The organism is Sporolactobacillus sp. KGMB 08714 (genome assembly GCF_036598985.1).
Lineage (GTDB): Bacteria > Bacillota > Bacilli > Bacillales > Sporolactobacillaceae > Sporolactobacillus.
This window is the reverse complement of sequence record NZ_JAUUBW010000003.1, coordinates 1-115,343: the sequence shown is the minus strand read 5'-3', so window position 1 is coordinate 115,343 and position 115,343 is coordinate 1. Positions and strand designations below refer to the sequence as shown.

Here is a 115,343-nt window from a genome sequence, read left to right as displayed (position 1 = left end):
ACTTCATCGGTCGAAATCTGCAGATACTTATTTACGTTTCTGTTTCTAGCGACGTCAAGCAAAGTCTGCGTCCCGAGAACATTGGTTTTAACGAATACATCCGGCTCGGTGATGCTGCGGTCGACATGCGACTCCGCCGCAAAATTCACGATCGTGTCACTATCAAAATGATCGATAACATATTCAAGAAGTTCGCGATTGCGAATATCGCCGCGAACAAAGTGATAATTCGGAGCGTTTTCCACATCTTTCAGATTTTCCAGATTGCCCGCATAGGTGAGCAGATCATAATTGACAATCGTGTCGTCCGGGTGAAACCGGAGCATATGATGCACGAAGTTGCTGCCGATAAAACCGGCGCCTCCGGTCACGAGCAGTCTCATCAGTCTTCAGCTCCCAATTCAAAATTGATCTCCGCATCTTTCAGGAACGGATGATGCTTGTCCTTCTCCGACAGGATCGGATCGCTTACCGGCCAGTCAATGCCGATCTCCGGATCATTCCAGAGGATCCCGCGGTCCTGTTCCGGTGCGTAGAACTCATCCACTTTATAAAAAACATTCACATTAGGCGTCAGCGTACAAAAACCATGAGCGAAGCCCTTCGGAATCAGCAGCTGGCGTCGGTTGTATTCACTGAGAATAAAACTGCCCCATTTGCCGAATGTCGGAGAGCCCTTTCTGATATCGACGACGACATCCAGAATCGCCCCGGTCAGCGCCCGCAGCAGTTTCGTCTGCGACTTCGGATTCAGCTGATAGTGCAGGCCGCGGACAATCCCCGCTTCACTCGACAGCGACTGATTGTCCTGCACAAAATCGATATGTATGCCCGCTTCGGCCAGTTCCGCCTGATTATAACTTTCCATAAAAAAGCCGCGGTTATCCCCGAAGGCTTTCGGTTCAATCACCTTGACGCCTTTTAAAAATGTGTCCGTTACTTTAATCTTTGACATCGTACAACACCGCCATTATAAGATAATGAAGCTCCGAACGGTATCCGGTCCGGCGCTTTACTTCACCTTTGTTTTCAGTAAATCCAGCAGATACTTGCCATAGCCGTTCTTCTTCAGCGGCTGGGCCAGTTCATACAGCTTCTCTTCATCAATATAACCCATCCGGTAGGCGATTTCTTCAATGCACGCCACTTTCAGACTCTGCCGCTTCTCGACAGTCTGAATGAACAGCGAAGCGTCGAGCAGCGACTCATGGGTTCCCGTGTCTAGCCAGGCAAAGCCGCGGCCAAGCAGTTCCACATTTAATGTTCCCTGTTTCAGATAGGCCTCGTTCACCGACGTGATCTCCAGCTCGCCGCGCGCCGACGGCCGGATATTTTTAGCGATGTCGACCACCTGGGAATCATAGAAATAGAGGCCGGTCACTGCATATGTGGATTTCGGAACTTTAGGCTTTTCCTCAATGGAAATGACCCTGCCCTGTTCATCAAATTCCACCACCCCGAACCGCTCCGGATCTTTGACGTTATAGCCGAACACCGTGGCGCCGGACTTTCGCGATGCGGCTTTCTGCAGAATATCGGTAAAACCGTGTCCATAGAAAATGTTGTCGCCCAGAATAAGCGAAACCGGCTCACGGCCTATAAAGTCTTCCCCCAGAATAAACGCCTGCGCCAGGCCGTCGGGACTCGGCTGCACTTTATACTGAAGACTGAGCCCCCAGTCCGAACCGTCGCCCAGCAACTCTTTAAACCGCGGCGTATCTTTCGGCGTTGAGATAATCAGAATGTCCCGAATCCCCGCCAGCATGAGAACAGACAGAGGGTAATAAATCATCGGTTTATCATAAACCGGAAGCAGCTGCTTCGAAATTGAACGAGTGATCGGATAGAGCCGCGTTCCGCTGCCGCCGGCCAGTATTATGCCCTTCAAAAAACCACGCTCCCCTTTATATTAGAAAAGATGCAGTGTATAGAAGTGATGATCCTTCATTTTAACGGGAAAACATAAACGCTTCCTATAGTATACATTTTTTAAGATATAAAATTAAGGGCCAGTATCATATATTTAAAAATTATCACGACACCTGGCGACGCCGTTTCAGAAAGACAGACTCTTTTTGCCAATCGTCCGGGTGATCCTTTTTCCGGCGTCATCGGCACATCTCCAGGTTTTCAATAAAAAATAGGATGATCCTTTCTTACTCACCCAAGCCGGCAAAAACGGTGATCCGAGGTTTTAACGCTTCGGCCGTTATGATGAATGCCTCGTTGCCGACGAAGGGGAACGATTCAGGTTTTCTGAAAGCCCTCTTGTCATTCCGATTATTCGCACTTATTGGTTCCTTGGCTGTTATATTCTGCGTCTTAGTGATATTCTGTATCGATATTTTGTACTTTACTGGTGATAAGCAGCGATTTACTGTTGATATCTAAGGTTTGCTGATACTTCTAATCACAGTTTTATATAAATTCGCAGAAAAGCCAACGAAAAATATCAGACGTTTTCCTTGACCGCGCACGATATCGCCTCTCAAAAGGAGTATATTGCCGCTCGCCTCATCTTTCAAAGGAGGGGATGATGCATTCACGCTACGACCGGACAGTCTGCAGCATGCCGGAGGATACTCTTTTAAAAATCTCAGAATTTATCCGCCGTTTTCCGTGTCCCCCTTCTACATACAATATAGAAGGGCCGTTAAATTTCCTGTCTCATCGTTTCATCCCCGACACGGCCTTGATCCTTCGTTTCACTTCTTCCGTTTTCAATCCACTTCATTTCCGAGAGGAGACCTTCCTATGTCCTTCACCGATTTTTTCGCAGACCCCGGCGAACCGTCCGAACGCGCATTTGAAAGACTGCTGAAGAAATACGAGCCGATGATTATCAGCACAGTACGGCGCTATGCCGCCGGCTACGCCCGCCATATTCAGGGTGCGGCGGACCGGGAAGATCTGATGCAGATCGCACGGATCGCTTTCTGGGAAGCCAATTGTTTATTTGATCCGGCCAAGGTAGGCCGCGATAAGACTCCCGAACATGTTTTCATTGCCTTTGCTGCAGCAACAATGTGCGGAAGACTGTCGGACAGGCTCAGAAAAGTAAGCAAACTGACAAGCCGCGAAACGCCCATTATAAATGAAGAAACTGTTGATTACCCTGACTCTGACTCCTCTTCACGATCAACTGAAAAACAGCTGCACGATCTCGTCGACGGTTTTCTCTCTTTGCTCAGCCCCCGTGAACGTCAGTACCTGCATCTCTCCCTTTTCAAAGACTGGGATACAAGACAGATTGCCGAAGCAGCCCGGGTTTCAGAACACACCGTCCGTTCCTGGAAAAAAACATTGCGAAAAAAACTGGAACCTTTGAGAACCTCGCTGCTGCAAAGAAACTAGTAGAATGCTTCAAAAATAATGTTTGCACGGAGATAATTCAGGTATATTCTGAATCATTGCCGCTATAGAGCTAAATTGAGGTTGAGTTGAAGATTTTTTAATGTAATATACGAAGTCATGCTCCTTCTTTCTCTTCCACCCGGCCACAACTTCCGTTCCCTCTTGAACAGAAAACGGTTCACTGAGCCTCTCAATAAAGATTTTCGGCAATCGGAATTTCTCATGGAAACAGTCCTGATTACAGCTTTATGGTTGTTTCCCTTCTGCCCCACAAAATGCAAACAGCTCTTTACTAATTAAACAACGGAAAATGTGTCGGTGAATCGCGGATTCTGAAAAATGACAGCAGGGTTCTTGAAGATTTCAATAGGGAGGCTGACTGGATGGCCTATTTCATCATGACGTATGCTGCTATTTACTCGAAAATACCTTAACATTGGGATTTTTCAGAACTTCGATATAAAGGCACGGGAATGCAGGTCTTCTGCCGTTTAAAAAAGGAAATTTTTTTACGATCTCTTTCCTTTCTCGTTTCAAGATATGGCCCGATTCCTATCATTTAAAAAGAGGCATGAATCCTGTCATGTACAGGACACATGCCTCTTAGCTTTATTCAATCTTACCTTTATCACTCATACATCTTGTCTCATTCGTCCGGATGGCGTTATGCATCAAGCAGAATACGGACGATCACATGAATGGACAGGCAGGAACGGACTTCATCATCCGGAAAAATAAGAGATTTCAGATTTATAGCCGACAAAGTTAATCTCTGACAAACGGAACAGCAGGCTCTCCCGATTTGTTGTCAGTGTGATATTACTGACTTCATTGACTATACAATTTTCAGCCGCTTCAAATCAGCTCTCCGTTTTCCCGTCTAACGAGATTAATCAAACTCTTAATACTGATTGCTGATGGTGCGAATAATGTTCGGATAATCAAGCAACTCACTGTACTTGCCCAGAATCTGAAACTTGATCGTTATTATCCTCGATGGTTCCGCTATCCAGCATTTGTATGGTCTGGGTCACCCCCCTTTCATTCTTGAAAATAGCCTCTTTTATTTTATAATCCGCTATTTCCACATCGGAAAATTTGAGCTTTTCCACTTTATATAGGCTATGAACAAAGAAGCCAAGGGGGCGACATCTCGAATCCGATCTATAAAGCCTTACGATAATTGTACCGTGATCTGAAAATTTTTTCGTACAGAATATGAATTAGAACAAGACAGCGCGTCAATTACCTTAATGCCCGCACCGTTCAATGGACAAGCTGTCCATAATCAATTCGTTTTCTATTGCTGACTATCCACTGTGAGTAGGGAAAAAAAGATCATTTTTCCGAAAGATATGCCAATTAAAATAAGCTACCTCGCTGCTTGCTCATGACGAAAGGAAGGAAAAAAATGGAGAGGAATTGATTTCTCTCCAAATAACAATGTCAAGCCTATGTTAAAGTTCTACGATGATTCGATATTTATTGGGATCAATCGCTGTTTTTATCCCATGCTCAATATCATCCAGTTTTACTGTTCCGGCGATAAACGGTTCAGGTTTGATGATGCCGTCATTTAGTAATGTCAATGCTGTTTCAAAATCCCGCGTATTTGAATTGGCACTGCCCATCAGCTTGGTCATTCTTCTGTGCAAAGTATTCGGACTAATCGTGATGGGTTCATCGGGATGATAGGAACTGTATAAAATCACTCTTCCATAAAGTGCAGCCATAGCTATAGATTCTTCCGCAAGTGATGAAATACCAACAGTGTTCAGGACCACATCAGCACCCCTGCCGTCCGTTAATTCTTTGACGACATCCACACTATTCACTGATTTTGGATCGATAACTTCTTCAAAACCAAGTTCATGTAATTTTGTTATTCTGTTCTCGTTTGGTTCAATGACGATGACCCTCGCTCCCTGCTGTCTGGCCAACACTGCATGAAACATGCCCATAATTCCTGCGCCGACAACAACCACATTTTCTCCGAGTCGGATTTGTGCTCTCTCGATGCTATGGACAACACATGATAGAGGCTCTGTCAGGCAAGCAATCTCATATGGCAAATTTCCTTTTATTTTAAACAATTTGCTTATAGGAACTGAAAGATATTCACTAAAACCGCCCATACCAGAGATATTTAAGCCGCCTACAAAATTTTCATAGCTAAAGTTTTCACAGCTTCCTTCTTCACCTATTCGGCAATTCGTACATTCTCCGCAGGAGGTGAGCAGACCAACGACTACTCGATCGCCAACACTCCAAAGTTTTCTGTCAATGTCATTGCCGATCTCAACAATGACTCCGGCTTCTTCATGTCCTCCTATAAATGGAAATGCAACTTTGTTTATGCCCTGATAGACTCTTTGTTCCCATGTACAGATCGCACATGTTTTTAGCCGAACCAGAACTTCATCGGACTTCACAACGGGTTTAGGTATTTCTTTAACAGTTATTTTTCCAACGTCTTCAAAAATAGCAGCCTTCATTAATTCAGCCAATGTAAACGCTTCCTTTAATGATTTTTTTAAAATATCCAAAATCCGGCTCCGATACCTGCAATTAATACGATTATTAATAAAACGTAAGTCGATTTAAGTTTTTTATTCAGTAAAAAGAGAACTAAGAGTGTCATTGCAAACGGGAGCATTCCTTTAAATAGGACATCCAATACCCCCTGCTGAACGGAAATAGTCGCTGTACCGGCATGGATTTTCAAAGGTGTACTTAATTTAACAAATGTCGCCGTTAACCCGCCAATAACAATCCCGCCGAGAATTTGGGACAACGTCAGTACTCTTTTCAGCATGTTCCCAGCCAGTATCTTCATGATCCCTTCCTTACCTAAATAGTAACCTCGCATCCATAATTGATAGGCGATCGTCCACATGATACAAAACATGGCAACAATATATAAACCCGGGCCTAGTAAATTACCCTTGGAACCAATACTGATTGCAAATGATAGTAAGATCGGAACAATAGTTCCTTGCCATAAAGTATCTCCGACACCTGCAAGAGGTCCCATTAAACCCGTCTTAACAGAACTGATCATTTGTCCGGAAATTGGTGCTCCGTTTGCTTTCTGTTCTTCCATCGCAATGCTGATTCCGCCAATTACACCGCCAAAATGAGGTTCCGTATTGAAAAATTCCAGATGTCTCTGCAAAGACTTCGACAATTTTTCCTTATCATTGCCATATAATTTAGTCAGCACCGGAATCATTGCATGTGTAAAACCCGTTGATTGCATGCGTTCGTAATTATAATTGGAATGAGAGAAAAAGGTCCAACGCCAAAATGATTTTGCAACGTCTTTTTTTGTAAGCTTGATTTGCTGTCCTTGTCCATCCATTATTTATGCCTCCCCTTTATTCGCGTTCTTGAAGGAAAGTTCAGTATAGATATAGGCAATAATAACGCCTATCACGGAGATGATAATGATTGGAAGATTGAAATATACTGCCAAAATAAATCCAATCAAGAAAAATAAGATTATTCCCTTCCGGTTTATAGCTTTAAGAATCATCGCAATTCCTAGAGCAGGAAGAACCCCGCCTATAACTTGAAGAATATGCAATGGTGTTCCTTTTATAGAATTCAACATTTCTGATACAATCCCCGATCCAAAATATACCGCAATAAAAACTGGTATCACGCTAATAATGAATAAAAAGATTTGTGGTGGAAACATTTGAATAAGGTTTAATTTTCGAATGTTGTCCTTTTCTGCAGCTTGATCAGCCATGTGTAAAAAACTGATATCCACTGTCATATGAACGATCCAAATGATTGTTCCCAATAAACCGATCGGAACGGCTAAAGAAACAGCTACCTGAGGAGTCGCCCCGGCAATAATCGCCAAAGCTGTGCCAAGAGTCCCTGCCAGTCCCGGATCCATGGGCACGGTTCCTCCGGCTGATATATATGCCAGATAAGGCAAATTGATTGCCGCTCCGATAATACATCCTTCTATTGGGTGCCCTAGAATAATGCCGACAAGAGTGCCGCAAATCAAAGGACGGTTCATTATTGTACTTCCCAAAAGACTTAACCATGGCGTCCCGTTAATTCCCAGATAGTAGACCACTCCAATCAAAAAAGCCTGAAGCAAATTAACGCTCATTGTTCTTCCCTCCCAGTTATTTATAAATATTTATTAATATCAACTGATTTATCATCAGGAATGACCTGAATTTCAACATTCACACCTTCTTTAATTATTTCTCTAAATAATTCTCTCTCTTCATCAGTGGCAGCGATGTTCCGGAACAGTTTTTTTCTTTCCTTTGTTGCCCCCATGCCGCCCACATTTAAATGAGTTAGTTTGACGCCTTTTTGAATTAATCTATAAATTGTTTTGGGATTCTTCACAAGAACAATAATGCGATTATTTATATTTGGATCATCTTTTTCTAAATACGAAGCCGCAGTATCACAGGATAAAATTTTAAGCATTATATTTTCAGGAATAACAGACTTCATAATCATGATTAAAAAATCGTCATTTGCTACCTCATCGTCAATAACCACAATTTCATTTGCGTTTTTGTTATGCACCCATGCTGTCATAACCTGCCCATGAATCAGCCGATCATCAATTCTGACAAATACAATATTCTTCATTTTAATTCACTCTTTTCCTTCAATGACAACTCATCAAATAATTCTTTGATTCCCACTTTTCCAACTTTGAGCAAGTGTCCTGCCAGATCTGATAATTTCATATCTTTTCTGGCGATAATACTCTCCAACAAAATAGGCAAATTAAGTCCACTTATACAACGAAACTTTTCCGGAGATAGGTCTTTACTGTTCATCGCTGATGCATTAAAAGGACTGGCGCCGTATAAATCTGTAAGAACAAGAACACCGTCCCCTGTATCCATTTCCTCAATTGCCTTTTTGACATTCAACTTTAGTTGAACAAAACTATCTTCATGGTAAAGACCGATGATCTTGAGGTTCGGAATTTTTCCAACAATTAATTCGGCTGATTCCTTAAATCCTTTTGCCAGCGATCCGTGTGTAACGATAAGTATACCGATCAATTTTTCACTCCTCCTTTCGTACTCCACATCTCTACATTTTTTATTTAAGCAATTTCAATGCCAGATATGAATTTATGTGTGCACATTTCCATAAAACGCATAATTTTACGATTCTAATAAGAAAAAAGGACCGGAAATAATTGAACTTATTTCGCGGTCCTTTGTTTTTGATTATTCTGTGCCGATATTAATAAAGTGTGTCAAGCACAGTTAATTGATCTGTGCTGATTCTATTCAGGCTCTTTGTTCATTTTCAAGATAGGGCTGTAACATATCCACAAGATAAGCAATTTCAGTATCTGCAATCTCAAAACCAAAAGTATCTTCTGCAAGCTGTAATCCGTCTTCTACAATCTTAAACAATAATGCATTTTCTTTTTTAATGGTTTCTATTCGTTTATAAATCAGAGGCTCTTTTCTCAGAGCTCTTTCCAGCATGCTCATGCAGTGAAACTGGAATTTATAAATCAGATCTTCATGCAGTTGAATACCTAATTGATCGACAATATAGCATAAAACCTCGTTCAGAACATCATAGGCTTTATGAGCATCTAAAAAAACAAGCGTTGATCCCAGCGTTCTAATTAATTTTTCCTTAGCGATTGATAGGGTTTCATCATTTTCTCTATTTAAGTCCCTAGCGTTATAAACTTTTTTTATATCGTATGAATTGCCAATATACTCACTTGCTCTTTCTACTTCATTAACCAACTGACTTAAGGTCATGGCAGGAAATAGTGATTTTCGAGTCGCTTCTATAACAATAGGTGTGCTGACCATTTTTATCATTTTCGTTGGTATCTGTGTCATCTTAAATATAGCATCTGCAAAGTTTGTCAATGAACCCATATCTACAAGAAGCAGAACACCCTTTCCGCAATTGATTTCTCTAACAAGTCCCGCTGCCTGCCTTAATACCCTATCTACATTATCATTTAAGGCCATATCAAGTGCTCGGGCATGATTGACATGCAATATCTCATTTGCAACTTGAGCCATACTGCTTGCCGTACTATCGCCATGGGCAAGGACCAGAATACCAATATTTTGATGTTGTTGTTTAGCTTCCTTAATTGATGTAATGAACATAGCAAGGAATACTGCCTCTTGAAAAGGCAATTTAAACCCTAAATTTTTATCAATGCATTGTTTAATAATGGCAGCAACTTTATGTTCCTGCTCATTATCGATTTTAATGTTACTTCTGCCGTGATAAGACCCTGATTGTATTCTGTTAATCACGGACTCTATGTGCATAGCGACATTGTAGACAACAGTTTTATTATATCCAGGAAAAAAATCTTGCAATGAATTAAAAACTTTCTCGACAGTATGCAAAACTTTTGGAGAAATAATTTTTGTCAGGGCCTGCTTGTCCATCTCTTTTTTCCCTAATAATTGAACATTAAAAAAATGTTCCAATTCCCCTTTCATCCGTTCCTTAATCACATCGACAGATACACCTTGTGAAAAAAAGGATTCGTATTTCTTTAATAGATTTTTATAAAAATGCTGTTCCATAAAAAGATGTGGTTGCTCAAGCGGTGTTTTTGAATATAATTCGTTCTGATTTATTTTTTCGCCATTCTTATAAATTAACTCATTTATGATTAAATCCTCTTTTATATTATTTAATATTTTTTTATTTTTTGATTTTATTTCGTCAACTAAATGATCATAGTGATTCGGCAGACAATTTAATCCAATATTAACTTTTTTCAGATTGTTTATAACATAATCTGCAAATGCATTGGCACAGATCATTTGAATATCACTTTTTAATTGACCAATATTGCCTGAGCAATCATAAGTCAATAAGAATTGGATCACATCAGATGAAACATGAATAAAAGCGTTAATTTTTTGTGATTCTTTCGCGAAAAAAGTATCAATCAGAACATAGCGCTCATAAATTGTTCTTTTTGACAGTCCTGGAATAGAGATCACATTTGGAATCCGTCTAATAAATGTTTTTAAAATGGTTTCGGATAAATTCTCTGTCGTCGCACCAATAATCATAATTTTCGATTCGTGGCTGATTGATGTTTCTCCTAAGCGTCTAAATATACCGCGATCAATTAAAGAAAACAGCATCTCCTGACCTTCAGGAGGTAATCGATGTATTTCATCCAGAAACAACACCCCTCCATTCGCCTGATCAACTAATCCTTTTTTTTCCTCAGTTGCACCTGTAAATGCTCCCTTGGTATAACCGAATAAAAGCGATATTAATAACTGTGAATTTCCAGCGTAATCTGCACAATTAAAAACAACATAAGGGGCGTGTTTTGAAAATCTTTCCATTTCCACCCCATAATCAAACATGAGTCTTGCAAAAGTGGTTTTTCCTACTCCCGTCGGTCCGCAGATTAATGTGTGCAATCCGTTCGGCGGATAAAGGATAGCGGCTTTCGCTTGATTAACCTGATATTTTAAACTTTCCTTACTGCCGATATAACTTTCAAAAACAGATGAGTGTATTTCTCTTGATTTATTTTCTAATCCGTTATCTTTCCCATTACCAAAAAAATCTGAAAACAGTTCTTCTTTTGAAGGGTATACATGTCTTCCCTTAATGTTTAATTTAGAATCAGCAAAATATAAAACAGGCTTACTTTTTACCTTTATAATGGCTTCCTCATTAATTAAGGCGTTTAGAACTCTGCTTGCCCCTGTCCGATCAATAGAGAGCATTTTAGATACGTCATCTGTCGTCACTCCCTCAATGATTATCTTATCAAGGTTAATTTTTGTGTGCTCCTTAACAAATTCTAATACCCTCTCTTTGCGCGTTTTCATTTTTTATACCTCACACATTTTATAGTCTCAAATCTTCTCACAGCCTTAACTTCAGATGCAATCAACCAAATTCATCATTGATCATTTGGTTATCTCAACTAAATTTTCCTTATCTATGTATTTAGCCAATGCATCCAGTATAGCTTTAGTTATATAATCGGAAGGTGTGAGTATACCATCTGGAAAAATAATATTTGAGACTTAATACCAACCATTGATATCTCCAATAGATTGCAAAGCAGACTTTTCAAGTTCGTGATAAGTGTGATCGTCTTCGCACCTTTTCCTTAATTTCTCTCTATTTCACAATAAGGCTCATGAACTTGCAAATATTATCGATACCACAAAAACCGTCCCTTCGAGAAATGTAAAGCCTTACATTAATTATATCATGATCGGAAAATCCTTACATATTGATGATGAGATACTAAAAACAAAGGAAGGTGGAGAAAATAAATGATAGTCACATGTACAATGAACCCGGCTATAGATTTATTTTGCGAGTTTAAAAACTTTGATCCTTTTGTCGTCAATCGTAGTTATTATGAGGAATATCAAGCTAACGGAAAGGCAATTAACATTTCATTGATGTTGAAAAAGATGGGCATCGATAGTATAGCTACAGGTTTTCTGGGTGGTTTCTCAGGAGAGTATATCGAAACGACACTAAAAGAAAAAGGAATTGAAATTGCATTTATTCATAACAAAGGAATTACAAGAATTAATACGTTTATTCATGCGGATAAATTAGAATATAAGGCTGTTAACCGCGGGCCCAAGATTAGTCCGGAAGCTCAACAAGAACTCTTAAAATTTATCGGCAAATTGGATGTAAAGGACAGCCTTTTTGTCTCAGGTTCACTGCCGCGAAATGTTGATGAAAGCATGCTCATCAAGATCGCACAGTTGTCGCAAAAGAAGGGATTTTCATTAATACTCGACATTAGTTCTAAAACATTGCTGGCCTGCCTGCCTTATGCACCTGAATTAATTAAACCCAGCGATGAAGAACTCGCAGAGTTTTTGGGTGTCAATTCTGATTATCTTTCAAATGAAAATAACGTGTTTGAGGGTGCTCAAAAGTTACTTAACATGGGAGCCCAACATGTTATCATTTCACGCGGCTCTAAGGGAGCGGTTTATCTGGACAATAAACATACGATAATTTCCAGTGCACCAAAAGGAGAGGTTATTAATACGGCATGTGCTGGAGACACCATGTTGGCTACTTTTGTCGGTTCAAGAATAAAAGGAAAGGGAGTCTCCCAGTCTTTAGCATTTGCAATTGCTGCAGCTTCATCAACAGCCTTTACGTCAGGCCTGAGTAATCTGGATGATGTACCTGAATTAATGAAACAAATTCATTTAAAAAGTATAAAATGAGTATTCTATCAGCTCAGAGGATGTTTCAACAGTATTCTATAATTTAACCGTCAAATTAACCATCAAAAAAAGACATCTCCCGTATTTTGATTCTTTGGTCAGGGATGTCTTTTTTATATTGCTCTTATCCGTTAGAGAGTTTTGTTATTATGGATACAATCGATATTCGATCTTTGAAAAAATTACAGTCCAGCTTTGTCAATCTCCTGGGTACTTCTAAATCCAATCCTGATGAATAATCCTTTCAACTTTTGTATCCATGTGCTTAATTTACTTTCTAAAAAATTCAAGATTCTCGATGATAATGGAATCGTTTATTATAATCCGGTTGATAACAAAATTGTCAAAAGCTCTCAATCTTATCGCTGCATCCTAATTATCTGAATATGGATTTCTCCTATACGTATTTGCGACGGTTGTCTCTTTGGCTTTCATGACAACTTTTTTCTCCCGCACCTTTATCACGGCACTTCAATTCGCCAGATCATGTGAATAGCTGTCTGTTTCCGCATCGAAGCGCAATTCCGGAGGCTCTTTTTTAAACATCTTTGTCAGGACCAGCAAATAGACAAAGCCGACAGCCAGCCAGGAAAGGCCAAGCGTTAATGCGGCGCGGTCAAGGTGAATTAACAATAGTAAGGTACAGCAGGCTCCCGCTAAGGGACAGACCAGGAATTTCCAAAAAGCTTTTGCGCCTCTTTCCCTTTTTTTAACAAAGTAGTGGGAAAATACAGATATATTAACAAAAGTAAAAGCTGAAAAGGCACCGAAGTTAATGAACGATGTAGACGTTGCCACTGTCATGGTCAAGGCCAGCAATGACAGGATACCGATTAAGATGATGTTAAACATCGGCGTGCCGAATTTTCTGCTCAGGGTGCCGAACACTTTTTTAGGGAAAACTCCATCGCGTCCCATGGCGTACATCAGCCTCGAAGCACTGGCCTGGGCGGATAAGCCCGAAGCAAATTGCGCAATAATCAGTCCGGCCAGGAACAGCGCGCTGAATAGATTTCCGCCGATTTCTTTTGCAATGTCCAGGCCTGCGGAAGAAACATCGCTGAAATGAAGATAATCCGGATGTACTAATTGTGAAAAATAAGAAGCGGCAATAAAGATTATTCCCCCTATCAGAGTTGTCAGAAGAATAGCGCGCGGCATTGTCTTTTCGGGACGGATGGTTTCCTCAGTCAGCGTCGTGATCGCATCGAATCCCAGATAAGAGTAGCAGGCAATCGATGCACCGGCCAGCACTGCGGACAGAGAGCCATTCCCGTCCCCGGCAAACAATTTTACCGACCAGAGCGCACCTGCTCCGGTCCCTCCGAGAAGGCTGCGAATGCTCAAAATAACAAAGAGGGCAATAACAAGAAACTGGAAAGCCATCATCAGGAAATTTATGTTGGTGGCGACCTGAATGCCAATGATGTTTATAATAGAAGTGATGCCAATGAAAATGAGAATCCAGACCCATGTCGGCACGGCAGGGAACATGGCCGTTAAATAGGAAGCTCCGATCAGCCAGATAGCCATCGGTATGAAAATATAATCCAGCAGAATCGCCCATCCCACTAAAAAGCCCAGATGGGAACTGATCGATTTTCTGACATACGTATAAGCGGATCCGGCAGTCGGAAAGGCTTTAACCATTTGTCCATAACTGAAAGCAGTGAAAAGCATGGCGACAAGAGAAACCAAATAGGCGGGTACGACAAGTCCTTGTGCTGTCTGTGCAATCACGCCGAAAATGCCGAAGACAATCATCGGCGCCATATAGGCCAGTCCAAATAAAACAACCTGATACAACTTCAGCGTCGGTTTAAAGGATAAATGTTCCGAATCCATTTTTTTCACCTCAAATTATCAAGTTAAGCTTTAGCACACCCATCAGCTTGTCCTTTGAGGCTAGTTATTTACCCTTGTTTGCGTCATCCGTACTGAGCCGGATCCTCACAGTTTTCTTTATGGAATTACTGCACGGATTCCATGCCTTTCTCTATAATATCAAGGCCCTCGTACAGCTCATTTTCAGGAATTGTCAGCGGCGACAGGAAGCGGATACAGTTTCCTCTCAGCCCGGCATTCAGCAGAAGCAATCCGTGTTCATTGGCAAACTGTACAATTTTGTCCGTTCGCTCTTTGTCGGGAGTTTTGGATGCCCGGTCTTTCACAAATTCGACAGCCGCCATCGCGCCCAAACGTCTGACATCGCCGACAAATGAAAAATGCTCCTTCCATTGAAGTGCCCTTCGCTCAATGGCCGCGCCGATCTTTTCCGCCCGATCCGCAAGCCGCTCTTCCTCAATAATTTCGAGCACAGCCAGCGCAGCGGCGCAGGCAACGGGACTGCCGCAATAGGTGCCGCCGAGCGATCCTTTAATATCGCACGCATCAATGATTTCTGCCTTGCCGACGACACCGCTGAGCGGAAATCCGGCAGCGATCGATTTAGACACCGTCATTAAGTCCGGAATGCAATCAAAATTTTCGATCGCGAACATTTTCCCCGTCCGGGCAAAACCGGCCTGAATTTCATCCGCGATAAAAACGATACCGTGCTTTGTGCAGAATTCTCTCACGTACGTGACAAATCGCTTGGAAGGAATGATAAATCCGCCTTCGCCCTGCACCGGTTCCATGACGATGCAGGCTACGGATTCAGGAGCCACCGTACTCAGGAAAAAGTATTCAAACGCATCAATGATTTGCTGATCGTATGACTCGTCGCTCAGTCCTTCCGGCTTCCGATAATAATAAGGATAAGGCGCCTGGTACGTTTCCGATGAAAACGGGCCGAAACCGAATTTATAAGGAACGACCTTGCTGGTCATACTCATTGTCAGATTGGTCCGTCCGTGAAAGGCGCGGTCGAACGTAACAACTGCCTGACGGCCCGTGTAGCGGCGGGCAATTTTAACCGCGTTCTCTACTGCTTCGGCACCGGAATTCAATAACAGGGCTTTTTTGGCAAACGAACCCGGAGCAAGATGGCATAACTTTTCACATAATTCAATATAGGACGGATACATGATAACGTTGAATCCCGGATGAATATAATCATCCACTTGTTTTTTGACGGCTTTCACAACCTTGGGATGACAGTGCCCGACATTTTGAACACCGATGGCTCCGGCAAAATCGATAAAGCGGTTGCCGTCAATATCTGTAATAATCGCCCCGTCTGCTTTAGCGGCAATATGACGATTTCCGTTGCCGATTGCCGCAGCGACGTAGCGATCGCGCTTATCCTGCCATTCTTTTGTCGATATCTTCTCCAGGTTGTTGATACTCATGATTTAAATCCCCCCTACCTTTTTATAGATATTTTTATAAATTATTGGTATTATGTAAAGTATCAATTTTCAATTTTCTTTGGTGTCAGGAGTTGATTCTATGTTAACTTTAAACATGCGATCAGCCGACCGGAAAAGTGATTATATTTATCGACAGATTTACAGGCAGTTGAAAAAGGAAATTCTGCTGCATCATTTTTTGCCTCATGAGAAGTTGCCTTCAAAGCGCGACCTTGCGAAGGGATTAAAAGTCAGCGTCAACTCGGTGAACAGTGCTTATCAGCAGCTTCTTGCCGAGGGCTATATTTATGCAAAAGAGCGGAGCGGCTTTTATGTAGAAAAGCTTGATACGCTTCCGGTCCCGTTCGGCTCTTCAAGAGCTTTGAATCCTGAACTTGCCGAATCGCCTGATTCAAGAAAAGACTGGCTGTCATTCTCCCATATGTCCGCCGACCGATCCTGCTTCCCTTTTGACAGCTGGCTGAATTGCGAACATAAGGCGCTCAGATCAAGACGAACGGAACTAAGCGACGACCCGTCCCGTTTTCCTCAAGGTATCTATTCAGTCCGCCGCACCATTAGCCGACTTTTATCGGTCACCCGGGGCGTGAAGTGCTTTCCTGAACAGATTGTCCTGGGCGGAGGAACTCAGGTGCTTGTTCAGCTGCTCCGCCAATCTTTTTTTCAAAATGCAACCTTCGCGATGGAGGAGCCGGGCTATAAAAGAATCTACCGATTATTAACGATGCAGCATGCCGATGTACGGACAATTGAACTGGATGACCGCGGCATTAAAATGAATGAAATCAACCGGATCAATCCCGATGTGCTCTATATTACGCCTTCGCACCAGTTTCCGACAGGCATCGTCATGCCGATATCCCGGCGCATTCAACTATTAAATTGGGCGTCACGTTCAGAAAACCGTTTTATCATTGAAGATGATTACGACAGCGAATTCAAATACGAGTGCGACACGATTCCATCGCTGCAAGGATTAGACGCTTTCGACAAAGTGATCTACATCGGCACTTTTTCCAAATCACTGCTTCCCGGTCTGCGAATCAGTTATATGGTGCTGCCCCAGCGCTTACTGAAAGCGTTCAGGGAAAAATCCCGTTTTATTATGCAGACGTGCAGTGCACTCATACAATTGACCCTGCAGGAATTCATTGATTCAGGAGAATATCGGAAGCATATCAAACGGATGAAACAGATCTATTCGGAACGGCGAATGCGATTGATTGAGGAACTGGGAAAAAAATTCGGCGATGATGTCACGATTTATGGAGCAAATGCAGGGCTTCATTTTATGTCTGCCTTTAAGAGCGGAGAAACTGTCGACGCCATACTCAGACGGGCAGATGAGGAAAAGCTTGAACTATACAGTTTAAGACGATGTTTCCTGAGAAGCTGCATCAACGACCGGGAACCGAGATTTATTCTCGGCTTCGCTAATTTGTCCAAAGAGAACATTGAGGAAGGCGTAAACAGACTTTATCGCGCCGTTTACGGATAATCACAAACGAAATCTGTTTCCGGACTTCCCAGCATTTGAAAATGAAACATCAGAGACGCAGGTATTGACTATCCAGAGGTGAAATCATTGTCAGATCAAGGAAAATTTAAACGGCAACTCACGTTGTCCGACCTTACTTTTATTGGATTCGGTTCTATGTTCGGTTCAGGATGGCTGTTCGCTTCCAGCCATGTCGCCTCAATTGCGGGTCCGGCCGGTATCCTGTCATGGGTTATCGGCGGCTTTGCCATTCTTCTGTTAGGTTTGGTTTTCTCCGAACTCGGTGCATCTCTGCCGCGGGCCGGCGCCGTTGTCCGTTTTCCGGTATATTCTCACGGACCGATAATGGGCTATCTTATCGGATTTATCACGCTGATCGCCAATTCAAGCCTGGTTGCAATTGAAGTCGAGGCAGCCCGCCAGTATACTGCTTCCTGGATCCCCTTTCTGACTCAGAAAGGATCCACTCTTCCGACCGTTGCCGGATGGCTGTTTCAATTTATACTGCTCGTTTTATTTTTTGTTTTAAATTACTGGAGTGTTAAAATCTTCGCCAGATCCAATACCATTATTACACTCTTCAAATTTGTGGTTCCGTTACTGACGATTGTCGTTTTATTGTCGCAGATAAAGCTTCATAATTTTACGGTCGAAGGCTTTGCGCCTTTCGGATTATCCGGAATCCAGTCGGCCATCTCCGTGGGCGGGATCATCTTTGCCTATCTGGGCCTGACGCCGATTGTTTCCGTGGCAAGCGAGGCCAGAAATCCCCAGAAAACCATTCCCATTGCCCTGATCCTGTCCGCCGTTCTGGCGACGATCGTCTATCTGTTTCTTCAGATTGCTTTTATCGGAGGCATCCCGACGAACATACTTTCATCCGGATGGACCGACATTTCAAACAAATTCAGTCTTCCGTTCCGCGATATCGCCATCAGTCTCGGCTTCGCCTGGCTGACCTTTTTTATCATCACGGATGCCATTATTTCTCCGACCGGTACAGGGAATATCTTCATGTCGGCATCATCCCGCGTCGTATACGGATGGGCAAAAAGCGGGACCCTGTTCAAGATATTCACGAAGATAGATAAAAAATCCGGCGTTCCCCGTCCGGCTCTCTGGCTTTCTTTTATCCTCTCCATCTTCTGGACATTGCCCTTTCCTTCCTGGGAGGCATTAGTCGGGGTCGTTTCCGCCGCATTGATTCTCAGCTATGCGATCGCTCCGGTCTCCGCCGCCTCCTTCAGGAGAAATGCACCCGATCTGCCGCGTCCGTTCTTTTTAAAAGGGATGTCGGTCATCGGGCCGCTCTCATTCATCATCGCTTCACTGATTGTCTATTGGTCCGGCTGGAGTAACCTTTCCTGGCTGCTCGGTTCGCAAATAGCGATGTTCGTCATCTATCTGTTATTTAGAAAAGCAGTCCCGACGGATAAAGTAACGATTCAGCAGCAAGTCAAATCTTCCCTCTGGCTGATCTTTTACTATGCCGCGATCATGGCCGCCTCCTACTTCGGCATTTTCGGCGGGATCGGGATACTGCAGCAGCCGTGGGACTTTCTGACCGTCGCACTTATTTCACTCGTAGCCTATTACTGGGGCACCCATACCTGCCTGCCGAAAGCGATTTTTGACGATGCGGCAGACGAAACGGACGACGCAGCAGCGGGAGATAAGGACATGAAATTAGGTTAAAATCATCGTTGATCGGACAGGCCTGCCATCGGTCCGCGGATAATCCTATCGAAAATATTTTTTTATGTAGAAAAGGACAAAGTCAACCTGTTTATACTGGAAAATTGTATGCCAGGATTATGAGACCGTTAGAAACGATTTATCGGTCGTCACAGCGATTTTTTCGGTCATTACGCGCGGTTTTTCGGTCGCCAAGTGCAGTTTTTCGGTTGTTACATGCGGTTTTTCGGTCATTACGCGCAGTTTTTCGGTCGTCCTCTATTCGGAGCTATCAAATCATTATGGAAATTTATTGATTGCGGAATGATTTTCCGGCTTTCGAACGATGAACGGTCTCAGGAAAAGTCGGACACCATTTGACGGCACAGCAGAAAAATGAGCTAAAAGGATATTCGTATAATCCAATATTTACTCAATCATCGGCCCATAATAAGAAGGCAATTTCTTTGCTTGCCAATAAAATCAGACTGGGGATGAAAAAATGATCACCACTGTCACCTTGAATCCCGCACTCGATCAACTGCTTGCAACCGACGAACTGGCCGTTGGCGACACAAATCGTACCCGGCTTTTATCCGAATCGGCAGCCGGCAAGGGCATCGATGTCGCAAAGGTCCTTCGTGATCTGGACCGCCGGGTTAATGCCACGGGTTTTCTGGGAGGCGATGTGGCCGGTATTTTTGTCCGCTGCTTTAAAGATGAGAAAATCGACAATTATTTTATTAGAATCAAGGAATCGACACGGACGAACATCCAGCTGTTTGAAAAAAGCGGCAGAAGGACCGAGCTGCTTGAAGCGGGTCCATCGGTCAGCCATGAAGAGTGTGCATCCCTGATGGAACAGTTTAAAAAACTCGCCTCGGCAAGTGATGCTGTAACGATCTGCGGCAGCGTCCCCGCCGGCGTCGACAAAGATTATTTTCTCAATCTGGTCCGCACGGCCAGACATTCATGCCGCTGCGTGATTGTCGATACATCCGGAGAATGGCTGAAGTTGGCAGTTGATCAAAAGCCTGACCTGATCAAACCGAATCGTAAAGAAATAACTGAATTAATGGGCAGGGAAAAGGCCGATGACGCGGAAATAATCGCTTTCGGTCAGCAGCTTGTCAGACAAGGAGTTCCTTATATCCTCGTTTCTCTGGGCGGAGACGGTGCCATGCTGATCTGCGACAGCGGCGTCTGGCGCGGACAGGCTCCGGATATTGAAGTAAAAAGTACGCTCGGATGCGGCGATTCTATGGTTGCATCGCTGAGCGTCTCGCTGTCCGAACAGCTTCCGCCTGAAGAGATGCTGAAAAAATCGATCGCCCTGTCCGCCGCCAATGCCATGACCTTTGAAACGGCGCACGTCATTCTGGACGATTATAAAAAACTGCTTCATGAAGTGCATATAGAAAAGATCGAGAGATAATACGATCCGGAAGGCAGTTGTCTATTCAGGACTTGCTGAACCAACACCCCTTTTGCCGGAAATCCAAACAAGTCCGAATAAGATCAAAGGGAATTTCTGGAAATGTACACACTGCTCAAGAAAAGTGCTTTTATCATTCAGCGACAAATGTCCGGAGAAGTTCGAGATGCGGACATTTCTCCTTTCCTATCATAATTATCTTCGGATTGTGGCCTGCAAAAAGAACCGAAAGGCAGCATCTCCCTTTCGGCTAAAAAGATCATTATAATGTCCTGCATTTTCAACTGCAGCTGAAGCGCTCCCATAGATTATCTGCTCATAAACTAAATAGCTTACGAATGTCTTCCTTTGAATGAGCGTTTTTCAACTGTTTAATAAAATGGTCATGTGCCAGCAGTTTAGATACATTGGCCAAATATTTAAGATGATCGGCACTATTTTCCGGAATAAGGAATGAAATCACCGTGTCAATTTTCCCTCCATCCAGCGTCTGCCATTCAATCGGTGTTTTTAATTTCAATATCATCATACTGGATCTTTTTATTGCGGCATCCTGAGCATGCGGGATAGCAATGCCCTTTTCCATCCCTGTAGATCCTTGCTGTTCCCTTGCCAGATATTTTTGGTATACAGGCTCTGAATCCACAGCATCCTGATTCCTGACAGCTAAATCGGCCAGATATTTTAGAACATCTTCCCGGGTTTTAGCCTCAACGTCAAATTCGATATTCTGCTTTTTGAGAATGCTTCCCGGATCGGGCCCGGTCACTGGAGTGGCCAAATTCAGGGAATTTCTGACTGATTGGGTACTATTTTTAAAATCGGCAGTATGAGCGGGCTGATTAAGCACAGCATTTTTTCTTGCCTGTTTCCCTGCAGACAAAGCCAGAAGGATTCCGGATACCAGAGCGCCAATCACGATCCAAAGCACCCATAATAGCGGATGGTTTACGAGCGGAAGTATGATGAAACCGCCATGAGGTGCCGGATCACTGATCTTCGTCGCGTAGCTCAGAATGGCTGCAATGGCCGATCCAATCATGAATGATGGAATATTCAGGAACGGGTTTTTGGCAGCGAATGGAATGGCTCCTTCCGTAATATGCGTAGACCCCAGCAGAAAGTTCACATAACCTGCATTCCTTTCCTCACTGGTATAGGCTTTTCTATTCAATAAAACGGCAAAACCTGTCGCAAGCGGGGGAGCAATACAGGCTGCTGAGACCCCGGACATAAAATAGAAATTTCCCTGGCCGAGAAGGGCAACACCGGTTAAGTAAGCCGCTTTGTTCACCGGGCCGCCGAAGTCAAACGCCGCCATAGCTCCGACGATGAGTCCGAGAATAATCGGGTCCGAGTTCTGCATGCCTTTCAGAAAAGCCATCATGCCTTGATTAATGTCCTTCATTGGCGATGAGAGAAACCACATAATAGCAGTCGAAATGAACACGCCCAGCAAAGGATAGATAAAAATTTCTTTCAGCCCGTTAAGTTGTTTTGGAACTTTTTTAAATAGATATTTCAACAGAACAGTCACGTACCCGGCAAGAAAACCGCCGACAATCCCGCCCAGGAAACCGGTTCCATTTGTAAATGCAAGCATACCTGTCGCAAAACCAGCGATCAAACCTGCACGTTTTCCGATCGCTTCAGCAATATAAGCGCATAAGACCGGAACCATCAGATTCATCGTCATGCCGCCGAGTGTATTCAGCATGTAGGCAAACTGATTATATTGTGAACTTTTCGGATCTGCCGAGTTAATTCCCCAGAAGAAAGAAACGGCCAGCATAACACCACCGGCCACAACAACCGGGATCATATGGGACACACCATTCATAAGCTGAATGTACAGTGTATGCCAAAATCCGCTTGAAATGTTTTCACCGGATGATCCGGATGTGGCATTTTCCAGTCCGTTTCCCTTATATACAGGGATGCTTGAATCATTTAATATGGCATCAACAAGTTCCTCTGCATCCTTCATGCCTTTAGATACGGAAACATTAATAACTCTTTTGCCGGCAAATCGATCAGGATTCACATCAATATCCGCAGCAATGATCACTCCCTCGGCATCCTTTATCTCCTTTTCCGTCAGTGCATTTTCAACTCCGCTTTGTCCGTGAGTTTCAACTTTTATTGATACATTCCTTTTCTTTGCCGCCTCTTGGAGTGCCTCCTGTGCCATATACGTGTGGGCAATTCCTGTCGGGCATCCGGTTGCCGCAATAATTTTATATGACATTATTGCTCAAACCTCACTTTCATTTTTTATTGTTTTAATATGAATTTGTTTTAACAAGGAAGGAACATCTTTTAAGTCGCTTAAGCCAGCAGTGAAAGCGGTCGAAGACGCAGCCGCCGAGGCGAAAGTTAGGGCATCGGAAACGGTTTTTCCCTGAATGAGCGATCCCATGAATGCGGCGACCATCGTATCTCCGGAACATGCTGTGTTGATGACCCGTCCCTCAGGGGCATTAACAGACAGGATATGGTGATGATCCCGGTAAATCGCTCCCCTTTCCCCTCTTGAGACAATCACCCTTTTGGCCCCCATTTCCAGTAATTTGCCCGCCCCCTGAATCACTTCATGATCTGTGCTCTGTTGACTGTTCAATAAAGACATCAGCTCCTCATCACTTGGTTTAATCAGCTCAGGTCCATAAGGAAGGCAGTCAAGAAGGATTCCCGAGCTGACATCAAGCACCAGTGAAAAACCTTTTTCCCGGGAGAATCGTGCAATTTTAATAAGAATTTCATCTTTCACATTTTTAGGCAGCGAACCGGAAACAAATAAAAGATCATTTTTCTGAAGGCTGGAAATGAAATTTAATAATTTCTGCTGATCCCTGCCGGAAATCGGCGATCCATGATTTACTGCCTTATATTCAAGATTTCCTGCCCTGATAAATGAATTAATACGTGTAATCCCCTCAGTATGAATAAATTTTGTTCCTACATTCTGTTTGTTCAGCGCTGCTTCAATAAAGTCTCCGGTAAAACCCCCAAGGAAGCCCGTCGCGATGCTGTCAATATTCATTTTTTTTAGTATCAGCGAAATGTTGATGGCTTTTCCGTTTGCCTGATAATCCTCATACTTACTTCGATTCACAATAAAAGGTTTAAATTCGTCAAATTCTGAAAATGAATCGATTGCAGGATTCATCGTACATGTATAGATCATCTTATCCTCCTTTCTGCGCCCCCCATTAATAAATATCCCACAACCTGAACGAAAAAATTTTCTTATTATGCTATACTTACACGTAAGTGTTTACAAAATAGCGGGAGTTAATAAATCATGTCGCTTACTTTTAAAGAAAGAATCCATGAACGGATCGATTCGTTAAGTAATAGCGAGAAATATTTAATTGACTACATTACTAAAAATCTGAAGCGGGTTTCCCGCCTGTCCATTGTCCAATTAAGCATGAAGGCAAATGTATCAACGGCCACGATCGTCAGAGCCATGCAAAAGCTTGGATACAGCGGGTTTACCTCCTTTAAGTTCAAGCTTGAAGAGGAATACGCCAAAGATATGTCCTTTACTAATGTTGAAGATGTCGATCAGAAGATTAAAGAAGCCGTGGAAAAGAATAGACGCGAAGTAGCAGAAACATTGCGGATGCTTGATCGCGGAACAATTGAAGACACCATACAAAAGATGATTCATTCCCAAAAAATTATGTTATTTGCCAGAGGATTATCGGAACTCATCGCAAAAGAAATGTTAATAAAGCTGCAGCTTATCGGAAAATACAGCGAGATGCATGACGACCCGAATATCATCCGGACAATGAGCAAGCGGATTCCAGTCGAGGATTTGGTCATTTTCATTTCTTTAAATGGAAAAACGGAAGAGTTGGTCGAAGCTGCTGAAAACTGCAAAAACAACGGAGTCAGCACGGTAACCATTACCACTAATCGAAACAGCCCGCTTTGCGCTTTGTCAGAACTGTCCCTGATAGGCTATAAATCAAGAATGTCATACTTTCCTGATTATGAAGTCCGTTCACGATTACCTATTATGGTTATCGCCCGCATTTTAATGGATGCATACGTCATTCGTACTCAGCAAAAGGAAAAATAGCCGGAACACCATTTCTCACCTGATGCCCGCTTTTTTAATGAACCTTCTCTTGCCCAATCTATTTTATAACACCGGTGCTGCACTAATTAAGAAGAACGCACACCCTAAAAAAACGCCGCAGGTTCTCCTCCTATGGCGCCTTTCTATTTTCCAAACCGATCTGCTAAGTGCCGGTACAGGATACGATCGGGACGGACACATCGTCGTCCATCCTACAGACCAACAATCAATCGCCCTGAATGTGATATTCCCGATGTCGCCCAATTCCCGGACAAAGCATGATCCGCATACTTTCCATTGTAAAACCCTCAGAGCGGGAATCAGCCGGCCGCTGTCTGAAAAGACATCTGCATCCCGGATGTCAAATCTTAACTATTGTATTGGCCTGATCTGCAGAGAAGTCTCCTGCATGGTGCTTATTAAACCAGTTAATGATTTCATGAAGGCGGGTCAGACGGTTCTCCGGACGGCCGCTTCTTGACAGTTCATGGTTCTCTCCCTTAATACGGACAAAGCGTGTCTCGACCCCGAGCCGGCGGAGAGCGATATACCATTGTTCAGCCTGTTCGATCGGGCAGCGGTAATCTTCTTCGCTGTGAATAATGCAAATCGGTGTTGTCACATGCGGAGCCCTGCGAATCGGCGAGAAGCTCATCAACTTTTCTTCATCCGTCCAAAGATCCGCACCGTTAAAGTATCGCTTCAGAAAATAATAGCTGATATCGCTCGTTCCGAAAAAGCTGTAGAGATTGCAGATGGATCGTTGTGTGACGGCCGCAGTAAATCGGTCTGTCGTCCCGACAATTGTGTTGGTCATGAATCCTCCGTAACTTCCGCCGGTTACAAATTGGCGCGACCGGTCGCAGGCCGGGAAATGATCCAGCACATAGTCGAGGCCGCGAAGAATATCGTCTTTATCCTTTCGTCCCCAGTCATCATAGCAGCCGGCGCAGAATTCGGCACCATATCCCTGGCTGCCGCGCGGGTTCGTAAAGACAACCGCATAGCCTTCCGCGGCGAGGCACTGGAATTCATGTTCGAATGAATAACCGTACGCAGCGGCCGGACCGCCATGGATTTCCAGAACCACCGGTATTTTTTTCTCCTTTTGAACTGAATCAGGCGGAAACATCACCCATCCGTCCAGATCCAGACCATCTGCCGCTTTATAGGTAAACGGAACAGGCTCCGAAAGGTCCAGTCCGTCCAAAAAACGGCGATTATGATCGCTTGCCTGCCTTGCCGCTCCATCGCTATTGATCAAGAAAAGATCGCCGGTGGACGAGACGCTGGAAACGACAGCAGCAATCCTTCCATTTTTTGAATCAAATGAGGTAATGACTTCTTTTTCATTGAAATATACAGTGGAAATATGGCCGTCAAGGCCGATTCTCTTCAAGCCGGCGGCAGGGCCGTTTTGAACCAGATAGGTCAGCGACTGTCCGTCATCATTCCAAACAAAAACGGACCGCCCTTCGTCAAACCGGACATCGGTACCCACATAATTACCGAGCGAGCACTCTTCAGACTCAGTCAGATTCTCAGCCGGGCCGCCCGTTTCCTGAAGAAGCCAGATGCCGATATTCTCCGGACTGCATTCCCCATCTTCATTGCCTGCAAAAGCAACTCTGTGTCCGTCAGGTGAAACCTGGAGATCGTCGACATCCCCTTTTGCTTTATAGAAAAGAGCGGTTTTATTCGTCTCAAAATCAAAGCTGTAAATATCATAAAGATAATCTGTCTTATCCGGTTCGGCTTTAGTCTGGCAGAAATACAGCCTTTTTCCATCGGGAGAAAAAGCCGGATTGCAGGCGTTCCGTGTTTTATCTGTCAGCAGCTTTTTTTCATGATTTTGAAGATTAAAGAGGAATAGTGCTTCATTTGCTGAGAGGATGCCTTTCCCGTTTGCCAGATAACGGAGCCTAGCGACGACCGTGACATCATCGTTTTCAATTTCTCTGTCATCTTTAATAGAACTCTGGCAGACGAGCACAGATTCATCGGGAGACAAAAGGTAATCCGTAACCTCCTCGCTGAAATCTGTCAGGACCTGCGAGTCGCCGCCGTCCAGAGACAATCGCCAAACCTGGCTCTTTCCGCTGCGGTCGGACAAAAAGTAAACGGACCGCCCATCTTTTGAGAAACTGGGTTTATGATTTTTGATCTGCTTGTCGCTCATGTAATCAAAAGTCAGCCGCCTGGGTTCCGACAAACCATCTGCAAGATAGAGCGAGGAATCATAACCATTCTTTTCCTTGTCAACCTTTGTTACAACGTACACAGCCCTTTTCCCGTCGGGAGACAGCACCGGCGAACCCGCAAAAGTAAACTGGACCAGATCTTCAGCCGTTATTAAGCGCTTTGTCATATTAATCCTCCTTGTTTTCTAATCATTATAGACTTTTAAAAAAATAAATGGAATTGTTCTCAATCTATTACTGATTGGAACAGGCAGGCTTTTCCTGGCGGCTGTGATTCAGCGGATCTGCTCAACAAGCCCGTCATAAGAACCACCTATGATGGGCCTGTTGAACAAAACAGTTCTTATTGCTTATATAATTTTTTTGTTTTTAATATGCTTCTTAATTATTTCGCAATAACATTTATTTCAATTAAAGTTCTTGATCATTTGCCAACTGCCGTTGTCCTGAATTATTGAAGAGAAAATTCCACCCCACCCAATGCGCGGCTCCTTTTATTCATTAATCGAGGAATATCATAACGGTTGGCATTCACAAATGCCATTAAGAAAAACATGCAGAGAGAACAGCAAAAAAATGTTCGTCCATTCTACGAATCAAAATCTATCAGGTGGTGCGCACTGTATAATTCCTGCCCAATTCACATACTTGGCTCTGTAAAATGAGCCATCCGCAGCTGCCGTTTTCGAATTAGCCCGATCGATCATTCTAGTATTTCTCGCAAACCATACTGTACGTATCCGGTTTACGGTCCTTAAAAATAGTGTAATAGCCCGATTTTAATTTAAGCGGCAATTCATAATCAAGTGGCGCAGAAATGTATCCTTCTTTCTCTTCATTCAGTTCTCTAATCGGTTCACCGAGAGGACCAATAATTTTGCTTCTTCCGAAAAATCCGAGCGTCGTATCGAAGCCAACACGATTTGCTGCCGCAATATAGATAATGTTGTCTATTGCCCGTGCCCTAGCAACAAGATCCCAGTCCGCTTCATACGGTTTTTCCCAATTTGTAGAAATCACAAGAAGATCGGCACCGCGAAGGGCATAAGTCCTCGCTACTTCGGGAAATGATGTATCATAACAGATCATCATTCCTATCTTTCCAATTGATGAGTTGATTAGGGTGTATTCACAGCCAGAACGAAAATAAGTTTTCTCATTTCCAAAAAGGTGAACCTTTCGATAAACGCCCAATACGTTTCCATTATTGTCAATGAAGACCGAAGAGTTATACAGAACATCGCTTAGAATGGTATCCTGTTCTGGAAAACCATAAATCACATGAACCCCGTGTTTCTTGGCACGCGCTCCTATCCGTTTCATGCTCTTGCCGTACGGTACTACTTCAGCAAGGGCATGGAACTCTTCGTTACATTCATATCCTGATGTGATAAGTTCGGGGAAAATGATGAGGTCCGTTTCCGGATGTTCGATCATTACCGTATCGATATAACCTTCCATTTTGCTGATGTTTTCATCTACGCGGTACATAGCCGGTTCCATTTGAACGCAAGACACGTTCACTTTCATAAGTGACCCCCCAAAATTGTAGAATCTTATATTTGTTCCGTATTCGGATTTTCTTGCAGACCCATGTGCTGCTTAACAAAAATGTAAAATACAAGAGAAATAATCAGCCAGCCAAGAAATACAATCGGCAATACGGCCATCGGGAATGCAGGAAAGGGGTAAACACTTCCGATCAGCGGTATGCACAGTAAGATAAACGAAAGTACTGCCGTGACAACATGGGGCCATTTCAGTTCCTTTAATTTATAAAGAAGAAGAGGCGCTGAGACCGTCACGAGCAGATAATTAATTAAAAATCCGTAAACAGCCATACTCCCGGTCCAGTTGTACACATCCATATTTGTACTTCTGAGCAATTCCAAGGCAACAGGAAGGCCTCCTACGACAATTGAACAAACCATGATGGCGACATACGGAGTTTTGTTGATCTTGTGGCACTTGCCTACGGCATCCGGCAAATATCCTTCATGACTCATATGAAGCATGACTCTGGCCGCAGCCGTTATGGAAGCCACGCCGCAAGACCAGAAACTGACCATAGCGCCTATTGAAATTAAAAATCCGAGAATGCCAACGTGACTTTGCTGTGCAAGATAAGTGAGCGGCGCGGTTGATTCACCCAGCGAGGTTTTACTGCCTGCGAAACCCATGACCATGATCAAAGACATGGCCACAAAGAATATTCCTACGAAAATGCCGCTTCCAATGACTGCACGCGGTATGTTGCGCAGCGGTTCTTTGGCTTCCCGTCCCATAGTCGTCGCACTTTCAAAGCCTACAAAACTGAAGAAGGCAAAAACAAGCCCTAATCTTAGGCTGTCAAAAGACACACCTTTAAGATTAAACTGGGAAGTCCCAAGGCTGAACCCGTGATGAGTCAAAACGAGAATCCCCAAAAGAGTGATCAGCATTACAGAAATGGCTTCAAAAACGAGCATAACCTTGGCCGAAAGTTCGACACCCTTATAAGTCATAAACCATGCCGCTGCGGTACCCATGATAATAATCAGAGCAGGCGAAAGCTGAATACCCGCATAGGCCAGCAGATTATTTGCATAGTTCGCAAAACCGCAAAGCACTGCACTTCCGGTTACTAAGTAAGAGAACACCAAGCCGCTCCCGGAAACAAATCCGCCTGCGGAACCGATACCCTCTGAAATATACGTATAAAGAGCGCCTGTTGTGGCAGAACGCTTAGAGAATATGTTTATTTGCAGACTTAATAGAATGATGGCTAACGTTGCAAACACATATGCGATCCATGTAGCATTACCGGAAGTAGCAAAGACAACAGGTATGGTTATCGCCGGTGTCGCGGTCGGAGCAATATTTGCGATAGACTGGCCAAGAACTTCGATGAATGAAAGACATTGTGAACGGAGTCCACCTTTTTCTGAAGGTGCATTGACCATTGAATAACTCATTATTTCATCCCCTGACAGATAGAGTTGTCTTCAACAGCACCTTGTATTTTCTAACGCAATATTGCAGAGTTAACCATCATTTCTCTTTTTTTCAAATGACAGATCAATGTTTGTCAGTGATTTGCAAATTGTTTATTGTTTTCATCTGCCTTATCGGTTGCACGAACCGTCTATTTTTTAATTGGTTTAAACCCTCTTCAGCAACGCCGGGCCCTTTTTGCAACTGATATCCGTGATCGTCAGAGCCGGCAAAAATGAATGCAGTCCCCATTTATTCCGTCTTTCAAAAGAAATAAACTACAGTCACGCGCAAAGTGAACAATGATTCATTTTTGGGGGAGCGGGCAGTTTAGAAACACGGGCCTGAACAAATCCAAGCCGTCAACGGCACCCAGACGTCTGACATCACCTACGAAAGGATATTTTTTCTTTCCATTCATTGCTCGCTGCTTAAATAGTGATCCGATTTTCTCTGTCCTTTCAGTCAGGTCCCCTCTCGGAGGAAGATTTCAAAACAACCAACGCGGCCGACAGGAATTGCCGGAATGCGTTCCTCTAAGAAAGCCCTTCAAATTACAAGCATTTCAGCCTTTCCTGCAGCACCGCTGAGCAGACTGCTAAAAATTTTCACATCGCTCAATGTAAGATGGATACATAATCACATTAAATCCAGGACGAAGATCACTCTCCGGTTGTTTTTTGGTTGCTTCAATAACTTCGAGATGATAATGGCCAACATTTTGAACACCGATCATACCTGCAGAATCCATGAATTGATTTCCGTCAATGTCTGAAATTATGCCTCCTTACTTTGACAGTTATAGGAGGATTCCCATTCCCTACGGCAGCCGCCCAAACCGATCTCTCCTCCCCCGCCATTGTTTTGTGGATACAACTTTTGAAGATCCTTTACACACCGCCACTCTTTTTTATAAATATTTCGATTAATTATTTCAATTTTGTATAGTATCAAAATTCGAATAACTCTGGTATCAGTATATTCGTGATCCCGTTGCTTTTTTCTGATTTTTACTGAGATATGCCTGAATTACAAATAACAAATAAAAGCAAATGCTATCTGAATAATTAGGCAACAGGAATATAATGTGTGTCATGTACTTGTGCCGTCAGAATGTGCAGGATCGCAAATGCAACATCTCTTAACCCAATCTTAAAGACCTGCTCCACACAGACTCATGAAAACCATGGGGCATGCCGTTATTTGATGATTTAATTAATCCTGTTGTTAAAAAGTCCCACAGCTTATGGCACTTTCCGCCCGTGCTTATATAATTATAAATAAATGCCCTGTTCGACTGGATTTTCAGACTGCAAAAATTGAAAAGCAATAAAGAGCTATCTGCATCAAATAATGAGACGGCTCCTTCAATTTCTTTCTATTATATATAATGGGTTTTTATCTCCCCGGCGGAGTAATTTCTTCCGGAATTAAACAGTTGTATTTTTTCCCAGACAAACGTTCTTTAAACTCTTGTTTGGCTTTAGCGAGAAGCTCGCTGTCTGTCAATGTCTGAATGACCGTGCAGGCGATTGTTTTCCCGGCAAAAAGTGCGGCATTCAAAGCATACGACTGTGTACCCTGGGCGACGACCTGCCAGGTATGCGGAACTGTCCCGAAAGCCCATGTCGCTGTCATGCACTGAGCAGTCGGTACATTCCAGCTGACATCCGAAACATCCGTTGACCCCTCCATAAATGTGTCTTTTTCCGGTAAAGGAATGATCCAGTCTTCAATAGGCTTACTGGCTATTACCGCCTTCTGATCCTGGTTCAGCTGGCTGAGTGCGTGTTTTTTCTCATTTTCGCCAAGCGAATCATAAATTGCCTGAATAAATTCAAGATCTCTTTTGCTGATTTCCGGAACTCCGATATTTTTCATGTAACCAAGCATGACCTGGTGAAGCGCCGTGTTGGGAATCAGATTATGGCATCCGCCTTCAATTTTGTACGACATTTTTGTTTCTGTCATCAGTGCCGCTCCGTGCGCCACATCGATCACACGTTCGAACAACGTTCGTACATCACCGGGTTTTGGCGAACGGACAAGATAGCGCACTTCAGCATGGGATGGAACGACATTCGGCGAGCTTCCGCCGGTATCCGTCACAGCGTAATGGATCCGCGCTTTATCCGGCATATGCTCTCTTAGATAGTTGGCGCCAACATTCATTAACTCAACGGCGTCAAGCGCGCTTCTGCCAAGCTCCGGCAGGGCCGCCGCATGAGCGCTGACTCCATCGAAGGAGAAACGCGCCTCGATCACCGCATTTGATGAAGTCTGCCGTACAACGTTGACTGAACCCGGGTGCCAGGAAAAGGCGGCGTCCACATCCTTAAAGCAGCCTTCTCTTGCCATGTATGCTTTTCCGTTTCCTCGTTCTTCAGCAGGGCACCCATAGAAACGGATCGTGCCTGCCAGATGATGTTGAGCAATATAATCTTTTACGGAAAAAGCCGCTGCCAGAGAACCCACGCCTAACAAATTGTGCCCGCAGCCATGTCCGCTGCCGTTTTGTATGATCGGATCATGAACCGCGCTGTCCTTTTTCTGGCTGAGTCCGGCGAGTGCATCATATTCACCCAGGATAGCAATGACAGGTTCCCCTGATCCATAACTTGCAACAAATGAAGTTCTTAACCCGGCAAGATCTTTCTCAATGGAAAAGCCTTTCTTTACAAATGCTTTGATTAATAGATCCGCAGACTTCTGTTCCGCAAAACTTAATTCAGCATAGGACCAAACCTGTTCACTTAAGCTGGCGAACAGTTCAGTCTGGTCTTCAATCCGTTCATTCACTTTCTGAATAATGTCTGTTGTCATCATTCGTCCTCCCGCACACTCAATTCTTTGCAAATTCTTTCAGCAAATAAACCATGTGCAATGTTCCGTCTATATAATCTTTGATCCGGATCGATTCATTGGGAGCGTGTGCTTTTGATTGTGCCCAGCCTACTCCTGTACTGACAATAGGCAGATGTAAATATTTATTAAAAATATACATCGGTCCGGTGCCGGGGGACGTCGGATAAAGAACTGTTTCGGACTGATATGCCTCTTGTGCCGTCTCATTGACTAGTTTTACGAATGGATCGTTAATATCCGATCTGTAGGCTTCCTGCGAATTTATCAATGTTACTTTGATGTCGGAAAAACCATGCCGCTCCAGATGGCGTCGGATACACTTGTAAAGATATTCCCCTGTCTGTCCGGGTACCATCCGGCAATCCAGCTTCGCGCTTGCTTCTTTGGGCAGGACCGTTTTGGATCCTTCGCCTGTATAGCCGCTGATCATGCCGCATAGAGTCATTGTGGGATAAAACATCAGTGCCTGGCGGGGGTCCTCTCCGCGCGCCTCTGTGATCAACGGCCGTTTCAATCCATATAAACTTTTCAGTGCTTCCTCATTGAAAGGCAGGTTCCCGGCCCATTTTGTCAATGCTTCGTCAGGTTCTTCAATCTGATCAAAAAATCCTTTTACCAAAATGTCATTATTTTGGTTTTTCATACTCGACAATGCCTGTACAAGACGCCACGCTGAATTGTCGATGCACGCCGCCTCCGATGAGTGTATGTCAATTTCTGCACTCTTTGTCGACAATTCGAAATAGGCAGATCCCTTTATTCCTCCGTAAAGCTGCACTCTTTCTTCATCGTCCTTACTTCCGAATTCCCAGATACAAGCATCGGCACTGAATAATTCCCTATACTTTTTCAGATAAGGTTCCAGATGGGCGCTGCCGCTCTCCTCCTCCCCTTCAATTAAAAATTTCACACGGCATGGCAGCCCCTCTCTTTCCTGAAGCGTTTTAAGAGCAGCAAGACGCTGTATCAGTGATCCCTTATTATCTGCAGTCCCGCGCGCATAGAGCACACCGTCTTTCAGCAGCGGTTCAAATGGTTTTGAATGCCACTCTTCAAGCGGATCGGGAGGCTGGACGTCATAGTGATTATAAAAAAGCAAGGTTTTGCTTTGATTCCCGTGCTGATCTGCAGGAAAGAACCCATAGACAACCGGATTTCCGCCCAAATCATTGAGTATTTTCGTTTTCCCGCCGAATGCCTCAAGCTGTCCGGCAACAAACTCAACGGTTTCAGGTATTGCGCGGTGCTGAGCGGATACTGAGGGCAGACGTAAATAATTATTCAATGTTTCCAGAGATTCCTGTGCAAAATAAGCTGCTTTTTCTTTTAATACTTCCCTCTCATTAATCATTCACATAAAACCTCCGTTAAAATACTGGCATTCATTTGCTTCCAAATAAAATATGAACAGCTGATTTACATGCGAATCAACTGTTCAGGTCTTTCAGTTCACCATCGTAGAAGGATTACTTGCTGCTCTTATATGTCCAGTTCTGGAAGTTATAGACTGTTCCGGGCCAGAATGTTGAAGCACCGCCGGCAGCAATATTATTGTTAATTACAATCATCTGATTGTCTGAATAAAGGGTTAGAATCGGCATATCTTTATCCCATATCTGCTGCAGCTGATTATAGATCACTTTCCGTTTCGCCGGGTTCGATTCGTTCAATCCTGCCTGAAGAAGACTCGTGGATTGCGGATTATCATACTTCATAAAGTTATAGACGCCATTGGGTCCATAATAGGCTGACTGATCAGGATCGACATAGCCTCCAAAACCGATCAGCAGCAAATCAAATTGTCCTGCTTTGCCTTTCTGCATGACAGTAGGGAAATCATAAGTCGTTTCGCTAACTTTAACTCCAACGGCTTTCAGATTCTGTGCGATAATATCGCCCGATTGCTGACGAACCTGATTACCGATCGGAACAACCAGATTTACTGTCTTATTGAAATCCCATCCGGCATCTTTGAGCATTTGTTTCGCCAGCGCCGGATCATATTTGATCAGCGGCAGGTCCTTATCCAGATAAGGGCTGACCGATGTATACGGACCGTCAACGATCTGGCCGTTTCCTTGCAGGAGTTTGCTGACAATCTGCTGACGATTGATCGCATGGGCGAAAGCGAGGCGAACCTGGGGATTGGTAATTGTTTTTGTGTTGAACATCATTGTTTGATAGCCGATCTGCGGTGCCGTAATCGTTTTAACATTTTTTAAACCTTTTACTGTTTTATAGTCCTGAACAGGGATAATCCCGATACCGCCGGCTGCATTCATTTGGATCGTTCCCGCCTGCAGCTCGCTGGCAAGATTAGGTGCCTGCATGATCTTTAGAAAAAATTTAGGTGTTTTCGGTTTGCCGAGATAGTAGGAGTTGTTCGCCCGATATTGAATGTATGCATTCTTACTGTATGTGACAAACTTATATGGCCCGTCCGTTACATTCGGACTCTGCATGTACTTGCTGTTGGCCAGATCCTGCGGTGCAATATTCTTCAAAATATGCTGGGGCAAAGTAACAATCTTCGTACCGATTAATTCTTTTACGTAGTTTGGATCAATGGGTTTTTTCGTCTTGAAAGTTACCGTGTGCGCATCAACCTTTGTCAGATCGGGAATTGAAGTTATTCCTGCAGAAAATTTGCCGGTTGATGTCAGCCCCTCAAGTACCGAAATATTGGACCCCACAGCTGTTTCTGTTTTGGGATTGGCAATCAAATTGAAAGTGAAAATCACATCATCGGCAGTAACCGGTTTGCCATCGGTCCATTTCGCTTTCGGATTCAATTTAATTGTATAATTCTGATTGTCAGCAGTTGTAATCGAATCTGCCAGCTTCGGTACAAATTTCAATGGGGCTGTCTGATCCAAAAATGTATCAAACATTAAACGCCCCGCAAACTGTCCCGCGATATCGGCTGCGTTAATCGGATCAAATGTTGCCGGCGGATTAACCATCCCCATCGTGATTGTGTCACTGGCAGATCCGCTGTTGGAGGATGATGAGCCGCAGGCCGTGAGTAGGGCAATTGACAAAGCTAGAAATGAAGTCAGCAAGTATTTTAGAATATGTTTTCCCTTTGGAACGGATCTTGTATGTTTCACTTTATCTGTTCACATCCTCTTTTTTTTATGTGCTGCTTTATTTCGCTTGCTGCGATTCAACGGCATCGCGAAGTCCGTCGCCAACAAAGTTGATGGAGAGGACTGCTAAAAGAATCATTAAACCCGGCGGAAACCACAGCCAGAACTGCGATGACAAAACGGTTATTGATTCCGCTTCAGTCAGCATGTTGCCCCAGCTGGCGGCTGGCGGCCGAACCCCCATTCCTAAAAAGCTCAGTGAAGCTTCCATAATAATTGCCGATGCGACACCAAAGGTTGCGTTCACCAAAATCGGTGCCAGAGCATTGGGTAAAATATGTTGAAAAATTATTTTCGGCGTCGAATAGCCAAGTGCAACACCCGCCTTTACATAGTCCATTTCTTTTATAGAAAGCACACTGCCCCTGACCAAGCGGGCAATGGCCGGCCACCCCAATAAACCAATCACAATGGTAATGTTTGAAAGACTGGGTCCCACAATGCTGACAAGCACAAGAATGACCATAAAATAGGGGAATGACATGAACACATCTGTCACTCTCATAATTGCCATATCTACCCACTTGCCGAAATAACCGGCCAGCAGTCCGAGAACGATTCCGATTGCAACATAGATTGCGACGGCCCCAATGCCAACGGTTAACGAAACCTGCGACCCGAAAATCAGGCGGCTCAACACATCCCTGCCAACCTGATCGGTCCCAAGCAAGTGGGCTGAGGACGGGGAGGCATCAAAATCATTAAAAATTCTGTTAGGATCATATGGAGCGATTAAAGGTGCGAGAAAAGCAATAAGAACAAATATTGCAAAAATAATCAATCCACAAAAGGCCATTTTATGCCTTAAGAAGCGCCTGGTAACCATGTGAAGATAACTTTCTTCTCTCCCCAGCTCTTCCAGAACTGCTTCCCGGCTTGTTAAGTCGGCAGTTTCCGGCACATTCCTGTTAGGATTCAGCCTCATCGCCATGGAATCTCCCTCCTTTCTTTATTCATATCTGATTCTCGGATCAGCCACCGCGTAAAAAACATCGGTGAGCAGGTTCGCAAGAAGAACCGCAATAGCTGCAATTAAATTGATTCCCATCAGTGTCGAATAATCTCGGGAAGAAATAGACTGGATGGTTAACAAGCCAAGACCCGGCCATTGAAAAACCTGCTCTGTAACGATTGCACCGCCAATGAGCATGGGAATATCGATTCCGATAACTGTAATAATCGGTATCAGCGCATTCCGCAAAGCATGTTTATTTGTAATGATAAATTGACGCAGCCCCTTGGCTTTTGCCGTTCTCAGGTAGTCTTTACCTAGAACATCCAGCATGCTTGAGCGAACATAACGAATCATATTTCCCGCTATTCCTGTAGCGAGGACGGCAACCGGCAGAACAAGATGAACAAACAGGTCTGAAAAACTGCCATTCCCGCCAAGCGTGTTCATTCCTCCTGTGGGAAACAAAAGGACTTTCGTTGCAAATAAATAAATGACGCCTAATCCTAAAAAGAAGTGCGGGACGGAAACACCGAAAAAAGAAAAACCTGTTGTTAAGTAATCGACCCATGAATTTTGTTTTCTCGCAGAAATGATTCCTAAAGGTATGGCAATCAAATAGCCGACAATTAACGAGATTCCCATCAGCATCATGGTTGGTCCGATGTGTGAGGCAATGAGTGACGTTACGGGTTCACGCGTTGAATAAGAAAAGCCGAGATTTCCCTGAATCAGCTGTCCCAGCCAATGAAAATACTGGATAATAATCGGCTGATCAAGACCGAGTGCATGCTTCTCCATCGCAATTTGCTGAGGAGTTGCCGATGGATTGACATACATATCGACAGGATTGCCGGGTGCCAGATTGATAATAAAGAAATTCAGGATCGTCACGCCGAGAATAACCGGAATGGCAATTAATATTCGTCGCACAATATATTGAAACAAATCATGTCACTCCCTTCAGTCAGATGGATAATGGAAAATGGCACGCCACCAGATGATCCGTTCCATTCAGTCCGGGTACTTTCTCATGGCATATATCCTTAGCAAAAGGACATCTCGTATGGAAAACACATCCTTTCGGGGGATTCGCCGGGCTCGGCACATCTCCTTCCACGACAATCTGTTTACGATCACGCATATGGGGATTCGGAACAGGATAAGCATTCAGCAATATCTCTGTATAGGGATGCATAGGATGTTCAAAAATTTCTTTTGTTTTCGCCATTTCCATTATTTTTCCTAGATACATGACGGTGATCCGGTCACTGATGTATTTAACAGCACCAAGACCGTGGGCGATGAAAACGTAAGTCAGATTAAATTCTTTTTGAAGATCTTTCAATAGGTTCAACACCTGCGCCTGAATGGAGACATCCAGCGCCGATACCGGTTCATCACAAATGATCAGTTTCGGATGGAGCATGAGTGCCCGGGCGATGCCGATCCTCTGCCGCTGACCGCCTGAAAATTCATGAGGATAGCGATTTTTATAGTGTTTCGATAATCCAACCGTCTCTAGGATATGATTCACTTTTTCACTGGCCTCTGCTTTGCCTGCCAGTTTATGAGCGAGAAGCGGTTCAGCCAGTAAATCACCAATTCTTTTTCTTGGATTCAGGGAAGAGTATGGATCCTGAAAAATGATCTGCAGATCCGTACGCAACTCGCGCATTTCTTTCTTCGAAATACTCGCCAGATCTTTACCCTCAAAGATAACCTGCCCCGCAGTCGGATTTTCCAGGCGAACAAGCGAACGCCCCGTTGTCGACTTGCCGCAGCCGGATTCTCCGACCAGCCCTACTGTCTCTCCCGGATATATAGAGAAACTTACACCATCCACCGCTTTGACATAGCCAACGGTTCTCGAAATAATGCCCCTTTTGACCGGATAATATTTTTTTAGATTTTTAACCTCCAACAGCGGCTTCTCCTGCTCAGTCAACGGCTTATTCAAGAAACCACTTCCTTTTCATCCTGCTTTTTTTCAAATTCCTTCTCCTCTTTTTCGTAAAGAAAGCATCTGATGCTGTGTGACTTTTTATCTTCAATCGGCCTTAATTCCGGCTTCTCTTCCAGACATCTTTTCATGGCAAACGGACAACGGTCATAGAAGCGGCAGCCCTTGGGCATATTATAGACACTCGGCACAGATCCGGGGATTGACTCCAGCCGCATATCATCAGGATTTGTAATATGGGGAATGGATTTCATCAGGCCCAGTGTATAAGGATGCTTCGGATTATCAAACAATGTAAAAACATCTGTTTCTTCGACAACCTGGCCCGCATACATGACCGCAACCTTGTCAGCCATTTCCGCTACTACGCCTAAGTCATGGGTAATCAGAATAATAGCCGTCCTGGATTCTGAACGAAGTTCCTTCATCAGCTTGAGAATCTGTGCCTGAATGGTTACATCCAATGCAGTTGTCGGCTCATCTGCAATCAGCAATTTCGGCTTGCAGCTGAGTGCCATGGCAATCATAACGCGCTGCCTCATTCCTCCCGACAAACGGTGCGGATAATCGTCAATGATGCTTTCGGCTCTCGGGATCCCTACCTTATTCAGCATCTCAACGGCATAACCCTTTGCCCTTTTTTTTGAATAACCCATATGCAGCCTTATACCCTCAGTTAACTGATCGCCGATCGTTAAAACCGGGTTCAATGAAGTCATCGGTTCCTGAAAGATCATCGAGATCTCATTGCCCCGCACTTTGCGCATTTCAGCCTCGGACACATTGACAAGTTCTTTTCCATTAAAAAGAATCGAACCATGAGTCACAAATCCATTCTTATCCAGAAGATGCATGATTGACAGGGAAGTAACTGATTTACCGCAGCCGGACTCGCCAACCAGACAAATGGTCTCTCCTTCTTTCAGATCAAAACTGACTTCGTCAACGGATGTAACCAGACCCTTCTCCGTCTTAAATTCCGTTTTAATTTTGTCAACCTGTAAGAGTTTGCCCAAAGTCTCTTAACCTCCCTAGATCATTTATCAGCTTTTTACAAGTTCGCTGAGAACCGGCGTTTCTGAAGTGCAGAGATATTTATCAACCATTGCCAGAAATGCTTTGCCCGCTACAATCATCACGCGTTCATCAAAATTGAACTTGGGATGATGGTGAGGATAACTTGCGCCGATTTCAGGATTGCCGGCACCGGTAAACCAGAAAATCCCCGGCCTCTCCAAAAGAAAGCCGGAAAAATCCTCCCCGCCCATCTGCGGCGCAATTTCAACCGCTGTGTCTTTGCCAAAAGTTTTATCCATAACTTTCTGAAAGACGTCGGACTCTTTTCCGTGATTGTAGACCGCCGAATAACCATCCAAGTAGTCAAGCGTACCCTCCGCGTGGAACGCTCCGCAGACATTTTCAATGATGCCGGCCATCTCGCTTTTGATTTTGCTGCGGATGTCTTCATCGAATGTTCTGACCGTCCCTTCAAGAAAAGCAGTATCGGCAATGACATTGGCTGCAACGCCGGAGTTGAACTTGCCAATGGTCAGAACCGCCGATTTGACTGGATCAACTTCCCGGCTGACGACCATCTGCAGCTGATTGACAATCTGGGAGGCAACGGCAACGGAATCCACGCACAGCTGCGGTGCAGATCCATGTCCGCCCCGTCCCTGTATTTTGATTTTGAAGTAATCGGCTGATGCCATAAAATAGCCCTTACGATAGCCGATCGTCCCAAACGGAACCGTACTCCATAAGTGAGTACCGAAGATAACGTCGACTCCGTCAAGACAGCCGTCTCTGATCATAGCCCGCGCTCCGCCAGGCGGAAACTCCTCAGCCGGCTGATGAATCAGAACAATATCTCCTGACAATTCGCTGCGATGAGCCTGAAGAACCTTTGCCACTCCCAGGAGTGTCGCTGTATGGCCGTCGTGGCCGCAGGCATGCATGACACCATCAACTTTCGACTTGTAGGGAACGTCTGTTTCTTCCTGGATAGGAAGTGCATCAAAATCCGCTCTAAGCGCCACGGTGATGCCAGGTTTTGAACCGTGAATTCTCGCGACAATCCCATATCCGCCGACATTTGTTTTTATATCATCAATGCCGAAACTGTTCAGTTTTTCGTAAATGAAGGCAGAAGTCTCTTTTTCATGAAAGGATAGTTCCGGATGCTGATGCAGGTATCTGCGCCATTTCACCATACTGTCGTACGAATTTTTCAAATTTTCTTCCCATACTTTGTTCATCTTTGTTCCCTCCGGAATCAATTTATTAATGGCGAAAGATATTGGATTATTTTTAGTCGAATGATAATACTATATTTTCAGAATATAGGACTAATAAAGCTATTATAAAATAATATCTGACAAAAATAAATAGCTAATCTTTTAATTTTTCTTTTATATTACATATATTTGTTATTAATTATAACATATAGTGTTAAAAACATTGACTTATCTTTATGGAACTTATTATTATTTTAACAATAGAGGCTCAATTACTAGTTTTATTATAAAATTCAATATATAATGTATTATCATAATAATTTTTTTATTAATTAAACAATACTATATTTTATATTATTCAGTATTGTTTAATAAAAGATTCCAGTACATTCTTAGACTGGATTGTTGAATCGTACTGATCGAAATGAATTTGATCTGCAAAAGAAAAAGGTTTGCCGATCATACATTTATGCCTCGCCCCGATTATATTAACAAATTAAATTAAGGAGCCCATAGCATGTCTCAATCGAACCATGAAATTGTGATTTCGGATGAAACCAACCAGTTAATCGCAAAATTGACAGCCCTGACCGAAGTTAGAGAGGCCATAGCCTTTCTTAAAGCAGATAACGGAAACACGGCAGCCGAACAGATAACATTGACTGAAATTCCCGCTCCGCCTTTCAAAGAAGACAAACGGGCTCTGTGGATCGCCGAACGTTTCCGGGAGCTCGGTTTGTTGGAAGCCGGCACTGACGATGAAGGAAATGTTATAGGCCTGCTTGAGGGGATTCAATCAGACCCAAAGATCGTTATCGCCGCCCATCTGGATACTGTTTTCCCTGAAGGAACGGACACCCAGGCAAAGATTCAGGACGGCATCATTTACGCTCCCGGTATTTCGGATGATGGCCGGGGCCTTGGCGTGCTTCTCTCGATTCTGAGATCTATCCGGGAAACCGGAATAAAACCCCTGCACAGTGTTCTATTCGTCGCAGATGTCGGCGAAGAAGGGCTTGGCGATTTACGCGGGATCAGAGCCCTTTTCCATGAACGCAGCGATATCGGCGGTTTCATCTCCGTCGAACCGGGTGATCCGGCCGGGCTCGTCTGTACAGCCGTCGGCAGCCACCGTTACCGCATCCGATTCAGGGGACCCGGCGGGCACAGCTTTTTTGCTTTCGGTACCCCGAGTGCTGTTCATGCATTGGGCCGCGCGGTATTTCACATAAGCGATATTCATATTCCGGACAATCCTGCAACTACATTTACGGTAGGAACAGTTAACGGAGGAACGTCAATCAATTCGATCGCTGAGGATGCGTGCATGTCGCTGGATATGCGCTCAGTTTCAACGGACGCGCTGATTACACTGGAAAAGCAGATATTAGATCTCGTGCGAAAAGCGGCCGAGGAGGAAAACAAACGGTGGAATGCGAAAGGAACGATTTCCGTTTCTTTTGAAAAAGTCGGAGAACGGCCCGCTGGTTTCCAGACCCCTGATCGGCCGATTGTCCAGGCAGCCGCCGCGGCGGTAAGTTTTCTTGGTTTTTCACCAAGATTACGAGCTTCAAGTACCGATGCAAATATTCCGATAAGCCTTGGTATCCCGGCAATCACAATGAGCGGCGGCGGAATCAGCGGCAAGGAACATACGCTTGAAGAATTTTTCAATCCTGAAAAAAGCTTTCTCGGTGCTCAGGCCGTCCTAATCACACTGCTGCTCTCCGGCATGAACGGGTACACAGATTCATTAATCCTTTAAATACCGATTGGCCGAATTTTTTCATGAATCATCCCTGATGATGCCATGAAATGGGGATGAAGGAGAATCAGATCCCGCCTGCATGCAACATTCATATAAACCTGACAAAGGAGATGTTAATGATGATTAAAACTGCCGAAGAAGCGCAACTGGAGCAGCAGCTGACCGATTACCGCCATCAACTTCATGAGCATCCCGAGCTGTCATTCGAGGAATATGAAACCACGAAAGCCCTTGAAGGCTGGCTCACTGAAGCAGATATAGAGAGGGTTGATCTTCCGATGAAGACCGGTGTCCTAGCCGTTATCAGGGGCAAGAAATCAGGACCGACCATCGCTCTTAGAGCCGATATTGATGCGCTCCCGATTCAGGAAAATACCGGTCTTCCCTTTGCGTCTCAAATCTCTGGAAAGATGCACGCCTGCGGCCATGACTTCCATACAGTTTCCATTCTCGGTGCCGCTCTCCTATTGAAAAAAAAGGAAGAGGAGATGGAAGGAACCGTAAAAATTATTTTCCAGCCGGCCGAGGAGAATGGCGGAGGCGCGGTCAAGGTCCTGAAAACCGGCGTTCTTGATGACGTTGAAGCGATATTCGGGATGCACAATATGCCGTATATTCCGACAGGGACGATTGGGATCAAATCCGGTCCGCTGATGGCCGGTGTCGACAGATTCGTTATTGACGTCGAAGGAACCGGAACTCACGCTGCCGCACCGGAAAAGGGTATCGATTCGATTGTCATTGCTTCTCATATCATTACTGCGCTTCAGACCGTTGTAAGCAGAAATACATCCCCTTTAGACAACGCTGTTATCAGTATAACGCGGCTGGAAGCCGGCAATACGTGGAATGTACTTCCTCAGACAGCTCAGATGGAAGGAACCGTCCGCACATTTCAGGAACACGTACGGGACGGTATCCCCGCCAAAATGCAGAGGGTGGTAGAAGGCGTCGCGCAGGCGCTCGGTGCTAAGGGAACGCTGCATTATACGAAGTTGGGCCCCGCATTGATCAATGATGAAAAATATGCGGAGTGGGCGGTGGAAACCGCCGGGAAATCAGGCCTTAAAGTCATTTCTCCTGTTCCTTCTTCCGCTGGCGAGGATTTTGCGGAATATTTGAAAGAAATTCCCGGCGCATTCTTTTTCATGGGTGTTTCTGGAACTTCGGATCTGCACCACCCTGATCTGATTATCGATGAAAGAGCCATTCTCCCCAGTGCGAAATTCTTCTCCAATCTAGCAGTCGATTTTCTTAAAAAAATGAGTGGTCCTAAAATGGAAATGTCATAAGAAAACCGAGAGAGTGGTTGCTTTCTCAGGCTTTCTGAATAATCGATAAGGAGATGCCGGATTTATGTCAAACCGGTACATCTGCCCTTCCAAAACGCCCGGCACAGTCAACACCCTTGGATTTCGCCGTCATGTTACCTATCACTTGCTGTAAGATAGCCTCCGGCCGAAACATTTCCGATTGAAACGCATTCTGAAGCTCCGTATCGGCGCCCAACCCGGCGGGCCTGAAATGCTCCCATTCCTACGGGCTATGTCAGCATACTAAGATTTAGGAACCGTTCAGAGTACAAAAAAGCGGGATGATCGCTTTTCAGATCTTCTCCCCGCTTTTAAAGCCTCATATTTACTTTTATTCTCCAAGCACTTCTACTAAACATTGGCGATTTCTGCTGCGCGTATGATCCCAATCTACAAAATAGATATATCCCACTTTGCCAATTTGAATCACACCATCCTGAATAATAAACGTTTCACTGGAGCCTAACAATGAGCCTCTGATATGGGCATCTGTATTTAATAAGGAGTGACGATCAGGTACCATGACTGTGCCTTCCGTTGCCGTATCTGTCTTCGATACTTCCTCGGCAAACTTTGTATGTTCGGGCCCCGGATGGTAATATTGTCTGTCCGACGTCGTGATTGGTACAACTTTTTCAAGGACGTTGTCCAGATCCACCTGTAAATATTCATCTCCATTATAATTACGGTCATGTGAATATTCTTCAAAGAATACTGAGCAGGTCGTATGCGGTGTCGAGACAACGACAATGCCGTTTTTTACATTGCTTTCTTTCACAATTCTCCTAACTTCATCGGTAATTTCATGGTAAGATGGGCGGTTACCGTTTGACGCAAGAACTAATTTATCATTATGAATCAACATATTATCTCTTCTCCTCATCTTGCACTTTTTTCAATGCACCAATCATTTCGACCAGTTTGGCTTTTCTATCCGGAGCTTTGATAATACCGCTTGTTCCGCCGGTACCGTCGGCTCCGCCCCTCAGAACCCGGTAAACATCGTCTCCGGTGCTGACACCTGCTGCCTGCATAATCAGAATGTCAGGACTCACTGACCGAATAGCGTGATTCGTTTGCTTAATATATTCATCATCGCTTGTATTCCCTGTTCCTATTAAGCTGGTCGGCTCACAAATCATCATGTCCGGTCCTAATTGAGCCACCGCCTTACACTGTTCCACAGTATCCGCACAAACAATAGTCAGCAATCCGACCTCGCGGGCTCTCTTTATGGTTTTATCAAGATTAGAAAGTGTCAGCGGATCCTCTGCATGATTCAGCACAACGGCTTTAACTCCCGATGCTTTGAGCGCTTCCGGTAAAACGTGTCCCATTCCCCGCCCCGGAACTAAAGGATCCATGTGCTGTGCAGTTACAATCAGATGCGACGTCCTTTCGACAATTGCCGGAATATCAACGAGCTGAGCGGTAAATAAACAGTCAATATCATTTTCTTTTGCCAACTCATCAGTAACTAATGCCAGATTTAGAACTTCTTCTCCATAAATGTATGCCTTCGGATTCACAATGAAGAAAGGTTTCCTGATTTTTACTTCTGTCATTAATTGAACAGCCTCCTTCGTCAAGAAACTTTATCTAATATTTTTACTTGCTTTTATAGCGCTCCGTATGGAAAACATGATAGTAGTGCGCCGCCATTTCTTTCATACCCTCGTATGCGTGTTCTTCAAGCTCCAAATACGTTCCGGGATTATTTTCCCGCACTTTTTTCAGAGCAGCGATCGTAATGTCTGTGAAGATATTAATCTTGCAAATACCGTTTTCCGTAACCCTGGAAAGATTTTCGTCGCCTGTTGAAGAACCCCCATGCAGAACCAAGGGAACAGGAACATTCGCAGATAATTCTTTCAATCTGTCAAAGTTAATATGGGGAACGCCTTTGTAGGTACCATGGGCAGTTCCGATCGATACTGCAAGAGAATCAACGGCTGTCTGATTCACAAAGTCAACGGCGGCATCAACTTGTGTATATCTTGTATCGCTATCGCCGGCTTGATATTTGGAACCCGTACCGACATGTCCGATTTCAGCTTCTACAACAACGCCCCTGCTATGAGCATAATCAACGATTTCGCGGGTTCTTCTAACATTTTCAGCGAAAGTTTCCTGAGATGCGTCAATCATGACCGATGTAAAACCATTGTCAACAGCGTATTTAATAATAGACGGAGTCATTCCGTGGTCCAAGTGCAGTACAACAGGAATATCAACTTTATTTGCGTAATACTTTCCAAATTCCGCAGCCTCTTCGGTAGTCATATAAGAACGATGCGATTCAGCACAGGCAAGAATGACAGGCAAATTCAAATTCTGAGCAACTTCCAAATATGCTTTTATTGAAGCCCGGCTCCAGAAATTAAAATGTGGAAACGCAAAATGTTTTTCTTTCGCCGTTTTTAATAATTCAGTTGATGTAACAAGCATAAGCTGTTACCCCCTATAAGAAATTTCATTTTCCATTCATTAATGACTTTTTTCAATCTCATCCTTGATTTTTTCGAAAACTTTATCAGCGCCGACACCTGTTAATAAAGGAACACCATTAATCACTTTGTCCTTTACATGGTCGGGGACAATTGTTGTGCTGATGACAATGTCATAATCGTCCAGATGGTTTACCTCATCTGCAATCTTACTTTGATACAGAGTGACCTGTTTATCTAAACCCTTAGCTTTCAAAAATGCTTTCACTTTACCGGTTACAACAGTGCTTGTAGCCACACCCGTTCCGCAAACGATCATCAGCTTTTTCATATTCCACGACTCCTTTTTATTGTTATATTAGGATTCTGACGGATCTTCCGGGCTGTCCGGGGATTTCCGAATCTTGTTAAAGTAGATTAATCCCGCAAAGACGATCACTCCTATTATTGAAATACCAGCCCAGCTGATAACTTTTCCCAATCCGACGATAAACCATGTTGTCCAGACACCGCCATCACTCAATACGCTGATAGAATGGCTGCCATGCAGATTGAACTTTGCCGCAATAGCCGCTTTTGTAATCAAAGGCGCTGCCCAGGAAGCAACATACAAACTGACTGCAATGTCAATGGCACCGCCAATCACCGTTCTAAAAATATCGCCTCTGAAGACGGCGGCCATCAAAGCAATCATAAACGGAATGGTTGCTAAATCCCCGAAGGGAAGCACCTTATTCCCCGGCAAGATAACGGCAATAAGCAATGTCAACGGTACCAGAATTAACGATGAAGAAAGTACCGATGATTGACCTACAGCAAGAGCACTATCCATGCCTATAAATAGATTGCGGCCGGGAAATCTCTTTTGGACAAAATCATTGGCGCCTTCAGAGATCGGCGTCAGACCTTCCATTAACAGAGAAACCATTCTCGGCATTAACATCATCACTGCACCGGTATTGACTGCCAGCTGCAGTGTTGCACCGATCGAATATTTAGCCAACAGCCCGATGATCAGGCCGATAATCACACCCATCACAGTTGAATCTCCAAAAACACCCAGCCGTTTTTGTACCGTTTCCGGATCAAGTTTGATTTTATTAATCCCCGGAATGCGATCAAACAGCCAATTGAGCGGTAATGCTAACAAAAACCCCGGTGCTGAAGATCCATGCGGAAAAGTAATGTTCGGCAGATTATAGTATTTTTGTACGGTCCGAGAACTCAAATCAGCTAACAGATAGAGCAGAGCAGCATGAATCACCATTGTATAAATACCCAGCCAGAAATTCTGAGAAACCGCGTAAACAAGCGACCCGGTGAAGGCAATATGCCAATAATTCCAGACGTCGACATCCAGCGTTCTCGTCAAACCTATAAATAATAAAATCACATTTGCAATAATACCGACCGGAATAGCCATGCTTCCTAAAACTGTACCATAAGCAATTGCCGATGCAGCGGGCCATCCGACATCAATCGAGTTAAGATTAAGTCCATAGTTTTTTACCATTGCTTGTGCTGCCGGGCCAAGATTTGTGGTTAAAAGGTTGATTACTAAATTCAAACCGACAAATCCGATTCCAACAGTTAGACCGGCTTTAAAAGCCTTACCAGGTCTGATTCTTAAAATAAGCGCAAAGATAAAGAGCAGGACAGGAAGCATAACACTGGCTCCCAAACTGACAAACCATTGAATTGCGGCCATATAATTCCCTCCAAACAATTTATTATTTAAATCACTTAATACCGGCTTGTCTCATCATTTCGATGAAGTTATCGATTCTGTCGCATGTTTGCAATTGACCAACCAACTGTTCATTCTGAAAAAGTGCCATCAATCTTTGCAGCATGTTAAGCTGGTCTTTCGCATTTTTTAGACCCAGCATGAAAATCATGCTAACATCTACCGTTCCGGTATCACTTCCCATTTCTTTAAATTTCACTGGTTTCGTCAGCGACATAAACCCTAACTGTGATATAACGACTTTGTCGCTGTCTGTGTGAGGAATAGCAATTCCCAGGCCGTTAACGTTTAAACCCGTAGGATACTTTTTCTCACGCTCCAGAATTCCTTCAAGAAACCGGTTTGTCACAAGTCTCTTTTTTAAGAATTCGCCAGCTAATAATTTCAAGGCACTGGCACAATCAGCGGCTGACCGGTGGAATAAAATAATTTCTTGATTAAAATACATAATCTGACCCCCGATAATTCAGATTTATTCATTTTCTGTTAGTAATTGGATGACGTCATATTTAGTACCGGCTTTTTTTAATAGATTGATCAATTCTTCATCTGCAAGTCTCGATACAACTTGTTGTATATGATGAATTCTTAAATCGTCTGTTCTATTGCTGTTAATTGCTAATAAAACAATGATTCTCACCGGTATCTGATCCGGGGTCGCCCATTCAATATCATGCTGACTTATGCCGATGGCCAAAACAGACCTTGATACAGTATTTGATTCGCCATGAGGAATTACCAGTCCGAAACCCAGCGCTGTCGATCCATTTTTTTCCCTGTTTAATACACTCCTAATGAATCTGTCTTCGCTTTCGATATAGTTATGATCAGCAAGCATTCCTGCCAGTTCGGCTAAAGCTTCATGCTTACTTGCCGCACGCAAATGAACCGTTATTAAATCAGCATCCAATATTCCGCAAGTATTATTTTTCATGTCTGTTATCCCGCAATAAATTTTTTAGACGTTCCTTATCCTTATTTGTAAACATGGCGCTTACCAATAATTTAGGTATGCCCTTAGGTGTCTGTACATCAACAGTGGTGAGGATCAGATCAATATTTTTATATTTATCGACGTTTTTTCTATATTTGGCCGTCGATATAACATCTACGATTTCCAGTTCCCGAAAATACTTTTTAACCTTAACCTTCAATAATTCTGAAGTCCCTACACCGCTCGTGCACATAATCAACACTTTCTGCTGCGTATTGCCCTGTTCAATATATTTTGCAAAATACAGTACAATGAATCCGCTTTCATCCTTGCTTATCTTTTCAATATTGAAAACTTTTTCTGCCTGGCTTGAAATCCTGACGATGTCCCGGAACAGATTTCCGTACTCAAGCTTAATCTCATTTAATAGATTATTCTTGATATAAATATGATTATCGATTCGGTTCAACATGGGCTTAATATGATTGGCCAAGTCATTTTTAACGGAATCATAACTAATGTTTAAATGTTCCAGTCCATTAATAGCCTTCACATAATATCTTGTGACTTTGTCAACACGATCCGGTGTTTCGCTACTGTGAATCCCGTCTCGGTCAAACCGGGTAGAAACAAGATATTGCAATAAATAAATGGATTCGACAGCCGGCAACTTTGAATTTAAATAACCGCTGATGTTAGAAATGACATTTTTGGCAACAACGTATAATTGTTTATTCGTTCTTATTAACTTTCTTTGCTCATTTCCAAAGGCTTCCGGATTGCTTTCCAATACCTTTCCTTCACGAAATCGGGTGATTAATATATATAAGTGTGAAAAAATATTTATATTATATGGATAAGGAATGGTTAAATCCAGAGCACGTTCTATTTTTTCAAGTTGAGAAATAATAAACTCTTTATCATAAGAATTTAATTTATGCAGGTCGGATGTAAAGTCGCCCAAATTATCGGCTTCAAATAAATTCATTTTCAAAATGGTTGCGTTGATTGCTTTTCGAATATCAATTTCACTGCCTGTAATAGAAATAGATTTACCCTTACGTAATAAATCAACATTATAGCCTTCTAATATCTTTGAAATAACGGACAGATCATTGTCAATTGAAGAGTCACTAACATAGAATTTCTGATAAACTGTTCCAATCCTTACCGGAAAGGGTGCTCTAAACAGTAAATTCAGAATGACACTGTTTCTTCGTTCAATGGGTGTATAGTCTAAAATATCGCTGTTCTTATTACTCCTCTCTTTCATGTAATTATCGTAATTAATTTTGAAGCCATGGCCCCTTGATGACTCGATAATTTCACCACTGCTGGAACAATCATTAATACTTTTAATTGTCCGATATACGGTTTTGGATGATACGCCTGCAAGATTCGCAATTTCACTAGCCATTACGTAATCATTTTTCTGTAAAAGAATATCGGTTAATGCTTGTTCTCTTTTACCTAATTGCACGTCTATCACCTCGCATGTTTATTGTATAATGAGTTTTGGAAGCGCACCCATTACTCTATGTCCATTATGTCCCCATGCAATGGACACCTTGTTGCTCACCCCCCCTTATGTGAAATCCGAACAATCCCAATAAACATTAAACAGATCCTCACCCTCTCAGATGAAGGGAACTATTCTGGCGATCAATGAAAACCATTATTCATAGTCTTTCATCGTCCTCCCATCCATTTACTCTTCACTGTCTCTTTTAGGCCTCCACAAAAACACATTTTCGGAAACGGCTGACTCACTAAACTGGGACAGATCTCTCAAGCGGCGCAAATGATCGATGACTGGAAGAATCCGGCGTGCCGGCGAAAAGAATCCGCGAATCACCGGATTGTCAGAAAGCCGTCCCATTGCCGACGCCTGAGAATACTGCACAAATGGCCGCAACGCATTTAAACCGGTTTTCCTGCTCAGAGTTTGTCCAAGTCCGCCAAGCCGCAGCTATGATTACCGATGGCAGACTGCTGCCCATAATTGTCAAAAAATATAAAAATCAAGACATCAGTAGCTTTCTCGGAGCATCATAATCAGCGCCGAAAGTTGAGAGGATATTGAAAGAAGTCTGCTAAGCTTAAAATATTTTCCCTGCCGGCAACAGACCCAGGCAGAGCATGGAGCAGCCGTCAAGCAGCCCGCACAGCACTTCTAAACGTTAGCACATTTTAATTTAACAATTTTCTCTTACTAGATTGTTTCGTGTACCAAGGGATAGGTATAATAGCTTTAGTATTTCGAAATTGCCGGAAGGTATATAATGGTAATTCTGGAGGATCCGGTTTTATAAATGATGCGGATTCGCGCATGTTTACCGGATCAGAAATGTTTAAAATGATTCGTTGTGAAAAATGAAGGGATGGGAAGAAGATGTCTCAGGAATCGATTTCTGAAAATTCAAGATCTGGCGGCAGAAAATCAAAGAAACGGCGACGCATATTGCGCTATAGTTTGTTGGCACTGGCTCTCTTGTTAGCCGCCGGTATCGGTTTTGGTTTCTATAAATACAATCAGCTCAAGCCGACCAATCATTTTAGTCATTTGAAGCCGATCGGGAAGACAACCAGCAAGTACAAACAGAAATCCGGCACTTTCAATGTCCTTCTGATCGGGTCGGATGCGCGGAAAGGCGACACGCTGAGCCATACCGATTCGATGGTACTGATTCATGCCGATCTGACGAATCATACCTATAATATGCTGAGCATCCCGCGGGATACGCGGGTGCAGATGCAGGGGTACGGGTACACGAAACTCACCAGTGTCCAATACATATCTCAAGTTAACCACGGAGTAAAACAGGGAATAGTCGACGCCGTAACATCGATCTCCAATCTGACCGGAGTCCCGATCAATTATTACGCGGAAACAAACTATTGGGGCTTGCAATACATGGTCGACGCGATTGGCGGAATCAATATGACGCTGCCTTTCAAAGTGACTCTGACACACCCATGGTATCCGGAAGACAAAGGCAAGACGTTCACGGCGGGGACCCATTTTTTAAGCGGAAAAATGGTCACGGAAATCACCCATGAGCGCTACTCGGTACCCGGAACAGACTATGGACGCCAGCAGCTGCAGCAGGCCGCACTGATCGGCATTGCCCGCAAAGTCATGAGTCCGTCCAATGTCACAAAACTTCCCGCCCTGTCCGGCTCAGTATCCAAATTTCTTGTTGCCAGCAATATGACAACCGACGATATGGTCAGCATCGGATTAGGCGTCAAAGGCGACTTCCATCCGGAGCAGCAGATCAAATACCGCCAGGTCAAAGGCACGAGCGTAACGATGTACGATGATGTGCTGCAGGCGAACAACAGTCAGGTCGTGCTCGATCCGGGGCAGTTAAAAAATGTGATCAAAAATTACTTTACCAATTAATCGCCGCAGCATGATCAGAGGGAAGGTAAAAAATCCGAAGACTAGATGCCTTATCTCCTCTCTCTGATTTTTGCGCTATCTATTTCTGTATAAACTGGGTCAAACAAACTGACCCCTTGTGGAACAGTCTAGAAAGACGCGCAGCTGCTTTGTGCCAAATCTTCTGATCTTGGGAGGCCTCGACTATCTTAACAGAGTCCAGAGCACTTCGAACCTGAAAATAGTCCTTTAAGCTAGGATAAGCTGTGCGTAAAGTGCTTTCTGTTCCTTCCAGTAGTGTCTGCCTTTCACCCCTCCATAATGGCATGTTATTGCGAGAGGCTGAATCCAAGGATAAAATGAGGCATTGTTGTCTGAAAAGCAATTGATTTTGTCCACATTTTCTGATATTGTTTCAGATTACAAAAGAGCATTTTACGCCGTCGATGATTGAGACGTAAGATGCCCTTAATTTATGTGTTTCCTTTTCTGTTTTTTCAATTTCGTCGTATAAAGGTTCTGTGTCATGAGCCGCTGCCCGTACTTGATTCCCATATAAGTCATCACCATTCGGCCGAGTCGAGGTTGAAGTCTGTGTTTCTCATAAATTATTTAGAAACTCTCCGTTTTCAGGGAATCTCATTACGATTAACCCGGCAGCCTCGAATGATCTGATTTGCAAGTTCTTTATCCCTTCCTATTTTCTGCCTGATTTGCTTCAACACCATCTTTTCTATAATTTGATTTGCGGTATTAAAAAGGTTGGTTCCTCAGTCAGAACATTAATGATGAGCCTAATTTAGTTATTTCTACAATGCAGTCAATTTGTCCATATCCAGTTCCTTCACACTCTCATTTCTGATTAAATCAACCGCACGTGATTTATACTTCAGAAAAAGCGGAGATGTACGTATATGATAGTCTCGAGGCCTTGGCAGATCGACATCAATAATTTCTTTAATTTTTCCGGGCCTTGATTTCATAACAACGACCCTGTCTGCCATGAATATGGCTTCATCAATATCATGGGTTACTAAGAGGACGGTTTTTTGAGACTGCTGCCAAACTTTTAGCAGGAGTTCCTGCATCAGGCTCCTTGTCTGCATATCTAATGCTCCGAATGGTTCATCCAGCAGAATCACTTCGGGATCGTTGGCAAGAGCTCGGGCAATTGCCACCCTTTGCTTCATCCCGCCTGATAGTGCTTTAGGAAAGACATTTTCAAAACCCTTTAGTCCGACAATTTCAATGTATTCATTTGCGATCCTGGATCGTTCGGACGCCGCCATCCCCTTTTGTTTTAGGCCGAACTCAATATTTTTTTTTACACTGAGCCATGGAAAAAGGGTATAGGACTGAAAAACCATTCCTCTGTCAGGGCCGGGACCCGTGACTGTTTTTCCACCCAGCGTTACAGAACCGGTTGTTGGTTTCTCCAACCCGCCAACAATACGTAATAAAGTGGATTTCCCGCAACCGGAAGCTCCTAAAATAGAGACAAATTCTTTATCCTTTACTGCTAAATCGATTATATCAAGAGCCTTCACCGACTTTTCTCCACTCCCGAACACCTTTGTAATGCCAGATATGACTAAGTTATCTTTATCGTTTTCTACACTCATCTTTTTCACCTCACTCAACTCCATGGGAATAATAACTTTGATAACCATTTGAAAAGATAGTCAAAAATCAGACCGATAATTCCAATGGCTAAAATACCGACAAAGATCTGCGATGTATTCAGCATTCGCTGGGACTGAATAATCATATAACCAATACCGGAAGAAGCGCCTACCAGTTCGGCAACAATGATGTAGGTCCATGCCCAGCCGAGTACCATTCTTAAAGAGCTCATAATAGACGGCATACTTGCCGGAAGAATGACGTGCCACAATACTGCTCCTCTGGAAGTTCCAAGCGTATAGGAAACATCAATTAAATCATTCTGGACACTTTTTGTGGCAGCAGCCACCATGAGGATGAGTTGGGGAAAACTGCCCATGAAAATGATTGCTATCTTCTGAGTTTCACTTACGCCGATCCATAGAATAAACAGCGGGATAAACGCTGAGGCCGGCAAGTAGCGGACAAATGACATCAGCGGTTCTAGAAAACCTTCGATGGGCTTATAGGCTCCCAGCATGACACCAAGTGGTACGGCAATGATCGCCGAAAGGAAAAAACCGACCATCACCCGAAAAATGGTAATCCCCATATCATCGGCAAAACCAAGCTGAGTAAACAAATTAATTCCCGCCTGAACGGTTGCAGTAGGCGTCGGTACAAAAATACTGTCGACAAAACCTCCGTAAGTCAGGATACTCCAAACTAATAGGACAAGGACAAACCCGAAGATACCCAGCAGCAGGTATGTTTTTCGCCTGATCTCGATTTTGGGTGTAAATGACATTGAAATCTTGCTCGCCAAACTAACTTTTTTCTCCGATTTTTCATTAACGGACATGAGCAAACCTCCGCGTTATAGCTTTTTGCTGAATCAAGGGGTGATCAGCTCGCCTCTTTTTATAACCTGATCAACGATGTTGACCGCTGTATTGTAAACGAGATATTTATAGCTTGGATACTTCAAAATCAGAAGATCTGCAGACTTGCCCTCTTCAATACTCCCGATTTTATCCGCTCTGTTCAGCGCAGCTGCGCCGTTCAGGGTGAAAGCGGTCAGTGCTTCTTCACCGCTCATTTTCATATAAATGCAAGCCAGGGAAAATATGAGCGGTATGGAATCTGTAAAACAGCTGCCGGGATTGAAATCACTGGCTAAAGCAACCGCGCAGCCATAGTCAATCATTTTTCTCGCAGACGCATAACGTTTGTTCAGACAAAATGCAGTTGCGGGCAGAAGTGTGGCTACAATATGTTTTTCCGCAAGCCGGACAATTCCTTCATCCGATGCTTCAAGCAAATGATCAGCCGATGCGGCTCCAAGTTCTGCTGCCAGCTCTGCACCCCCAAGTTGTTCGATCTCATCAGCATGGATTTTCAAATCAAGCCCCATATCCCTGGCTGCCGACAACAAACGTCTGGAATGATCAATTGAAATCACACCTTTTTCACAAAATGTATCACAGAACTCGGCAAGATTTTGATCAGAAACCTGTGGAAGAACCTCTGAAATAATGAAGTCAATATACTCGCTGCTATGCCCTTTAAACTCTGGTGGAACCGCATGAGCTCCGAGAAATGTCGGCACGACGTCTACGGAATGTTTCTCATTTAATTTTTTCATAACTTTAAGTTGTCTGATTTCTGTTTCCAGATCCAGTCCGTAGCCGCTTTTTCCTTCAACTGTCGTTACACCGAATGACAGCATGGAATTTAACCGCTGGATTCCCGACTGAAACAATTCGTCAAATGAACTCTTTCTTGTTGCTTTCACTGTATTTTCAATTCCGCCCTTTGCCTTCATAATTTCCATGTAACTCTTTCCACTCAGTCTCATGAAGAATTCTTCAGGACGGTATCCACCAAATATAAAATGAGTATGTGAATCGACAAAGCCCGGGACCAGGCTTCTTCCGGCTGCATCAATGACCTTATGCTGGGGTTTATGATAATTTTTGAGAATCTCTCCAGTTGTACCAACGGCCTTAATTAGCCCCTCTTCAATGACGACTGCTCCATCGTGAATCACTTTCAAATGATTCATTTTTTCTCCATAAACAGCCGTCTTACCTTCGGGTGTCGCCAGTTCAGCGGCATGCAGAATCATCAGTTTAGTCATTGACATCACTCTTTGAAAAACTCCCACCGGCAAACAGACGATCATTAACAAGATAAGGAATAGTCAGCTGATTTTCTCCTTCATACTTTTGATTAAACACCAGCGCCGTCTCAATAGAGTGTCCATTTCTAGCCCAGCTTCTTCTGGCGACACCGCCGATAACATCCCAAAGTATCCCTTTTCTAATAATTTCATCCACTCGTTCGCTTCCGTCAAGGACGAGCCCGAACCCACCATTGATGGCTTTCCCGATGCCTACACCGCCTCCATTATGCAGGGTCACAAGGCTCATTCCCCGTGCAGCGTTTCCTGCATAACACTGAACGGCCATATCTGCCATCACATTACTGCCGTCTCTGATGTTCGCCGTTTCCCGGAAAGGAGAATCCGTCCCGCTGACGTCGTGATGATCCCGGCCGAGCATAACCGGCCCAATTTCTTTGTTCCGAACCATCTCGTTGAATTTCAGAGCGATATTGATACGGCCTTCCGCATCCTGGTACAGAATTCTGGCTTTTGTACCAACGACAAGTTGATTCTTCTCAGCATCCCGGATCCAGTTGTAATTGTCTCGATCCTGATATCTTCTTTCAGGATCAATGCAGCTCATTGCTGCGATATCTGTCTTGTGCAGATCTGAATCTTTTCCGCTGAGGCAGACCCATCTGAACGGGCCGTAGCCGTAATCAAATAATTGCGGGCCCATAATGTCTTCGACATAAGATGGCAGTGTAAAACCATCCTTTTCATCAATTCCGTTTTTGGATATTTCTTTAACTCCGGCATCATACACAGCCTTTAGGAATGAGTTGCCGTAATCAAAGAAATAGGTTCCCTTATCAGTTAATGCTTTGATTAACTGATAGTGATGAACGAGACTCTTATCAACCAATTTTCGGTAACGATCACGGTCCTGATGAAGCAGCCTGGTTCTTTCCGCAAACGTAACTCCTTGAGGACAATAGCCGCCGTCATAGGCCGCGTGACAAGATGTCTGGTCTGAAAGCAGATCTACCTTGATATCATGCTTTACGATATATTCCAGCAGATCAACGACGTTGCCATCATAAGCAATTGAAATTGTTTCTTTGTTGTCAAGGTGTTTCCGGGCGATTTTAAATACTTGATCCAGGTTGTCCGATGAAGCACCGACCCAGCCCTGTTTCAGGCGAGTTTCAATCCGCGATTTGTCGACTTCCGCAATAATACCGACACCATTGGCGATTTCAACAGCTTTCGTCTGTGCGCCGCTCATGCCGCCAAGACCGGAGCTGACAAAAAGATGTCCTGCAAGATCCTTGTCATTCGGAATGCCAAGTTTCAACCTTCCGGCGTTCAGCAAAGTATTATAAGTCCCGTGCACAATTCCCTGAGGACCGATATACATCCACCCTCCTGCCGTCATCTGTCCGTAATTGGCGACACCCATCTGCTCAGCAACTTCCCAGTCATCCATATTGTCGAACATTCCGACCATCAGCGCATTTGTAATCATTACACGGGGTGCATCTTTTTTTGTTTTAAACACGCCGAGAGGATGACCGGATTCAATGACCAGCGTCTGATCCGCTTCAAGTATTTCCAGGTACTTCTTAATCAGCCGATACTGCATCCAGTTTTGGCATACACTTCCTGTTTCTCCATAAGTCACCAGTTCATAAGGATAAAGGGCGACATCAAAGTCCAGATTGTTATCAATCATAACCTGGAAGGCCTTACCTTCGACACATTCGCCTTTATATTCATTAATCGGTTTTCCGTAAATTCTTCCTTCCGGGCGGAAGCGGTAACCGTAAATCCGCCCCCTCGTTTTCAGTTCATTCAAAAACTCGGGCAGTAATTTTTCATGATATTTTTCAGGAATATATCTTAAAGCATTTCTTAACGCAATCTCCGTTTGTTTTTTATTCAAAGAATATCCTCTGTCCGGCGCACGGCGTATTCCTTTGACAAATGCAGGCATATCGGGCAATTCGTCGTCCAGTGTCACCGACATGGACTCCAATATCTTTTGGTTAACGTTCATATAATGACCTCCCAAATAAATAAAAGGGTTCCGCCGCCCATACCCCAGAGCCGGGCAAGCGGAACTTGAATGTTCAGATTTCTCCGGCGTTCAAGACAATGAGTGAAGAGCCGGCCAAACGTCAGCTGATTGGTCGATTATTGATTAACAAAGCTTCCATTGACTAAATCTGTTGCCTTAGGTTGTTTCTTGATCAATCCGACTTTTTTCCAGAAGCTAGCCGCTTTATCTGTTACATCATAAATCTGACCCGGATCTGACTTTGTTCCAAAATATTTTTCGTTACCCGCTTGATCATAGAACGTAACATCCGGTTCTTCTGCTTTAAAATCGCTGACCGTCTGTCCCATGCTCTTTGCCATGATTTTATCTGCATCATCCGGATTCTTCTTAGCATAATCCAGCGCTTCATACCAAGCATCAACAATTCCCTGAACGAGTTTCGGATTCTGATCAACAAAGTCCTTACGGAGGCCGAGCGAATCGACGATTAATCCAGGCGTTTTATCGCTGGAAAGAAGAACGTGTCCAAAGGAAGTCTTTTCAGCTTTGGTCAGCCATGGCTGCCACGTTACGGCAGCGTCCACTTTGCCGCCGACGAATGCCGCTCCGGCATCGCCTGCACTCATGTTAACAACACTCACATCATTTAGGCTCATACCTTTTTGATCCAACATGTACATAAACCAGAAATAACTTGCTCCGCCGCTGGTATCTATAGCGACTCTCTTTCCTTTAAGATCCTGGAAGGTCTTAATATTTTTTTTGGCAACAATTCCGTCACCGCCACTTGATGTGTCAAGCGCCAGGACCTGATAAACTGGAATATTAGCCGCTGCAGTCATAACATGGGTATCAACTGTTGTCATAAAGCCCTGGATACGACTGGCAGCCATGGCTGTACGTCTGTCAGACGCACTTTGGATCGTTTGAAGCTGAACGTTTACACCATGTTTCTTGAAAAATCCCTTCTGCTCAGCCAAATACATAGGAGCAAACCCGATCCATGAAGAGATGCCCAGCTTAACGGCACCTTTATACGTATTTTTTGCACTGCTGCTACCGCTGCCTTGATTTGAAGCACATCCTGAAAGCAGGAGTGTCAGTATGACAATGCCGGCAAGTAAAAGAGTCCATAGCTTTTTCAATTATGTAATACCTCCCAAATGAAAATTCATTTTATTTGAATCAATAAACAGCATCTTCTGAAATTTTTCCTTGTAATATTTTCACAACATTGTTTGCTGCCCGCATCTTCAAGGTAGATAACGATTCCGTTGATAAATAGGAAACATGAGGAGTGACGAATATGCCGGGAACATTAAAGATGGCTTCATTACCCGCAGGAGGTTCATTGGCAATGACATCGAGCATTGCACCGGCTATGACTTTCATACGGACAGCATCCATAAGATCCGCTTCATTTATGACCCTTCCGCGGGAAGTATTGATGACATATGCAGTTTTCTTCATTTTCCCAAATTCCTTCATAGAAATGAGTGAATCGACACTTTTGTCATACTTGACATGAATCGTCACAAAATCGGCCGCAGCGAGCCCTTCATCTAGACCTACTTTTTTGATGCCGTATGTTCCCTCATCGTTGCCGTTAAGGTTGGGATCACAAACCAGGACATTCATTCTCATTAATTTCGCCTTCCTGGCTACGGTTTTCCCTATTCTTCCAAATCCGATAATCAATAAGGTCGAAGATTGAATCCTTGGATTAAGATCTTTTGCCGCCTGGGCACCCCATAGTCCCTTATCTGCCACATCGAAATAGAATGCTAGGTTCTTATTAAAGAAATAGATTGCTGAAATCACATAATCTGAGACATCTTCAGTACAATACCCAGGGACAAATGTGACGGTAATATTTTGGGCCTTGGCTGCTTCGATATCTATCCGGTCATAACCACCCCCATAAACAGCGATGATTTTACATCTTGTCAGTTTCTGAATGGACGCCTGTGTTAATCTGATATAGACTTGGCAAAGGATTGCATCGGCATCTTTCCCAAATAACTCCAAATCCTTTTGATAATCATTTCCTGAATATCTGATTTCACAGTCTGGAAAGGTATTTTTTAATATCTCCTCCTCAGCGCAATAATCCGACCATTCTTCATCAATAATCCAAATTAACGGTTTCAAACCATCACTCCCCTGTATATCTGCTGAGCCTTGATGAAAGACCATCACTCATGGATTGATCGTTAATGAGCCATGATCGGCGTCAAGCAGCACGTGATCACCATTTTTTATTTGTTCATAAAATTTTTCATCGACTTGATCCACTACCGGCAGTTCCATAATGATTGAGCTAGCCACAAGCACGGTATCCGGATATTTGATGATCAGAGCTTTGGGTCCTTTCCCGCTCATTTTCAGTTGATACATACCATCAGCCTGGACAACCGAGCTTCCCTTTCCACTAGGAAAAACAAGAATTTTCCCGGCGATGGACTGCCCTTCCAGACTATGATTTTTTTCAATGACAACGCCGGTTTTCGGTTCAACCAAGTAAAAACACAGATCATCAGATGACAGCAGCACATCCCCTTCAATAATTCCTTCGGAAACCTTGTGACAAACAAATTTTTTCTCCATCAGATTTCACCTCTCATAGCGGCATCGATGCATTCATCAACATTCCGGATGACAAACTGCATATTTCTTCTTTTTGTGTAATAAGCGCATTTGGGTGAATCCGTAACACCTTTCTTCCCATAAAGGAATTCCCAGCACGGCTGATCCATACAGGTATCATCAACAATGTCCCCGCCTGCTGCCTGCAGGATTTCAAGATAGCCCATCCGACTGGCTAGTTCTTTTGTCAGAGAAGAAGTCATGATCCAAAGTTTAACTTTAAGTTTTTTTCCTTTGACAAGTTTGGAAATATGAGCGACCTGATTGATGTTAAAATGCGGACAACCAAATAAAGCAAAATCTATTTTTCCACCCGGATCAGTAATATCCTCATGGACTTTTTCCAAATCTTCCTCGCTGATCGTGATTACGTACTCGGGATCTCCGCCTTGAAAAGCATCATTAATGGTTTTTGCCTCCGGAGTGACACCGACGATATGGTACATCGGAACGTTGCCCGCCGTATTTAACTGAGCGCCAAGATTCATCAAGGCAGCCGCTGAGGGGTTGGTCGGTACATTAACAAAAACCGGAGTTTTAAATTTGAGTTTTTTAGGAACTGCATACCCGAGCAGCTGATAATCAAAATCACTTTTGATTTTCGCCTGCACATCAACAAGCACCTGCCCCTTACGATTTTCGTCCAGCAGGAATCCATACAGCGGCGTTCTCCCTGTAATAGCTGCACAAAGTGCGCTTTGCGCCGACTCGCGGTTCGTACGCGCACCATATACTGAATTGATAAATGGTGTGGCGCTGGACTCTGAATAGGCTGTAATCTCACCGAACCTCGGTACATTTTTTTCAAGATACGGAGTGCAGTCAAAGGTCAATGTTGCCCCAACATCTTTATAAGCCTTCCTTGTTCGCCGTATCATTTCTTCATCTTTTTTTGAAATCGTTGTGATGCACTGAAAATATTCAAGATTAAATCCTGGATTAACAGTCGGAGAAACTCGGCATTTAGCACCGGCACTGACCATTTTCTCAACAAACCAGAGATCTGCTTCCTGGTTGCTTAAAGCGACATGTGTCCGGCTGACCGGAACCATCCGCTGAGCATTGAACACGTCGCCCAATGCCACCTGGATCTTCATCGCAATCTGTACTCCCTTTCCGTAGTTTCCGTCCAGCATTTCCTGCTCTTCCAGGCTTAGTTCCATCTTCACCACTCCCCTTTATTTTTTCACAAACCCTTTTCAAGTCCATTCATTAGATTTTCGACTTTTTCAACTATCCTGTGCTCCGGTACAGTAAGAATTTTTCCTTTCTTTACGGTTACTTTTCCATCAACAACGACATAATCAATGGCATTCGGTTGCATTGAATACACAATATTGGGAAGAATCTGTTCATAATTTTGAGTAATCGGCTGCATAGATAGATCTTTACTGTTTAAAGCGACAAAGTCGGCTTTATATCCGGCCTGCAGTTTTCCAATCGGAAGCTGCAGAATCTCTCCTCCATTCACGGTTCCCATATCGAAAACCTGTTTGTAGTTTACTGCAAGTGAATTCAATGTGTTTACTTTCTGAAGCATCGCGCACATCCGCATTTCTTCAAACACACTAATCCGATTATTGCTGCATGCACCGTCTGAGCCTAACCCAATGTTCACTCTTTTTTTCTGAAGAGCCGGAATATCTGTCACACCGTCCGCAAGAAACATGTTGCTGGATGGACAATAAACAAGTTTTGATTGAGTTTTACCCATCAACTCTTTCTCATTTTCATTAAGCCAGACGCAATGGATGGCCACCATGCGGTGATCATCCATGACACCTAATTTCTTCAGCAATTCGACGGGCCGCAGATTATGTTCTCTGAGGACTTGATCAACTTCAAACGGTTCTTCCGCGACATGAATATGAAAATGAGTGTCAAGTTCCTGAGCCAGCCTATGACCTGCTTTGACCATTTCAACTGAAGCAGCATGCAGACTGTGCGGAGCAGGAACGATCGTCGTCATATCGTCGGCTGCATATTTTTCAGCCAGATACTTGACGTTCTGCGCTGCATCCTCAACGGTTTCGATATAACCGGAAGGAGCACCGTTCCAATCATACATTGTCCTCGCCAGAACGAGCCGGATTCCTACATCTTTGGCAGCCTGTATAATCGCTTCATCGCTGTCGACGCCTTCATTGTGGACATAGAAATAATCGCAGACCGTCGTAACGCCATATTTCATCATTTCCCCAAATGCAAAAACTGCTCCGGTGTATACATTTTTGGCTTTCAGATAAGGAGAATATTTATATAGCGACTGATCACGCCATTCCAAAAACGGTTTATCAACGGCTAATCCTCTCAATAGACTTTGGAAGGAATGATTATGGGCGTTCACAGTACCGGGAATGATGACTTCATCGGGCCAGTCAATCGTTTCAGCTTCCGGATATTTTTTCTCCAGTTCCGCCAATAAACCGACTTCCCTGATCATTCCCCGAGCAGTTACAATCCCTTGATGTTCTGCAAATCTACCATCGATATAAAGGAGAAAAGGTTTGTATAATTTTTGAACCATCAGTCAAGCTCCTTATCTAAAGCAAGTACTGTCTGTAACAGGACATTCCCTGCTTTTACAATATCCTCTAAATCTGTCTTTTCTTCCGGACAATGGCTCTTCCCGTCGATGCTGGGTACAAAAAGCATCCCTGTTTTTGCAATAGGAACCATATGTACCGCATCATGTCCCGCCATACTCGGAAGCGAAAGAAACGGTTCATTCATAGACCCAATAACTTTTTTCAGGGTCTTCTGGATGTCTGAATCCATAGGCACCGACTTCTGATCCAGAATGATTCTTCTTTCGATTTGGACATCACGCTCCTTTTCAATCGAATCGATATATTGGGAAAGCCGGTTAACGATCTGATGCAAAATTCCTTTATCAGACGTTCTGATCTCAACAATCAGTTCCACTTGACCCGGAATAATGTTGGCGGAATTAGGAAACACATCAAAATGTCCGACTGTTCCGACGACATCGTTTCGATTAACATCTACTATTATTTTTTCAAGAGCAAGGCTAAGTTCAGCACCGGTCAGCAGTGCATCATGCCGATATTTCATTAATGTCGTTCCAGAATGGTTGGCTTCCCCGAAAATTTTGATCTTCTCGCGATAAATACCGGTTATACTTGTAACAACAGCAAGTGATCGGCCACTGTCACACAAATTTCTTCCTTGCTCAATGTGACATTCCAGAAAAACTCTTAGATCATTTGGTTTTAAGATACGTTCATCAAGCAGTTCCACATCACCTCCCAAACGTTTGAGTGTGTCGGTCAGATTTTCTTTGGTTACTCCATTTGTTACATGGGCCAAATCTTTTTTTTTCAGTACACCTGTAATTGACCGGCTTCCAAGTGTCGAAATGTTAAATGGATTCGGCTCTTCAGCGGAAAATGAAACAATTCTCATCGGGTGACGCAGAGGATACTTCTCCTCTCTTAATTTCTGTATAATTTCTGTTGCCAGAAGTACGCCGACGGCTCCATCATATTTGCCGCCGTTGGCAACTGCATCATGATGCGAACCGATTGCGATAGGGCTCAGATCTTCAGTTCCACCTGCCTCAGCCCACAAATTCGCGGCTGGATCAACCCATACTTTTGAATGCAGCGTATTCGCCCACGTTTTTTTGAGCCATTCTCTTGTGCGAAGATCTTCGATACTTCCGAGTGAACGATCAATGCCTCCATTTTTATTTATGCCGAAAGTGGCCATTTTTTTCAGCCGCTCATCGAGCCTCTTTCTGTTCACCCGAATTGAACTTATACTTCTATTCTGATAATTTTCCACTTCTCAGAACCCTCGTTTCAATACATAATTTAATATTATGTATATATTCCGATTTTTTTGGTTAAAGCAGCACCCACGTCAAAAAAAGAAGGTGATGCGCTTATCCCACAATAATATTTCTAATCTTTCCGGAAACATTTTTTGAAAACAAATGGATACATTCATTCATTCCTAGCGTTGTCTGAATGATGTGGCCGCATCTTATAATAAGTTTGATGGATTCGATCCAGTTCTTCGAGTTTGCTCATTCTTTTTTCCAGTCCCTCAGTTTCTCTGGCAACATCCCGTAACAACAAATTGAGAAAGAGGATCGGTGTACTGTATATATCAAAAATTGAAGAGGTTGTAATCGGCACACTGACTACCGGATCAGCCACGCTGAATACCGGAGATGTCACACTGTCAGTAATCGCTGAGATGGAAAAATTTTTTTGGTGAAGTTCGTTTAATTTATGTAACAATATATTGGGATATCTCGGAAAAACAATCGTTACTATATGCACATCAGCGGGATCAAGCAATTCTAAAGTTTCCCATTCCGGACTGTTTGGAGTAACTCGAATAATGTCATTTCTTATTTTATTCAGAATATAATAAGTATAAGATAATAAGGTTGCCGACATTCTCGCCGAAATAAGCACCAAACGCTTTGCTGAAACAATATTTTCAACCAGTTTCCGATAATCAGATTGATTCAAAATGCTCTCTAACTCATCAATGTTTTCACGCTCCATTTTTAATATATTTATGATGCTTTTGTTTGATTTAGCCGTGAACTGCAATCTTTGCGGGGCTGTAATTTCTTTTCTGACAAATTGCTGAAGGTTATGCAAAAAATCGTTATAACCTTTGTAACCAAGTGCAATGCAAAATCTCGAAACACTGCCCTGGCTGACATCGGCCTGTGCTGCTACTTCAGATGCAGTCATAAAAATTATATGTTTGTATCCCTTCTCAAAATAAAGAGCAAGTTTCTCATACGTTGGGGATTCCTGAGACACAATAGCTATTTTTTCTTTGAGATCATCCAGCTTACCTATATCTGTTTTGTAGTTCAATTATGTCACCACACCTAAATATAAATATTAGAATAATCAATAATTAATGGATTCATTCAATATAAAGTATATATAAATAATTATATTCATGCCGTACAGAAAGTCAATCTAATAATTTAGATTTTATTATATATTATTAAATTTTCGCTTTTTTACTGGCTTTAAGGTATTGGCAAAGTATCGATAGTTAATCATTTAGGATCTACTGGTTGATTAAAAGTCCTTTCTTACCAGTGTCTGGCACCCTTCTGATAGAATCAGTGTATAGGAATCAGCAAGTGGGTGATGGAAAAAATTTTTTTCTTTAGGAAGTTATAGGCACTGTCGATCTCTTTATGCATGGTTCTGGGACACAAATTTAAATGCTATACGTATATTTATTTATCAAGTTTTGTGTCACGCAAGGGGGGAAAATCATTAGTACGGCGGTTTTGAAAAACGTGGGAAAAACGTTGATGCAGACACTGCGAATTAAAAGAAGCAAAAATAAAAAAAAGAAAATCGTCAGCGTGGGTGAAATTGTATGTTTCACTTTTGCACTTTTATACTGCATTCTCCAAAATTCCGCCCTGTTTTTTGCGCCCTATCTAAAAACCAGCTATCTGCTGATCTGCATGATCATCTTTGCAATGCTCAAGATTTTTTTTCAAAGATATGATATTAAAATTCTTGTTTTCCTTAGCGTCTCGGCTGCTTTTGCCGGCTTGATCTCCTATCATGCACAGGACCCAATGCCGTTAGTCATCGTTGTGCTGATATTTTTATTGCACGATGTCCGATGGAAAACGACCGCAAGAACAGCATTCTTTACTTTGACTGCTTCGATAATGATGCTTTACATCGGTTCTCACTTCGGATGGATACCTAATTATAAAGAAATCAGAGATGGAGCTGTGCGCCATGCATTCGGCATGACACAGGCGACGGTGATGTCCGATCTTATTTTCCTTGCTGCAGCGGCTTATGTGTATTTAAAAAAGAAATTAGGTGCTTTTTCTGTCATAGGACTGGGCCTTGCGGCTGCCATTGTTTTTCACTATATGAATGCACGGAATGATACACTGGGCATTGTTCTATTGACGGCTGCACCTTTCCTTATTAAAATTCCGCACATCGGGCCGATGAAGACATTCGGTAAATTATTTATGCCGATCTCATACCCGCTCTTTGCCTTCACAGCGCTTACGATAACCAAGATGTATGCCTACAACAAGGGCATGATCGGAAACATCCATCTCGATCAACTATTAACGGGCCGCCTGCAGCTCGGGTATACGGCCTTTCAGCGTTATCCGATCACCTGGTTTGGCCAGCATGTGATAGAAACAGGGGGCGGAAGAGCAGGTCCCATTGCTTCAATCCATAATTATTTCTATATTGACTCGTCCTATTTGCACATACTGTTCAAGTTCGGTATCGTTTTCACAGTCTTATTTCTGCTCTGGATCTGTTTGCGGATATATCGGCTGATTGCCGCAAAAAACTATTTGCCGGCAATCATCGTGACCCTTGTCGGTCTGGAGACAATGTGGGAAGCGAACCTGTTCTCTCCGCTGAATTTTACCCTGTTCATGCTTGCGGCAAATTTCAGAAACGAAAAAGCAGATCAGCAAATTCCCCGTATAGAGAGATAAAACCGCTCATGTAGATGCAGGTATAAACGGCTGGCTTGAGAAAAAGCTAACTGGGGCGCTGGAAGACGGCGCACAGAGACCGCAATGAGTATCACTAACGTTTCCCGGTCGCCGGCCACGATACCTGTATTTAACGAAGGGGGTTCAATGTTTTTTATTCTTTGTGCAGGAATTTTCGATAACCCGCTCCGGGCTGGGACATTTTCTTTTATTCCTCAAAGAAGAGCTGTTAAAATATCGACAGAACACTTTTAAAGTACTATGAGAACCGGTTCACTGCACTGTCCCTTGATGGCCGAGGATTGACAGTTGCCCGGGGACGCCGACATCCAAATAGCGGCATAATATGCGACAGGCTGGGCGGCAATCGCATCGCTGCCGATTATGGCAGCCGGTTTCTGCCCTTTTGCGGCGATACGGTGAAGATTACAAAATGGGTGGATGCCCCGGGCAGAACAAAGGAGCCTTCAAGAGGGTGCTGAATGGGGCAAAAGGCAGGTATGGAGGGCCCTTTCGTTGCCAATGAAGCCTATTTTTTGTTATAAATCGTTCATTTGACGCCATCATTTTTTTGTCTGTACTGCTCTATAATCTTTCTGGATTCATTTAATTCCTTGATCACCCGGTACGGCTTGCTAATGACTCGAAACGGCAGTTTTCTGAGAAAGGCACTGAGATCCTGCCTGTATTCCTGCGTGATTCTTGTCGGTTTGGTTGCGATTTTTTGGTACAATTCCTTATAAAATTCCTTCACGACATCGATCTCCATGTTTATGGCCTGATGACACTGTTCGCATTCTATTTGAGCAATTTGATCATTAATGTAGACTATTTTATGGGCTGTTTCACGATCGCAATTCGTACAGAATAAATCAGCTTCCACTTCGTGCTTTTTCATCCTGATTTTCCTCCCTGACTCAGCAGTTTGATGGATCGCGGCCATTTTTTTGTTTTTCTTAATAAAAAGCATCCTCCTTCAGTAACACGATAAACGGCTTGATCCTTATAAGTTATTTTAACACGACGTTACACTCATTTCCTTCTTCACCTGTTCCAAAAAACCGCGGGTTCCCGCTCAGCCTTTCTTCCGGATAATATGCGCATTGACTCGGTTTGTCTTCCGTCAGGATTTCCGAAACTGATACAGAAAAAATTTCTATCAGTGCTCGTCCCCTGAAAAGTTCGATTATCCCGGATTGCCGGGAATGATCACAGGCCGCATCAGTATTTTTTCACTGAACGGATTATTTTCATTGGTATCATTATGCTGCTATTTCAGAAAAAATACCCTAACATCGGGATCTTCCGATAGCCTGATATACGGAAATGCAAAGCGATTCTCCCACGGCCAATGCTGCGCTTTTTCCGGCAAAAAAGTGAATAGCGTCCGATTAGAGGGCGCCCTTCCAATTGCTATAGAATTAATTATTATTTTCATTAACATTCACCGGTAAGAAGGAGGCTCATCTATTGAAGTTATTTTCTTTCCGGCAATCAGCATAGCATATTCATAGAGTTGAGGAGGGAATAAGGCAAATCCATTAACATCCAGCAAAGTAATGGCACAGAATTCCCGTTCTTTCCATCAGCTAAATACTGATGATCAGCAAAAGGCCGCGATAGGCCGGTCTGCGATCTATCCATGCGAATCGCGGTTGATCTTGATCTAACGGGATAATGAGTAAATCGAAGGATCGATTTTTTTACGCTTTCCTCCGTCCTTTTGCATGGCATAGAGAAAAAAAGATTGTGCCACAATATCGGGGTCTCTGCTTCTTATGAGGTATTATATCCGCTTGCAACGCGTGAAGAGTGTAGCGTCCGGAAATCTCTGATTCATCTTTACAGCGATTTCTCCAATCCGCCTGTTTCTGAGGGCGCGCCTTCTTCTCCAGTCTTGAATTACCGAAAGATCTATAAGGCGGCTTTTCTTTTCCCTCTGATGGAGCCGCCAAATGTTTTCTTAATGAAGCTCTTGCTTTATGTGATCAAATGGTGACGGTTTCTCTTTCTCCGATATCAAAAATATGAGGATTATGAATGATGATTTTCTGATTCTGAATGGTGACGGCATGATCCCTCCTCAGCCTGCTCAAAACGTGGCTGACCGTTTCACGCGTCGTGCCTGATAGTCCTGCTAAATCCACAGTGGATAAGTGAAAAGGCAGGGTGATCTCACAGCCGTCCTGCCTGCCCAGATCAATCACCAGATAGCGCAAAGCGTGGATGACCCGCTCGCTTGCACTGGAAACGGTGATCGTCTGCAGCCGTTTTTCGTGCAGTTCCAATATCCGCGACAATTGATGGATAAGCTCGACCATTGCCCGGGAATGTCCGACGACGAACGCCTCAAAAACGGATGTCGGAATATAAAAAAGCGAAACATCGGCCGCAACGATCGCTGAGTAATGATAATTTATATCCGACAGCATCCCGCCGTACGGAAAAAGGCTGTATGGCTTGACATAGTCCGTGTACATTAAGGTTGCTTTTGTATTCGTGCGTTCATACTTGACGTAACCGCTGAGTAAAAAATAGATTCGGTCACGCGGATCCCCTTCAATAAAAAGCATCTGCCCTTTACTATAATGACGCAAATAAATAGAGGAATAAATCGAAGCCAGCTCCTCATCGGAATAATCGGAGAAGATAAAAAACTTTGATAAAAGCTGCCTTGCCTTTTCTTTATCCATGGCTGCTCCCTCCTAATAAAGCGTTTTCTTCCCTACTTTTATCGTAGTTTAGTGGGTCGGTTATTTCAATGAAACAGGAGAAATTTATGTAAAAAAGTGATCTCTCGCAAAACAGAGACCACTTCTTAAAGTGCCTGAGAAAAACCGTAGGCAGATAGGCATGCCGAGACCGCAGCGGATCCATTTTCAAAAAACCGATGACCGCCATAATATTTCCCGGAAAAGCGGGTCAAGGGTTCCAATCCGCCTCTTCGGGAAACATACAGGAGCAGCCGCCGCTAATAAAATCTCCGGGAATCGGACCCAAGACTTCAGACTGTCACTCACCTCTTCGAAAACGCATCAATAATCATTGAGTGTCATGACTCTTACGGCGGAGGGGCAGAGAATCCGCAGCGCCTTTTCCCCGGCTGCAGCAGAATGATCATTCTGCTTAATCGGCGTAAATGACCGTGCCGGCCGGCCCGCCGGCCAATGCTTCCTGAGCATGATCCAGTGAGGTAATGATCGCCCGGCGGCCTGATCGGGCCTGGACAAAAGAGATGGCGGCTTTGATTTTCGGCAGCATGCTGCCCTCCGCAAAATGGTTCTCGGCGATATAGCGGCGCAGCCTGCTCACCGAAACGGTGTCCAGTTTTTTTTGCTGCGGAGTATTAAAATAAATATAAACACTGTCCACCGCGGTCAGAAGCAGCAAAATGTCGGCGTCGATTCCTTCCGCCAGTTTTTGAGCGCCGAAATCTTTATCGATGACGGCTTCGACACCTTTGTAACCATTCGTTCCCTGAATCACCGGAACGCCGCCGCCGCCGACCGCGACGACTACATAGCCGGTATTCATTAAATCCCGAATCGCCTGATATTCAACAATCTCGTTTGGATAGGGAGAAGCAATCACACGCCGGTAACCCCTTCCGGCATCTTCCTTAAAGAGAATGTGCTCGTCCGCCATCATTTTCTTCGCTTCTTCTTCACTGTAAAAAGGACCGATCGGTTTGACCGGATGAACGAACGCCTGATCATTCGCGGATACAAGCGAGCGCGTCAGGATATTGACCGTTTTTTTGGAAATGTTTTCCTTTGCAAAAGCATTATCCAAGGCGTTCACCATCCAATAGCCGATCATTCCCTGGCTCATCGCTCCGCACGTATCGATCGGCATCGGGGGCGTCTTTCTCGAATCCGCCGCTTTTTGTTGCAATAATATATTGCCGACCTGAGGTCCGTTTCCGTGTGTAATGGCAATCTTATAGCCGTTTTTTGTGATTTGCACTAATTGTTCCGCCGTATGGGCGATCGCTTTCTGCTGCGCTTTCGCTGTGGCGTCGTTATTGGTCTCAATTGCATTGCCGCCCAGAGCAATGACCACTTTTTTCTCTTCAGTCATGATTTATTCCCCCAATTCTCAAAGCCGGCGACCGGTTTGTTATAACGTGATGACACCCAATATCAAGTCGATGATCGCCCAAATCGCCATCACCGAAATAAACAGAGCAAATACCGCTTCGGGTTTTGTGAAAAGAGGCGTTTGATGATTCTCTTTTTGTGCCCGCCAGTAAACGAAGATGCCGACCGCATACAAAATGGTTGTCAGCAGCAGGAATTTCATGCCTGCTCCGTAGATCAGCCAGGCCGAATAAACACTGGCCACTATGCCGATCACCATATCCCTAATCCGTATGCCCCTGCGGAGATCCTGATATCCGTCATTCGAAATCGCCAGTTTCACCTGATAGAGCGCAGAGAACAGATACGGAATCAGAATAGCGGAAGTCGCAAGCGAAAAAGCGAAGTTATAGGCCCGGTCCGTCAGAAGCAGGGTTAACAGGAAGACCTGAATCAGTCCGTTTGTCAGCCAGAGCGAATAAACCGGCGCACCATGTTTATTCTCCTTTTTCAGATATGAAGGAAAGACGCCGTCTTTTGCCGCCGCAAACGGAATTTCAGCAGCGAAAATAGTCCAGGAGATCCATGCGCTGAGCACAGAAACGATCAGGCCCAGATTAATAAACGCCGCTCCCCATTTACCGACAATATCTTCAAATACATAGGCCATGGACGGATTTGACAGGCCAGTCAGCTGTCCTTTGCTCATGACACCCAAAGAAAGCAGCGAAATGCAGATATAGCTGAACAACGTTACAATTAAGCCGATAATGGTCGCAATTCCGACATCGCGGCGATTTTTGGCCCGCTCCGAAACAACGACCGCCCCTTCAACGCCAATGAACACCCATAACGTTACAAGCATGGTGCTCGATACTTGATCACGGACGGAACTCCATGAAAACGGGGCGTTATGCAGTCCCCAAAAATCATTCAAAAACAGTTTCGCATGAAAAGCAAAAATAGCAATAATGATAAAGAGAAAGACCGGAACAAGCTTGGCGATCGTTGCCACCAGATTGACAAGAGCCGCGGAATGCACACCTCTTAAAACGAGACAATGCACCGCCCACAGTAAGACGGACGCCCCGATAATGGATGCGAGATTCTGCCCGCCTGAAAAAGTTTTTATGAAGTAGCCGATCGCGCTGAAGACCAGCGTGCCATAGGCCACGTTCCCGAGCCACGCGGAAAGCCAGTATCCCCAGGCACTGTTAAAGCCCATGTACCGTCCGAATCCCGCTTTCGCATAACTATAGATACCGGCATCCAGTTCCGGTTTCTTCATGACCAAATTTTGAAAAACGAGGCCGAGCGCAACAATGCCGATGCCGGTTATGACCCAGCTTATGACGATGGCACCCGCGTTCGCGCCCTGTGCCATATCACTTGGGAGATTAAATGCCCCACCGCCGATCATTGATCCGATTACTAGCGCAATGAGTGAAAGTAAATTTAACTTTTTATCATCTTCCATGATGATATCCCCCTTTGCCGCAGACGGGCATGGGCCGGGGAAAGGAGCGGAAGGCCCTTCCCGCAGGCCGCGCCGATCCGCTATTCATTTTGCAAAGTGGCCAGCATCACAGCTTTAATGGTATGCATCCTGTTTTCTGCCTCATCAAAGACATGTGAATGCGGTCCCTTAAAAATTTCATCCGTCACTTCCATCGCCTTTAACCCGAATTTTTCATAAACCGATCGGCCGATTTCAGTATTCAAATCATGGATCGACGGTAAACAATGAAGAAAAATGTAATTATCTTTACCCGTTTTTTCAATCAGCTGCCGGTTGACTTGATAAGGTTTGAGCAGCCGGATTCTTTCCGCATATTTATCCTCCTCGCCCATAGATACCCATACGTCGGTATAGATCACATCGGCCCCGGCGGCTGCCCGGCCGATATCATCGGTCACCATCACGCTGCCGCCGGATTCTTCGGCATGGGATTTCGCCAGCGACACGATCCGTTCATTCGGAAACAACGATCGCGGGCCGCAGATTCTCATGTCCATGCCGAACTTGCTGGCGCCGATCAGCAGGCTATTGGCCACATTGTTCCGCCCATCTCCGATAAAGAGCAAGGTTACACCCTTTAATTTTCCAAACTGTTCTTTGATCGTTAAAAAGTCCGCTAAAATCTGCGTCGGATGGGATTCGTCGGTCAGTCCGTTCCAGACCGGCACGCCGGAGTAGGCCGCCAGTTGATTGACCGTATCCTGGCTGAATCCCCTGAATTCAATACCGTCGAACATTCTCCCTAATACACGGGCCGTATCTTCCACCGACTCTTTTTTCCCGAATTGAATATCCCCTTTTCCCAGATATTCGGGGTGGGCCCCCAAATCAATGCTTGCCACTGTAAAAGCACAGCGCGTCCGGGTAGAAGGCTTTTCAAACAAAAGAGCGATATTCTTCCCGCTCAAGTCATGATGGGGAATATGCTGATGCTTTTTCCTCTTTAACTCGGCCGCAAGTTCCAGCAAATAAGTCAATTCTTCTCTTGAAAAATCTTCAATTCTTAACAGACTGCGACCCCTCAGGTTTTCCTTAATTCTTTCATTTATTTTTTCCATCTCATATTCCCCCGTTTTTTGTTCAGATATCTTCCCGATAAAGCGGCATGCTCATGCATCTTGGACCCCCGCGTCCCCGCGACAGTTCCGAGCTCGGCACTTCGATCACTTCAATGCCGTGTTCCCGCAAAATTTCATTTGAAACATAATTTCGATCGTAAGTGACCACAACACCGGGAGCAATCGCCAACGTATTGGAACCGTCGTTCCATTGCTCGCGGGCCGATGCGATCTCATCACCGCCGCCGCAGGGAATAAAGTCAATCTCCTGAAGCTTCAGTGCTTCTTTCAGTGTGTTGACCAGACTTGTCCGTCTGGTGATCTTCAGCCCGCCCTTTTCATCACCCTTCTCAATTACGAAAAGATTCATTTCACCCTCCGCACCCAGTGCCGCCGGATGAATGGTAAACTTGTCGCGGTCGACCATTGTAAAGACCGTATCCAGGTGCATGAACGATCTCAGCTTCGGAATTTCAACGGCAATAATTTGTTTCACCTTGTCCTGATTGGCAAATAATTGATGGGCCAGCCGTTCAATCGCCCGCGCCGTAGTCCTTGAGCTGATGCCGATACAGACAGTCTCCGGGCTGATGATTAATTCGTCGCCCCCTTCCATGGAAAATTCAAAGTTTCGATCGGTCCAAATCGGAATCTGATACTCCGAGAACCGCGGATGATAACGGAAAATATATTCTATGAAGATGGATTCCCTTCGCCTTGCCTTCTCTTTCATCCGATTGATGGTAATGCCGTCGCCGATAATAGCCGAAGGATCCCTTGTAAAATAGAGATTGGGCATTGGATCCAGATAGAACGGATAATGACTCTCCGTCATTTCATACAAGTGGGTCGGCTGCGCCTTGACAACTTCTTTTTTTAAAATGCCCGCCATCACTTTATGAACCAGATCCATATTCGGAAGAGAGAGCAGGTAATCGCTCAATATCTGGGAAAACTCATCGACGCACAGATTGCTTTCCCGCAATATCTGACTGACAAATTTCTCGCGAATATCCTTGGTATGCAAAGCTTCAGCCATTAATTTATCCAGGTAAAGGACTTCGACTCCCTGATTCCTAAGCGCTGTAGCAAAGAAATCATGTTCTTTCTGAACGGACGGCAAATAAGGAATGTCATCAAACAATAACCGCTGCAGAATTTCCGGAGTCAGATTTTCGACCTCTTTTCCCGGACGATGCAGCATGACTGTTTTCAACTCGCCGATTTCCGACGTCACATGCACAGGATATTTCATGATCTTTCATCTCCCTTTTGTCTTACAGTTAAAGCATAATCCATTACCATTTTATCTGTAGTGAAAGCGATTACACGATAAAAGTGAAATATTTCACATCATGATCCTTTTAATGAGTATCCCCTCAACTCATGTATCTAGTCGGACCGTAGTGTGAAAGCCATCTTAATTTCTCTGTGAACCGGGTTTTTCCCCCTCTCTCATGCATGCCATGCAAATAGCCGGCCGCTTAGTCAAAAAATAAAAATCAGAAATCATACAGCCTATTCTTTTGCGGTTAAATGGCTTATCCATAGCTCCATTTTCTGATATTGGGTGTTACCCATTTATAAGACAAGGCTTGAGGACTGTTTTAATGACTCAGATTTTTGTACTCATTTCTCAAAAAGTGATTAGATACAGGGGTGCCGCCAAGACCTAAATTATAAAAAATAAAGGAGAAAACATATTATAGATGTCCAATATGTTTTCTCCTTTTTATTCCATTAAAACTCCCTTTAATGGAATCACTCAAATATGGTTTCAGCCTTAAAATTATTTAATTCTTGTTAAACAAACACACCCGTTCATCTTCTCTGAACTTTTAAAGAGCTGCTTTATTTTATATTACAAGGTGAATTGTGAACTATAATTTGTCACCCTGTTATCCTTCCCGGTTTAAATTAAAGTTTCTAACCGATGACATTTCTCTTTTTACAGCTTAAATAAATTCCCATTATTCTCCTGTCCCGTACTCCTTTAAATGCTGCAAATGAATTCCGATATGCCCTATACCAAGAATAATAATTGAGATAATAAGCCAGATCACCTTTCCATAGATACCTAACAGCAGAAATGCCGCTACCGGCAAGCTTGCTCCCGGCACCGGGATTCCTAAGAAACTTCCATAAAAATCTTTTAGAGTATGTTCACTGTTAAAATACCGTATCCAGCAAATTTCATAAATGATCATCAGGATAAAAGATACAATCAGCCACAGGCTCCATAAAGAAAACGGTTTAAGGTCATAATCATTGAAAATTATTGCCACGCAGGAAACCAGCACCTGTCCCACACGTTCTAATCCCAATAAAATCTTATTTTCATTTGAAACGATATCATCATAGCCTGCCGGTTTATACTTTGCCCAGAAAATATTGGGAATGAACAGCATCAATAGATAAATGAAGCCCACATATGAAAATCCAAAATGTCCCAGCATATTACTTCCCTCCCATTACTCCCTTGGAATTTGTTCCGCATGCCCGGTTACTGCGGAAATGCATCATATACTTTTGCTCAAAAAGGATTTATTCAGTGATCATAAAAGATCTCATATTGATGACCAACATGTGAAACGGTTTGGTTCAAATAACATGTCATGATATTGATTTTGCATACTTCATTGGAAGTAAAAAAGGGACATGTCAGACATATCTCTGATGGTTTTTTATTTCACTTTATAAGCAATTGCCTTTTTAGGACATTTATCAGCGCATGTCCCGCATAATATACACTCGTTGTCATCCATACTTTCTCTGCCACATTAAGACTCATAGGGCAGTTCCTATTACAATAGGGCAGTTAATACATGATTTTTATCTGCGTATAACCTGAGCCTTTTAATATGAAGCAGATTTCCAAGTTTTGTCCCTATTACCATAAATGGTGCCAACCTATATCCCTTTAAACGATTTCGAAGACTAAGATTACAGTTTTATCATATACTCTTTCAAACAAATATTAATCTGCCGCGGCAATTTAAATGAAAGCCCTTTCGCTATATTCCCGTCGCTACTCATTTTCTTTAAATATGTTATTCAGGAATATGACCGTGAAATTGGAAAAAGCGCTTTTCTTATTACAGGAAAGCGCCTTTTAGCGGAACAACAAAAAACTTCCATTTAGCTGGCTTAATTGAAGAAGTGAATCATTTTGGTTTTTTCCTTTCTCTTGTTGAAGGGGAACAACTTTGCCGGGTGAGACGGATTCGCTTCGCATGTTCCTGCCGATTCAATCGGCAGTGTTACATTTACCGGACTTGAGTGTAGCCATGCTCTTTAGCGCTTCAGGCTTCCGTCACTTGGTAGCTGTTTCCGACTTTGGTGACGCGATTATGAAAAAGCTGTGCGCCCCTTCCATAGTTGTGGCCGGAAATCGTTTGCCAGACGGCACCGACTGCCAGCTCTTCATTCCCGATATTTATCAACCGATGGGCCGTTCGGCCGGGAATATATAAAACTGCGCCCGGCTTCACTTCAATTAAGCGGCTGCTCCCTTTTAGATTGTCCAGCAGCAGTAATCCGGTTCCCTTAATGCCCCAGTAGTACTCGGCTGTGTCAAATTTATTATGAACATGTCCCTTTGTCATAAAAAATTCATCGCCGACCGTGCCGCAACAGAGATGCGAAATTCCGAAGAATAGTCCTCCCTCCTCTCCCTCTTTCTGCTTGTTTTCCTCCATTTCTACCCAGTACACGGCCTGATCCGGATCCATTCTGTTTAAAGCTGTTCTATCTTTAAAATAATTTCTTAAATCACCGATCGTGGTTGTTGTCCGTTTGAGATGGCTGCCAATCAGTCTTCCGGATTTAAGATCCAGAATTGTATCACTGGACTGTATTTCTATCATTAATTTCACTTCCAAAAGTATTAAGGTTGATAGTTTCTCCATAAATCATTGTGATTCATTGGCTCGGTCACAAAATCAAACAGGTTTCGATTGTCAACGTATTGTTTATAAACAGGGACTCCTTTTTGCAAATTGAAATCTCTGCAGCTGCGCGGTCCCTGTTCCTGTAAACCGGATTTCCGGTAATGATCATTGCGTTGCCAGGTTATTTGATCGGCATGACCGACTATCGGGTAGAATGCAAGGCCTTTATGCGCGCGTATTTCCTTATAGTCAAATGAATAATCGCGGATGCACCACGCACCGAACGTCATCGTGTGATGAATGTCGGCATTAATGGTACAATGAGCCCAGGCGGGAGGCACAATCACGATGTCGCCCCTCTTTGCATGGACGGCAAAGCAGCGTCCCGGATCGTCATGGGCAGTCTCCTGCATATAAACAATTGCTTCGCCGTCCCAAATTTCATAGACCTCCGGAGTGGACGAATCTGAAGATGGGGAGATCGCATGAATATGCCCCTGACTCCGAACGGGTTCTCTTCCGATTTTTCCTTTTGCATAAATCACAGCTCCATACAACAGCATGCGCCGCTTCAGATCATCGCGATCTTTGCTCCGGCCGACATCCATCGCGATAGAGTACAGCACATCAGGTCCCTTGGCAGCAGGATCCATCAGGCTTTTCCTGATATCCTTCAAACGGCGGTACTCCGGCTCGGGGCCGAATGTATTTCTGCCATATTTAAAGGTCATATTGCGATCATCCACCGTAATATCAAATCCCGGATTATAATCCATGGAACTCCCTTCTTTCTACTTGCGCACAAAAGCCTGAATGACCGCAATTTCTTTACCATTCGGCTTTCTATTGCGTATTATAAACCGCTCGATGTTTGCCGGAACAATAAATGTTTCACCATAGTGAATTTCAAACGGTTCAAAATTATTGTCCAAGCTTTCAACGGCTGCCGTATCCCCTTCAACGAGATTTAACATATTCACACTATTGTGGGTTTCGAAAAAGCCGGTCTTTTGGAACCAGTGCCGATGTGTTTCAATGAATTCAAGTTGATGAAGGCCGGTTCTCTCAACTGTTTCCCCTTTCGATTTCTTTAGGGTGACAAATGGATTGACCAGATTTTTTCTTACCCATTCCGTATTGCGGCTCATTTGAATGTTCCGTCCGCCGTCATCCAGATGAATCGGGCGGGGCTTCCCGTCAAGGCCGGTTCTTCCCCAGTCCCACAGCTTAAAGGTGAAGATATAGGGCGTTGCGCTGATTTCCAGGACAACGGTATCGCGGCCTCCGCAATGCACGGTTCCTGCCGGAATTGAATAGTGATCGTGTTTTTTCACCGGAAAACGATTGATGTATTTTTCATCGGGAAATCGTACGGCACCGGTCTGAGCTTTACGAAGATCATTCATCAAATCTTCCTTACGGACGTCATCCTTTAAACCTAAATAGATGGAGGAACGATCTGTAGACTGAAGAATATAATAGCTCTCATCCTGAGTGTAATGCATCCCATATTTATCCTCGATATACTCAGTCAGGGGATGAACCTGCAAACTCAGGTTTCCTCCCCCCATCGTATCAAGATAATCAAATCGAATTGGAAATTCTTCGCCAAAACGGGCATGGACTTCAGGACCCAGAAGCTCGTCAGGAAATTGCTGGACTAAATTAATGGACGGCACTTCAACGCGTACTTCCCCGAAACGCAGGAAAAGGCTGTTTTCTTCCGGGACACCGTCAAACGCCCAACCATAGTTTGGAACTTCCGGGTCCAGGCCATAATGCTCTTTCATCCACTGACCGCCCCATACGCTTGCATCAAAATAAGGAACAACGCGAAAGGGCCGATGGACAACTTCCCGCAGCGCTTCTCTGTAATCGGCTCCCGAGACCATTTTCGGATCGTCGCCGGTATTCGTATCGAGCAGAAAATCAATGCAATCAAATATCTTCATTTTCTGGCGGTCGGCCATCCGCCATTCAAAGAAAAAACCGCGCTTATATTTTCGCAAAATATCCTGATGCCGATTGTTCATTTTCCAATTCGGCATACCGGCACGATAGCGCCGCTGAATTTCCCAGCGGGCCAAATCGCAATAAATCAATAGGTCCGGATCCGGTACTAATACGGATGCTCCTGTACCATAGATAATTGTTAACCCACTAGGCTGATTAAACGATTGCTGAAGGCGGGATAGATCAGGAAAAAATTGTTCCAGACGATAATGCGACAGAATTCCGAAAACACGATCATCTGTTAATGTATCTTTAACTCGTTCACTCATTTGTTCCCCGTCGGCTGCCAGATCATCTGCAAAAATAGCACGGTCAGGATTCAGTTTCGTTATCAGTTCTCGTTCAATTTCTTCATTGTCTACACCTGGATATTCTTCGACAGCAATCGTAACATCTTCACGACCAAATGTACGGACTTTTTCTTTAATCGCTTTTATAATCGACGGATAACCGCGCCAGGCTTCTTTGTAATGCATTATTTTGATCTCTGGTTCTAAATCATATTTTGCCATAGAACAAAACCCCTCAGCAATTCTAATGTAGTAATGTTATAACTTTAGAACATAAAATGGTCATCTGGCACAGCTTTCAAGGTATCCCCCATGTTCATTATGCTGGCTTTGGCGGATTGAATCGCTTTTTGATACGGCGAAGAAGATGACAGTGCTAATTCAAGAACCATTGCCAGATTCATTCCTGTTAAATAAGTCACTTTTTTGTTTAATTTCAAAGCGGTCGAATAGCCGTTTGTTCCGGGTGATCCGGACGGAATATCAGAAACTAATAGAATATCGTCGGCTTCCGGGATCTCGTTCATCATCTGTGTAAAATTTTTTTTGAAGTTTTCAAGTCCGTCCGATTTCATACTCAGTACAAGAATATTGTCTTGCCTGCCTGCAATAAACTCGATCGCTTTCTTCATTCCTTCGGCCAGTCCGTCATGACCGACCAATACTATTTTCTTTGCCATACTCTTCTCCTCAGATTGTTGCTTTTATAATATATTCCACGCCGACGCCGGCAAAAGCCAGGATAAAATAGATGATAATCAATTTGATCGGTGAAACGTGCTTCTTCGACATGAAATACCATGAAATCAGAATCAATAACAGTGGAGCCAGGCTTGGAAAAATGTTGTCCAATATCTGCTGAATGTCCAGTGTCGAATGGGCCATATTGATTTTAATCGGAAGCGGTAATTTTACATAAGTCGCAGCAACCCCGCCGGTAACAATCGTGCCCAGTACCGTTATTGCCTGAGTTACGTTTTGAGCCATTTCGCCTACAAAAAGATTCACCGCATCTGCACCTAATTCATATCCCTTGTAGAATAAATAACGAGAACCCAGCACAATAATCAGGTTATAAGCAACCATGTAAAATAAGGGGCCTAGAATATTTCCTCCTGCTCCCAGACCCATGCCGATTGAAAGAAGAATCGGTATTAACATGCCTGGAATCATTGAATCGCCAATTCCCGCCAGCGGGCCCATTAAACCGACTTTCAGACTCGTAATAAAATCATCGGTAACACCTTCCGCACCCAACGCTCTCTGTTCTTCCAGTCCGACGGTCATTCCATTGACAATGGCACCCAGCTGAGGCTCGGTATTATAAAAAACGGAATGCCGCTCCAAAGCCTCTTTCAATTTATCCGGATCTTTTCCGTACAGTTTTTTCAAAACCGGTTCCATTGCGTAGGCAAAACCAAACGCTTCCAGAAATTCATAACTTGTTGCCACCAGGTTATACATCATCCATCTGAAATAGGATTTGTGCACAGTTTTTTTATCCAGCAACTGGTAAGTCTTTCTTTCAGCCATCAGAATTCCTCCTCATCATTCGAATCGGTATGATCGCCTGTAGCTGACGCATTGGGATTATTCCCCTTGTTAATGGCAAAGAAATAGATCACGGCAATAGCCGCAGCCAGGATAGCCAGAGCAATCATATTTAACTTGATGAAAACAACCGCAACGACACCCAACAGGAAGAAGATTAACATATAGTTTTTCTTAATAACTACCGTCAGCAGCATGACAATGCCTAATGCCGGCAGAGCCCCGCCAAGATAAGTCATGACATCAATCAAGTACTGCGGCATACTCGAAAGTAATTTCTTCGCAAATCCTGCGCCAAAGAAAATCACCAGGAAGGAAGGTGTAAAACGAATGACAAAGTTAAATAGCTGGGGGCCCCAAATTGTATTAAAATGAAAACTGCGTTCATTTCCCTCATGAATTGCTTTCTCGGCACGATGATTCCAGTAAGAATTCAAAACTTGAAACAGGTTAAAAACAATCGTCCCGATCACACCGATCGTCGTGGCTAATGTCACGGCAACACCCGTCGAAGCATGCGACAATAATGCCAGGGCAATCGCGGGATAAGCGACAAAGTTCAGATCGGCAGGCATTTGGCCGCCGGGCGTTACGAGAGCAATATAGACAGCCTGAACCGCAATGCCGATAATGATCCCCTGAGTCACATCACCAAGAATAATGCCAATCAAAAAACCTGAAACCAACGGTCTGGATAAGGTATACCAGCCGCCGGTCAGCCCAAACAGCCAGGGCGTACTCAGGGCCCCCAAATAGCAGAGAATCGAAATAATTACCGCTTGAATAAAAAGTGTCACAGTCATCATCGAACGCTCCTTTCAATTTTAATTTTGTCGAACCTTTTTAAATTCCGCCTTGGCTTCTTCCCAAGTTGTTTTTTTTGAATCAGGCACCAATTGAAAATACACGGTCATTCCATGATCGATCAAGAACTCAAAGGCTTTCATGTCTTCCTCGGTAATATTGGCATTCGGCCCCACCTTCCGTGCCCCCTGACGCACACTCATCGGACCCACATCAAGACTTTGCTGCTGAGAAGGCAAATCCGCACCGGCCTGATAAAGTCTCACCAGTGTTGCCGGGCTCTTTGCAATTAAGAAATAGCGCTTCGGACTTTTCACAATGTCCTGCCATCGTTCCGCTGTATGACTGACCGTCATGACAAAAGCTTTTAATGGTCCCGGAACAGCGGTCTTTAAGGCTTTGGCAATAATCGGATTCTTCGCCGCAACATCGTCAACGGCAATGACTCCATCTGCCTGGCGTTCGGCAAGCCATCGTATGACCACCTGACCATGAATGATGCGATCATCGACACGAACAAAAGAAATCGCCAAGATCCATCCCCTCTTTTCATTGTTATATCATTACTACATTTTATAGTATACACGATTGTTTTAAAAAGTAAAGCGCTTTCAGGCTTGCTTGTTTTAAAAATTTATGCTATCAATTGTAATAGCAATAAAACAATAAGAGCGTGGTGATATAACAATTAATAACATGAAAGGAAACAGCTACATTCCCCTTTATATACAAGTCGAAAATGACCTGAAATTTAAAATTAACAGCGGTGAATGGAAACCCGGTGATAAAATTCCTCCGGAACTTGAATTAACTAAGTTGTATAATGTCAGCCGTATAACGATACGCAATGCGATTAAAGATCTCGTCCAGGACAACTATTTACACAGAGAACGGGCCCGCGGAACATTTGTTTTAGGACCTGAAAAGATAACTGAAAAAACGACTTTTTCATTAGTAAAAAGTTTTACCCAGGAAATGCGTGAATTGGGGAAAACACCGATTACTTTCGATGTCAAAGTAAAAAAAATCGATGCCGACGCTTTTTTGGCGGAAAGACTGCACCTGAATATCGGCAGTCCGGTTTTATATCTTGAACGGCTTCGTGGTGCGGATAATGAGGTACTCACCTATTCAATTACTCATATCCCGTTCCGCGAGGGCTACTCTCTTGATGAAAAAAAATATTTTGGCTCGCTCTATGATTACCTGACCATGTTCAATATTCACATCAATCAGCAGCACGAATATGTTGAAGCGATTAAAGCGAATCGTCAACTGCAGTCCCTTTTAAAGGTTGAGGCTGATGAACCGATTCTAAAAAGAGTTCGGCAAACTTCTCAAGTGGAGCAGAATTACTATGAATACAGTGAAAATTATTATATCGGTTCAAAATACCGTTTCTATGTGGAATACTGATCCGCGGCCGGGTTGCAGATAGACGCGAGATGGGCTGAACAAAAGAAAAATCCTTTATGTATTAGAGCGGCAAGCAAAAAACAGCGATCAATGGGGGAAAGTTTCACGACTCTTGTCTAAAAACCTTATATAAGAACGCGCCCTCAGCCTCATCCCACAAGGATTTTGAATCTTTAAAACAATGCGGAGTCAAATCTGCCTCCCTGTATGCTCTATGACGGAATGAAACGTAAATATGCAATGTACGCAGCAAGCCCTGTCCCATTAGAATTTTTTTATCATTCAAAAAGCATGTTCTGCATTTTACGGCAGCCTCTACTGTATAGGCAGTAATAAGAGCACCGGATAATAAAACGTCATCCGATGCTTTTTAAGACTCCCTGCAAGTTGTTGTTAACTATAAACTGTTTTCCATCTTTATTTCAATCACGACTTTTCTCGTTCTCTGCGAGCCGTTGTTACGTATCACCCGTTCCAATCAGCTATGGGAACTAATACTTTACCGCCTGTTCGAGAGGAACATAATCCAGATCATAGCCAAAATATCTCGGTCCGACCAGTTCAAGGCCCCTTGGCGTCCGCCATTTTGGATCACACGGCAGGCCAATCACATGGACACGTTTCCCATATTTCAGCCCTTCGTTTGTCATCGGCGTCAGGGTTTCAAGGTCGACCAGACAAATGAGGTCCGGAGCGGTTACCGCCGCTTTACCATTGTGTTTTAGCACGATATTCTCATTCTGAAAGTATATTTCCGCCCGCTGATACTTATATTGATCAAGCCCCTCAATCACCGTCTTCCCATAATTGAATCCGTTCTTAGTGCTGCGGCTTACATCTACAATTTTCCCGCTTAAAATATGATAACCGGCCGTAACCTTGAGCAGGGTCTGTATTGACGCCTGCTTTTTCTTTGATAGCTCGCGGATGGTTCTGCCGATATTTTCAGAATAGGAAACGGTGTTCTGAACGCTGTACCTTTTTAGATCGCTGCCCCGAATCGGAAAACTGCACAGAGAGGCTGCTGCTCCCATCTTGTCGGTAATCGTCCGGGCAATGCTTTCTGTCCAGTCATTGTCAATCGTCTCAAGAATGCCCATATTTCCCTTCTCATCGGTGATTGCAAGCGGTGTTGCCCGAATTCCATAAATACCGAAAGTCGTCATCTGCAATTCAGGAAACGCACGGCCGATACCGTCGCAATCCACCATCGGCAGCCCCAGCCGGACGGCGGCGGCAATCGGAATCATCGAATTTAATCCGCCGGCCTCAATGGGATAGGTTGCATACACATCTTCCCCAAGATAGCGGGTCAGATGATTCATCAGGCGATTATATTCGTTTCCGTTAAGAAATTTCTCTAACTGTACTGAAGGGGCACCCATCATTGACGAAGAAATGACTAAAACATCATCGGGCACTTCATCGACGCTGAGCAGCTGCACCGGTCCGTACTTTTCAACGGCAGTCAGAGCCATGAGTTTACCTATATATGGATCTCCGCCTCCGCCCGCCCCCAATAATGAAGCGCCTAAAGCAATATCTTCAATGGATTGCTTTTCCAAATATCGCACCGTTCGCCATCTCCCCCGTTTCTCTTATATTGGATAGTAAAAAGCGGCCTTGTTTGATACAATTACAAGACCGCCGGACTGAACCATTCAAACCGATCATACCGCTGTCCCTCAATATACACGCAGCAGAATATAATAGGCATTTCCGGATCTATGGTTCTTAAAAAAACCGCAGGCTATATCGCTGCCCTTCAGATGAATGGAGTTTAGCTGATTATGCCTCTTGATCATGGACCGATCGGCTATTCATCTATTCAGGCCAGGTCCCCAACAACCTTAATTCTGATCCGATTAGCGTTGCCCGGGTAATAAGCGAGCGGGACTTCCTCAACATCCACTGTCTCAATCGAATCTTCTGCGGCACCCGCCTCAATGGCCTGATTGATCGCATGATCCTTTGCATCCTGCATGGCATCTTCCCGGTTTATTTGATCATAGATATATATTTTCTCGTATTGACCGCTGACTTGAGAGATGCAGGCGCCGATCGCATTGGCGACATCACCGTTTTCGTCGCGAATTAACTCACTGACTCCGCTGATTTTCGAGGGAACAATAATGCCGCCGCCGCCGACTAAAATCACTTTCACATCTTCAGCACTGTTTTTCATTCGATCGATGGCAGCAGCTACCATGTCGCCTATTTTTTTATAAATTTGTTCTGCCTCTTCAAGAGAGAGCTCCGAAGTGAACCGTTTCTCCCCCACATTCGATTGACCCAGGCGAACAGCCACATCTGTTGTTGTCAGGATGTCGCCGCCAAATACTTTTGCCCGTTCGGTTATATGGTACCCGACGCTGTCCGGACCGATTGTATAGCTATTGCCCGTCCTGCGAACGATGCTTCCTCCTCCTAATCCAATCGAAATAATATCCGGCATACGGAAATTCGTCCGGATACCGCCGATCTCAACAGCCGTAGATGATTGGCGCGGAAATCCATGAGTAATTACGCCGATATCAGAAGTCGTTCCGCCGACGTCCAGAACAACGGCATTCTGCAATTTAGACAGGTAAGAAGCTCCTCTGATGGAATTGGTCGGCCCGCAGGCAATCGTAAAAATAGGATATTTTTTCGCGAAGCTCAGCGACATCAGCGTGCCGTCGTTCTGGCAAAGATAGATCTGCGCATGATGAATGCCCTCTGCATCTAATGCATTTTCGAATCCGCGAGCGGTTGTCTGAATCACGCTAAAAAGCGCCGAATTAAGGATGGTGGCATTCTCGCGTTCAATTAATCCTAACGAACCAATCTCACTGGACAAAGATACCGGCACATGACTTCCCATTTCCCGGTGAACCCAATCGGCCACTTGCTTTTCCTGATCATTTCTTAGTGAAGAAAAGACGCCAATCACGGCTACGGCATCAATATGACCCTTCCAGGTCTGTAAGACATCTTTTATTTCCCGTTCATTGATCCGGCTTAACAGATTGCCGTTAAATTCATAACCGCCGTGAACAATTTTAAATTGGCCGGACAATACATCCCTTAAATCCGGCGGCCAGGCCGTATACGGAACGACCGACAGGGTCGCCGGATAACCGAGGCGGATCACTCCGACCCTGGACAGCCGTTTGCGCTCGACAATTGCATTTGTACACTGCGTCGTCCCCAGCATAACATGTGAAATCCGATCCCGATCAATCTTTGACTTTTGCAGGACGCGATGCAGGGAATGGCGGATACCTTCCTCAATGTCCCGGCTCGTATGCGATTTTTCCTTGGCCAATAAGTTAAACTGATCATCTAAAACAACAGCGTCCGTATTCGTTCCGCCAACATCAATACCCACTCGATACCTCATCAGGCACGGGCCTCCTTTCTGCATAATTCCTCAATCGGTACGTAGTCCAGATCATAGCCGAAATACCGCGGCCCTACAAGTTCAATTCCTTTCGGTGTCCGCCACTTCGGGTCGCAGGGCAGGCCAATGATGTGTACGCGTTTCCCATATTTAAGCCCTTCATTCGTCATCGGAATCAGTGTTTCCAGATCAACCAGACAGATGAGATCGGGAGCGGTTTCGACGACCTTACCGTTGCGTTTCAGCACGATATTTTCATTCTGAAATAAGATCTCAGCCTGCCGGTTTTTATCCCGATCAATGCCTTCGATCACTGTTTTTCCATAATTAAAACCGCCCTCGGTGCTGCGGCTGACATCTATGATTTTTCCGCTTAAGATATGAAAGCCGCCAGTCACATCAAGCAATGTCTGTATTGAAGATCCTTTTTCCTTTGATAGTTCACGGATTGTTTTTCCGATATTCTCCGAATAAGAAACAATGTTCCTGACTCCGGCCCTTTTCAGGTCGCTGCCCCTGATTGGAAAAATACACATCGATGAAGTCGCCCCCATCTGAACCGTAATCGCCCGGGCAATGCTTTCCGTCCAATGATTATCAATGGTTTCCAGGATCCCGGTATTTCCCTTCTCATCTGTGATCGCTAGAGGCGTCGCCCCAAGTCCGTAGATACTGAAAGTTGTCATCTGCAGTTCCGGAAATGCCCGGCCCATACTGTCGCAATCTACCATGGGCATGCCCAGACTTGCAGCAACGGCAATCGGAATCATCGAGTTAATTCCCCCGGCTTCGATCGGAAACGTTGCATATACCGCCGTCCCCAGATAGCGTTTCAATTTATCAAATAAGTCCTGATATTCATCTCCCCGCGGAAGTTTTTCAACAAATACCGAGGGTGCGCCCATCATTGATGAAGAGACAACCAGGGCGTCATCAGGAACCTCAGTCACATCCAGTAATTTAACGGGTCCATATTTTTCGACTGCCGAAAAAGCCATGAGTTTTCCGATATAAGGATCCCCGCCGCCGCCGGCTCCAAGCAAAGAAGCCCCTGTCGCAATATCCTGAATGGCCTGCTTGTCTAAATATCTCATGATCGTAATCCATCCTTTGCTTACAGAGAATTTTATATAGCCGTCCGCGTTACATCATTCATGAATCTGTTCCACATCGTTGTGTACTTTCACCGCTGCATAGATTTTCATACCGGCATAATAAACAATGATACTGATCAAAATCGATGTGATCGATGGAATGCCGAACGTGATAAAATATCCCGACAGCACCCCGGCAGCCCAGGCAATCACAGTAACCGGATGAAAGTTTTCCATTCTGGCCGGCAGGGCGGCGTGTTTTCTTGATTCATCCAGCTCGTTTCTGTATCGTCTCAGGACAAAATAATCAATGAACATGATTCCGGCAATCGGCGGGAAGACGACCCCCAACAGGCTCAGAAAGGATGTGAACTGATTGATCACACCGATCATCGATAAAATGGTACCCAGAGCTCCCAGGATAATGGTGATCAATCCGCGGCTGACATCTACATGGAAAACGACTTCGATAAAATTAGCAATCCCGAGCGAAGAGGAATAAAGGTTAATATCATTCAACTTCAGCGTTGAAAAAATAACAAGCAGTACGCCGAGCACGCCTGTCAGCTGATAAACAATAGCCATGATCGAACTGCTGCCGATCGCGTGAGCCATCAGAACCCCCAGCAAGCCGATGCCCAGTTCGCCAAGAAGCGTGCCGATGACCGTAATCCAGAAAACATCTTTCGTACTTTTTGCAAAACGTGTAATATCCGGCGTTATAATGCAGCCAACGATAAAACCGCCTGTGACCATCGTGATCGCCGCACTCATCGTCAATGCCCCGGGTGCATTCATGGTCACTAAATGAATGAAAGAATGACTCTTCAGCATACTGTAGGTCGCCCATGCAATTAAAATCAAGAAACCGGGAACTGCAATATTGGCTGTCCAGCTCATCATCCTGAAACCGAACAGGACGATCAGGGTCACGGCAACTCCGGTTATACAGGCGATAAGAGGAAAGCTTAGATTTTTACCTAAAATAGCAATAATCCCCTGAGCAAAAATTGAGTTCTGGATACCAAACCAGCCGGTCAGGCTGATCGCAAATGCCCCTCCGACAATGGCCGAACCATAACGGCCGAATCCTGTCCATCTGGATAAGACACTGGTCGACAGCCCCTCCTTTTCACCGGCCACACCTAATCCGAAACTGACAAATTGCAGAATCACACTCCCAATGATCGTTGCCCAGAACGCTTTCCAGAAACTTAGTCCAAAACCCAGCGCCGCTCCCAGCATGAGCTGAGAGATACAAGTCAGGCTCCCGATCCGGATCAGAAGAATTTTCCACATCTGGCTTCTTTTTTCTCTCGGCACTCTTGTCAGTGAATAATCGTCCGTTTCACTTTTCGAAAAATTACCGGCCATTTAGTACCCTCCATTTAATTGACTTCACAGAATATTGCCCACACCCGCACCTGCAATCATGACCGACAGAATCACCTATTGTTTTTTTCTAAACAGCTCTTACCTCCTTAAGCAAGAAACATCAAAAATTATATAATTTTTAAAATATTTTATTTAACGCCCATTATAGCAAGTCCACTTGTATAAGTATTGAGTCAGAAGAATAAAAAAAATCAGGATATATTGTCCACGAGGACAAAACCTGCCTGATTTTAGTCATATTGAGTTTGCTTTTTAACCTAACCTTTTCTCAACAGCCTCCTTGCCGCCACCGCGACGTACACCCAATAGTTTTCCGGCAATTTACGGATATTATAATTAAGGAGTTCATCAATCCGCCGCAGTCTGTATTTTACAGTGTTCCGGTGAACATATAATCGATCTGCCGTTTTCGCAATACTCATTTGTACATCAAGCAAATAGACAGTCAGCGTCTTGATCAGCGTTTCCCCATTTTCATCGGCCAGTATAGGCGCAATCGGAGCAAGCGTTTCCTGAACTTTTTCTTCTCCCCGGCCGATCATTTCTGCACAGTCTTTCGTAAACAACAGTTCCTGGTAAGTCAGGATGTCTTTTCGAGGATAGATCGCAAAGATATCCTTTAAATGAAGATTCAACAGCGTATAAGTGTTGCGGACGTTCGTCGTATTTTCCAGGCCTGTTTGATAAAACAGCACCGCCGGATGGGCATCATCCCGGATCTCCTGGATAAATGCTTCCGCCTGTGAATGCAGTTGATCCATAAATTTCAGATCTTCAAAAAAGACGAGCACACGATTTTCAAAGATATCCGCAACAAAGTGTATTTTTTGCTGCCCAAAGAATGTCTTAACCGCTGATAATAATGCGAGATTCACGGAATCCTGATTTTCTGAAGGTGCCCGGTTTCGTGCAAAAATGACCCAGACGGTATGAAATGACGCAACATTGACATGCATAATCTCTGCCAATCGACGCATTTTAACCGGTTCGTCCTTAATAATGGCGTGCACAAGTTCCGTCGTCCCGATATGGCCTTCCTGATTGTTCCATATATTAATGAATAAACGAATGACTTCCGTCGATTGATCCACCTGTTCTTTATCTATGGTCCTTTCCGAAACGACAAAAAGATACAGAGTAACGTGGTGATCGGAAAGAATCGACCTGCTGTCCATGTAAATCTGTCTGCCGCTGCTCAAAGTCACTTTTTCCCTGCTGTGATCTTGATCAGTTCTATAAACCTGCACGGCTTCTTCGAGATGCTCCGTTGCCGACATCGGCCAAGCAGCCCGCTGCAGGATCGCATACTGCCTGTCGGTTATAATCAGCGTGCAGTGGATCCGGTCGCTGATCATTCTCAGTACGTTTTCAACTTTACGCTGATAGGCCGGCATACTTGATATACGCTCCAGCATCTCCCCGACAAAATATTTCTCTTGTCTCTGGTCCCTGATAATCGCTTCCACAACATCGCTGATGACTTCACTGTAGCGCAGGTCAATGCGATTCTTAGGCATACAGATAACCGGAAAATTCAGCTCGTTCGCTGTATCTAAAACTTTCTGAGCAATCTTCGGCAAAATGATGCCGACATAATAAATGATTAAGCCCACATCACCCGCAGCGTGTATTCGGCGAATGGATTCGCACTGGGCGCCGACATCGTCCTTAATATTGACAAAACCGGTAATCACCAGCTCTCCGCCCAGAAATACTTTATTTTTCTCGAAAAAAAGATTCTGGACATGGGTCGGCTCCGAATACTCCAATACAGAAACAGAACTGACAATATTTTTTAATCCATTTGAACCCGCCTTGACTGTCGCATCTTCCAGACAGGGCAATTTCAGCAGATCTGCAATTGTAACACTCATCTGCATAACCGCTCCCCTTGTGTATAAAATGAATCCATTCTTTACAAAAGAGTAGAATTTCAATCATTCCAGAATTATCGTCAAAATAGATATATTCAGAAAAATTTATGAAAATAATATCACATTGACTCGGCTGCCGCAACATCGATTCCTCACAGCCGTTATGGTTGACTTATCGATCATTGTGAAAAATTTATCGATTAGTGCAGGAGAATGCCGGCCGATGCTCCCGATTTTGACCATTGCCGGGAATTTATCGGTCGGTATGCCTGATTTATCGGTCGACGGGAAATGTTTATCGGTCGTCATGCTTGATTTATCGACCATTGTGAGAGGTTTATCGACCGTCGCGGGGAGTTTATCAGTCGCTCCAAAATAAGATTGGGGTCTTCAGCTGAATCGGTAGACCGTCAGCTGATCCGGATTCTTAAGGAATGGGGAGAATTGGAAAAGCAGCAACTGAAGCAAAAGCCGTAGAATGGATTTTTAAATAGTGTGGAGCTGCTTGAACAATCTAAGCACGTTGAGCCGGAGGAAACGGGTAAAAGAGCAAACGAACCTTCTTGTAGAATTTATGCCCAGAATAGCACATTCATTTTCTGCTTTGAGGTCTCCGCGATAAACTGGTTTAACTGTTTATGAGGCATTAAAAGGAGAGATGACGATATGAATGAAGCAATAAAAAATAGCTCTCTTTGATCGTTTAAACGATACTTTTCTTCAAAAGTTCGAGAATATAGTCAGAGATTCTCCCGACAGCCATGCGGACATAAAACTGAAGTAATCTTCCGCGGAAATAGGTATAGAGCCTGGCGATTGCCTGGATTCGGCGGCAGGGTAATGGAAAACTGTCAGATGCCATTTGCACTTCTCCAAAATATATGATCAGACCTTCTGCTTTAGAAAAAACATGCGCTTTTTTCGACGATTGTGGATTTCGATGCATCTTCCATAACAAAAGAAACACTGAATGGATGATGTATCAAGATGATGGGGAATTAAGCGGTCCCTTCTAATTAATTTGTTCGTTAATCGTGCTGATTTTTATTTTTAGAGTGGCCGTTATGCCATAATCACGCGCGATCGAGTATTCAACCGGTTCATTCGCTTTATTAAGCGTAACCGATTCCACCATTTGAATCGCGGTTCCAACAGGAATATTCAATAATTTTGCTTCACACTCTTTTACGTTAACAGATCTGATCGTTTTTTCTGAAGCAGAGATATCGACATGAAAATATGTCTTTAATACGTGATATAATGACATCTTCTCAAAATCATAGTCCATCAGATTCGGGGCAATTTTGATTGGAACATATGTAGTCACCACCTCCGAAGGTACATCATCAATAAATCTTAGACGTTCTAAACGGTGAAATTGCTGTTTCTCCTGGCCGAATGCTTTAATTAAACGATCATCAGATTCGACCAGGGAATAATCTATGACTTCGGTTTTACTGACATGGCCTGTCGATTTAGCCATTTCCGGAAAACTATCTAACCTATCAAGCTGCCAGAACGGATCATGCCGCTTCGCTACAAACGTTCCCACTCCCCGCTTGCGGTACAAAAAGCCCTTACTGACAAGTTCATCTATAGCTTTTCGTATTGTTGTCCGGCTCACCTGATAGAGATCAATTAACTTTTCTTCGCTCGGCATCTGAGTATCAATGCCGAGTACTTTATTATTAATTTTTTGCATAATATCCTCTTCAATCTGGTAATAAAGGGGTGCAGGAGAATGAGCACCTAATGTAATCGGCTTAAACAATTCATATTTCTGTGTATTTTCTTTTTGCATATAAACTGTCTCCCTCGTATTGGTCATCGAGTTTTATCTATCATTGTATTCAGTATATCTTATGCTTAAAACATTTGGAAATGTTAATACACATAAGTAAAAAGCCCACAACACCAAGTATTCACATTCACTGCTATACAATGAATATACCCGTGTTATGAGCTTTCCCAGAAGGCATTAATAATACCCGTTTAGGACGTGGTTAGTCATTCCAGATTAGCATGACGTGCAAACATTTCTTTGTCGGTTTGATGGGTCATAAGCATTAAATCTACCACCATTGCATCATAGACAAGCCAACTCATCTGTTCAAATGAAGAGCCATGGGGCTGAATCGACGAACCGGCATCGGTGCCTGCCGCATTAACTTTTGACGTAACACCCGGTATTTCAATAATCGCATCCGCTAAAGCTCCAATCGTCCGGTCCGGGTAAATAGTAAGGGTTGCCAGCCAGGCTCCGATTTCTTTTGCTTTTTTGGCATCGGCTACTAAACTAGCCGTTTCCCCGGAACCGGAACCAATAATCAGCAGGTCTTTGTCACTGATAGCAGGCGTTATGGTTTCACCGACAAAATAGGAACGGTAGCCTAAATGCATCAATCGATTGGCAAAACCGCGGGCGGCAAAACCGGAACGGCCTGCTCCTGCCAGATAAACCCGGTTAGCACGGGTAATAAGTCTTTCAACTGCTGAAAGGCTATCATTATCGACAAGCGCTGCATTACGATGCAGTTCATTAATGATTTTCAACAAATTTTCTGATTGAGTCATTGGGTTCCGCCGCCTTTTAATTTTTCATGGCGCTGCAGCGCTTCTTTGACTATTCGGGCTTCTTCTACCGGATCTTCTGCATTTTGCAATCCGCCGCCCATGATGACAATATCCGGCTCTAAGGCAATGTATTGTTCAATCGTCTTTGAATTAATACCGCCGGCAACAGAAACACCAATACGTTTGGTATGTTCTTTGACAATTTGTAAATCTCGGAGAGGTGTACGGCCCATTTGCTGCTGGTCAAAGCCGGTATGCACTGAAATAATATGAACGCCTATTGCTTCAATTTCTTTAACCCGCGATGCTAAATTCTGGATTTGTAACGTATCTACTACCAGTTTTCCGCCGTTATCCTGAGCCGCTTTCAGGCTTTCTTTTATCGTATTATCCTCCGCTACACCCAGGACCGTGCAATAATCAGCGCCTGCTTGGAACGGCATTTCCGCCTCATGATAACCTCCATCCATAATTTTTGGATCGGCCAGGATTTCTTTGGCCGGAAATTCCTTTTTCATGCGGCGGACGGTATGCATGCCTTCGTCAATGATCAGAGGCGTACCGATTTCTATGATGTCAATAAAGTCATAAATTTTTCTCACAAATTTAACCGCGTCATCTAATTTAAACCCATCAAGTGCGACCTGTAATTTCATATCGGTTAAGAACTCCCTTTCAGTAATTCTCCAAACCAACCGGAACATCCGGTTCAGTCAGAAGACGTTCTATTTCATCATCCAGTTCAACGATCGTTAAAGACACACCATTCATATTGAGTGAAGTGACAAAATTTCCGATATAGACATGATCAATGCGATGACCTGCATTTCGGATGACCTCCTCCACCTTGTTGTAGAGAATATAGGCCTCCATCATCGGCATTGCCCCTAGTCCGGAGATCATCACAGCGACATGTCTCGGCCGATCAAATTCGAAATCGTCTAGTAGAGCCTGAGTCATTTTTTCCGCAACACCATCCGCCTCAGCAAGATCCGCCGTCTCAATACCCGGCTCTCCATGATGTCCAATGCCAAACTCCATTTTCCCCGGTTCGACCGTAAAATTCGGTTTCCCAACTGAAGGAATCGTCAACGATGACAACCCGACAACGATACTGCGTGTCTTATTGACAACATTTTGAACTGAGAGAATAATCTCGTCGGCTGTAGCTGCTTCATTGGCACGGGCCCCGCCAATCTTCCACATGAAGTAGCCGCCGGCAATGCCATGTCTGTTTTGTTCATCGCCTTTTTTAGCGGAGGCAATATCATCATGCGCCGTCACATATCGGGCAGTGATCCCATCTTGTTTGGCCATGTCCGCCGCCATCTTGAAATTCATCACATCCCCGGCATAGTTTCCCAGCAGTCCAATGACTTCATTATTATAGTTAGCTGCTATCATAGCATCATAGAAAGTTTCGGCCGGCGGAGAGGCGAATACTTCACCTACAGCAACTGCATCGAGTGAACCGCGGCCCACGTAACCAAGAAAAGCCGGTTCGTGACCGCTGCCTCCCCCACTGATTAATCCAATTTTTCGCTTACGATCACGCTCTCTGATTGCGACTACGTGATCATTATCCCTGGAAATATAAACCTTATCCGCATGGGCCTTTGCAAATCCCCGCAGCATATCATCAACTACGAAATCGGGATCGTTTATAAAACGCTGCATAATTTTTCTTCCTTTCATTTGTTTATCAATTGTTTTGCCGTCTCAGCAAATGTTTGTATCATAATATTAAGCGATGCAGCTCCGGAATCCTGATGCCCGATCACAAGATCTCCCAGACGGCGTCCGCGTCCGTACTTAGCAATTAAATTTTTGGTACTCTCAAGTCCCTCTTTTGATGCTGAACTCATTTCGTTCAAACCGGCCTCAAAATCATGAGTCGTATCATATGCAGCTTGATAGGCATTGACCGCCGGTATCAATACATCCATGATGGTCTTGTCACCGACCTTTGCTTCAGTCAGGGCAGTGACGCTGTCGCGCGCATTAAGCAACATTTTTTCTGTCACGCAGCCGTCAATAAATTCTGAATCCTTAGAGGCACTGGCCAACCCCTTAAAAAAATAACCAAGTAAGGGACCTATTGATCCACCGATCTTATTGGTCAGCTCTTTATAAATCTTGTTAAATCCTTCACTCATGTCGTCATGTTCATAATCAATGGCGCGATCAGCCAGTTTCATTCCCTTATTGAGATTGGAACCATGATCGCCATCGCCGACAAAGCGATCAATCTCCCCCAAGTGATCTTTGTTCATCTCAATGTTCTTAATTATATTTCGGACAATGACGATGCCGGCTTTGTTTGTGAATTCCATTGTATTCATCTACTCTTTCTTTTTCTGATGATAAAGCTTGATGTCTTTTAAATGGTAGTAGCCCGTCAGCGCACGGTCATGAAGCGGATGATCTGAACCAAGACCGGTAAAATGTGTAATGGCTTGGTCAATGCCATTGTCTTTAATATATTTTTTCAATTTTACAGATTCTCTATCTTCTGGTATGTCAAACAAGAGAGCAGCTGCAATTCCGCGAATTAACAGGCTGTTATCGAGCCCTCTTTCTTCCAGCTGCAGTGCCGGTCCGACCATTCTTTCATTATTCTGCAGTTTCCGGATTGGATCGCGCGATACACGGACAATGGTGTCTCTAACCCCCGGTGTCATGAACCGATTGATAGCAAAATCAATATAGTTCTTTAATTCATCCATGGTAAAACCATATTTGGCATGAATCAATGCGGCCGTCTCTTGCATGGTTCCCCGGATCCCGGGCATAATCTCCGGATCATTAAATACGTCCTGGATAATTGTGTACCCGTAAATATGCCCGATATAGCCTGCCCACGCGTGACCGGTATTGATAATATAGAGCTTGCGTTCAAAATATTTCTGAATGTCATCCGTATAGAATGCCCCTCTGATTGGCTGCAATTTGGGATCTGCCAGCCCATTTCGTTGAATGACTAGTTCATAAGCATCGCCGATATCAATTCCCATTTTTCCATCACGGACACTCTTCAGCACTAAACGGTCAACTTCCGTATCCGGAAAGGCTGCAGTTTGATCGAGTTGTTCTTCAGTTAGCTCGTTATCGGACAAATCGAGTATTTTTTTTCGCAAAATTTTACTATTTCCCACTACATTTTCACATGCAAGAATATTGACACGGGGCCGATGGGCTTCTAAACGAGCAGCAAGGCCTTTTTGCAATACAGGGGCAATATTTTTTAAGTTTCCGCCCAGGACCGATGTTGTGATAATGTCTGCATCCCTTAACGCAGCAACGGCTTCATTTTCATGCTTCGCGCTATTGATCGCATGCACCTTGTCAACGACACGTTTCTCCAAGCTGTGATCAATCAGATAAAGTGAATAGGACTGAGTTTCATTTATTTGGTTAACAATCCCATCATCAACGTCTAAGAAAGTGATTTCATAACCTGAATCATTTAACAAGTCACCGATAAACCCTCTTCCAATACTGCCAGCCCCAAAATGAACCGCTTTCATTTCGACATCTCCTATGCGATTAACTATTAACCGGCGCTAACACTCCTATAAATGATCCGACCAGGGCAATAGCAACGAGCAGCAAAACAACGACGGCCAGGTTCTGGTTTTTATGGTTCAGCCACCAATAGATGAAAAATACTATAGCCAGCGGAATTAATCCGGGTGCAATGCTGTCCAATACCTTTTGCAATACAAAAGGAGCATTCCCCTGGCCGAAAACAAATTTTACAGGCGTCGTTACAGCAATATATGTCGATGAAAGAGCTCCCATCATATAAAGCCCAAGAGTCTTGGCAGCAGTAATGAGTTGCTGTATACGCCCGGATGATAACAATTCAGTGACTGAATCACGCCCGATACGATATCCGAACGCGGAGAGTTGACGGCCGATAATAATCTGGATCATCGGCAGGACCAGTAAAACAAATGCACCCAATGGATTCCCCTTCGCACTCAAGGTAGCTGCCAATGCAAAAATAATCGGTTTAAAAGTAGCCCAGTCTATGGAATCCCCGATACCGGCTAAAGGTCCCATCAGTCCGGTTTTAATACCCGTAATCGCTTCAGTATTAATGTCCTCTCCGCGTGCTTTTTGCTCTTCCATGGATATAACGATTCCGTTAATCAGCGATCCAAAGACAGCTTCCGTGTTAAAAAATACTAAGTGCCGTCTCATCGCATCGGCAATATCACTTTTGGTCTTATATAGTTTCCGTAAAACAGGCAGCAGCGAAACTGTTAGACCTAAAGCCTGCAGACGTTCATAGGAAATGCCCACTTCGGCGACTATATAATGAAGCAGCCAGCTATTCTTAACGTCTTTTTCTGTAATCTGGATTGTTTTACTTTCTTCTCTATTAGAGTCCATCACGCATTAGCTCCTTTCTTTTGTTGCCACATTGAAATCAAAATAATTGCGGCAATACCGAAAATAGCAGCACCCATAACCGGGATTTTCGAATATTCAACCAGGAAGAAGCCAATAAAGAACCAAGGCAATAACTGTTTACTCCCAATTACGAACATCGTCAAAGCAAATCCAAGAGCGGGCAAAATGCCGCCCATAATGCCAAAACCATTGATCAGCCATTGAGGAATAATCTTCATAAACGCCGTAACTGCATTGGCCCCATATAAGTTGGCGAAAAACGGAACAGGGAATCGGTAAAAAAGCGCTAACAAAGTCGGATATAATAACGCAGAAAGGACCACTTGTTTTTGATTACCCTTGGCAGCAAACCGATCAGCCATATGCACAAACACGATATTGATGGTCTTACGAAATTGATCCAGGAAAACGCCGATAACCCCAACCGGAACGGCAATAGTAATGGCAACGGCCGGCGTTAAATTAGACTGCAGGGCAATGGGAATGGCAATCAATCCCGCGAGGCAATCGTCTGCCGGCAGATTCGAACCGGCGGCGACCAACCCGATATACAGAATCTGGACGGCAGCGCCAATAATAATGGCTTCAGTAAATTTGCCCATGATTAAACCGATAAACAACGCTGAAAATAAAGGCTGACGTATCGCATGGGTAATTCCATATCCAACATCAGTTTTCATAATCCAGTAATAAATACCGGTGAAGATAGAAACTCCTAACATTTTATCTCATCCCCAATTTTTGAACAGCCTTGTTCAGGCTAACACGATTTTCCTCGGGTGTTACTTGAAAATTCACTTCTACGCCGGTGTCCTGTATCACTAATAGGTCCTCCGCATCCTTTCTATCAATCGAAATGCCTTTGACGATCATCTTTCGGCCATTGCCGGCACCTAATCCGCCAATTTGCATACTGTTAAATTTGACACCCGCTTCGACCGTTTTTTTGGCATCGATAATGTTCTTGAATAATACTAGGATCGCTTTTGAATTGTATGAACTGTCGACTTTCAAAGCCTCTTTCACAAAATTTTCTATGGCAACAACTTCAACTTTAATTCCCGGAGGCGCAGCCATGGTATATATTTGAGCCATGAATGAATCTTTGGCCAGCTCATCATTTACCACCACAATGCGATTAACGTTAGCTTTATTGCTCCATTTTGTAATGACCTGACCGTGAATAAGACGATAGTCAATACGGACAAGCTTGACTCCATCAAGCATTTTTGGCACCTTCTTTCATTGCTCTCCTGATATCCACCATGCTTTTTAAGGCCGATGCCAGTAAATGTTCGGCAATATTACTGTAATTATCCTGGGAACGAATCATTTCAGCTTCAATGAGCATTCCTAAATTAAGGCCTGAAACGACAGTATACTTTTTTTGTTGTGAAAAATAGGCCAGCGCATTAGCCGGAGTCCCGCCAAACATATCAGCCAGAAGAATTGAGTTGTCCGGGGCCTTGTCTAAAACAGCCCGAATTTTATCTCGTAATTCCTGAGGTTCTTCACCCTCAACTAATGGAAAAGTATAAACATTTTGCAATTTTCCAAGAATCATTTCAGCACTTTTAACGATTTCTTCACAGAGATGACCATGTGTAACGATCAGAATCCATGGCTTTTCAATTCCGCTCATGAATCACTCTTTCCCCTTTCATCAACTATGAGATTTTCCCCCGGTAATATTTATCACAGTACCGGTAATGTAACTAGAACGATCTGAAACTAAATAATTGACCAAATCGGCAATCTCATCCAGCTGCCCCACTCTGCCAAGGGGAATAATTTTTTTGTAGCTTGTCTCTGTTCCTTTCGTATCCGAATTCGTGCCGCGGGTATACGCTAAATACTTGACGTGCTCCGGGTTCCCCATGGGAGTCGGAACATTAATGCCCGGTTCAATAGCAACAACGCGAATATTAAAACGTCCTAATTCCTTTGCCCAGGATAATGTAAATGAATTAATGGCTCCCTTGGTAGCAGAATATATACTTTGCCCAACAGACCCCTGGCTGCCGGCTTCAGAACTGATATTAATCACAACGCCATGTTTCTGCCTGATCATTTGTCTTGCTGCAGCTTGGGTACAGAGAAAAGCCCCCTTGACATTGACGTTGAATATAAAATCAAAATCACCTGAGGTGTATTCGTGTCCAGGCTCTTTGTCATAGTAGTCAACGAGCAGCTTAGGCGTATTGACTCCCGCATCATTAATAAGTGCATCCACTTTGGAATGTTCCTCAAAGATACGGTCAAATGTCATGGTAACCTGCCGATCGTCCGTTATGTCACAATGCCTATAATCCACATTCTTCAGATTCGTTAATTCATCGTTTTCCTTCAGGTCTATAATCGTGACACTTGCACCATTATCCTGCATCATCCGGACAATCTGCGCTCCGATTCCCGAGCTTCCTCCTGTGATGACAACATATTTTCCCCCCAAATCAATCCAACCCATAAATCTCACCTCCATTAAAATTCAAAACAATAATTACGACAGAATGTCATGACATCATTATGTCTAAAGAAAAAGTAACATATTTATTTCCCTAATGCAAGCGGTTACATTTGGACATTTTGTTAAAATTGAATTATTGCAATTTATCGTCGATTTATTAATCATCACATCGACCGCGGGTTTATCGGTCGGCATGGGAGTTTTATCGGTCATCGTGCCCGGTTTATCGGTCGCCGCAGGGAGTTTTTCGGTCGTGTCAGCGGGTTTATCGATCGTTAGAAGCAGTTTATCGGTCGGTGCTGGTTTTATCGGTCGTTGCCGGGAGTTTTTCGGTCGTTAGAAGCGGCTTTTCAGTCGATATGGTAGTTTTATCGGTCGGCACATCAGATTTATCGACCTTTAGAAGCAGTTATCGGTCGGCGCTGGTTGTGTCGGTCGTTGCGGACGGGGTTCGGATTCTCTAAGAATGGGGGAGAATGCCGATCTATGAAAATCTCATGGAACAATCTTAAATTGTTTGAGAAATTTAAAGCTTTTTGAAGAAGAAAACAAAATGTGCTGATTCATTTATGCAAATAAGGACCGTTTATCAATTTACAGGAGCAGTTTGATTTATATGCCTTAGCATGCATCAAGACAGATAATTTTTCAACAAATGCTGAATGGTGAATTGAAATGATCCATCTTTGAAAAAAGTTATTACTGAATCGGAAATCATACTGCAATAGCTTACTTGCCAGTGAGGGAAGCTGACCCATATTTCATCTGCAGACGGTGTCCTGCCATCCGTTTAAAAGTTCTGTCATAAAATTGACAGCTTCGCTTCTTCAGAAAATGTTAATTGTCTGATGCTAGAAAAGAGCCTTTTAACAGGCTCTTCAACGTTTCTATATGTTCAATTATCTTATCTTAACTCTCTCGATCGTCTGCCTAAAATCAATCAAGCTGTTCTCCATTGCTGGCGATCACGTTTCTATACCAGTAAAAACTCTTTTTACGCTTTCTTTCCAACGTGCCGTGGCCTTCGTTGTCCTGGTCAACATAGATAAAACCATAGCGTTTCGACATTTCCGAAGTTGTCGCGCTGATCAGATCAATAGGTCCCCAAGTTGTATAACCGATCAGATTGACACTGTCTTCAATGGCTTCTTTCATCTGCTCAATGTGCGCACGCAAGTAATCAATCCGATAGTCATCGCAGATGCTCCCGTCCGGTTCAATTTTATCGGCAGCACCTAATCCGTTTTCAACGATGAAGAGAGGCTTCTGATAGCGATCATACAAGATGTTTAACAGATAGCGCAGCCCTTGGGGATCAATCGACCATCCCCAGTCCGAAGACTTCAAATAGGGATTTTTTACCTCGCTGAACAGTCGGCCAACCGGCAACTCGCCCTTATTTGCCTCTGCAACTGATGACATGTAATAACTAAAAGCGACGAAGTCGGCTCTTCCCTCTTTTAGTATGGTGGCATCTTCACGCTGGGTTTCGATCTGCATGTTATGTTCTGTGAAAAAACGCCGAACATATGCCGGGTAATAACCGCGAACCTGAACATCCGTGAAAAAAAGTGTCCGCCGTTCTTCATTCATCGCGGCTAAAACATCCTCGGGTTTGCATGATCGCGGATAAACGGATACCCCGGCGATCATGCATCCAATCTTTGCATCCGGACAAAGTGTATGACAGGCTTTCACCGCCAAAGCACCGGCAACAAACTGATGATGGGCCGCCTGATAGATCGTCTGTATCAGTTGATCCTCCTTAAGCCGATCCGTAATAATGCCTCCCGCGATGAACGGTCCCATTAGAATTCCATTAATCTCATTAAATGTGATCCAATATTTTACCTTGGTGTTATATCTTTTAAAAACCGTTTTCGCATAGCGGACAAAACAATCAATAACGCGCCGATCCGCCCAGCCATTGTATTTTTCGGCCAGGCCAAGCGGAATTTCATAGTGTGAGAGTGTAACGACAGGTTCGATACCTTGAGCAAGAAGTGCATCAAATAGTCGATCATAAAACAGCAGCCCTTTTTCGTTGGGTGACAGTTCATCGCCCATGGGAAAAATTCTGCTCCATGCAATTGAGATTCTTAGTGCTTTGAAACCCATTTCAGCAAATAATTGAATATCCTCTTCATAATGATGGTAGAAATCAATTCCCCATCGTTTGGGATAAACATTTCCGGATGTTCCTGCTTTAGCTTCTTTAATTGTTTTTAAATCTGGATTGGACATCTTCATTTTTCCGTGTTGATCAGGTTTAATATACGGGATTACATCGTCGACAGATAATCCTTTTCCATTTTGATTAAATGCACCCTCTGTCTGGTTCGCTGCAATAGCCCCTCCCCAAAGAAAATGGTTAGGAAATGGTTTGTGCTTTCTAATGGGCATGATTTTTCTCTCCTTTACATTATTCATACTTTTTTAAATCACGAGCGTCATCAAACGATCCTTGGTGCCTGCAGCGGACTGATCGGTTCCAATGATATCCAGATAATTCGACGAATTTGTCACAATGACTGAAGTTGTCGGATCATACCCTTCGCTTTTTATTTTTTCAAGATCAAAAGTAACAAGCGGTTGTCCCTGATTCACATGCTCTCCCTGTTTGACCCGAACTGAAAAATACTTACCATTCAACCGGACGGTATCAATTCCAATGTGCATGAGAATTTCGGCTCCGTTATCTGAGGTGACACCGATCGCGTGGCCCGTTGGATAGACAGTGCTTACGATCCCGGATACAGGAGCTTTAAGAACCCCTTCATCAGGCACAACAGCCATACCTTTTCCTAAAGCACCAGAGGCAAAGGCCTGATCATTGACCTTGTTCAAAGGTTCAGCTTTACCCTTGATTGGGCTGATAACAACTTCCTTTTCTATCAGAGGCTCCTTGGCAGAACGTTCTGTTTTCGCCGCCTGATCAGATCCGGATACCTCGTCTCTGAAGCCGAAAAAATAGGTAAGGACAGCTGCCAGTAAAAAAGCGATGGAAATACCGATCAGCATTCCTGTAAATCCTTTTCCTAAATAGGTCGGGATGGCCAGAAGACTAGGAAATGTAAAAGACATGGCCTGACTATGCACTGCACCGACAATCGCCCCGCCAATGCCCCCGGAAACAGCCGCACAAATAAAAGGTTTCTTATACTTCAGAGTAACGCCGTAAATGGTTGGTTCTGTAATACCAAACAGTGCAGTAATCGTCGATGATCCAGACAAGGATTTCAACTTTCTGTTTTTGGTCTTTAAGAAGACGCCAAGGGCCGCACCAGCCTGAGCGAGGACGGCAGGTGTAAGAAGCGGCAGCAGCGTATCATGGCCTAATTGGGAGATGTCATTCATCATTAATGGAACAAACGCCCAATGAACACCGAAAATGACAAAAACCTGCCACAGTGCACCCATTACAAGTCCCGCCGCAAACGGGGCGAGATTGTAGATCAATGAATAACCACTTGCTAATCCGTCACTAATGTACGTTCCTAAAGGACCGACAACGATTAACGTCAACGGAACCATAATCATTAAAGATAACATCGGAGACAGAATATATCGGATGCTTTCACTAATCAGCCGATTAAGGATGGGTTCCAGGAAAGAAAGAAGCCAAATGGCCAGAATAATCGGGATCACAGTCGATGAATAGCTCATCAGGACAACTGGAATTCCAAAGAATGTAAGTCCGGCACTCTTGCCGACCAACGATACAATAGAAGGATAGATGAGTGCGCCAGCGATGGCAACCGAGACAAATTGATTGACTTTGAATTGCTTAGCCGAGGTATAGGCCAAAAGTATCGGTAAAAAATAAAAAACACTGTCGCTGGCCGCATACCAAATCTGATAGGTCCCGCTTTGAGCCGATAACCAGCCGAGAGCCACAAAAAGTGCCAGAAGGCCTTTCAGAATACCGGCACCGGCAAGTGCGCCTAGAAACGGTGTGAAAATCCCTGAAATCACGTCAATAGCTCTGCTTAACAGACTTTCTTTATCATTGCCTTCTTCTGCGAAACTGTCGATAGACGAATGATCGTCCAGATGTGTTATATCCATAATGGCATCATATACTTTCGCGACAGAATTACCGATCACGACTTGAAACTGCCCGCCGCTTTCAACTACTGTAATGACCCCGTTCATTTTTTCAATAGCGTTTTTATTGGCTTTCGATGAATTTTTCAACTTGAATCTCAGCCGTGTCGCGCAATGAATCAATGAATTAACATTTTTTTCGCCACCGGCAGCCGCTAAAATATCTTTACCTAATTTCTGATAATCCATTTTGCTTCCTCCTTGTGATTTTCCTTAACTTATTCCCAAGAAAAAAACCTAGATGATTGCACCCATTCGGATACAATCATCTAGGTTTTGCCTGCATAACCAGTAACAATCCTATTTTGAGATATAAAAGTCTATTGAAAGATGATCATTTCAAAAACTGCGAGTTTTTGTCAGATCGGTTACTTGCGCTCCGCCACACGATGAATATGAATCGTCAGATAAACCTGTTCATCCTTCGAAATTTCTGATCCAAAGGTGTTGTGCAGATAACCTTTTATTTTGTTCATACAGTCAAAAGCTTTTGCATATTTTCTCTTCACCTGCGCAAATAAAAAATCATCATCAGAACAGGGTACTTCATGATAAAACAATCTTTGTGCAAAAAAGCGGAGATGGGTGACAAATCGTTCATAATTCAATGAATTTTCATCAAGATTCATTTTATAATAATACTTCACAATGTTTAAAATGTCATGAACCATTTCCGTCATTTTTATCGTCTGGTGCATCCCTTGCCCGTCAATTCGAGCATTGACAAGATGCACAGCAATGAAACCGGCTTCATCCTCAGTAAGCCTTTCCCCGCTCTGATTTTGTATAATGTCTAAAGCTTCCAGCCCAATCTGGAATTCTTTTTTATAGAATTTTCTAATCTCCCAAATGAGTGCATTCTGTATATCCAGTCCCTGCCTATGCCGACTTATCGCATAGTTAATATGATCCGTCAATGTCAGATAAAGATAGCTGCTCAATTTTGCACGAAGGACGGATTGAGCCCGCTGAATAATTTCACCCGCAATTTCAAAATATTGAACCGGAATCTCGTTCAATAATTTCTGAAACTGATGAGACCATTCTTTTTTCTCCAGTATAAATGTTTTCTCAACTTTTGTACTCTCCACTTCCTCCCCGGCTTTTTTTGAAATGCCAGGCCTTTTCCCATGACTACAATTTCAAGATGTTGATCATTTTCTGCAAGAAGCACATTATTATTATAGACCTTTTTGATCTTCATCTTCGTCTCTACCCTTCCTGCTAATTATAGTCTGGGAAATTAAAAAAACCTAAATCGACACAAAAACGTCAGAAAAAATCCCGGCGGTTCTTGTACCTCATTAGGTTTTGCCTGTGCTAAATTATTCACAGTAACAATCCTTTTCAACGATATCAGTATATCATTTTCAGCAAGCGCTTGCAATATAGTTTTATTATCCAGCTTTATACTACAGTTAATTTTGTTGAAGAACTTTGGACAAATCTAAGCCAAGTGCAGCAGGCAATAAGGGCACTGAAAAAAAGGCTTTTCAGTACTCTCTTTAAAATGAGATCATATGATTCATTTTAGGCAATCTCCGGCAATTCTAAAGACCTGGCTATCTTCACGCCTATTAATTGTAACAATCTGGACCACCTGAATTTGTTCCTGAATAATCCGGAAAATAATCGAATGCCAATCCGGCGGAATTTAATTTCCTTGCATTGATGAAGTTTACCGGATAATGGCTTGCCTATTTCATCGGTGCGGTATTCAAACTTGCGATAGGCCTTCACACACGGATGACGGGTCGGGCCCAGCAGCTCTCCATGCCCGAATTTACGAATAGGAAGCGGCGGAAGCCCGGCGGCCGCCCGCGCCTATCGCGATTAGCCAGAAAATAAGCAGCCATACCGTTCCATAGGATAAATCATAATCAACCGTTCCATGCCCGAACAGCATGGCTAAAGCAAGAATGACGCCTATCCGCCGTTCTCTTGGTTCATCCGATTTAGCAATCCGGAAGATGAACAAACCGAGCACCAGAATATAAACGGACAGGCCGACCCAGCCAATTTCGATAAGAAATGAGAGGTAACCGTTGTGGACCTGATCCAGTCCGTTCCCCTGATGGGCATACTCCGGATAATAGACCGTCCAGCTTTTGCCCCCGAATCCAAACCACGGCGACTCCCGGCTCATTGAAAGTGCATCTTTGTAAAAGTTTTCCCGGATCACCGCGGTAGACGTGACGGGACTGATACTGGAAAAACGCGTCGTTAAACTTGAAAAGCCGTTATAATCTATATGTTTATCCAGCGACAGCAGATCGAATACAGCCAGTGACAGGAAAAGAGCAAGAAGCGAAACGAAAATGAACTTTTTCCATTTTTTATATAATAAAAGAAAAGCCAGAATAAATGTAACGCTGAAAAAGATATAAGTCCCCCGTGAAAAGGTAAGCATAGCGACGCCGGCATATCCGGCAAGGAGCAGCATGATCAGGACGCTTCGCCAATCCGGTATTTTTCGATGAATGAAGACAGTGAATGTATAAAACCAGTAAGCACTCATTATTGCACCGAATGTGTTTGGATAACGTACAGGACCGCACGATCGCGGTTCGACACATCCGACCATCGACGTATCCAGGTGAATAATCCCCAATATATTGGCTACGGCAAAAATAAGGAAGGCAATACCTAACAGATGAAAAACGTACGGATAAAGTTTTCTGATCCCGGGTGATTCTCCCGTCCAGATTAACAACAGAAAGAAAAATGCATACGTAAAAAATCTGACTATCATCTGCCAGTTGCCCTGCTGATTTAAAGCAAACGGAGCAGCGAGTACATACATAAAGGGAAGAAGCAGAACCAGAAAATAAACGCTGTTTTTTGTCAGCACCTGACGTTCTCTGATCCAATACCACACGATATTGAGAATGAATAATACGAGAATCAGCCACTCCCAGACACGAATATCAGATTCATAGAAAAGTCCCCATTGAAAAGGCGAAATCAGAAAGACAACAGCCAAACAGATAAAGGTAAACCAGTTCATACAGATCCTCCCAGAGGAAATCATGTATTCCCTCGACTCTAATAAAATAGATTGGTTCGTTTCCTATTGAATCTTACACTTATGAAAAATTATATCAGGAAATTCACAAATATGTGCTAATTAAGGGATAATCAAGACAAAGGATTACTTACGGGGTATTCATTATATTTTGTGATTTCATCCCAGTCGGCAAACTGCTTTCTAAGATTTCAATCACGCATCGGCCACCATTCAGATGGCCGTCCCGCCGCCGCTGAAATGGGCCGATGCCTGTTAAAAAAATCTTTCATAATTTTGATCACTCGCGCTTATTGATTCAGGACCGTTTACTGCTGATTCTTTGAATGTTATTGATATATTTTGCCAGCTACTATCGCTATGCCAACGGTTACTGACGGTTTTCAATACAATATATATTGATATGCGGCAAACATAGGAAAGTATCGAGTGCTTCCGGAATTTCACACCTGCCACATGATATCACCCTTCAGAGAGTATATCGCTGTTCGCATTCCCCTTCAGAAAAATATACCCGCTTTTCAGAAAAGCAGATGACCTATTCACAAGCCCGGCTGTATACAATATACATCAGCTGGATGGATTACTCATTTTATTTCTTCGACAGAGTTGTAAAAATTTTGTACTTTACATGTGCTTCTGTGTGAAAAGTGCGAAAATACAGGATAAATGGTTATCTATTCAGCAACTATCCGGTATTTCCGCTTAAACATGATCATATTTTAAAAGTATTCATTTAACTTATTGTCACGTTGTGCCATGAATTTATAATTGGCTCTTCATGGGGCAATTGATTCTTGCGGAAGCCAATTTTCTTTCCACGATCGATAAAATTTCGATAACGACTGACAAATCCGGCGCGCTGAGCAATAAATTTCTGGCAATGGTTGATAAATCAGGGGCAGCGACCGATAAACTCCTCGCGTTGACCGATAAATCAGGGGCAGCGACCGATAAACCGACCGCGTTGACCGATAAATCAGGAGCGATCGTTAAATCCACTGCGCCGACCGAAAACCTGGATTTGTCGACCGATAAACCGCTACAATGACCGAAAACCCAGGCACGATGACCGATAAACTTCTCGCGGCGACCGATAAATCAGGGGCAGCGACCGTTAAATCCACTGCGGCGACCGATAACTTCTCGCAACGGGATCAATACAGTGCGCAACAGCCGATAAATGTTGCGGCCGAATGAATAAATCGGCTGTCAGCTCAAATCAATAGGGCGGCAGCCGCACAGGACATAAACATTTGTTTGTCCACAAAATTTTCCAAGCAAAAAGAAGAGCCTAATCCATCAATATGAGTTATTTTTCCATTGAGAAAGCACCGGGCAGCAATTCGCCGACTGTTGTCTCTCTTCTGTCCCCTTTTGTATTGACAAGCAGCACCGGCATGGCAGCGGAACAGAATTCCGCCATGACTTGACGGCATGCACCGCAGGGAACGATCGGTTTTTCCGTATCGCCGGCAATGACCAAATATTGGAACTCTGTTTCGCCTTCAGACAGTGCTTTGAAAAAGGCCGTCCTTTCGGCACAATTCGATAATCCATAAGAAGCATTTTCAATGTTGCACCCTAGATACGTTTTACCCTGTTTTGTGACAAGACAGGCCCCAACCGAAAAATGCGAGTAGGGAACATAAGCATTCTTTCTGATACGGATTGCATCGTTAATCCATTCATCCACTTGATTCATTCCGGTCATCTCTTTCCCTTCCGTCATTATCAATTTTCATTCATTATGATTGTACCTGAGCTGGTTCCGATACGCGTCGCGCCTGCCGCAATCATGGTTTCTGCTTCTTCTTTCGTGTGAATGCCGCCTGCGGCTTTTACACCGATTTCTTTCCCGACGGCTCGTCTCATCAGCGCGACATCTTCGGCAGTGGCGCCTCCGCTTGAAAAGCCGGTTGAAGTTTTTACATAGTCTGCCCCGGCTTTTACAGCCAATTGGCAGGCCAGAGTCTTTTCCTCATCAGAAAGAAGACATGCTTCAATAATGACCTTGACCAGCGCTTTACCGCGGGCCGCATCCACCACGGCACGGATGTCTTTTTCTACGTATTCCCGATCGCCGCTTTTCAGTGCGCCGACATTCATGACCATGTCGATCTCGCGGGCGCCGTCCTGAATTGCTTTTTCGGCTTCAAAGGCCTTGACTGCGGATGTACCGGCACCAAGAGGAAAACCAATGACTGTGCACACGTTAATTGCGCTGCCCTTAAGTTCCTCAGCAGCCAGGCGGACCCAGCATGGATTGATGCAGACCGACGCAAATTGATATTTTTTGGCCTCTTCAATGATTCGCAGGATCTCATTTTTCGTCGCGTTTTGCTTAAGCAGGGTATGATCAATATACTTTGCAATATTCAAAGGTCGTCGCCTCTCTTGTTCATTTTTAAAAACTTGTTTTTCTTTTCATTCGGTAATGATCTTATGAATTAATTTTATCGCCTGGCAATGATCGGAAATAGTGATATTTTGATAAATTTTTTCCTTAACGTCTTCTATATCTTCCCGATTCGAATAGATCGTCGCCAGCGGTTCGCCCTGTACAACTTGATCGCCGACCTTCTTTTTAAGCAGAATGCCCACAGCAAAGTCAATCGTATCATTCTTTGTGGCCCGGCCGGCACCGAGAAGCATCGCGGCAAGGCCGATCTGATCGGCAACCATTTCTGAGACAAAACCTGTGGAGCGGGCCGGAAGATCAATTTTATAGCGAGCCTGAGGCAGATTTTCCGGATGATCGACGATTGAAGGATCTCCCCCCTGATTGGCAACAAAACTCTTAAATTTTTCGAGCCCTGTTCCGTTAGAAAGAGCGTTTTCCAGCATTTTTCTCGCCTCAGCCGCGGACGGTGCCCGATTGGCCAGCACGACCATCTGACTGCCGAGCGCCAGCACCAGTTCCGTCAGATCCTCGGGACCTTTTCCTTTTAAAGTATCGATGGCTTCTTTAACCTCGATCGCGTTGCCGATTGCAAAACCGAGAGGCTGTGACATATCCGAGATTACCGCCATCGTCCGGCGCCCGACATGATTGCCGATCCGCACCATCGTTTCAGCCAGACGAACGGCGTCTTTTTCATTTTTCATAAATGCTCCGGCACCCGTGGTCACATCGAGGACAATGGCATCCGCACCGGAGGCGATCTTTTTGCTCATAATCGAGCTGGCGATCAGAGGGATCGAATCCACCGTTGCCGTCACGTCCCTCAGCGCATACAATTTCTTATCCGCCGGCGTCAGATCGGCTGTCTGTCCCATCACCGCAATCTTATCTTGATTGACCAAATGAACAAATTCTTCTTTTGAAAGCTCAGTATGAAATCCATTAATCGATTCGAGCTTGTCAATCGTCCCTCCCGTATGGCCGAGGCCTCTCCCCGACATTTTGGCGACCGGGACGCCCAGAGAAGCGACCAGCGGCGCCAGAACGAGGGTAGTTGTGTCGCCGACGCCGCCGGTCGAATGCTTATCCACTTTTATACCATCAATCGCCGACAGATCGAGAATCTTCCCGGAATGGGCCATAGCCAGCGTCAGATCGGCAATTTCGCGGTCCGACATGTCCTGAAAATAAATAGCCATGGTCAGCGCACTCGCCTGGTAATCCGGAATCCCGCCGTTTGTGTACCCATCCACAAAAAATTTAATTTCTTCAGCGGTCAGTTCCGCCCCGTCGCGTTTTTTTGAAATAATATCGACCATGCGCATCGTGCATCATTCCCCTTCTTAAAATAATTGACTTAAAAAGCTCGTACCCGGTCCAGCCTGCTTCACATTAAAATTATCCGCAATCGTACAACCGATGTCGGCAAATGTTTTTCTGACCGGCAAAGCACGGCCTTCTTTAAATCCCGGAGAATAAACCAGTAGAGGTACATATTCACGTGTGTGATCTGTTCCTCTAAATGTCGGATCATTGCCGTGGTCGGCTGTAATCATCAGCAAATCATCCGCCGTCATGTCCCGCATCAGAAGCCCGCCTGACTTCTACCCGCTGCAGTCAGATCGTTCAAGTCTTTCTCATTTTTATCATCTGTTTCATAGGGGAAAGAACGCGCTCCCGCCTCACTGGCAACAACGTTGAAATCGACAATTTTCAATAATTTTATGATCTATTTCTTCCATTCTGTATCTTTCTTAAAACAGTTTGTAAAGAACCTGCCTAATATTCTTATAATGAAGGAAAAAACTGTCGTTAATCTTCCGAAGACGTTATTGAAGATTCATACTGGCTGCGCACGATTCAAAGCAGGGCCTATCGCGCCATGCCGGTGCTTTCCCGTTTTACTAATCTAACCGGTAACCGGACTGTCTGGAATGGACGATTGTCGGCACGAATTCTCTGAGTCAATAATTGAGTTGCAGCCTGGCCCATTTCGAACACGGGCTGGTGAATCGTCGTCAGTGCAGGCGTTACATAGTTGCCCCAATCGATATCATCATACCCGATCACAGATATATCCTCAGGAATGCGCAACCCTCTTTCACGTAATCCTCTGTACAGACCGATGGCCATTTCGTCATTAATCGCAAATATTGCGGTGGCTCGCTTAACGCATTCTTGACTTGCCGCCTCATATCCACCTTCCTTGTTCATCGGAGTATGGACTATCCAGTCGTCTGAAAAGGGATGGCCCGTCGACTTCATCCAATCAATAAACCCATTGAGCCGATTAATGATATTGACCGTTGCATGCTCCGGCACGACAACAGCGATCTGAGTGTGCCCCAGTGACAACAAGTGCTGGGCAGCCAGTTCGCCGCCGTGCCTGTCATCAACATTCACCCGGTCGCCATCGCTGACAGCATTCTGGTCAAGCAATATATAGGGAATGCCGTTCCTTCTCAAGCTTTGATCGATTGCCTGAGCGGTAATTGAAGCACTGGCGATAATCAATCCATCTACCGCTCGTCTAATCAACTCTTGCAGATAAGAGGTTTCCAAATGTTCATCATGATTCGCACTAAAAATTAGCGGGATAAAATTTTCTTCGCAGGCAGTCTGCTGGACGCCTTTGATAAACATACTAAAAAAAGGATTAGCCAAATCAGGAGTCAGGACACCGATCGTTTCTGTCGATTTAATGATTAAATGACGGGCACTGAAATCGGGTACATACCCTAATTTATGTTGAAAATGGTGAACTTTTTCCTGTGTCTCGGAGCTGAAACGCTGGCCTTTTCCATTAAGAATCTGCGATACCGCTGTTATGGAAACGCCAGAGGCGGCGGCAACATCGCGAATGGTTACTTTTCGAATCATTTTTTATCCTCCAACTTTTGATTCAACCACCCAATTGATTCAAAACATCTCTCAATACTACTTTATCATCTCTACGTAAGCAGTAAACAGCAGTTTTTTACGAACAAACGCTCATTTTCAAGCATTAAGCGATCATTTATTCGATAAATCATCCACCGCTTACAGGTTTTTATAAAAAAAGCCAAAAAAATTCTTCCAGTTTGCAAAAAGCACTCTGAAAGAATTCTATCATATTATCTGACATCTTTACAAAGCGGGGTACGGTCATTTCGCTTCAAGCAAGCTTAGTGCTCCTGAACCAGTTCCGGGTGGGCTTTATCGAAACGGTACTCAAAATAAAAATAGAGGGTGATGATCAAGTAACCGATTGCAGAAACGATAAACGAGAACTGCATTGAACCGGAAATGTCAGATACAGCCCCTTGAATAGCGGGAATGATCGCCCCACCGATCAGGGCCATAACAATGATTGCTCCTCCCGTTTCAGTATATTTCTTCTCAGTAATCGCGTCCAAAGTATGCGCATAAATCGTCGGCCATTCAGGACCGAAAAAGAAACTGGTCATAATGGCCGCGTAAACGGCGAGCATGCTGGGCACTGTAAAGCTAACTACCAGGCACAGAGTCCCCAAAGCGGAGAACCATGTCAATACCTTTGTGATTGAGTAGCGGGCAAGAAAGAAGTTAGCAACTAATTTTCCGACAAACCAGACAATATAACTATAAATCATAAAAGTCGACGCTGCACTGTCTGTGATATGGCTGTTTAGATTTAATGCCAGACGAATCGTAAACGACCAAACGGCCGTTTGCACGCCGGCATAAAAAAACTGAGCCATGACCCCTTTCATATAGCGCTTGTTGTGAGACAAATAACGAATGGTTTCGGACAAACCGGGCTTTGCTTCTTCCTGCTTCCCGGTTTCGGCAGCCTTAGCACGCGGCATCGGCGTTAAGGCGAAAATAACCAGGATGGCAACCAGAACAATCAGAATGTACTTGTAAGGCATAAGTGTTAATTGCAGCATTTTTTCACCATATGCAATACGTTCTGCGCCATGCATTACACTCATTTTCGCCTGCAGATTGCCTACGGATCCGAAGATCAAATACTTGCCGAGAATAATGCCTGTAATATCACCCAGAGGAACCAACGTCTGCGAGATGTTCAACCGCATATTGGCGGATTTCTTCGGACCCAGCATCGAACTGTATGTGTCGCACGAAGTTTCCAGAAAGCTGAGACCAACCGCAATGGCAAAAATTGCAACCAAGAACATGCTGTAGGTTGCTAAATGAGAGGCCGGGAAGAACATACTGCAGCCGACAATGTAAAAAAGCAGGCCGGTCATAATAGCAAATTTATAGCTGTTCTTTTTAATGATCAGCGACGCCGGAATGGCAATCAAAAAATAGCCGCCGTAGAAAGCGCTTTGCACGAAGGCCGTGGCGGTATCATTCAGCAGAAAAACAGACTTAAATTGCGTAATTAACTAAAACTTGAAAGTTAAAAAAGTGCCCTAACACCTTGCCGGTTCTACGTTTTCCACAAGTAAATTAGTTCAAGCTGCTGCTTTTTTCAGTTGTTTGCGGTAGCTGGTGGGCAGTTTTTCCAGAAAACTTTCGACGATCGTATCAATGGCTC

Annotated in this window: 95 protein-coding genes and 2 pseudogenes (1 of these 97 running past the window's edge); 13 read left to right on the top strand and 84 right to left on the bottom strand. The window is 43.9% G+C overall.

Going from position 1 to position 115,343, the window contains the following annotated elements; all coding sequences use genetic code 11:
* The 3 genes from rfbB to rfbA all read right to left on the bottom strand — a co-directional run.
* Nucleotides 1-383 carry the 5' end (the start) of a dTDP-glucose 4,6-dehydratase gene (gene rfbB / locus Q6A92_RS02580; RefSeq protein ID WP_274399871.1) on the bottom strand. It extends 640 nt beyond the left edge of the window, so the window shows 383 of its 1,023 coding nt (coding positions 1-383); it begins with the start codon at nucleotides 381-383; the stop codon falls past the left edge of the window.
* A complete protein-coding gene (gene rfbC / locus Q6A92_RS02575) occupies nucleotides 383-946 on the bottom strand; it encodes a dTDP-4-dehydrorhamnose 3,5-epimerase (protein WP_274399991.1) in 564 nt (187 codons plus the stop codon). Before rfbC ends, rfbB begins: the two co-directional genes overlap by 1 nt.
* Nucleotides 947-1,012: 66 nt before the next feature.
* The gene (rfbA, locus tag Q6A92_RS02570; protein WP_274399870.1) at nucleotides 1,013-1,888 is read right to left on the bottom strand and encodes a glucose-1-phosphate thymidylyltransferase RfbA; all 876 of its coding nucleotides are present in this window, start codon (nucleotides 1,886-1,888) and stop codon (nucleotides 1,013-1,015) included.
* A gap of 866 nt (nucleotides 1,889-2,754) precedes the next feature.
* Between rfbA and Q6A92_RS02565 the strand changes: the two genes are divergently transcribed.
* Nucleotides 2,755-3,354, top strand: a complete 600-nt coding sequence (locus Q6A92_RS02565) for a sigma-70 family RNA polymerase sigma factor (RefSeq protein ID WP_332236946.1) — start codon at nucleotides 2,755-2,757, stop codon at nucleotides 3,352-3,354.
* Between the two features lie 1,457 nt (nucleotides 3,355-4,811).
* Here Q6A92_RS02565 and Q6A92_RS02560 read toward each other — a convergent pair.
* From Q6A92_RS02560 to Q6A92_RS02535, 6 genes are all read right to left on the bottom strand, one after another.
* Nucleotides 4,812-5,900 (bottom strand): zinc-dependent alcohol dehydrogenase, encoded by a 1,089-nt coding sequence (locus Q6A92_RS02560; protein WP_332236945.1) that lies wholly within the window; start codon nucleotides 5,898-5,900, stop codon nucleotides 4,812-4,814.
* The gene (locus Q6A92_RS02555) at nucleotides 5,888-6,715 is read right to left on the bottom strand and encodes a PTS system mannose/fructose/sorbose family transporter subunit IID (RefSeq protein WP_332236944.1); all 828 of its coding nucleotides are present in this window, start codon (nucleotides 6,713-6,715) and stop codon (nucleotides 5,888-5,890) included. The genes Q6A92_RS02560 and Q6A92_RS02555 overlap by 13 nt, the downstream gene beginning before the upstream one ends.
* Nucleotides 6,716-6,718: 3 nt before the next feature.
* Complete coding sequence (locus Q6A92_RS02550) at nucleotides 6,719-7,486, bottom strand: PTS mannose/fructose/sorbose/N-acetylgalactosamine transporter subunit IIC (protein WP_332236943.1); 768 nt, start codon at nucleotides 7,484-7,486, stop codon at nucleotides 6,719-6,721.
* 20 nt (nucleotides 7,487-7,506) lie between these two features.
* Nucleotides 7,507-7,986: a PTS system mannose/fructose/N-acetylgalactosamine-transporter subunit IIB gene (locus Q6A92_RS02545; protein ID WP_332236942.1), complete on the bottom strand. Its 480-nt coding sequence runs from the start codon at nucleotides 7,984-7,986 to the stop codon at nucleotides 7,507-7,509.
* Complete coding sequence (locus tag Q6A92_RS02540; protein ID WP_332236941.1) at nucleotides 7,983-8,411, bottom strand: PTS sugar transporter subunit IIA; 429 nt, start codon at nucleotides 8,409-8,411, stop codon at nucleotides 7,983-7,985. Before Q6A92_RS02540 ends, Q6A92_RS02545 begins: the two co-directional genes overlap by 4 nt.
* A gap of 234 nt (nucleotides 8,412-8,645) precedes the next feature.
* Nucleotides 8,646-11,210, bottom strand: a complete 2,565-nt coding sequence (locus Q6A92_RS02535) for a sigma-54-dependent transcriptional regulator (protein WP_332236940.1) — start codon at nucleotides 11,208-11,210, stop codon at nucleotides 8,646-8,648.
* A gap of 456 nt (nucleotides 11,211-11,666) precedes the next feature.
* Here Q6A92_RS02535 and pfkB (Q6A92_RS02530) point away from each other — a divergent pair, with 456 nt between their 5' ends.
* On the top strand, nucleotides 11,667-12,593 hold the full coding sequence (gene pfkB / locus Q6A92_RS02530) for a 1-phosphofructokinase (protein WP_332236939.1): 927 nt from the start codon (nucleotides 11,667-11,669) through the stop codon (nucleotides 12,591-12,593).
* 471 nt (nucleotides 12,594-13,064) lie between these two features.
* On the opposite strand, the gene Q6A92_RS02525 is transcribed toward pfkB (Q6A92_RS02530), so the two are convergent.
* Together Q6A92_RS02525 and gabT are read right to left on the bottom strand one after the other, a co-directional pair.
* Entirely contained in the window at nucleotides 13,065-14,438 is a 1,374-nt protein-coding gene (locus Q6A92_RS02525) for an APC family permease (protein ID WP_274399851.1), read from the bottom strand.
* Between the two features lie 125 nt (nucleotides 14,439-14,563).
* Nucleotides 14,564-15,886 carry a 4-aminobutyrate--2-oxoglutarate transaminase gene (gene gabT / locus Q6A92_RS02520; protein WP_332236938.1) on the bottom strand — a complete coding sequence of 441 codons (1,323 nt, stop codon included), beginning with the start codon at nucleotides 15,884-15,886 and terminating at the stop codon, nucleotides 14,564-14,566.
* A gap of 100 nt (nucleotides 15,887-15,986) precedes the next feature.
* Between gabT and gabR the strand changes: the two genes are divergently transcribed.
* From gabR to pfkB (Q6A92_RS02505), 3 genes are all read left to right on the top strand, one after another.
* Nucleotides 15,987-17,405: a MocR-like transcriptional regulator GabR gene (gene gabR / locus Q6A92_RS02515; RefSeq protein ID WP_332236937.1), complete on the top strand. Its 1,419-nt coding sequence runs from the start codon at nucleotides 15,987-15,989 to the stop codon at nucleotides 17,403-17,405.
* An 87-nt stretch (nucleotides 17,406-17,492) separates the two neighbouring features.
* Entirely contained in the window at nucleotides 17,493-19,100 is a 1,608-nt protein-coding gene (locus Q6A92_RS02510) for an APC family permease (protein WP_274399848.1), read from the top strand.
* 481 nt (nucleotides 19,101-19,581) lie between these two features.
* Nucleotides 19,582-20,514: a 1-phosphofructokinase gene (gene pfkB, locus Q6A92_RS02505; RefSeq protein ID WP_332236936.1), complete on the top strand. Its 933-nt coding sequence runs from the start codon at nucleotides 19,582-19,584 to the stop codon at nucleotides 20,512-20,514.
* Nucleotides 20,515-20,830: 316 nt separating this feature from the next.
* Here pfkB (Q6A92_RS02505) and Q6A92_RS02500 read toward each other — a convergent pair whose 3' ends face one another.
* Both Q6A92_RS02500 and pfkB (Q6A92_RS02495) read right to left on the bottom strand, forming a co-directional pair.
* Nucleotides 20,831-22,762: a fructose-specific PTS transporter subunit EIIC gene (locus tag Q6A92_RS02500; RefSeq protein ID WP_332236935.1), complete on the bottom strand. Its 1,932-nt coding sequence runs from the start codon at nucleotides 22,760-22,762 to the stop codon at nucleotides 20,831-20,833.
* A 6-nt stretch (nucleotides 22,763-22,768) separates the two neighbouring features.
* Entirely contained in the window at nucleotides 22,769-23,701 is a 933-nt protein-coding gene (gene pfkB / locus Q6A92_RS02495) for a 1-phosphofructokinase (RefSeq protein ID WP_332236934.1), read from the bottom strand.
* A 117-nt stretch (nucleotides 23,702-23,818) separates the two neighbouring features.
* Here pfkB (Q6A92_RS02495) and Q6A92_RS02490 point away from each other — a divergent pair, with 117 nt between their 5' ends.
* The gene (locus tag Q6A92_RS02490; protein ID WP_332236933.1) at nucleotides 23,819-24,607 is read left to right on the top strand and encodes a MurR/RpiR family transcriptional regulator; all 789 of its coding nucleotides are present in this window, start codon (nucleotides 23,819-23,821) and stop codon (nucleotides 24,605-24,607) included.
* Nucleotides 24,608-24,968: 361 nt separating this feature from the next.
* Here the strand turns inward: Q6A92_RS02490 and Q6A92_RS02485 are convergent, their stop codons facing one another.
* From Q6A92_RS02485 to Q6A92_RS02435, 11 genes are all read right to left on the bottom strand, one after another.
* A complete protein-coding gene (locus Q6A92_RS02485) occupies nucleotides 24,969-26,975 on the bottom strand; it encodes a S9 family peptidase (protein ID WP_332236931.1) in 2,007 nt (668 codons plus the stop codon).
* 541 nt (nucleotides 26,976-27,516) lie between these two features.
* Nucleotides 27,517-28,338, bottom strand: a complete 822-nt coding sequence (locus tag Q6A92_RS02480; RefSeq protein ID WP_332236930.1) for a carbon-nitrogen hydrolase family protein — start codon at nucleotides 28,336-28,338, stop codon at nucleotides 27,517-27,519.
* A gap of 26 nt (nucleotides 28,339-28,364) precedes the next feature.
* Nucleotides 28,365-29,762: an APC family permease gene (locus Q6A92_RS02475; RefSeq protein WP_332236929.1), complete on the bottom strand. Its 1,398-nt coding sequence runs from the start codon at nucleotides 29,760-29,762 to the stop codon at nucleotides 28,365-28,367.
* Nucleotides 29,763-31,179: 1,417 nt separating this feature from the next.
* The gene (locus tag Q6A92_RS02470) at nucleotides 31,180-32,607 is read right to left on the bottom strand and encodes a M20 family metallopeptidase (RefSeq protein ID WP_332236928.1); all 1,428 of its coding nucleotides are present in this window, start codon (nucleotides 32,605-32,607) and stop codon (nucleotides 31,180-31,182) included.
* Between the two features lie 16 nt (nucleotides 32,608-32,623).
* Nucleotides 32,624-33,997 carry a M20/M25/M40 family metallo-hydrolase gene (locus Q6A92_RS02465; protein WP_332236926.1) on the bottom strand — a complete coding sequence of 458 codons (1,374 nt, stop codon included), beginning with the start codon at nucleotides 33,995-33,997 and terminating at the stop codon, nucleotides 32,624-32,626.
* A 115-nt stretch (nucleotides 33,998-34,112) separates the two neighbouring features.
* Nucleotides 34,113-35,756 carry an ABC transporter substrate-binding protein gene (locus Q6A92_RS02460; RefSeq protein WP_332236924.1) on the bottom strand — a complete coding sequence of 548 codons (1,644 nt, stop codon included), beginning with the start codon at nucleotides 35,754-35,756 and terminating at the stop codon, nucleotides 34,113-34,115.
* 37 nt (nucleotides 35,757-35,793) lie between these two features.
* Complete coding sequence (opp4C, locus tag Q6A92_RS02455; RefSeq protein WP_274399831.1) at nucleotides 35,794-36,726, bottom strand: oligopeptide ABC transporter permease; 933 nt, start codon at nucleotides 36,724-36,726, stop codon at nucleotides 35,794-35,796.
* 18 nt (nucleotides 36,727-36,744) lie between these two features.
* A complete protein-coding gene (locus Q6A92_RS02450; protein WP_332236922.1) occupies nucleotides 36,745-37,695 on the bottom strand; it encodes an ABC transporter permease in 951 nt (316 codons plus the stop codon).
* A 19-nt stretch (nucleotides 37,696-37,714) separates the two neighbouring features.
* Nucleotides 37,715-38,707, bottom strand: coding sequence for an ABC transporter ATP-binding protein (locus Q6A92_RS02445; protein ID WP_332236921.1), 993 nt, complete (start codon nucleotides 38,705-38,707; stop codon nucleotides 37,715-37,717).
* Complete coding sequence (locus Q6A92_RS02440) at nucleotides 38,704-39,726, bottom strand: ABC transporter ATP-binding protein (RefSeq protein WP_274399825.1); 1,023 nt, start codon at nucleotides 39,724-39,726, stop codon at nucleotides 38,704-38,706. Before Q6A92_RS02440 ends, Q6A92_RS02445 begins: the two co-directional genes overlap by 4 nt.
* Before the next feature lie 27 nt (nucleotides 39,727-39,753).
* Entirely contained in the window at nucleotides 39,754-40,968 is a 1,215-nt protein-coding gene (locus tag Q6A92_RS02435) for a M20 family metallopeptidase (protein ID WP_274399823.1), read from the bottom strand.
* Between the two features lie 496 nt (nucleotides 40,969-41,464).
* Here Q6A92_RS02435 and Q6A92_RS02430 point away from each other — a divergent pair, with 496 nt between their 5' ends.
* Both Q6A92_RS02430 and Q6A92_RS02425 read left to right on the top strand, forming a co-directional pair.
* Entirely contained in the window at nucleotides 41,465-42,712 is a 1,248-nt protein-coding gene (locus tag Q6A92_RS02430) for a M20/M25/M40 family metallo-hydrolase (RefSeq protein ID WP_332236918.1), read from the top strand.
* Nucleotides 42,713-42,834: 122 nt separating this feature from the next.
* Nucleotides 42,835-44,007 carry an amidohydrolase gene (locus tag Q6A92_RS02425; protein WP_274399820.1) on the top strand — a complete coding sequence of 391 codons (1,173 nt, stop codon included), beginning with the start codon at nucleotides 42,835-42,837 and terminating at the stop codon, nucleotides 44,005-44,007.
* A gap of 352 nt (nucleotides 44,008-44,359) precedes the next feature.
* Here the strand turns inward: Q6A92_RS02425 and Q6A92_RS02420 are convergent, their stop codons facing one another.
* Genes Q6A92_RS02420 through Q6A92_RS02385 form a run of 8 tightly spaced genes read right to left on the bottom strand, consistent with a single transcriptional unit; the run spans nucleotide 44,360 to nucleotide 50,636 of the window.
* Entirely contained in the window at nucleotides 44,360-44,893 is a 534-nt protein-coding gene (locus Q6A92_RS02420; RefSeq protein ID WP_274399819.1) for a YjbQ family protein, read from the bottom strand.
* Nucleotide 44,894: 1 nt separating this feature from the next.
* Nucleotides 44,895-45,593, bottom strand: a complete 699-nt coding sequence (locus Q6A92_RS02415; protein WP_332236917.1) for a triose-phosphate isomerase — start codon at nucleotides 45,591-45,593, stop codon at nucleotides 44,895-44,897.
* A gap of 43 nt (nucleotides 45,594-45,636) precedes the next feature.
* Nucleotides 45,637-46,476 (bottom strand): class II fructose-bisphosphate aldolase, encoded by an 840-nt coding sequence (locus Q6A92_RS02410; protein ID WP_332236916.1) that lies wholly within the window; start codon nucleotides 46,474-46,476, stop codon nucleotides 45,637-45,639.
* A gap of 39 nt (nucleotides 46,477-46,515) precedes the next feature.
* Nucleotides 46,516-46,806 carry a PTS sugar transporter subunit IIB gene (locus Q6A92_RS02405; protein ID WP_274399814.1) on the bottom strand — a complete coding sequence of 97 codons (291 nt, stop codon included), beginning with the start codon at nucleotides 46,804-46,806 and terminating at the stop codon, nucleotides 46,516-46,518.
* A 27-nt stretch (nucleotides 46,807-46,833) separates the two neighbouring features.
* On the bottom strand, nucleotides 46,834-48,183 hold the full coding sequence (locus Q6A92_RS02400) for a PTS galactitol transporter subunit IIC (RefSeq protein WP_332236915.1): 1,350 nt from the start codon (nucleotides 48,181-48,183) through the stop codon (nucleotides 46,834-46,836).
* A 31-nt stretch (nucleotides 48,184-48,214) separates the two neighbouring features.
* Entirely contained in the window at nucleotides 48,215-48,670 is a 456-nt protein-coding gene (locus Q6A92_RS02395) for a PTS sugar transporter subunit IIA (RefSeq protein ID WP_332236914.1), read from the bottom strand.
* 24 nt (nucleotides 48,671-48,694) lie between these two features.
* Nucleotides 48,695-49,156 carry a PTS sugar transporter subunit IIA gene (locus Q6A92_RS02390; protein ID WP_274399811.1) on the bottom strand — a complete coding sequence of 154 codons (462 nt, stop codon included), beginning with the start codon at nucleotides 49,154-49,156 and terminating at the stop codon, nucleotides 48,695-48,697.
* The gene (locus tag Q6A92_RS02385; protein WP_332236913.1) at nucleotides 49,146-50,636 is read right to left on the bottom strand and encodes a BglG family transcription antiterminator; all 1,491 of its coding nucleotides are present in this window, start codon (nucleotides 50,634-50,636) and stop codon (nucleotides 49,146-49,148) included. The genes Q6A92_RS02390 and Q6A92_RS02385 overlap by 11 nt, the downstream gene beginning before the upstream one ends.
* Before the next feature lie 981 nt (nucleotides 50,637-51,617).
* Here Q6A92_RS02385 and Q6A92_RS02380 point away from each other — a divergent pair.
* Nucleotides 51,618-52,562, top strand: coding sequence for an LCP family protein (locus Q6A92_RS02380; protein ID WP_332236912.1), 945 nt, complete (start codon nucleotides 51,618-51,620; stop codon nucleotides 52,560-52,562).
* A 788-nt stretch (nucleotides 52,563-53,350) separates the two neighbouring features.
* On the opposite strand, the gene Q6A92_RS02375 is transcribed toward Q6A92_RS02380, so the two are convergent.
* From Q6A92_RS02375 to Q6A92_RS02325, 11 genes are all read right to left on the bottom strand, one after another.
* On the bottom strand, nucleotides 53,351-54,163 hold the full coding sequence (locus tag Q6A92_RS02375; protein WP_274399987.1) for an ABC transporter ATP-binding protein: 813 nt from the start codon (nucleotides 54,161-54,163) through the stop codon (nucleotides 53,351-53,353).
* Between the two features lie 14 nt (nucleotides 54,164-54,177).
* Nucleotides 54,178-55,005 (bottom strand): ABC transporter permease, encoded by an 828-nt coding sequence (locus Q6A92_RS02370; RefSeq protein ID WP_274399807.1) that lies wholly within the window; start codon nucleotides 55,003-55,005, stop codon nucleotides 54,178-54,180.
* A gap of 33 nt (nucleotides 55,006-55,038) precedes the next feature.
* Nucleotides 55,039-56,283: an imidazolonepropionase gene (gene hutI, locus Q6A92_RS02365; protein WP_332236911.1), complete on the bottom strand. Its 1,245-nt coding sequence runs from the start codon at nucleotides 56,281-56,283 to the stop codon at nucleotides 55,039-55,041.
* Nucleotides 56,276-58,309, bottom strand: coding sequence for a urocanate hydratase (locus Q6A92_RS02360; protein ID WP_332236910.1), 2,034 nt, complete (start codon nucleotides 58,307-58,309; stop codon nucleotides 56,276-56,278). Before Q6A92_RS02360 ends, hutI begins: the two co-directional genes overlap by 8 nt.
* Nucleotides 58,310-58,446: 137 nt before the next feature.
* Nucleotides 58,447-59,457, bottom strand: coding sequence for an ABC transporter substrate-binding protein (locus Q6A92_RS02355; RefSeq protein WP_274399803.1), 1,011 nt, complete (start codon nucleotides 59,455-59,457; stop codon nucleotides 58,447-58,449).
* A gap of 40 nt (nucleotides 59,458-59,497) precedes the next feature.
* Complete coding sequence (locus Q6A92_RS02350) at nucleotides 59,498-60,463, bottom strand: C-terminal binding protein (RefSeq protein ID WP_274399802.1); 966 nt, start codon at nucleotides 60,461-60,463, stop codon at nucleotides 59,498-59,500.
* A 48-nt stretch (nucleotides 60,464-60,511) separates the two neighbouring features.
* Complete coding sequence (locus Q6A92_RS02345) at nucleotides 60,512-60,919, bottom strand: aconitase X swivel domain-containing protein (RefSeq protein WP_274399801.1); 408 nt, start codon at nucleotides 60,917-60,919, stop codon at nucleotides 60,512-60,514.
* A complete protein-coding gene (locus Q6A92_RS02340) occupies nucleotides 60,919-62,121 on the bottom strand; it encodes an aconitase X catalytic domain-containing protein (protein ID WP_274399800.1) in 1,203 nt (400 codons plus the stop codon). The genes Q6A92_RS02345 and Q6A92_RS02340 overlap by 1 nt, the downstream gene beginning before the upstream one ends.
* A gap of 23 nt (nucleotides 62,122-62,144) precedes the next feature.
* Nucleotides 62,145-63,485: an amidohydrolase family protein gene (locus Q6A92_RS02335; RefSeq protein ID WP_332236909.1), complete on the bottom strand. Its 1,341-nt coding sequence runs from the start codon at nucleotides 63,483-63,485 to the stop codon at nucleotides 62,145-62,147.
* Nucleotides 63,485-64,765: a Zn-dependent hydrolase gene (locus tag Q6A92_RS02330; RefSeq protein ID WP_332236908.1), complete on the bottom strand. Its 1,281-nt coding sequence runs from the start codon at nucleotides 64,763-64,765 to the stop codon at nucleotides 63,485-63,487. Before Q6A92_RS02330 ends, Q6A92_RS02335 begins: the two co-directional genes overlap by 1 nt.
* A gap of 161 nt (nucleotides 64,766-64,926) precedes the next feature.
* The gene (locus Q6A92_RS02325) at nucleotides 64,927-65,823 is read right to left on the bottom strand and encodes a MurR/RpiR family transcriptional regulator (protein WP_332236907.1); all 897 of its coding nucleotides are present in this window, start codon (nucleotides 65,821-65,823) and stop codon (nucleotides 64,927-64,929) included.
* Nucleotides 65,824-66,278: 455 nt separating this feature from the next.
* Here Q6A92_RS02325 and Q6A92_RS02320 point away from each other — a divergent pair, with 455 nt between their 5' ends.
* Nucleotides 66,279-67,457 (top strand): polysaccharide polymerase, encoded by a 1,179-nt coding sequence (locus Q6A92_RS02320; protein ID WP_332236906.1) that lies wholly within the window; start codon nucleotides 66,279-66,281, stop codon nucleotides 67,455-67,457.
* A gap of 550 nt (nucleotides 67,458-68,007) precedes the next feature.
* Here Q6A92_RS02320 and Q6A92_RS02315 read toward each other — a convergent pair.
* From Q6A92_RS02315 to Q6A92_RS02250, 15 genes are all read right to left on the bottom strand, one after another.
* Nucleotides 68,008-68,355 (bottom strand): bh protein, encoded by a 348-nt coding sequence (locus tag Q6A92_RS02315; RefSeq protein ID WP_274399792.1) that lies wholly within the window; start codon nucleotides 68,353-68,355, stop codon nucleotides 68,008-68,010.
* Between the two features lie 1,090 nt (nucleotides 68,356-69,445).
* Nucleotides 69,446-70,150 carry a Crp/Fnr family transcriptional regulator gene (locus Q6A92_RS02310; protein ID WP_332236905.1) on the bottom strand — a complete coding sequence of 235 codons (705 nt, stop codon included), beginning with the start codon at nucleotides 70,148-70,150 and terminating at the stop codon, nucleotides 69,446-69,448.
* Between the two features lie 433 nt (nucleotides 70,151-70,583).
* On the bottom strand, nucleotides 70,584-71,537 hold the full coding sequence (arcC, locus tag Q6A92_RS02305) for a carbamate kinase (RefSeq protein ID WP_274399786.1): 954 nt from the start codon (nucleotides 71,535-71,537) through the stop codon (nucleotides 70,584-70,586).
* A 39-nt stretch (nucleotides 71,538-71,576) separates the two neighbouring features.
* Nucleotides 71,577-73,013, bottom strand: coding sequence for an arginine-ornithine antiporter (gene arcD, locus Q6A92_RS02300; RefSeq protein ID WP_332236904.1), 1,437 nt, complete (start codon nucleotides 73,011-73,013; stop codon nucleotides 71,577-71,579).
* Between the two features lie 80 nt (nucleotides 73,014-73,093).
* On the bottom strand, nucleotides 73,094-74,113 hold the full coding sequence (argF, locus tag Q6A92_RS02295; RefSeq protein ID WP_274399781.1) for an ornithine carbamoyltransferase: 1,020 nt from the start codon (nucleotides 74,111-74,113) through the stop codon (nucleotides 73,094-73,096).
* A 22-nt stretch (nucleotides 74,114-74,135) separates the two neighbouring features.
* Nucleotides 74,136-75,368: an arginine deiminase gene (gene arcA / locus Q6A92_RS02290; protein WP_274399780.1), complete on the bottom strand. Its 1,233-nt coding sequence runs from the start codon at nucleotides 75,366-75,368 to the stop codon at nucleotides 74,136-74,138.
* Between the two features lie 715 nt (nucleotides 75,369-76,083).
* Nucleotides 76,084-76,569: a hypothetical protein gene (locus Q6A92_RS02285; protein ID WP_274399778.1), complete on the bottom strand. Its 486-nt coding sequence runs from the start codon at nucleotides 76,567-76,569 to the stop codon at nucleotides 76,084-76,086.
* A 228-nt stretch (nucleotides 76,570-76,797) separates the two neighbouring features.
* Nucleotides 76,798-76,878 carry a 4Fe-4S binding protein gene (locus Q6A92_RS20205; RefSeq protein WP_443029673.1) on the bottom strand — a complete coding sequence of 27 codons (81 nt, stop codon included), beginning with the start codon at nucleotides 76,876-76,878 and terminating at the stop codon, nucleotides 76,798-76,800.
* Nucleotides 76,879-77,415: 537 nt separating this feature from the next.
* A complete protein-coding gene (locus tag Q6A92_RS02280) occupies nucleotides 77,416-77,979 on the bottom strand; it encodes a glucose-6-phosphate isomerase family protein (RefSeq protein ID WP_332236902.1) in 564 nt (187 codons plus the stop codon).
* A gap of 20 nt (nucleotides 77,980-77,999) precedes the next feature.
* Nucleotides 78,000-78,779: a glucose-6-phosphate isomerase family protein gene (locus Q6A92_RS02275; RefSeq protein ID WP_332236901.1), complete on the bottom strand. Its 780-nt coding sequence runs from the start codon at nucleotides 78,777-78,779 to the stop codon at nucleotides 78,000-78,002.
* Nucleotides 78,780-78,794: 15 nt separating this feature from the next.
* Entirely contained in the window at nucleotides 78,795-80,528 is a 1,734-nt protein-coding gene (locus Q6A92_RS02270; RefSeq protein WP_332236900.1) for a class I mannose-6-phosphate isomerase, read from the bottom strand.
* Between the two features lie 44 nt (nucleotides 80,529-80,572).
* A complete protein-coding gene (locus Q6A92_RS02265) occupies nucleotides 80,573-80,986 on the bottom strand; it encodes a PTS sugar transporter subunit IIA (RefSeq protein WP_332236899.1) in 414 nt (137 codons plus the stop codon).
* A 10-nt stretch (nucleotides 80,987-80,996) separates the two neighbouring features.
* On the bottom strand, nucleotides 80,997-81,839 hold the full coding sequence (locus Q6A92_RS02260) for a PTS system mannose/fructose/sorbose family transporter subunit IID (protein ID WP_332236898.1): 843 nt from the start codon (nucleotides 81,837-81,839) through the stop codon (nucleotides 80,997-80,999).
* On the bottom strand, nucleotides 81,839-82,660 hold the full coding sequence (locus tag Q6A92_RS02255) for a PTS mannose/fructose/sorbose/N-acetylgalactosamine transporter subunit IIC (protein ID WP_274399771.1): 822 nt from the start codon (nucleotides 82,658-82,660) through the stop codon (nucleotides 81,839-81,841). The genes Q6A92_RS02260 and Q6A92_RS02255 overlap by 1 nt, the downstream gene beginning before the upstream one ends.
* Before the next feature lie 21 nt (nucleotides 82,661-82,681).
* Entirely contained in the window at nucleotides 82,682-83,194 is a 513-nt protein-coding gene (locus Q6A92_RS02250; protein WP_274399769.1) for a PTS system mannose/fructose/N-acetylgalactosamine-transporter subunit IIB, read from the bottom strand.
* 163 nt (nucleotides 83,195-83,357) lie between these two features.
* On the opposite strand from Q6A92_RS02250, the gene Q6A92_RS02245 reads away from it, so the two are divergent.
* Entirely contained in the window at nucleotides 83,358-84,077 is a 720-nt protein-coding gene (locus tag Q6A92_RS02245) for a GntR family transcriptional regulator (protein WP_332236897.1), read from the top strand.
* Between the two features lie 491 nt (nucleotides 84,078-84,568).
* Here Q6A92_RS02245 and Q6A92_RS02240 read toward each other — a convergent pair whose 3' ends face one another.
* The 5 genes from Q6A92_RS02240 to Q6A92_RS02220 form a co-directional block, all read right to left on the bottom strand.
* Complete coding sequence (locus Q6A92_RS02240; RefSeq protein WP_332236896.1) at nucleotides 84,569-85,651, bottom strand: DUF917 domain-containing protein; 1,083 nt, start codon at nucleotides 85,649-85,651, stop codon at nucleotides 84,569-84,571.
* Nucleotides 85,652-85,905: 254 nt separating this feature from the next.
* Nucleotides 85,906-87,459, bottom strand: coding sequence for a hydantoinase/oxoprolinase family protein (locus Q6A92_RS02235; protein ID WP_332236895.1), 1,554 nt, complete (start codon nucleotides 87,457-87,459; stop codon nucleotides 85,906-85,908).
* The gene (locus Q6A92_RS02230; protein ID WP_332236894.1) at nucleotides 87,459-88,553 is read right to left on the bottom strand and encodes a DUF917 domain-containing protein; all 1,095 of its coding nucleotides are present in this window, start codon (nucleotides 88,551-88,553) and stop codon (nucleotides 87,459-87,461) included. Before Q6A92_RS02230 ends, Q6A92_RS02235 begins: the two co-directional genes overlap by 1 nt.
* A gap of 54 nt (nucleotides 88,554-88,607) precedes the next feature.
* Complete coding sequence (locus Q6A92_RS02225; RefSeq protein WP_332236893.1) at nucleotides 88,608-89,927, bottom strand: purine-cytosine permease family protein; 1,320 nt, start codon at nucleotides 89,925-89,927, stop codon at nucleotides 88,608-88,610.
* A 278-nt stretch (nucleotides 89,928-90,205) separates the two neighbouring features.
* Complete coding sequence (locus tag Q6A92_RS02220) at nucleotides 90,206-91,822, bottom strand: PucR family transcriptional regulator (protein ID WP_332236892.1); 1,617 nt, start codon at nucleotides 91,820-91,822, stop codon at nucleotides 90,206-90,208.
* A 223-nt stretch (nucleotides 91,823-92,045) separates the two neighbouring features.
* Between Q6A92_RS02220 and Q6A92_RS02215 the strand changes: the two genes are divergently transcribed.
* Nucleotides 92,046-92,201 carry a hypothetical protein gene (locus tag Q6A92_RS02215; RefSeq protein ID WP_274399757.1) on the top strand — a complete coding sequence of 52 codons (156 nt, stop codon included), beginning with the start codon at nucleotides 92,046-92,048 and terminating at the stop codon, nucleotides 92,199-92,201.
* Between the two features lie 633 nt (nucleotides 92,202-92,834).
* Here the strand turns inward: Q6A92_RS02215 and Q6A92_RS02210 are convergent.
* From Q6A92_RS02210 to Q6A92_RS02140, 15 genes and pseudogenes are all read right to left on the bottom strand, one after another.
* Nucleotides 92,835-93,623 (bottom strand): GntR family transcriptional regulator, encoded by a 789-nt coding sequence (locus Q6A92_RS02210; protein WP_332236891.1) that lies wholly within the window; start codon nucleotides 93,621-93,623, stop codon nucleotides 92,835-92,837.
* Between the two features lie 206 nt (nucleotides 93,624-93,829).
* A complete protein-coding gene (hxlB, locus tag Q6A92_RS02205; protein ID WP_332236890.1) occupies nucleotides 93,830-94,396 on the bottom strand; it encodes a 6-phospho-3-hexuloisomerase in 567 nt (188 codons plus the stop codon).
* Nucleotides 94,393-95,052, bottom strand: coding sequence for a 3-hexulose-6-phosphate synthase (hxlA, locus tag Q6A92_RS02200; protein WP_332236889.1), 660 nt, complete (start codon nucleotides 95,050-95,052; stop codon nucleotides 94,393-94,395). The genes hxlB and hxlA overlap by 4 nt, the downstream gene beginning before the upstream one ends.
* A gap of 19 nt (nucleotides 95,053-95,071) precedes the next feature.
* Nucleotides 95,072-96,073: a dihydroxyacetone kinase subunit DhaK gene (locus Q6A92_RS02195; protein WP_274399749.1), complete on the bottom strand. Its 1,002-nt coding sequence runs from the start codon at nucleotides 96,071-96,073 to the stop codon at nucleotides 95,072-95,074.
* 14 nt (nucleotides 96,074-96,087) lie between these two features.
* On the bottom strand, nucleotides 96,088-96,669 hold the full coding sequence (locus Q6A92_RS02190; RefSeq protein ID WP_332236888.1) for a dihydroxyacetone kinase subunit L: 582 nt from the start codon (nucleotides 96,667-96,669) through the stop codon (nucleotides 96,088-96,090).
* Between the two features lie 69 nt (nucleotides 96,670-96,738).
* Nucleotides 96,739-97,923, bottom strand: a complete 1,185-nt coding sequence (locus Q6A92_RS02185; RefSeq protein WP_332236887.1) for a mannitol dehydrogenase — start codon at nucleotides 97,921-97,923, stop codon at nucleotides 96,739-96,741.
* Between the two features lie 19 nt (nucleotides 97,924-97,942).
* Nucleotides 97,943-98,794: a PTS system mannose/fructose/sorbose family transporter subunit IID gene (locus tag Q6A92_RS02180; protein ID WP_332236886.1), complete on the bottom strand. Its 852-nt coding sequence runs from the start codon at nucleotides 98,792-98,794 to the stop codon at nucleotides 97,943-97,945.
* On the bottom strand, nucleotides 98,794-99,537 hold the full coding sequence (locus tag Q6A92_RS02175) for a PTS mannose/fructose/sorbose/N-acetylgalactosamine transporter subunit IIC (RefSeq protein ID WP_274399744.1): 744 nt from the start codon (nucleotides 99,535-99,537) through the stop codon (nucleotides 98,794-98,796). Before Q6A92_RS02175 ends, Q6A92_RS02180 begins: the two co-directional genes overlap by 1 nt.
* 1 nt (nucleotide 99,538) lies before the next feature.
* Complete coding sequence (locus Q6A92_RS02170; protein ID WP_332236885.1) at nucleotides 99,539-100,042, bottom strand: PTS system mannose/fructose/N-acetylgalactosamine-transporter subunit IIB; 504 nt, start codon at nucleotides 100,040-100,042, stop codon at nucleotides 99,539-99,541.
* The gene (locus Q6A92_RS02165; RefSeq protein ID WP_332236884.1) at nucleotides 100,035-100,457 is read right to left on the bottom strand and encodes a PTS sugar transporter subunit IIA; all 423 of its coding nucleotides are present in this window, start codon (nucleotides 100,455-100,457) and stop codon (nucleotides 100,035-100,037) included. Before Q6A92_RS02165 ends, Q6A92_RS02170 begins: the two co-directional genes overlap by 8 nt.
* A 21-nt stretch (nucleotides 100,458-100,478) precedes the next feature.
* The gene (locus Q6A92_RS02160) at nucleotides 100,479-101,282 is read right to left on the bottom strand and encodes a sorbitol-6-phosphate dehydrogenase subunit (protein WP_332236883.1); all 804 of its coding nucleotides are present in this window, start codon (nucleotides 101,280-101,282) and stop codon (nucleotides 100,479-100,481) included.
* Between the two features lie 936 nt (nucleotides 101,283-102,218).
* Entirely contained in the window at nucleotides 102,219-103,685 is a 1,467-nt protein-coding gene (locus Q6A92_RS02155) for a glycoside hydrolase family 1 protein (protein ID WP_332236882.1), read from the bottom strand.
* Between the two features lie 33 nt (nucleotides 103,686-103,718).
* Entirely contained in the window at nucleotides 103,719-105,578 is a 1,860-nt protein-coding gene (locus Q6A92_RS02150; protein WP_332236881.1) for a PTS beta-glucoside transporter subunit IIBCA, read from the bottom strand.
* Nucleotides 105,579-105,757: 179 nt separating this feature from the next.
* Nucleotides 105,758-106,593 (bottom strand): annotated as a pseudogene (licT, locus tag Q6A92_RS02145) (BglG family transcription antiterminator LicT).
* 579 nt (nucleotides 106,594-107,172) lie between these two features.
* Entirely contained in the window at nucleotides 107,173-108,396 is a 1,224-nt protein-coding gene (locus Q6A92_RS02140; protein ID WP_332236880.1) for an O-antigen ligase family protein, read from the bottom strand.
* A 799-nt stretch (nucleotides 108,397-109,195) separates the two neighbouring features.
* On the opposite strand from Q6A92_RS02140, the gene Q6A92_RS02135 reads away from it, so the two are divergent.
* A complete protein-coding gene (locus Q6A92_RS02135; protein ID WP_332236879.1) occupies nucleotides 109,196-109,465 on the top strand; it encodes a hypothetical protein in 270 nt (89 codons plus the stop codon).
* Between the two features lie 261 nt (nucleotides 109,466-109,726).
* On the opposite strand, the gene Q6A92_RS02130 is transcribed toward Q6A92_RS02135, so the two are convergent.
* From Q6A92_RS02130 to Q6A92_RS02105, 6 genes and pseudogenes are all read right to left on the bottom strand, one after another.
* Nucleotides 109,727-110,128 (bottom strand): cytidine deaminase, encoded by a 402-nt coding sequence (locus tag Q6A92_RS02130; RefSeq protein WP_443029672.1) that lies wholly within the window; start codon nucleotides 110,126-110,128, stop codon nucleotides 109,727-109,729.
* Between the two features lie 20 nt (nucleotides 110,129-110,148).
* Nucleotides 110,149-110,796: a deoxyribose-phosphate aldolase gene (gene deoC / locus Q6A92_RS02125; RefSeq protein ID WP_332236878.1), complete on the bottom strand. Its 648-nt coding sequence runs from the start codon at nucleotides 110,794-110,796 to the stop codon at nucleotides 110,149-110,151.
* Nucleotides 110,797-110,841: 45 nt separating this feature from the next.
* Entirely contained in the window at nucleotides 110,842-112,143 is a 1,302-nt protein-coding gene (locus Q6A92_RS02120) for a pyrimidine-nucleoside phosphorylase (protein WP_332236877.1), read from the bottom strand.
* Nucleotides 112,144-112,161: 18 nt separating this feature from the next.
* A pseudogene (locus Q6A92_RS02115) lies at nucleotides 112,162-112,395 on the bottom strand (phosphopentomutase); the annotation flags it as partial.
* A 295-nt stretch (nucleotides 112,396-112,690) separates the two neighbouring features.
* Nucleotides 112,691-113,698, bottom strand: coding sequence for a ribose utilization transcriptional repressor RbsR (rbsR, locus tag Q6A92_RS02110; RefSeq protein ID WP_274399721.1), 1,008 nt, complete (start codon nucleotides 113,696-113,698; stop codon nucleotides 112,691-112,693).
* Nucleotides 113,699-113,982: 284 nt separating this feature from the next.
* On the bottom strand, nucleotides 113,983-115,161 hold the full coding sequence (locus Q6A92_RS02105; protein ID WP_332236949.1) for a sugar MFS transporter: 1,179 nt from the start codon (nucleotides 115,159-115,161) through the stop codon (nucleotides 113,983-113,985).
* Between the last annotated feature and the right edge of the window lie 182 nt (nucleotides 115,162-115,343).

What these genes read in the sequence shown, in the direction of transcription:
- Q6A92_RS02565 (WP_332236946.1), top strand. Translation starts at nt 2,755, where the DNA reads ATGTCCTTCACCGATTTTTTCGCAGACCCCGGCGAACCGTCCGAACGC.
- Q6A92_RS02555 (WP_332236944.1), bottom strand. Translation starts at nt 6,715, where the DNA reads ATGGATGGACAAGGACAGCAAATCAAGCTTACAAAAAAAGACGTTGCA.
- Q6A92_RS02550 (WP_332236943.1), bottom strand. Translation starts at nt 7,486, where the DNA reads ATGAGCGTTAATTTGCTTCAGGCTTTTTTGATTGGAGTGGTCTACTAT.
- Q6A92_RS02545 (WP_332236942.1), bottom strand. Translation starts at nt 7,986, where the DNA reads ATGAAGAATATTGTATTTGTCAGAATTGATGATCGGCTGATTCATGGG.
- Q6A92_RS02535 (WP_332236940.1), bottom strand. Translation starts at nt 11,210, where the DNA reads ATGAAAACGCGCAAAGAGAGGGTATTAGAATTTGTTAAGGAGCACACA.
- pfkB (WP_332236939.1), top strand. Translation starts at nt 11,667, where the DNA reads ATGATAGTCACATGTACAATGAACCCGGCTATAGATTTATTTTGCGAG.
- Q6A92_RS02525 (WP_274399851.1), bottom strand. Translation starts at nt 14,438, where the DNA reads ATGGATTCGGAACATTTATCCTTTAAACCGACGCTGAAGTTGTATCAG.
- gabT (WP_332236938.1), bottom strand. Translation starts at nt 15,886, where the DNA reads ATGAGTATCAACAACCTGGAGAAGATATCGACAAAAGAATGGCAGGAT.
- gabR (WP_332236937.1), top strand. Translation starts at nt 15,987, where the DNA reads ATGTTAACTTTAAACATGCGATCAGCCGACCGGAAAAGTGATTATATT.
- pfkB (WP_332236936.1), top strand. Translation starts at nt 19,582, where the DNA reads ATGATCACCACTGTCACCTTGAATCCCGCACTCGATCAACTGCTTGCA.
- Q6A92_RS02500 (WP_332236935.1), bottom strand. Translation starts at nt 22,762, where the DNA reads ATGTCATATAAAATTATTGCGGCAACCGGATGCCCGACAGGAATTGCC.
- pfkB (WP_332236934.1), bottom strand. Translation starts at nt 23,701, where the DNA reads ATGATCTATACATGTACGATGAATCCTGCAATCGATTCATTTTCAGAA.
- Q6A92_RS02490 (WP_332236933.1), top strand. Translation starts at nt 23,819, where the DNA reads ATGTCGCTTACTTTTAAAGAAAGAATCCATGAACGGATCGATTCGTTA.
- Q6A92_RS02485 (WP_332236931.1), bottom strand. Translation starts at nt 26,975, where the DNA reads ATGACAAAGCGCTTAATAACGGCTGAAGATCTGGTCCAGTTTACTTTT.
- Q6A92_RS02480 (WP_332236930.1), bottom strand. Translation starts at nt 28,338, where the DNA reads ATGAAAGTGAACGTGTCTTGCGTTCAAATGGAACCGGCTATGTACCGC.
- Q6A92_RS02475 (WP_332236929.1), bottom strand. Translation starts at nt 29,762, where the DNA reads ATGAGTTATTCAATGGTCAATGCACCTTCAGAAAAAGGTGGACTCCGT.
- Q6A92_RS02470 (WP_332236928.1), bottom strand. Translation starts at nt 32,607, where the DNA reads ATGATGACAACAGACATTATTCAGAAAGTGAATGAACGGATTGAAGAC.
- Q6A92_RS02465 (WP_332236926.1), bottom strand. Translation starts at nt 33,997, where the DNA reads ATGATTAATGAGAGGGAAGTATTAAAAGAAAAAGCAGCTTATTTTGCA.
- opp4C (WP_274399831.1), bottom strand. Translation starts at nt 36,726, where the DNA reads ATGGCGATGAGGCTGAATCCTAACAGGAATGTGCCGGAAACTGCCGAC.
- Q6A92_RS02435 (WP_274399823.1), bottom strand. Translation starts at nt 40,968, where the DNA reads ATGAACAAAGTATGGGAAGAAAATTTGAAAAATTCGTACGACAGTATG.
- Q6A92_RS02430 (WP_332236918.1), top strand. Translation starts at nt 41,465, where the DNA reads ATGTCTCAATCGAACCATGAAATTGTGATTTCGGATGAAACCAACCAG.
- Q6A92_RS02425 (WP_274399820.1), top strand. Translation starts at nt 42,835, where the DNA reads ATGATTAAAACTGCCGAAGAAGCGCAACTGGAGCAGCAGCTGACCGAT.
- Q6A92_RS02420 (WP_274399819.1), bottom strand. Translation starts at nt 44,893, where the DNA reads ATGTTGATTCATAATGATAAATTAGTTCTTGCGTCAAACGGTAACCGC.
- Q6A92_RS02415 (WP_332236917.1), bottom strand. Translation starts at nt 45,593, where the DNA reads ATGACAGAAGTAAAAATCAGGAAACCTTTCTTCATTGTGAATCCGAAG.
- Q6A92_RS02410 (WP_332236916.1), bottom strand. Translation starts at nt 46,476, where the DNA reads ATGCTTGTTACATCAACTGAATTATTAAAAACGGCGAAAGAAAAACAT.
- Q6A92_RS02405 (WP_274399814.1), bottom strand. Translation starts at nt 46,806, where the DNA reads ATGAAAAAGCTGATGATCGTTTGCGGAACGGGTGTGGCTACAAGCACT.
- Q6A92_RS02400 (WP_332236915.1), bottom strand. Translation starts at nt 48,183, where the DNA reads ATGGCCGCAATTCAATGGTTTGTCAGTTTGGGAGCCAGTGTTATGCTT.
- Q6A92_RS02395 (WP_332236914.1), bottom strand. Translation starts at nt 48,670, where the DNA reads ATGTATTTTAATCAAGAAATTATTTTATTCCACCGGTCAGCCGCTGAT.
- Q6A92_RS02390 (WP_274399811.1), bottom strand. Translation starts at nt 49,156, where the DNA reads ATGAAAAATAATACTTGCGGAATATTGGATGCTGATTTAATAACGGTT.
- Q6A92_RS02375 (WP_274399987.1), bottom strand. Translation starts at nt 54,163, where the DNA reads ATGAGTGTAGAAAACGATAAAGATAACTTAGTCATATCTGGCATTACA.
- Q6A92_RS02370 (WP_274399807.1), bottom strand. Translation starts at nt 55,005, where the DNA reads ATGTCCGTTAATGAAAAATCGGAGAAAAAAGTTAGTTTGGCGAGCAAG.
- hutI (WP_332236911.1), bottom strand. Translation starts at nt 56,283, where the DNA reads ATGACTAAACTGATGATTCTGCATGCCGCTGAACTGGCGACACCCGAA.
- Q6A92_RS02360 (WP_332236910.1), bottom strand. Translation starts at nt 58,309, where the DNA reads ATGAACGTTAACCAAAAGATATTGGAGTCCATGTCGGTGACACTGGAC.
- Q6A92_RS02345 (WP_274399801.1), bottom strand. Translation starts at nt 60,919, where the DNA reads ATGGAGAAAAAATTTGTTTGTCACAAGGTTTCCGAAGGAATTATTGAA.
- Q6A92_RS02340 (WP_274399800.1), bottom strand. Translation starts at nt 62,121, where the DNA reads ATGGAACTAAGCCTGGAAGAGCAGGAAATGCTGGACGGAAACTACGGA.
- Q6A92_RS02335 (WP_332236909.1), bottom strand. Translation starts at nt 63,485, where the DNA reads ATGGTTCAAAAATTATACAAACCTTTTCTCCTTTATATCGATGGTAGA.
- Q6A92_RS02320 (WP_332236906.1), top strand. Translation starts at nt 66,279, where the DNA reads ATGCAGACACTGCGAATTAAAAGAAGCAAAAATAAAAAAAAGAAAATC.
- Q6A92_RS02315 (WP_274399792.1), bottom strand. Translation starts at nt 68,355, where the DNA reads ATGAAAAAGCACGAAGTGGAAGCTGATTTATTCTGTACGAATTGCGAT.
- Q6A92_RS02310 (WP_332236905.1), bottom strand. Translation starts at nt 70,150, where the DNA reads ATGGATAAAGAAAAGGCAAGGCAGCTTTTATCAAAGTTTTTTATCTTC.
- arcC (WP_274399786.1), bottom strand. Translation starts at nt 71,537, where the DNA reads ATGACTGAAGAGAAAAAAGTGGTCATTGCTCTGGGCGGCAATGCAATT.
- arcD (WP_332236904.1), bottom strand. Translation starts at nt 73,013, where the DNA reads ATGGAAGATGATAAAAAGTTAAATTTACTTTCACTCATTGCGCTAGTA.
- argF (WP_274399781.1), bottom strand. Translation starts at nt 74,113, where the DNA reads ATGGAAAAAATAAATGAAAGAATTAAGGAAAACCTGAGGGGTCGCAGT.
- arcA (WP_274399780.1), bottom strand. Translation starts at nt 75,368, where the DNA reads ATGAAATATCCTGTGCATGTGACGTCGGAAATCGGCGAGTTGAAAACA.
- Q6A92_RS02285 (WP_274399778.1), bottom strand. Translation starts at nt 76,569, where the DNA reads ATGCTGGGACATTTTGGATTTTCATATGTGGGCTTCATTTATCTATTG.
- Q6A92_RS20205 (WP_443029673.1), bottom strand. Translation starts at nt 76,878, where the DNA reads ATGGATGACAACGAGTGTATATTATGCGGGACATGCGCTGATAAATGT.
- Q6A92_RS02280 (WP_332236902.1), bottom strand. Translation starts at nt 77,979, where the DNA reads ATGATAGAAATACAGTCCAGTGATACAATTCTGGATCTTAAATCCGGA.
- Q6A92_RS02275 (WP_332236901.1), bottom strand. Translation starts at nt 78,779, where the DNA reads ATGGATTATAATCCGGGATTTGATATTACGGTGGATGATCGCAATATG.
- Q6A92_RS02270 (WP_332236900.1), bottom strand. Translation starts at nt 80,528, where the DNA reads ATGGCAAAATATGATTTAGAACCAGAGATCAAAATAATGCATTACAAA.
- Q6A92_RS02265 (WP_332236899.1), bottom strand. Translation starts at nt 80,986, where the DNA reads ATGGCAAAGAAAATAGTATTGGTCGGTCATGACGGACTGGCCGAAGGA.
- Q6A92_RS02260 (WP_332236898.1), bottom strand. Translation starts at nt 81,839, where the DNA reads ATGGCTGAAAGAAAGACTTACCAGTTGCTGGATAAAAAAACTGTGCAC.
- Q6A92_RS02255 (WP_274399771.1), bottom strand. Translation starts at nt 82,660, where the DNA reads ATGACTGTGACACTTTTTATTCAAGCGGTAATTATTTCGATTCTCTGC.
- Q6A92_RS02245 (WP_332236897.1), top strand. Translation starts at nt 83,358, where the DNA reads ATGAAAGGAAACAGCTACATTCCCCTTTATATACAAGTCGAAAATGAC.
- Q6A92_RS02235 (WP_332236895.1), bottom strand. Translation starts at nt 87,459, where the DNA reads ATGAGGTATCGAGTGGGTATTGATGTTGGCGGAACGAATACGGACGCT.
- Q6A92_RS02230 (WP_332236894.1), bottom strand. Translation starts at nt 88,553, where the DNA reads ATGAGATATTTAGACAAGCAGGCCATTCAGGATATTGCGACAGGGGCT.
- Q6A92_RS02225 (WP_332236893.1), bottom strand. Translation starts at nt 89,927, where the DNA reads ATGGCCGGTAATTTTTCGAAAAGTGAAACGGACGATTATTCACTGACA.
- Q6A92_RS02220 (WP_332236892.1), bottom strand. Translation starts at nt 91,822, where the DNA reads ATGAGTGTTACAATTGCAGATCTGCTGAAATTGCCCTGTCTGGAAGAT.
- Q6A92_RS02215 (WP_274399757.1), top strand. Translation starts at nt 92,046, where the DNA reads ATGCTCCCGATTTTGACCATTGCCGGGAATTTATCGGTCGGTATGCCT.
- Q6A92_RS02210 (WP_332236891.1), bottom strand. Translation starts at nt 93,623, where the DNA reads ATGCAAAAAGAAAATACACAGAAATATGAATTGTTTAAGCCGATTACA.
- hxlB (WP_332236890.1), bottom strand. Translation starts at nt 94,396, where the DNA reads ATGACTCAATCAGAAAATTTGTTGAAAATCATTAATGAACTGCATCGT.
- hxlA (WP_332236889.1), bottom strand. Translation starts at nt 95,052, where the DNA reads ATGAAATTACAGGTCGCACTTGATGGGTTTAAATTAGATGACGCGGTT.
- Q6A92_RS02195 (WP_274399749.1), bottom strand. Translation starts at nt 96,073, where the DNA reads ATGCAGCGTTTTATAAACGATCCCGATTTCGTAGTTGATGATATGCTG.
- Q6A92_RS02190 (WP_332236888.1), bottom strand. Translation starts at nt 96,669, where the DNA reads ATGAACAAAGATCACTTGGGGGAGATTGATCGCTTTGTCGGCGATGGC.
- Q6A92_RS02185 (WP_332236887.1), bottom strand. Translation starts at nt 97,923, where the DNA reads ATGAAAGCGGTTCATTTTGGGGCTGGCAGTATTGGAAGAGGGTTTATC.
- Q6A92_RS02180 (WP_332236886.1), bottom strand. Translation starts at nt 98,794, where the DNA reads ATGGACTCTAATAGAGAAGAAAGTAAAACAATCCAGATTACAGAAAAA.
- Q6A92_RS02175 (WP_274399744.1), bottom strand. Translation starts at nt 99,537, where the DNA reads ATGTTAGGAGTTTCTATCTTCACCGGTATTTATTACTGGATTATGAAA.
- Q6A92_RS02170 (WP_332236885.1), bottom strand. Translation starts at nt 100,042, where the DNA reads ATGCTTGATGGAGTCAAGCTTGTCCGTATTGACTATCGTCTTATTCAC.
- Q6A92_RS02165 (WP_332236884.1), bottom strand. Translation starts at nt 100,457, where the DNA reads ATGAGCGGAATTGAAAAGCCATGGATTCTGATCGTTACACATGGTCAT.
- Q6A92_RS02160 (WP_332236883.1), bottom strand. Translation starts at nt 101,282, where the DNA reads ATGGGTTGGATTGATTTGGGGGGAAAATATGTTGTCATCACAGGAGGA.
- Q6A92_RS02155 (WP_332236882.1), bottom strand. Translation starts at nt 103,685, where the DNA reads ATGCCCATTAGAAAGCACAAACCATTTCCTAACCATTTTCTTTGGGGA.
- Q6A92_RS02150 (WP_332236881.1), bottom strand. Translation starts at nt 105,578, where the DNA reads ATGGATTATCAGAAATTAGGTAAAGATATTTTAGCGGCTGCCGGTGGC.
- Q6A92_RS02140 (WP_332236880.1), bottom strand. Translation starts at nt 108,396, where the DNA reads ATGAACTGGTTTACCTTTATCTGTTTGGCTGTTGTCTTTCTGATTTCG.
- Q6A92_RS02135 (WP_332236879.1), top strand. Translation starts at nt 109,196, where the DNA reads ATGGGGCAATTGATTCTTGCGGAAGCCAATTTTCTTTCCACGATCGAT.
- Q6A92_RS02130 (WP_443029672.1), bottom strand. Translation starts at nt 110,128, where the DNA reads ATGACCGGAATGAATCAAGTGGATGAATGGATTAACGATGCAATCCGT.
- Q6A92_RS02120 (WP_332236877.1), bottom strand. Translation starts at nt 112,143, where the DNA reads ATGCGCATGGTCGATATTATTTCAAAAAAACGCGACGGGGCGGAACTG.
- rbsR (WP_274399721.1), bottom strand. Translation starts at nt 113,698, where the DNA reads ATGATTCGAAAAGTAACCATTCGCGATGTTGCCGCCGCCTCTGGCGTT.